At 70.1% G+C, this 112,585-nt stretch carries 106 protein-coding genes, 1 pseudogene and 1 riboswitch (1 of these 108 cut by a window edge); of the genes and pseudogenes, 55 read left to right on the plus strand and 52 right to left on the minus strand.

The annotated features are described in order from the left end of the window. Positions 1-231: 231 nt before the first annotated feature. Positions 232-507: a hypothetical protein gene (locus AB0B61_RS17245; RefSeq protein WP_358433071.1), complete on the plus strand. Its 276-nt coding sequence runs from the start codon at positions 232-234 to the stop codon at positions 505-507. A gap of 134 nt (positions 508-641) precedes the next feature. On the opposite strand, the gene sigJ is transcribed toward AB0B61_RS17245, so the two are convergent. After that, positions 642-1,565, minus strand: a complete 924-nt coding sequence (gene sigJ / locus AB0B61_RS17250) for an RNA polymerase sigma factor SigJ (RefSeq protein WP_358432435.1) — start codon at positions 1,563-1,565, stop codon at positions 642-644. 77 nt (positions 1,566-1,642) lie between these two features. Continuing rightward, entirely contained in the window at positions 1,643-2,377 is a 735-nt protein-coding gene (locus AB0B61_RS17255) for a DeoR/GlpR family DNA-binding transcription regulator (RefSeq protein ID WP_358432437.1), read from the minus strand. 268 nt (positions 2,378-2,645) lie between these two features. Between AB0B61_RS17255 and AB0B61_RS17260 the strand changes: the two genes are divergently transcribed. Genes AB0B61_RS17260 through AB0B61_RS17270 form a run of 3 tightly spaced genes read left to right on the plus strand, consistent with a single transcriptional unit; the run spans position 2,646 to position 5,676 of the window. Beyond that, complete coding sequence (locus AB0B61_RS17260) at positions 2,646-3,950, plus strand: extracellular solute-binding protein (protein WP_358432439.1); 1,305 nt, start codon at positions 2,646-2,648, stop codon at positions 3,948-3,950. Positions 3,951-3,952: 2 nt separating this feature from the next. Beyond that, positions 3,953-4,867 carry a sugar ABC transporter permease gene (locus AB0B61_RS17265; protein WP_357646093.1) on the plus strand — a complete coding sequence of 305 codons (915 nt, stop codon included), beginning with the start codon at positions 3,953-3,955 and terminating at the stop codon, positions 4,865-4,867. Next, the gene (locus AB0B61_RS17270) at positions 4,864-5,676 is read left to right on the plus strand and encodes a carbohydrate ABC transporter permease (protein ID WP_225294860.1); all 813 of its coding nucleotides are present in this window, start codon (positions 4,864-4,866) and stop codon (positions 5,674-5,676) included. Before AB0B61_RS17265 ends, AB0B61_RS17270 begins: the two co-directional genes overlap by 4 nt. Before the next feature lie 3 nt (positions 5,677-5,679). Here the strand turns inward: AB0B61_RS17270 and AB0B61_RS17275 are convergent, their stop codons facing one another. Genes AB0B61_RS17275 through AB0B61_RS17285 form a run of 3 tightly spaced genes read right to left on the minus strand, consistent with a single transcriptional unit; the run spans position 5,680 to position 8,736 of the window. Further along, positions 5,680-6,891 (minus strand): amidohydrolase family protein, encoded by a 1,212-nt coding sequence (locus AB0B61_RS17275; RefSeq protein WP_358432441.1) that lies wholly within the window; start codon positions 6,889-6,891, stop codon positions 5,680-5,682. Between the two features lie 16 nt (positions 6,892-6,907). Next, positions 6,908-7,348 (minus strand): GAF domain-containing protein, encoded by a 441-nt coding sequence (locus AB0B61_RS17280; RefSeq protein ID WP_358432443.1) that lies wholly within the window; start codon positions 7,346-7,348, stop codon positions 6,908-6,910. After that, positions 7,345-8,736 carry an MFS transporter gene (locus AB0B61_RS17285; protein WP_358432445.1) on the minus strand — a complete coding sequence of 464 codons (1,392 nt, stop codon included), beginning with the start codon at positions 8,734-8,736 and terminating at the stop codon, positions 7,345-7,347. The genes AB0B61_RS17280 and AB0B61_RS17285 overlap by 4 nt, the downstream gene beginning before the upstream one ends. 144 nt (positions 8,737-8,880) lie before the next feature. On the opposite strand from AB0B61_RS17285, the gene AB0B61_RS17290 reads away from it, so the two are divergent. Continuing rightward, complete coding sequence (locus AB0B61_RS17290; RefSeq protein WP_358432447.1) at positions 8,881-9,777, plus strand: MurR/RpiR family transcriptional regulator; 897 nt, start codon at positions 8,881-8,883, stop codon at positions 9,775-9,777. A gap of 4 nt (positions 9,778-9,781) precedes the next feature. On the opposite strand, the gene AB0B61_RS17295 is transcribed toward AB0B61_RS17290, so the two are convergent. After that, positions 9,782-11,818: a spermidine synthase gene (locus tag AB0B61_RS17295; protein WP_358432449.1), complete on the minus strand. Its 2,037-nt coding sequence runs from the start codon at positions 11,816-11,818 to the stop codon at positions 9,782-9,784. A gap of 183 nt (positions 11,819-12,001) precedes the next feature. Here AB0B61_RS17295 and AB0B61_RS17300 point away from each other — a divergent pair, with 183 nt between their 5' ends. After that, on the plus strand, positions 12,002-13,360 hold the full coding sequence (locus tag AB0B61_RS17300; protein ID WP_358432451.1) for a S8 family serine peptidase: 1,359 nt from the start codon (positions 12,002-12,004) through the stop codon (positions 13,358-13,360). Between the two features lie 123 nt (positions 13,361-13,483). Here AB0B61_RS17300 and AB0B61_RS17305 read toward each other — a convergent pair whose 3' ends face one another. Together AB0B61_RS17305 and AB0B61_RS17310 are read right to left on the minus strand one after the other, a co-directional pair. After that, positions 13,484-14,209: an ABC transporter permease gene (locus tag AB0B61_RS17305; RefSeq protein WP_358432453.1), complete on the minus strand. Its 726-nt coding sequence runs from the start codon at positions 14,207-14,209 to the stop codon at positions 13,484-13,486. Continuing rightward, positions 14,209-14,949, minus strand: a complete 741-nt coding sequence (locus AB0B61_RS17310) for an ATP-binding cassette domain-containing protein (RefSeq protein WP_358432455.1) — start codon at positions 14,947-14,949, stop codon at positions 14,209-14,211. The genes AB0B61_RS17305 and AB0B61_RS17310 overlap by 1 nt, the downstream gene beginning before the upstream one ends. A gap of 67 nt (positions 14,950-15,016) precedes the next feature. On the opposite strand from AB0B61_RS17310, the gene AB0B61_RS17315 reads away from it, so the two are divergent. Further along, entirely contained in the window at positions 15,017-15,727 is a 711-nt protein-coding gene (locus AB0B61_RS17315; protein ID WP_358432457.1) for a TetR/AcrR family transcriptional regulator, read from the plus strand. Here AB0B61_RS17315 and AB0B61_RS17320 read toward each other — a convergent pair. Continuing rightward, positions 15,650-15,967 (minus strand): DUF4190 domain-containing protein, encoded by a 318-nt coding sequence (locus AB0B61_RS17320; protein WP_225294881.1) that lies wholly within the window; start codon positions 15,965-15,967, stop codon positions 15,650-15,652. The two genes, AB0B61_RS17315 and AB0B61_RS17320, sit on opposite strands and share 78 nt — an antisense overlap. A gap of 91 nt (positions 15,968-16,058) precedes the next feature. On the opposite strand from AB0B61_RS17320, the gene AB0B61_RS17325 reads away from it, so the two are divergent. After that, positions 16,059-16,535: a nitroreductase family deazaflavin-dependent oxidoreductase gene (locus tag AB0B61_RS17325; protein WP_358432459.1), complete on the plus strand. Its 477-nt coding sequence runs from the start codon at positions 16,059-16,061 to the stop codon at positions 16,533-16,535. A 53-nt stretch (positions 16,536-16,588) separates the two neighbouring features. Further along, positions 16,589-17,467 (plus strand): ion transporter, encoded by an 879-nt coding sequence (locus AB0B61_RS17330; protein WP_358432461.1) that lies wholly within the window; start codon positions 16,589-16,591, stop codon positions 17,465-17,467. Here the strand turns inward: AB0B61_RS17330 and AB0B61_RS17335 are convergent. Beyond that, positions 17,448-18,704, minus strand: a complete 1,257-nt coding sequence (locus AB0B61_RS17335; protein WP_358432463.1) for a low temperature requirement protein A — start codon at positions 18,702-18,704, stop codon at positions 17,448-17,450. The two genes, AB0B61_RS17330 and AB0B61_RS17335, sit on opposite strands and share 20 nt — an antisense overlap. Before the next feature lie 2 nt (positions 18,705-18,706). Continuing rightward, a complete protein-coding gene (gene rpsD / locus AB0B61_RS17340; RefSeq protein ID WP_358433073.1) occupies positions 18,707-19,321 on the minus strand; it encodes a 30S ribosomal protein S4 in 615 nt (204 codons plus the stop codon). A gap of 76 nt (positions 19,322-19,397) precedes the next feature. On the opposite strand from rpsD, the gene AB0B61_RS17345 reads away from it, so the two are divergent. Both AB0B61_RS17345 and AB0B61_RS17350 read left to right on the plus strand, forming a co-directional pair. Next, positions 19,398-20,099, plus strand: a complete 702-nt coding sequence (locus AB0B61_RS17345) for a DUF2470 domain-containing protein (RefSeq protein WP_358432465.1) — start codon at positions 19,398-19,400, stop codon at positions 20,097-20,099. Between the two features lie 73 nt (positions 20,100-20,172). Then, a complete protein-coding gene (locus tag AB0B61_RS17350; RefSeq protein ID WP_358432467.1) occupies positions 20,173-20,691 on the plus strand; it encodes a hypothetical protein in 519 nt (172 codons plus the stop codon). Between the two features lie 35 nt (positions 20,692-20,726). Here AB0B61_RS17350 and AB0B61_RS17355 read toward each other — a convergent pair whose 3' ends face one another. Beyond that, positions 20,727-21,917, minus strand: coding sequence for an ROK family transcriptional regulator (locus AB0B61_RS17355; RefSeq protein ID WP_358432469.1), 1,191 nt, complete (start codon positions 21,915-21,917; stop codon positions 20,727-20,729). Between the two features lie 142 nt (positions 21,918-22,059). Here AB0B61_RS17355 and zwf point away from each other — a divergent pair, with 142 nt between their 5' ends. The 6 genes from zwf (at position 22,060) to AB0B61_RS17385 (ending at position 31,097) form a co-directional block, all read left to right on the plus strand. Continuing rightward, positions 22,060-23,535: a glucose-6-phosphate dehydrogenase gene (gene zwf / locus AB0B61_RS17360; RefSeq protein ID WP_358432472.1), complete on the plus strand. Its 1,476-nt coding sequence runs from the start codon at positions 22,060-22,062 to the stop codon at positions 23,533-23,535. A 41-nt stretch (positions 23,536-23,576) separates the two neighbouring features. Continuing rightward, positions 23,577-25,517, plus strand: coding sequence for a phosphogluconate dehydratase (gene edd / locus AB0B61_RS17365; protein WP_358432474.1), 1,941 nt, complete (start codon positions 23,577-23,579; stop codon positions 25,515-25,517). Positions 25,518-25,560: 43 nt separating this feature from the next. Then, positions 25,561-26,574, plus strand: coding sequence for a glucokinase (gene glk, locus AB0B61_RS17370; RefSeq protein ID WP_358432476.1), 1,014 nt, complete (start codon positions 25,561-25,563; stop codon positions 26,572-26,574). Further along, a complete protein-coding gene (gene eda / locus AB0B61_RS17375) occupies positions 26,571-27,182 on the plus strand; it encodes a bifunctional 4-hydroxy-2-oxoglutarate aldolase/2-dehydro-3-deoxy-phosphogluconate aldolase (protein WP_358432477.1) in 612 nt (203 codons plus the stop codon). Before glk ends, eda begins: the two co-directional genes overlap by 4 nt. A gap of 403 nt (positions 27,183-27,585) precedes the next feature. Then, positions 27,586-30,591, plus strand: a complete 3,006-nt coding sequence (locus AB0B61_RS17380; RefSeq protein ID WP_358432479.1) for a BTAD domain-containing putative transcriptional regulator — start codon at positions 27,586-27,588, stop codon at positions 30,589-30,591. 125 nt (positions 30,592-30,716) lie between these two features. Then, positions 30,717-31,097 (plus strand): hypothetical protein, encoded by a 381-nt coding sequence (locus tag AB0B61_RS17385; protein WP_358432481.1) that lies wholly within the window; start codon positions 30,717-30,719, stop codon positions 31,095-31,097. A gap of 1 nt (position 31,098) precedes the next feature. Here AB0B61_RS17385 and AB0B61_RS17390 read toward each other — a convergent pair whose 3' ends face one another. After that, entirely contained in the window at positions 31,099-32,253 is a 1,155-nt protein-coding gene (locus AB0B61_RS17390) for an RtcB family protein (RefSeq protein WP_358432483.1), read from the minus strand. Positions 32,254-32,419: 166 nt separating this feature from the next. Between AB0B61_RS17390 and AB0B61_RS17395 the strand changes: the two genes are divergently transcribed. Both AB0B61_RS17395 and AB0B61_RS17400 read left to right on the plus strand, forming a co-directional pair. Next, a complete protein-coding gene (locus AB0B61_RS17395; RefSeq protein WP_358432485.1) occupies positions 32,420-32,944 on the plus strand; it encodes an NUDIX domain-containing protein in 525 nt (174 codons plus the stop codon). Positions 32,945-33,118: 174 nt separating this feature from the next. Then, the gene (locus AB0B61_RS17400) at positions 33,119-34,918 is read left to right on the plus strand and encodes a protein kinase (RefSeq protein WP_358432487.1); all 1,800 of its coding nucleotides are present in this window, start codon (positions 33,119-33,121) and stop codon (positions 34,916-34,918) included. Between the two features lie 60 nt (positions 34,919-34,978). On the opposite strand, the gene AB0B61_RS17405 is transcribed toward AB0B61_RS17400, so the two are convergent. The 3 genes from AB0B61_RS17405 to AB0B61_RS17415 form a co-directional block, all read right to left on the minus strand. After that, positions 34,979-36,262: an MFS transporter gene (locus AB0B61_RS17405; protein ID WP_358432489.1), complete on the minus strand. Its 1,284-nt coding sequence runs from the start codon at positions 36,260-36,262 to the stop codon at positions 34,979-34,981. 587 nt (positions 36,263-36,849) lie between these two features. Beyond that, positions 36,850-37,164, minus strand: coding sequence for a multidrug efflux SMR transporter (locus tag AB0B61_RS17410; RefSeq protein WP_358432491.1), 315 nt, complete (start codon positions 37,162-37,164; stop codon positions 36,850-36,852). After that, the gene (locus tag AB0B61_RS17415; protein WP_358432493.1) at positions 37,161-37,787 is read right to left on the minus strand and encodes an NAD(P)H-dependent oxidoreductase; all 627 of its coding nucleotides are present in this window, start codon (positions 37,785-37,787) and stop codon (positions 37,161-37,163) included. Before AB0B61_RS17415 ends, AB0B61_RS17410 begins: the two co-directional genes overlap by 4 nt. An 80-nt stretch (positions 37,788-37,867) precedes the next feature. On the opposite strand from AB0B61_RS17415, the gene AB0B61_RS17420 reads away from it, so the two are divergent. After that, entirely contained in the window at positions 37,868-38,428 is a 561-nt protein-coding gene (locus AB0B61_RS17420; protein ID WP_358432495.1) for a helix-turn-helix domain-containing protein, read from the plus strand. A 57-nt stretch (positions 38,429-38,485) separates the two neighbouring features. On the opposite strand, the gene AB0B61_RS17425 is transcribed toward AB0B61_RS17420, so the two are convergent. From AB0B61_RS17425 to AB0B61_RS17445, 5 genes are all read right to left on the minus strand, one after another. Then, a complete protein-coding gene (locus tag AB0B61_RS17425) occupies positions 38,486-39,037 on the minus strand; it encodes a GNAT family protein (RefSeq protein ID WP_358432497.1) in 552 nt (183 codons plus the stop codon). A 20-nt stretch (positions 39,038-39,057) separates the two neighbouring features. Then, a complete protein-coding gene (locus AB0B61_RS17430) occupies positions 39,058-39,681 on the minus strand; it encodes a response regulator transcription factor (protein WP_358432499.1) in 624 nt (207 codons plus the stop codon). Between the two features lie 113 nt (positions 39,682-39,794). Further along, entirely contained in the window at positions 39,795-40,553 is a 759-nt protein-coding gene (locus AB0B61_RS17435; protein ID WP_358432501.1) for an ATP-binding protein, read from the minus strand. Between the two features lie 21 nt (positions 40,554-40,574). Then, positions 40,575-41,222: a histidine phosphatase family protein gene (locus AB0B61_RS17440; RefSeq protein ID WP_358432503.1), complete on the minus strand. Its 648-nt coding sequence runs from the start codon at positions 41,220-41,222 to the stop codon at positions 40,575-40,577. 144 nt (positions 41,223-41,366) lie between these two features. Beyond that, positions 41,367-42,626: a PEP/pyruvate-binding domain-containing protein gene (locus AB0B61_RS17445; protein WP_358432505.1), complete on the minus strand. Its 1,260-nt coding sequence runs from the start codon at positions 42,624-42,626 to the stop codon at positions 41,367-41,369. Between the two features lie 89 nt (positions 42,627-42,715). Between AB0B61_RS17445 and AB0B61_RS17450 the strand changes: the two genes are divergently transcribed. The 3 genes from AB0B61_RS17450 to AB0B61_RS17460 all read left to right on the plus strand — a co-directional run bounded on the left by AB0B61_RS17450 (position 42,716) and on the right by AB0B61_RS17460 (position 45,485). Next, positions 42,716-43,081, plus strand: coding sequence for a DNA-binding protein (locus AB0B61_RS17450; protein ID WP_358432507.1), 366 nt, complete (start codon positions 42,716-42,718; stop codon positions 43,079-43,081). Continuing rightward, the gene (locus tag AB0B61_RS17455; protein WP_358432509.1) at positions 43,078-43,713 is read left to right on the plus strand and encodes a transcriptional regulator; all 636 of its coding nucleotides are present in this window, start codon (positions 43,078-43,080) and stop codon (positions 43,711-43,713) included. The genes AB0B61_RS17450 and AB0B61_RS17455 overlap by 4 nt, the downstream gene beginning before the upstream one ends. Before the next feature lie 68 nt (positions 43,714-43,781). Continuing rightward, positions 43,782-45,485 carry a serine/threonine-protein kinase gene (locus AB0B61_RS17460; RefSeq protein ID WP_358432511.1) on the plus strand — a complete coding sequence of 568 codons (1,704 nt, stop codon included), beginning with the start codon at positions 43,782-43,784 and terminating at the stop codon, positions 45,483-45,485. Positions 45,486-45,509: 24 nt separating this feature from the next. On the opposite strand, the gene AB0B61_RS17465 is transcribed toward AB0B61_RS17460, so the two are convergent. Then, positions 45,510-47,147, minus strand: coding sequence for a hypothetical protein (locus tag AB0B61_RS17465; RefSeq protein WP_358432513.1), 1,638 nt, complete (start codon positions 47,145-47,147; stop codon positions 45,510-45,512). A 480-nt stretch (positions 47,148-47,627) separates the two neighbouring features. On the opposite strand from AB0B61_RS17465, the gene AB0B61_RS17470 reads away from it, so the two are divergent. After that, complete coding sequence (locus tag AB0B61_RS17470; protein ID WP_358432515.1) at positions 47,628-48,668, plus strand: hypothetical protein; 1,041 nt, start codon at positions 47,628-47,630, stop codon at positions 48,666-48,668. Between the two features lie 50 nt (positions 48,669-48,718). Here the strand turns inward: AB0B61_RS17470 and AB0B61_RS17475 are convergent, their stop codons facing one another. Together AB0B61_RS17475 and AB0B61_RS17480 are read right to left on the minus strand one after the other, a co-directional pair. After that, a complete protein-coding gene (locus tag AB0B61_RS17475) occupies positions 48,719-49,633 on the minus strand; it encodes a PfkB family carbohydrate kinase (RefSeq protein WP_358432517.1) in 915 nt (304 codons plus the stop codon). A gap of 37 nt (positions 49,634-49,670) precedes the next feature. Then, positions 49,671-50,696, minus strand: a complete 1,026-nt coding sequence (locus AB0B61_RS17480) for a LacI family DNA-binding transcriptional regulator (RefSeq protein ID WP_357646170.1) — start codon at positions 50,694-50,696, stop codon at positions 49,671-49,673. Between the two features lie 353 nt (positions 50,697-51,049). Between AB0B61_RS17480 and AB0B61_RS17485 the strand changes: the two genes are divergently transcribed. Both AB0B61_RS17485 and AB0B61_RS17490 read left to right on the plus strand, forming a co-directional pair. Beyond that, positions 51,050-52,330: an ATP-binding cassette domain-containing protein gene (locus AB0B61_RS17485; protein ID WP_358432519.1), complete on the plus strand. Its 1,281-nt coding sequence runs from the start codon at positions 51,050-51,052 to the stop codon at positions 52,328-52,330. A 212-nt stretch (positions 52,331-52,542) separates the two neighbouring features. Beyond that, positions 52,543-53,169 carry an NTF2-like N-terminal transpeptidase domain-containing protein gene (locus tag AB0B61_RS17490; protein ID WP_358432521.1) on the plus strand — a complete coding sequence of 209 codons (627 nt, stop codon included), beginning with the start codon at positions 52,543-52,545 and terminating at the stop codon, positions 53,167-53,169. Between the two features lie 353 nt (positions 53,170-53,522). Here AB0B61_RS17490 and AB0B61_RS17495 read toward each other — a convergent pair whose 3' ends face one another. Continuing rightward, positions 53,523-54,281 carry an IclR family transcriptional regulator gene (locus AB0B61_RS17495; protein WP_358432523.1) on the minus strand — a complete coding sequence of 253 codons (759 nt, stop codon included), beginning with the start codon at positions 54,279-54,281 and terminating at the stop codon, positions 53,523-53,525. A 77-nt stretch (positions 54,282-54,358) separates the two neighbouring features. Between AB0B61_RS17495 and AB0B61_RS17500 the strand changes: the two genes are divergently transcribed. Both AB0B61_RS17500 and AB0B61_RS17505 read left to right on the plus strand, forming a co-directional pair. After that, a complete protein-coding gene (locus AB0B61_RS17500) occupies positions 54,359-55,156 on the plus strand; it encodes a cyclase family protein (protein ID WP_358432525.1) in 798 nt (265 codons plus the stop codon). A gap of 13 nt (positions 55,157-55,169) precedes the next feature. Then, positions 55,170-56,570 carry an MmgE/PrpD family protein gene (locus AB0B61_RS17505; protein ID WP_358432527.1) on the plus strand — a complete coding sequence of 467 codons (1,401 nt, stop codon included), beginning with the start codon at positions 55,170-55,172 and terminating at the stop codon, positions 56,568-56,570. A 58-nt stretch (positions 56,571-56,628) separates the two neighbouring features. Here AB0B61_RS17505 and AB0B61_RS17510 read toward each other — a convergent pair whose 3' ends face one another. Then, the gene (locus AB0B61_RS17510; RefSeq protein ID WP_358432529.1) at positions 56,629-57,804 is read right to left on the minus strand and encodes a hypothetical protein; all 1,176 of its coding nucleotides are present in this window, start codon (positions 57,802-57,804) and stop codon (positions 56,629-56,631) included. 89 nt (positions 57,805-57,893) lie between these two features. Between AB0B61_RS17510 and AB0B61_RS17515 the strand changes: the two genes are divergently transcribed. Next, on the plus strand, positions 57,894-58,358 hold the full coding sequence (locus AB0B61_RS17515) for a hypothetical protein (RefSeq protein ID WP_358432531.1): 465 nt from the start codon (positions 57,894-57,896) through the stop codon (positions 58,356-58,358). A 165-nt stretch (positions 58,359-58,523) separates the two neighbouring features. On the opposite strand, the gene AB0B61_RS17520 is transcribed toward AB0B61_RS17515, so the two are convergent. The 6 genes from AB0B61_RS17520 to AB0B61_RS17545 all read right to left on the minus strand — a co-directional run bounded on the left by AB0B61_RS17520 (position 58,524) and on the right by AB0B61_RS17545 (position 67,514). Further along, positions 58,524-59,705 (minus strand): acyltransferase, encoded by a 1,182-nt coding sequence (locus AB0B61_RS17520; protein ID WP_358432533.1) that lies wholly within the window; start codon positions 59,703-59,705, stop codon positions 58,524-58,526. A 42-nt stretch (positions 59,706-59,747) separates the two neighbouring features. Further along, positions 59,748-60,854 (minus strand): cation diffusion facilitator family transporter, encoded by a 1,107-nt coding sequence (locus tag AB0B61_RS17525; RefSeq protein WP_358432534.1) that lies wholly within the window; start codon positions 60,852-60,854, stop codon positions 59,748-59,750. 51 nt (positions 60,855-60,905) lie between these two features. After that, positions 60,906-62,069, minus strand: a complete 1,164-nt coding sequence (locus AB0B61_RS17530) for an acyl-CoA dehydrogenase family protein (RefSeq protein WP_358432536.1) — start codon at positions 62,067-62,069, stop codon at positions 60,906-60,908. A gap of 75 nt (positions 62,070-62,144) precedes the next feature. Then, positions 62,145-63,575: a hypothetical protein gene (locus tag AB0B61_RS17535; protein WP_358432538.1), complete on the minus strand. Its 1,431-nt coding sequence runs from the start codon at positions 63,573-63,575 to the stop codon at positions 62,145-62,147. Between the two features lie 31 nt (positions 63,576-63,606). After that, positions 63,607-64,221 carry an amino acid-binding protein gene (locus tag AB0B61_RS17540; RefSeq protein ID WP_357952597.1) on the minus strand — a complete coding sequence of 205 codons (615 nt, stop codon included), beginning with the start codon at positions 64,219-64,221 and terminating at the stop codon, positions 63,607-63,609. Between the two features lie 179 nt (positions 64,222-64,400). Continuing rightward, positions 64,401-67,514 (minus strand): cytochrome P450, encoded by a 3,114-nt coding sequence (locus tag AB0B61_RS17545; protein ID WP_358432540.1) that lies wholly within the window; start codon positions 67,512-67,514, stop codon positions 64,401-64,403. Positions 67,515-67,569: 55 nt separating this feature from the next. Here AB0B61_RS17545 and AB0B61_RS17550 point away from each other — a divergent pair, with 55 nt between their 5' ends. From AB0B61_RS17550 to AB0B61_RS17560, 3 genes are all read left to right on the plus strand, one after another. Next, a complete protein-coding gene (locus tag AB0B61_RS17550) occupies positions 67,570-68,130 on the plus strand; it encodes a WHG domain-containing protein (protein ID WP_358432542.1) in 561 nt (186 codons plus the stop codon). A gap of 102 nt (positions 68,131-68,232) precedes the next feature. Then, positions 68,233-69,360, plus strand: coding sequence for a S1 family peptidase (locus AB0B61_RS17555; RefSeq protein ID WP_358432544.1), 1,128 nt, complete (start codon positions 68,233-68,235; stop codon positions 69,358-69,360). A gap of 138 nt (positions 69,361-69,498) precedes the next feature. Continuing rightward, complete coding sequence (locus AB0B61_RS17560) at positions 69,499-70,647, plus strand: FAD-binding oxidoreductase (protein WP_358432546.1); 1,149 nt, start codon at positions 69,499-69,501, stop codon at positions 70,645-70,647. Positions 70,648-70,789: 142 nt separating this feature from the next. Here the strand turns inward: AB0B61_RS17560 and AB0B61_RS17565 are convergent, their stop codons facing one another. Next, the gene (locus tag AB0B61_RS17565) at positions 70,790-71,767 is read right to left on the minus strand and encodes an aldo/keto reductase (RefSeq protein ID WP_358432548.1); all 978 of its coding nucleotides are present in this window, start codon (positions 71,765-71,767) and stop codon (positions 70,790-70,792) included. A 68-nt stretch (positions 71,768-71,835) separates the two neighbouring features. Here AB0B61_RS17565 and AB0B61_RS17570 point away from each other — a divergent pair, with 68 nt between their 5' ends. After that, the gene (locus tag AB0B61_RS17570) at positions 71,836-72,507 is read left to right on the plus strand and encodes a class I SAM-dependent methyltransferase (RefSeq protein WP_358432550.1); all 672 of its coding nucleotides are present in this window, start codon (positions 71,836-71,838) and stop codon (positions 72,505-72,507) included. 33 nt (positions 72,508-72,540) lie between these two features. On the opposite strand, the gene AB0B61_RS17575 is transcribed toward AB0B61_RS17570, so the two are convergent. Next, the gene (locus tag AB0B61_RS17575; RefSeq protein ID WP_358432552.1) at positions 72,541-72,804 is read right to left on the minus strand and encodes a hypothetical protein; all 264 of its coding nucleotides are present in this window, start codon (positions 72,802-72,804) and stop codon (positions 72,541-72,543) included. Positions 72,805-72,846: 42 nt separating this feature from the next. Between AB0B61_RS17575 and AB0B61_RS17580 the strand changes: the two genes are divergently transcribed. Next, entirely contained in the window at positions 72,847-73,035 is a 189-nt protein-coding gene (locus AB0B61_RS17580; RefSeq protein ID WP_358432554.1) for a hypothetical protein, read from the plus strand. Positions 73,036-73,202: 167 nt separating this feature from the next. On the opposite strand, the gene AB0B61_RS17585 is transcribed toward AB0B61_RS17580, so the two are convergent. Next, positions 73,203-74,954 (minus strand): family 43 glycosylhydrolase, encoded by a 1,752-nt coding sequence (locus AB0B61_RS17585; protein ID WP_358432556.1) that lies wholly within the window; start codon positions 74,952-74,954, stop codon positions 73,203-73,205. A 145-nt stretch (positions 74,955-75,099) separates the two neighbouring features. Between AB0B61_RS17585 and AB0B61_RS17590 the strand changes: the two genes are divergently transcribed. Continuing rightward, positions 75,100-75,600, plus strand: coding sequence for a SigE family RNA polymerase sigma factor (locus AB0B61_RS17590; protein ID WP_358432558.1), 501 nt, complete (start codon positions 75,100-75,102; stop codon positions 75,598-75,600). Continuing rightward, entirely contained in the window at positions 75,597-76,721 is a 1,125-nt protein-coding gene (locus tag AB0B61_RS17595; protein WP_358432560.1) for a hypothetical protein, read from the plus strand. The genes AB0B61_RS17590 and AB0B61_RS17595 overlap by 4 nt, the downstream gene beginning before the upstream one ends. Positions 76,722-76,757: 36 nt before the next feature. Here the strand turns inward: AB0B61_RS17595 and AB0B61_RS17600 are convergent, their stop codons facing one another. Genes AB0B61_RS17600 through AB0B61_RS17625 form a run of 6 tightly spaced genes read right to left on the minus strand, consistent with a single transcriptional unit; the run spans position 76,758 to position 83,532 of the window. Next, positions 76,758-78,002 carry a right-handed parallel beta-helix repeat-containing protein gene (locus AB0B61_RS17600; protein ID WP_358432562.1) on the minus strand — a complete coding sequence of 415 codons (1,245 nt, stop codon included), beginning with the start codon at positions 78,000-78,002 and terminating at the stop codon, positions 76,758-76,760. A 59-nt stretch (positions 78,003-78,061) separates the two neighbouring features. Next, positions 78,062-79,615: a glycoside hydrolase family 13 protein gene (locus AB0B61_RS17605; protein WP_358432564.1), complete on the minus strand. Its 1,554-nt coding sequence runs from the start codon at positions 79,613-79,615 to the stop codon at positions 78,062-78,064. After that, entirely contained in the window at positions 79,534-79,836 is a 303-nt protein-coding gene (locus tag AB0B61_RS17610; RefSeq protein ID WP_358432566.1) for a hypothetical protein, read from the minus strand. The genes AB0B61_RS17605 and AB0B61_RS17610 overlap by 82 nt, the downstream gene beginning before the upstream one ends. Before the next feature lie 6 nt (positions 79,837-79,842). Continuing rightward, positions 79,843-80,682: a sugar ABC transporter permease gene (locus AB0B61_RS17615; protein WP_358432568.1), complete on the minus strand. Its 840-nt coding sequence runs from the start codon at positions 80,680-80,682 to the stop codon at positions 79,843-79,845. Beyond that, positions 80,679-82,247 (minus strand): ABC transporter permease subunit, encoded by a 1,569-nt coding sequence (locus AB0B61_RS17620; protein WP_358432570.1) that lies wholly within the window; start codon positions 82,245-82,247, stop codon positions 80,679-80,681. Before AB0B61_RS17620 ends, AB0B61_RS17615 begins: the two co-directional genes overlap by 4 nt. Positions 82,248-82,251: 4 nt before the next feature. Then, on the minus strand, positions 82,252-83,532 hold the full coding sequence (locus AB0B61_RS17625) for a maltose ABC transporter substrate-binding protein (RefSeq protein ID WP_358432572.1): 1,281 nt from the start codon (positions 83,530-83,532) through the stop codon (positions 82,252-82,254). Between the two features lie 267 nt (positions 83,533-83,799). Here AB0B61_RS17625 and AB0B61_RS17630 point away from each other — a divergent pair, with 267 nt between their 5' ends. From AB0B61_RS17630 to AB0B61_RS17640, 3 genes are all read left to right on the plus strand, one after another. Then, positions 83,800-85,287: a glycoside hydrolase family 13 protein gene (locus AB0B61_RS17630; protein WP_358432574.1), complete on the plus strand. Its 1,488-nt coding sequence runs from the start codon at positions 83,800-83,802 to the stop codon at positions 85,285-85,287. 78 nt (positions 85,288-85,365) lie between these two features. After that, positions 85,366-86,706: a HAMP domain-containing sensor histidine kinase gene (locus tag AB0B61_RS17635; RefSeq protein WP_358432576.1), complete on the plus strand. Its 1,341-nt coding sequence runs from the start codon at positions 85,366-85,368 to the stop codon at positions 86,704-86,706. Positions 86,707-86,783: 77 nt separating this feature from the next. Then, positions 86,784-87,602 carry an SAM-dependent methyltransferase gene (locus tag AB0B61_RS17640; RefSeq protein ID WP_358432578.1) on the plus strand — a complete coding sequence of 273 codons (819 nt, stop codon included), beginning with the start codon at positions 86,784-86,786 and terminating at the stop codon, positions 87,600-87,602. A gap of 36 nt (positions 87,603-87,638) precedes the next feature. Here the strand turns inward: AB0B61_RS17640 and AB0B61_RS17645 are convergent, their stop codons facing one another. Continuing rightward, the gene (locus tag AB0B61_RS17645) at positions 87,639-88,979 is read right to left on the minus strand and encodes a cation:dicarboxylase symporter family transporter (protein ID WP_358432580.1); all 1,341 of its coding nucleotides are present in this window, start codon (positions 88,977-88,979) and stop codon (positions 87,639-87,641) included. A 105-nt stretch (positions 88,980-89,084) separates the two neighbouring features. On the opposite strand from AB0B61_RS17645, the gene AB0B61_RS17650 reads away from it, so the two are divergent. The 5 genes from AB0B61_RS17650 (at position 89,085) to AB0B61_RS17670 (ending at position 95,598) form a co-directional block, all read left to right on the plus strand. After that, on the plus strand, positions 89,085-90,599 hold the full coding sequence (locus AB0B61_RS17650; protein WP_358432582.1) for a sensor histidine kinase: 1,515 nt from the start codon (positions 89,085-89,087) through the stop codon (positions 90,597-90,599). Continuing rightward, positions 90,596-91,261, plus strand: a complete 666-nt coding sequence (locus AB0B61_RS17655; RefSeq protein ID WP_358432584.1) for a response regulator — start codon at positions 90,596-90,598, stop codon at positions 91,259-91,261. Before AB0B61_RS17650 ends, AB0B61_RS17655 begins: the two co-directional genes overlap by 4 nt. A gap of 73 nt (positions 91,262-91,334) precedes the next feature. Continuing rightward, complete coding sequence (locus AB0B61_RS17660) at positions 91,335-93,371, plus strand: N-acetylneuraminate synthase family protein (protein WP_358432586.1); 2,037 nt, start codon at positions 91,335-91,337, stop codon at positions 93,369-93,371. Positions 93,372-93,382: 11 nt separating this feature from the next. Next, positions 93,383-94,363: a glycosyltransferase family 2 protein gene (locus AB0B61_RS17665; protein WP_358432588.1), complete on the plus strand. Its 981-nt coding sequence runs from the start codon at positions 93,383-93,385 to the stop codon at positions 94,361-94,363. After that, complete coding sequence (locus AB0B61_RS17670) at positions 94,360-95,598, plus strand: polysialyltransferase family glycosyltransferase (RefSeq protein ID WP_358432590.1); 1,239 nt, start codon at positions 94,360-94,362, stop codon at positions 95,596-95,598. The genes AB0B61_RS17665 and AB0B61_RS17670 overlap by 4 nt, the downstream gene beginning before the upstream one ends. Positions 95,599-95,663: 65 nt before the next feature. Here AB0B61_RS17670 and AB0B61_RS17675 read toward each other — a convergent pair whose 3' ends face one another. The 4 genes from AB0B61_RS17675 to AB0B61_RS17690 form a co-directional block, all read right to left on the minus strand. Next, the gene (locus AB0B61_RS17675) at positions 95,664-96,824 is read right to left on the minus strand and encodes a DUF6716 putative glycosyltransferase (protein WP_358433075.1); all 1,161 of its coding nucleotides are present in this window, start codon (positions 96,822-96,824) and stop codon (positions 95,664-95,666) included. A 99-nt stretch (positions 96,825-96,923) separates the two neighbouring features. Further along, complete coding sequence (locus AB0B61_RS17680) at positions 96,924-97,844, minus strand: hypothetical protein (protein ID WP_358432592.1); 921 nt, start codon at positions 97,842-97,844, stop codon at positions 96,924-96,926. A 145-nt stretch (positions 97,845-97,989) separates the two neighbouring features. Next, positions 97,990-98,403: a transposase gene (locus tag AB0B61_RS17685; RefSeq protein ID WP_358432593.1), complete on the minus strand. Its 414-nt coding sequence runs from the start codon at positions 98,401-98,403 to the stop codon at positions 97,990-97,992. Further along, on the minus strand, positions 98,351-98,860 hold the full coding sequence (locus AB0B61_RS17690) for a transposase (RefSeq protein ID WP_358432595.1): 510 nt from the start codon (positions 98,858-98,860) through the stop codon (positions 98,351-98,353). Before AB0B61_RS17690 ends, AB0B61_RS17685 begins: the two co-directional genes overlap by 53 nt. A gap of 371 nt (positions 98,861-99,231) precedes the next feature. Between AB0B61_RS17690 and AB0B61_RS17695 the strand changes: the two genes are divergently transcribed. The 4 genes from AB0B61_RS17695 to AB0B61_RS17710 all read left to right on the plus strand — a co-directional run bounded on the left by AB0B61_RS17695 (position 99,232) and on the right by AB0B61_RS17710 (position 102,485). Beyond that, positions 99,232-100,059 carry an aldo/keto reductase gene (locus AB0B61_RS17695; protein ID WP_358432597.1) on the plus strand — a complete coding sequence of 276 codons (828 nt, stop codon included), beginning with the start codon at positions 99,232-99,234 and terminating at the stop codon, positions 100,057-100,059. Between the two features lie 19 nt (positions 100,060-100,078). Next, positions 100,079-101,032: a Gfo/Idh/MocA family oxidoreductase gene (locus tag AB0B61_RS17700; RefSeq protein WP_358432599.1), complete on the plus strand. Its 954-nt coding sequence runs from the start codon at positions 100,079-100,081 to the stop codon at positions 101,030-101,032. A gap of 118 nt (positions 101,033-101,150) precedes the next feature. Beyond that, positions 101,151-101,289, plus strand: a riboswitch (cyclic di-AMP (ydaO/yuaA leader). Positions 101,290-101,300: 11 nt separating this feature from the next. Next, complete coding sequence (locus tag AB0B61_RS17705) at positions 101,301-101,981, plus strand: CHAP domain-containing protein (protein WP_358432600.1); 681 nt, start codon at positions 101,301-101,303, stop codon at positions 101,979-101,981. 339 nt (positions 101,982-102,320) lie between these two features. After that, positions 102,321-102,485 (plus strand): hypothetical protein, encoded by a 165-nt coding sequence (locus AB0B61_RS17710; RefSeq protein ID WP_214641500.1) that lies wholly within the window; start codon positions 102,321-102,323, stop codon positions 102,483-102,485. Between the two features lie 113 nt (positions 102,486-102,598). Here AB0B61_RS17710 and AB0B61_RS17715 read toward each other — a convergent pair whose 3' ends face one another. After that, on the minus strand, positions 102,599-102,739 hold the full coding sequence (locus AB0B61_RS17715) for a hypothetical protein (protein WP_358432601.1): 141 nt from the start codon (positions 102,737-102,739) through the stop codon (positions 102,599-102,601). 47 nt (positions 102,740-102,786) lie between these two features. Next, positions 102,787-103,344: a helix-turn-helix domain-containing protein gene (locus tag AB0B61_RS17720; protein WP_358432602.1), complete on the minus strand. Its 558-nt coding sequence runs from the start codon at positions 103,342-103,344 to the stop codon at positions 102,787-102,789. Between the two features lie 87 nt (positions 103,345-103,431). Between AB0B61_RS17720 and AB0B61_RS17725 the strand changes: the two genes are divergently transcribed. Further along, positions 103,432-104,313: an NmrA/HSCARG family protein gene (locus tag AB0B61_RS17725; protein WP_358432604.1), complete on the plus strand. Its 882-nt coding sequence runs from the start codon at positions 103,432-103,434 to the stop codon at positions 104,311-104,313. Positions 104,314-104,594: 281 nt separating this feature from the next. Further along, on the plus strand, positions 104,595-105,320 hold the full coding sequence (locus AB0B61_RS17730) for a DUF1963 domain-containing protein (protein ID WP_358432606.1): 726 nt from the start codon (positions 104,595-104,597) through the stop codon (positions 105,318-105,320). Between the two features lie 140 nt (positions 105,321-105,460). Here the strand turns inward: AB0B61_RS17730 and AB0B61_RS17735 are convergent, their stop codons facing one another. Then, positions 105,461-105,634 carry a hypothetical protein gene (locus AB0B61_RS17735; RefSeq protein WP_358432608.1) on the minus strand — a complete coding sequence of 58 codons (174 nt, stop codon included), beginning with the start codon at positions 105,632-105,634 and terminating at the stop codon, positions 105,461-105,463. 394 nt (positions 105,635-106,028) lie between these two features. Here AB0B61_RS17735 and AB0B61_RS17740 point away from each other — a divergent pair, with 394 nt between their 5' ends. Then, complete coding sequence (locus AB0B61_RS17740) at positions 106,029-106,394, plus strand: hypothetical protein (protein ID WP_358433077.1); 366 nt, start codon at positions 106,029-106,031, stop codon at positions 106,392-106,394. A gap of 318 nt (positions 106,395-106,712) precedes the next feature. Here the strand turns inward: AB0B61_RS17740 and AB0B61_RS17745 are convergent. The 3 genes and pseudogenes from AB0B61_RS17745 to AB0B61_RS17755 form a co-directional block, all read right to left on the minus strand. Then, positions 106,713-107,918, minus strand: a pseudogene (locus AB0B61_RS17745) (AMP-binding protein); the annotation flags it as partial. Continuing rightward, positions 107,918-109,039, minus strand: coding sequence for a cytochrome P450 (locus tag AB0B61_RS17750; protein WP_358432610.1), 1,122 nt, complete (start codon positions 109,037-109,039; stop codon positions 107,918-107,920). The pseudogene AB0B61_RS17745 and the gene AB0B61_RS17750, both read right to left, overlap by 1 nt. A 47-nt stretch (positions 109,040-109,086) precedes the next feature. Continuing rightward, positions 109,087-109,314 (minus strand): phosphopantetheine-binding protein, encoded by a 228-nt coding sequence (locus tag AB0B61_RS17755; RefSeq protein WP_358432612.1) that lies wholly within the window; start codon positions 109,312-109,314, stop codon positions 109,087-109,089. Positions 109,315-109,441: 127 nt separating this feature from the next. On the opposite strand from AB0B61_RS17755, the gene AB0B61_RS17760 reads away from it, so the two are divergent. The 4 genes from AB0B61_RS17760 to AB0B61_RS17775 form a co-directional block, all read left to right on the plus strand. Next, a complete protein-coding gene (locus tag AB0B61_RS17760) occupies positions 109,442-110,170 on the plus strand; it encodes an SDR family oxidoreductase (protein ID WP_358432614.1) in 729 nt (242 codons plus the stop codon). 25 nt (positions 110,171-110,195) lie between these two features. Continuing rightward, a complete protein-coding gene (locus AB0B61_RS17765) occupies positions 110,196-110,378 on the plus strand; it encodes a hypothetical protein (RefSeq protein WP_358432616.1) in 183 nt (60 codons plus the stop codon). Positions 110,379-110,668: 290 nt separating this feature from the next. After that, positions 110,669-112,456, plus strand: a complete 1,788-nt coding sequence (locus AB0B61_RS17770; protein WP_358432618.1) for a GMC family oxidoreductase — start codon at positions 110,669-110,671, stop codon at positions 112,454-112,456. Between the two features lie 51 nt (positions 112,457-112,507). Further along, positions 112,508-112,585 carry the 5' portion of a hypothetical protein gene (locus AB0B61_RS17775; RefSeq protein WP_358432620.1) on the plus strand. It continues 468 nt past the right edge of the window, so 78 of the gene's 546 nt are visible here — the first part of the coding sequence; it begins with the start codon at positions 112,508-112,510; its stop codon lies beyond the right edge, outside the window.

The following is a 112,585-nucleotide window of genomic DNA, read 5'->3' on the forward strand; positions in this document are numbered from 1 at the left end:
ACTAACTGTCCTTGATCAACAGCCAGTGTTACGGGGTCACGAGCTCTCGCGTGTCAGGCCACGCCGACGCCCTTCCCCCTCAAGATCGAAGAGCCCTCAAGGCCGGCCGCGCCGCCTGATCCAGCACGAGATTTTCACCTGGAGGATGCGATGAATGCGAACGAGTCCGAGGTCAGGGCGCTCTTGGAGAGCCGAGTCGAGGCCTGCCAGGCAAAGGACATTGACCGACTCATGTCACATTATTCTTCCGACATTGTTTATTACGATGTCGTCCCGCCGCTTCAGTTCGCGGGAGCCGATCAGATCCGCGGCAACTTCGTGCGGTGGTTCGCTGAATACGATGGCCCCATCGGCCTGGAAACGCACGACCTCGCCATTGCGACGAGTGGAGAGGTCGCGTTCGCGCATTGCTCCACCTGGACTCCGGAACACGCAAGAACGGGCTCCAGAGCGCGATATGGGTACGATCGACAGTTTGCTGCCGACGGTCCAGCGACAAATGGTTGATCACGCACGAACACATCTCAGTGCCGATCAACCCTGAAAACATGCAAGCCTGGTTCCCGCCGGGGTTCGAGCCGGCCTGATGGTTTATGGGGCGCCGTGCCGACTGCGGCGCCCCAGGACATGACAAGAACGTGTCAGCCTGTCGTCCAGGGCCGGAGCTTCTCGGGGTTCCGTACTCCCCAGATGTGCTTGATCCGGTCACCCGTGACCTCGAACGCCATCACCGCCACGGTGACATCGTCCAGCTGAAGCACCAGACCGGGCTGACCGTTGACCGTACGCTCCAGAATCGTCAGATCGGGTGCCATGCCGACGACATCGACGCAGTAGCGCGCGACCTGCTCGCTGCCTTCGATCGGGTGGAGCTCGGCGCTGACGAGGCCGCCGCCGTCACCGATCGCCGTGGCGTCGGGGTCGAGCAGACCGATGAGGGCGTCGATGTCCTTGGCCTCCCAGGCCTGCTTGAAGTCCCGCACGATGCCGGCTTGGCGGGCTGCCGGAGTCGCGGGAGCCCGCGAGGCGCCGAGACGGCGGCGGGCCGAGGAGGCCAGCTGGCGACAGGCAGCCGGGCTACGGCCGACGATCTCGGCCACCTCGGCGAAGGAGTAGCGGAAGACATCGTGCAGGACGAGCGCGACGCGTTCGGCCGGGGTCATCGACTCCAGCACGACCAGGAAGGCCATGGTGATCGACTCGTCGAGAGTGACGCGGTCGACCGGGTCGACCGACCGCCCGGTGATCCACTCCGTGGGATCGGGCAGCGGCTCGGGGATCCATTCGCCCACGTAGCGTTCGCGCCTCGCGCGGGCCGAGCCGAGCAGGTCCAGGCAGATGCGGCCGGCGACCTTCGTCAGCCAGCCGCTGGGGGATTCGATGGCGTCCTGCTGCCGCGGGCTCATGGCGTACCAGCGGGCGTAGGTCTCCTGTACGACATCCTCGGCATCGGCCAAGGAGCCGAGGAGGCGGTAGGCGAGATTGATCAGCTTGCGCCGCTCGCTCATGATCGCGCTCAGGCCCGGATCGAGCCGGCCGCCTCCTGGCTCGGATGGGGTGATCATGCTGTCGCCGACTTTCCGTTGTCCCGTGTGCTCTCCCCAGTACGACGAGACAACCCCACGGAATGTGAGGCGGCACGCTAACCGGCGATCTCGACGTTGTGCCGCCGGTCGCGCAGGCGCTGGACGGCCTCGGCCGGCGCTCCCGCGTCCACCACGATGACGTCGAACTTCTCCAGCGGCGCCACCCGGTGCAACGCCACCCGGTCGAGCTTGGTGTGGTCCACCGCGAGGACGCAGCGCGTGCCCGCGGCCACCATGGCCCGCTTCACCAGGACGATCTCCTGCTCCTGGTGGAAGGCGTGCCGGTCGGAGATCGCCGAGGTGGAGACGATCACCATGTCGGTGTTCATGGCCTGGACGGAGTCGACGCAGCCGACGCCCAGGAACGAGTCGTGCGTCGGATGGTATTCGCCGCCCAGCGCCATGAGCCGGATGCCGGGCACGGGGGCGAGCAGCCTGATGGCCTCGAGGAAGTTCGTCACCACCGTCAGGGGGGCCACCTCGCTGAGATGGCGGGCGATGGCCAGCGCGGTCGTGGAGTCGTCGATCATGACCGAGCTGCCCGGCTCGATCAGCCCCACCACGTGGCGGGCGATCGCCTCCTTCTCCTCGGTCTGGGCCGTCAGCCGGTAGGCGATGTTGCTCTCGAAGACGCTCGACGCCTGCGCGCTCGCGCCGCCGCGGTATTTGCGCACCATGCCATGGAACTCGAGCTCGTCGAGGTCGCGGTGGACGGTCATCACGCTCACGCGGAACACCTCCGCGAGCTCGCTCACCGAGGCGGAGCCGTGCCGCATGAGATGCTCCGCCATCGCCTGGCGCCTGACGACTCCCCTGTCCGAGTGCTGACGTGATTTCACCCGCGCCCTCCCGGTCTCGATGACAGAACGATGACAGCGCGATGGCAGCTGTGATGACAGCGCATCGTAGCGCGGCGCGCACCCTTGACACCCCTGCGGAACGGCTCGTAGTCTCCTCGCACCTTCACAACTTCACACGTTTTAACGTTAGATGTAACTCATTAAAACGTTCGCATCCCTCGGGAGCCCCCCAATCCCGTCAGACCGAGGAGACAGTGCCATGACCGAACTACGCGACGCCAGGCTGAGCCGCGTTCAGTTCTTCCGCATGATGGGCGGTCTCGCGGTCGCCGCCGCGGCGACCGCGTGTTCGACCAAGCCACAGACCACCGGCTCCACCGGTCAGGGACAGGCGTCCGCCGTCGAACTGCGGTTCGTCGGCGTGGCCGACCAGAAGGCGCCGATGGACGAGCTGGTGGCGGCCTACAAGCAGGCCAAGCCGGGCGTCACCCTGGCCACTTCGTTCGCGCCGACCGACCAGGTGCAGACCTCGCTGCGTACCCAGCTCGGCGCGGGCAACGCGCCCGACGTGCACGTGGTCTACCCGGGCAGCGGCAGCGCGATGTCGATGGACCAGATCGCCGGGGCCGGGCTGCTGGCCGACCTGTCCGACCAGTCGTGGACGCAGACGATCCCGACCGGTTTCAAGCCCGCCTTCCAGAAGGACGGCAAGACCTACATCTACTCGGCCGGTTCCTCGGTCATCGGCGCGATCTACAACAAGAAGGTGTTCCAGGAGGCGGGCGTGGACGCGCCGCCGACCACCTGGACGGAGTTCCTGGCCGTCTGCGACAAGCTGAAGAAGGCCGGCAAGACGCCGATCGCCCTGGGCGCGCAGACGCCGTGGGTCACGCAGCTCATCACCTACGCCCTCGTCCCCTCGACCGTGTACGCCAAGGACCCCACCTTCGACGACAAGCAGGCGGCGGGGCAGACCAGCTTCGCCAAGTCCGGCTGGCGCGAGGCGATGGAGATGTACCTGGAGCTGCAGAAGCGCGGCTTCTTCAACGACAAGCCGAACGGCACCACCTTCGAGCAGCAGATCTCGATGGTGGCCACCGGCAAGGCGGGCATGGCCATCCAGGTGTCGGCGGTGCTGCCGGACTTCCGCAAGTCGGCGGGCAGTCCCGACGACCTGTCGATGTTCCCGGTGCCCGGCGCGGACGTCGCGGACCAGGTGTGGATCCCGGCCGGTGTGGTGGTCGGTCTCGGCGCCGCCGCCAAGGGCAAGAACCTGGCCGAGGCCAAGGCGTTCATCGACTTCCTCGGCAAGCAGGAGAACATCAACCGCTGGGCCAAGGCGATCGCGGCCATCCCGCTCACCCAGGACGCCTCCTCCACCATCGACCCCGCCGTGCAGTCGTTCCTGCCCTTCACCAAGGACCGGGCCGTACCGTTCATGGACCAGCGCTGGCCCAACGCCGAGGTGCAGCCGGTCCACTTCGCGGTGATCCAGGACCTGCTGGCCGGCAAGATCAAGATCGATGACGCGCTACGGAAAATGGACGAGGCCTACGCCAAATGACCATGACAGCGACGCCCGTCGGACGATCCACCGCCGGGGCCGGCAAGCCCCGGCGGCGGTTCGCCGCGCTCTCGCCCTCGTGGCTGTTCGCGGCGCCCGCCCTGGTGGTGTACGCCGTCGTCGTGCTCTATCCCAGCCTGGCGGGCATGCTGTACGCCTTCACCGACTGGAGCGGCATCGGCGCGGACAAGTCCTTCGTCGGGCTGGCGAACTTCCAGACGCTCCTGCACGACGAGCAGGCCATGGACTCGATCGGCAACACGCTGCTGCTGACCGTGGCGATCGTCGTCGTGCAGAACGCCGTGGGGCTGCTGCTCGCGCTCGGCGTGCACGCCAAGCTGAAGAGCCGGGCGCTGCTGCGGGTGATCTTCTTCGCGCCGGTCGTGGTCAGCCCGGTCATGGTGGCCTTCCTGTGGAAGTACATCTACAACCCTGACCCCTCCGCCGGGCTCAACGGGCTGCTCGGCCTGAAGATCGACTGGCTGGGCGACCCGTCGCTCGCGCTGTGGTCGATCGCGGCCACGGTCGTGTGGCAGTACGCCGGCTACTCGATGGTCATCTTCCTGGCCGGGCTGGAGGGCGTGCCGAAGGAGCTGCACGAGGCGGCGATGATCGACGGCGCGAGCACCCTGCAGCGCTTCCGGTACGTCACCTGGCCACTGCTCGCCCCGGCCCTGACGATCAATCTGATGCTCTCCACGATCGGCGGTCTCAAGCTGTTCGACCAGGTCTTCGCGGCGACCAACGGCGGCCCGGGCTACGCCACCGAGACGCTGTCGACCGTGCTGTACAAGCAGGCGTTCGTGTTCGGCAAGTTCGGCTACAGCACCGCGATCGCCCTGGTGCTCGCGCTGTTCGTGGCCGCGGTGTCGCTCGTGCAGGTCTACTACCTGCGCGGCCGGGAGGTGGCCCAGTGAGGCGGACGTTCCTGCTGGAGCTCGTCATGATCGTGGTGGCGGTGGCGTTCCTCTTCCCGGTGTACGCGCTGATCACCCTGTCGCTGAAGGACCCGGCGCAGATCTCGCAGACGCCGCTGGCGCTGCCCGCCCCGCCCACGACGGACAACTTCACCAAGGCGTGGTCAGCGGCCGCGCTCGGCCCGTCCCTGATGAACAGCACGGTGATCACCGCCGTCAGCCTGGTCGCGCTGATCGCCCTCGGCTCCTTTGCCGCCTACTACCTGGCCAGGGCCAAGAGCCATCTGGGCTACGGGCTGTACGTGCTGTTCCTGCTGGGCATCGTGCTGCCCTTCCAGCTCGGGATGATCCCGCTCTACCAGCTGGTGACCGACCTGGGGCTGATCGGCACGCACGCGGGGATGATCCTGTTCTACACGGGGATCCAGTTGCCGTTCACGGTGTTCCTCTACACCGGGTTCATCCGCGCGCTGCCCCGCGAGTACGCCAGCGCCGCCCAGATCGACGGCGCCTCGCATCTGACCGCGTTCACCAGGGTCGTCTTCCCGCTGCTGCGGCCGATCACCGGCACGGTGCTGATCCTCAACGCCGTGTTCATCTGGAACGACTTCTTCACCCCCCTGCTCTACCTGGGCGGCTCGGGGTTCGAGACGGTGCCGGTGAGCGTCTTCGCCTTCGTCGGCCAGTACGTCTCCGACCACGGTCTCGTCTTCGCCGGGCTGGTGCTCGGAGCGCTGCCGATCGTGGTGATCTTCCTCCTCCTGCAGCGCTATGTGATCAAGGGCTTCTCCAGCGGGCTCAAGGGCTGAGCATCACCCGGAGACCACCTGGCCGCCCTGCACGATGTGGCGGATGTGCTTGGGCTCGGCGAGCACCCCGAGGTCCCGCAGGGGGTCGCCGTCGAGCACGAGCAGGTCCGCCCGCGCGCCCACCGCGAGCGTGCCGATCTCGCCGGCCAGTCCGACGAGGTCGGCCGCGTTGACCGTGGCGGCCCGCACCACGTCGATCGGCTGCTGCACCTCCCCGCGCAGCCGGAACTCGTGGTTCTGGTGCCGGTGCATGCCGCCCAGCAGGTCGCTGCCGTAGGCCAGCCGCACGCCCGCGCGGGCGGCGCGCTCCAGCGCCCGGAGCCCGGCGCCGAGCACCTCGTCGACCTTGCGCCAGCTCGACTCCGGCAGGCCGAAGGCCATGCCCTCCTCCTTGAGCGCCCAGTACGTCACGAGCGTGGGCACCAGGTAGGCGTCGTACCGCAGGAACAGCTCCACGCTGCGGTCGTCGAGCAGGTTGCCGTGCTCGATCGAGCGCACCCCCGCCTCCAGGGCGCGGTTGACCGCGCGGGCCGTGTAGGCGTGCGCGGCGACGTAGCGGTTGGCGGCCTCGGCCTCCTCGACGATCGCGCGCAGCTCGTCCATGGAGTACTGGGTCGAGTCGATGCGGTCGGTGGGCGAGGCGACCCCGCCGGAGGCCATGACCTTGATGTGGTGGGCGCCCTTGCGCAGCTCGTCGCGCGCGGCGGCGCGCACGGCGTCCACGCCGTCGGCGACCCGGCCGAGACCGGCGCAGCAGGACTGGTCGGCGCCCCCGTGCTGGCCCCGGCCGCGCTGGTCGCCGTGGCCGCCGGTCTGGCTCAGCCCCTTGCCGCAGAACAGCAGCCGCGGCCCGCGGATCAGACCCTCCTCCTGGGCGTCGCACAGCCCGTAGTCGGCTCCGGAGGCGTCGCGGACCGTGGTGAAGCCGCGGTCGAGCATCTGCCCCATCAGGCGGGCGCTGTGCGCGGTGACGTAGGAGGGCGACATGGCGGGCAGGCTGCCCAGGTCGGCGGTCGCGGCGGTGACGTGCACGTGCGCGTCGATCAGCCCGGGTACGACCACGCCACCGGCCACGTCGATCACCCGCGTGCCCGCGGTGCCGACCAGTCCCGGGCCCGCCTCGACGATGCGGCCCTCCTCCAAGCGCAGGTCACCTTCGGCGTAGTCACCGGTGACCACGTCGAGCACGAGGGCGTTACGCAGCAGCAGACTCACTTGATACCTCTCAGAATCACTCGGCGGTTCCGTGTACGGCGGCGCGCAGCGCGGGCACCGCGAGCGGCGCCAGGGACGCGGCGACGGCGACCGACTCCTCGTCGTAGCTGCCCTCGGCGTCCAGGATGTTCAGCACCCCGAGCACCTCGTCCCCGTCCATCACGGGCACGTTGACGATGGCCCCGCAGCCCAGGCTCTCGATCAGCTCGTGGTCGGCGAACACCTCCCGCACGGCGGCCCGGTCCGGGCCGAAGTACGGCTCCCCCGCCTCGATGCAGCGGGCCAGCCAGCCCCTGGCCACCTCGACGGTCTTCTCCCCGCCCACGGGATAGCGTTCGGGGTGGCTGCTGTGGACGCGCCGCAGCGCCTGCCGTTCGGGAATCCAGGCCAGGACCGTGAACAGCCGCACCCCCAGCGCCTCCCGGACCTTGTCTTCCACGTCTTTCAGGTCGGTCATTTCGTCATCTCCCCCGCTGTGTCGGCGGGATCGCCCCGCTCGGTCAGGTCTTCCAGTGACCGACCGGCCGTGGCCAGGCCGAAGACGACCACGCAGATCACCCCGGCCACCAGCACGGCCGTGGTGAGGCCGAACACTCCGGCGAAGCCCAGGCTCGCGGCCGACAGGCCGATGATGGTCGGCGCGAGAATGCTGCCGACGCGGCCGAACGCGCTGGACAGGCCGGTGCCGGTGGCCCGGATCCAGGTCGGGAACACCTCGGGCGTGTAGGAGTAGACGCCCGCGTACGTTCCGTTGAGGAAGAAGGACAGCACCGCGCCCGCGATCGTGATCGCGACCGGCGAGTCCATCTGGGACAGCCAGAACGCGCTGATCGCCGAGCCCGCGAGGTAGAGCGCGATGGTGTTCTTGCGGTCCAGCCGCTCCGACAGCCAGGCGGCGGAGAAGTAGCCGGGGATCTGCGCCAGATAGATGATGATCGAGAACTCGAAGCTCTTCGTCACCGTGATGCCGCGCCCCACGAGCAGGGTCGGGATCCAGGAGAAGAACCCGTAGTAGGAGAACGTGATCACGAACCAGATCAGCCAGATCACGGCGGTCCGCTTGGCCATGGCCGGGCTCCACAGGAACCGCAGCGCGCTGATCAGGTTCACCTTCGGCGTGACCGTCGCGACCTGGGCGGTGGCGGCGGGCACGGGCGGGAGCACCTGTCCGGTGGCCCGCTCGACGCGGCGTTCGAGGTCGACGACCACCGCCTCGGCCTCCGCGTGGCGGCCCTGAAGGAGCAGGAAGCGCGGCGATTCGGGCAGCGAGCGCCGCCACCACAGCAGCATCACGACCGGCACCGCGGTGATCAGCTGCGCGACGCGCCAGCCGTCGTCCATCGTGGGGACCACGAAGCGGCCGATCAGCGCGGCCATGACGAAGCCGAAGGAGAAGAACCCGGCCAGCGCGCCGATGAACCAGCCGCGCCGCTTGGCCGGGACGAACTCCGACAGGAACGGCGCGATGATCGCGCTCTCGGCGCCGGCTCCCGCCCCGGCGAGGATCCTGGAGCCCAGGAACGCCTCGTAGTTGGGGGCGAACGCGGCGACCACCGAGAAGACCGCGTAGAACGCCAGCGCGTACATCATGACCTTCTTGCGGCCGATGCGGTCGCCGAGCAGGCCCGCGATGGCCGCCCCGAACAGGAACCCGAACGGGCTCGCGGAGCCGATCAGCCCGAGCTGGCCGTCGTCGAGGCCCCATTCCGCGCGGGCGCTGGGCAGCAGGAAGGCGACCACGGCGGAGTCCATGCCGTCGAAGGTGTAGCCGAGTCCGCCTATGAGCAGAAGGAGATAGTGCGGACGGCTCAGGGGGAGCCGGTCCAGACGGGCCAACAAGGTCATGCCAACGCACCTTCCCAAGGTCACAGCCCTGTAGAACGATTGCCTGGCAACGTATAGTGCAAATCCCACAAATTGCAATGTTCTTTGCACATTATCCATGTGGTGAACGCGTAGCATGGCTGCTCGGCCACGGGAGAGGATCAGGTGACAGAGCACGTCACGGACAGCTTTCAGGACTGGCTGCGCGACCGGGTGCCCGAGCGCGGGCTGCGCCCCAAGGCCGCCGCGCTGCTGGAGGTGCTCCTCTCACAGTCGCGCCGGGCGTCGTTCGCCTCGGCCGCCGAGCTGGCCCAGCTCGCGGGCGTGAACGTGGCGACCGTGACCCGCACCGCGCAGGCGCTCGGCTTCGCCGGCTGGCCCGCGCTGCAGCAGGAGTTGCGCGCCCGCTACCTGTCCTCGCTCAGCGCGCCCCAGGTGGCGGCCGAGCACAGCGGCGCCGGCTCACCCAGCTCCCGCTCACTCCGGCGCGACCTGGACAGCCTCGCGCTGCTCAACAGGCGCCTGGAGGAGGGCGTGCTCCGCACGATCGCCGAGGCCGTCGCCGCCGCGGGCCGCACGGTGATCGTCGCGGACGGCAGCTACGCGGCGGTCGGCATGGCGCTCGCGCACAACGCCCGGCTGGCCGGCTATCCCGTCGCGGCCGTGACGAGCGGGGACGCCGAGCTGGCCAACTCCGTCGCCGCCATCGGCCCGGGTGACGTGCTGATCGCCATCAGCTTCTGGCGGCTGTACGAGAGCACCGTGCTGGCCGCCAACGAGGCGCGCGCCCGTGGCGTCCGCGTCTTCGCCTTGACGGACGCGGCCAGCCCCGCCCTGGCCAACGCCGCCGAGGAGGTGGTGATGGTCCCGGCCGAGGGGGTGGCGTTCTTCCCGTCGCTGACCGCCGGCATGGCCGTCGCGCAGGCGCTGGTCACGCAGCTGGCCACCGTGGACCCGGCCCGGACGGCCGCCTCGATCGAGACGGCCGAGGGCATGTGGTCGAAGTTCGGCCTCCTGCACCGACGCCCCACACCACCCGCCCCCGAAGACCAACCCGGCTGACCGGCTATGCCGCCACGGACTTGCGCGGCAACAGGAGGAAGGCACCAAGGTAGAGCACACCGGCCACGATGAGCAGGCCCTTGTAGCCGATCACCAGCGCCAGGTATTCCAGGCAGCCGCCCACCATGGCCCCGAGCAGGTTCGCTCCGAAGGACGTCGTGGCGTCCGCCGCGTCGGAGAAGCGTTTGGCGAAGACCACGTTGGCCGCGAAGATCGGCAGGAACGCCACCGTCACCGCCGCGACCGCCCGCAGGGGCAGCGGCAGCGACAGCAGCCACGTGTTGGGCACCAGCCAGGCCAGCAGCAGCCCGCCGAACAGCACCCCGTACATGACCGGCAATGGCGGGGTGCGGAAGCGGCGGGTGATCTCGACGGCGGCGAGCACCGCGACGAGCACCCCGGCGAACACGATCGCGTTGACCACCCACGTCGTGCCGAACAGCAGCGCGAAGCCCGTCACGCTCGTGGTCTCCAGCAGCAGGAAGGCCACCCCGAGCAGGAACAGGTCGGCGTACGGGCGCATCCGCCGGTAGGGCCCGGCGACGACGCGGACGGCGATCAGGCTGACCGCGAGAATCAGGCCGAGCGTGATGAGGTAGAGCGACGGGATGTCGCCGTCCTTCAGGTAGAGGAACGGCCGGTCGTCACCGGTGGGCGGCGGGGTGCCCGCGGCGGCGCCCGCCCACTCCCCCGCGCACCGCTGCGCCGACGCCGTCGCGCCCGCCGTGATCACGGCCTGCTGGCCCGCCGTGCTGACCACGTCGACGCACGGCTTGTGGCCGAAGGCGTTCTGCACGGTCGAGGCGAGCCGGTCGACGAGCCAGCTCTCGCGGTAGTAGTTGTACATCGAGAAGGTCCCGGTGGGCTTGAGGTGCGCCCGGGCGGCCCGCATGGCCTCCTCGGTGAACAGGTAGCTCTCCAGCCGCAGCGAGCTGGCCCCCGACACGAGCGTGAGGGAGTCGGGCAGGGCGAACAGGATCAGGTCGTACTTGTCGCCGGTCCGTTCCAGGAAGGCGCGGCCGTCGGTGACGTGGGTGGTCACCCGGGGATCGTCGTAGGGTTTGTCGGGGTGCAGGGAGCCGCCGAGTTCGCGGAGTTTGGGGTCGATCTCGACGGCGTCGACGTGGCTGGCGCCCTTGGACAGGGCGATCGCCACGTCCGTGCCGCTGCCCGCGCCGACGATGAGCACGCTCTTGGGCGGGGTGCTCGCCCGCTCGTACGGCAGGCCGTACTGGCGCTCCCACTGCAGCCGGGCGGCGGCGGGCACGGCCTGCTGGTGCGGGATGCCGTTCACGGAGATGTCGGTGACGGGCACGCCGAGCTGCTGGAACTGCTTGTAGGTGACCTTGTAGTACGGCGACCAGAACGCCCCGGCGGTCAGCGTCTCGGCCAGCAGCAGCCCCACGACCGCCAGCGACGGCACGGTGACGAGCCCGAGGTAGATGATCCGCGGCCGGGGCACCAGCAGCACGCCGTAGGCGGCGGCCGCGATCAGCCCCCAGAACACCGGCGGCGCGCTCAGGAACGACAGCGCGGTGAACAGCGCGATCCCCGACAGGCTGCCGATCAGGTCGTAGCGGTAGGCCTCCAGGCGGGGCAGCTCGGGGAAGCAGCGCCCGACCAGCTCGGCCGGGCCCATCAGCACGAGCGCCGCCGCGCAGAAGATCACCGGCAGGATCAGCCACGCGGGCGGTCCCGTGGTCTGCAGGCTGGTCCAGTAGAGGACGCCCTCGGTGTTGCGGTCGACGGTGACGGGAAAGGTCAGCACGACGAAGACCAGGCCGAAAAGGATGACCGGCGAATAGTACGGCTGCCGCCGCGCCCGCCCCACGCGCAGGAACCCCAGGCCGATGCCGAGGAACGAGCCGAGAAGCACGAAATTGGTGAAATAGCTGAGATGCACGATGTTCGAGCCGGTCCACCGGATCAGCGCCAGCTCCAGGAAGAGCATGAACCCACTGGCGAGAATGAGCCTCGGCCGCACCGCCAGCCAGTGGTCGCCGTCCTCGCCCGCTGCCGTCTTTTGTGCCTGGAGCGTCATGCCGCCTCACGCTAGTGAACGGACCGGGAACAAGGAAGCCTGACAGCGGGAATGAATATCGTCCCCTTAGCGGCTTTTGCGGCATTTCAGCAGGTCAAAGCCTATGAGATGCGCTGGACACGCCCGGACAGATGAAGGAATCTTGGGAGGTTCATTTCCCTCCGAACATTCCGGTGGTGCCTCATGCGCGTTCTGATCCAGCTGCGCCCCTCCCCCGATCTGGTCGCGGCAGTCGCCGATCCCGGCCAGACCGCCGCTACGGCCGACGTCGCGGACGGCCTGCCGGGAGTCGAGCTCGACAACGCCTTCACGCCCGTACCCCTCCCTCGGCCCGTCCCGCCGCCCGGCGGCGACCCGCTCTCGCTCAACCAGCCGCTGGACTTCTCCCTGACCGTCGAGGACGCCTCGGTGCTGGTTCGCGGCACGATCTCCGACGACGAGCTCCTGACCCGCGTGACCCTCCTGCCCACCCTGCGGCCCGACGTCGTGGGCGTCTACGCCGATCCGGTCGTCGAGTCCTCGCTCACCTGCGGCGGCGACGCGCCGTTCGGCGACTGGCACGACGTCGAACGGCTGCTCAACGTCCCCGGCCTGCACGCCGAGGGACTGGACGGCTCCGGGGTGACCCTGGCCGTGCTCGACACCGGCATCAACGCAGCCCACGTCGCCAGGCAGCTCGGCCGGGGCGTCACACTCGACGCCCAGCGGAGCTGGAACCCCACGGGCGTCGAGGGCCGGGCGGGCGAGTTCGAGGTCGCCCACGGCACGATGTGCGCCTTCGACACGCTCATCGGCGCGCCGCAGGCGTCGCTGATCGACATCCCGGTGCTGCGCTCCACCCGTCCGGGCGGCTCGGCGCTCGACGGGCTGCTGTCGGACGCCGTGGCCGCGTTCGCGCACCTGCGCATGGTGCTCGAGATGCAGCCCGAGGCGTCGAGGGCGCTGGTGATCAGCAACTCGTGGGGGTCGTTCTCCCCCGAATGGGATTTCCCCGTCGGCCATCCGGGCAACTACTCGGACAACGCGGCGCATCCGTTCAACCTGATGATCTCCAGCCTCGACAGCGCGGGCGCCGACGTGCTGTTCGCGGCCGGCAACTGCGGGCGCGAGTGCCGCGACGGCCGGTGCGCCTACCCGGACCGGCCGATCACCGGCGCCAACTCGCATCCCAGAGCCCTGTCGATCGGCGGGGTCGACGTGAGCGGCACCCGGGTCGGCTACTCCTCGCAGGGGCCGGGGCGGCTGACCGCCCGCAAGCCCGACATCTGCGCTTACACCCATTTCTCGGGGTCCAAGGCGTTCGGCGAGTCCGAGCCCGACTCGGGCACCTCGGCCGCGACTCCGGTCGCGGCCGGGCTGGTCGCGGCGATCCGTACGCTCTGGCCCGCCTCGCGGCTGCGGCCCGCGCAGCTGCGCGCGCTGCTCCGCCGCACCGGCGAGGACCGCAGCGAGGTGGGCTTCGACTACGACTACGGCTACGGGATCGTCGACACCGCCGGGATCATCGCCGCACTCCAGCGCCGGGCCAGAAGCGCGGCCTGACGGGGCGCCGTGGCGGGGGTGGCGCGATGTCGGTGGCCGCGGTGGCGGTGGCGGTGGCGGTGGCGGCGGTGGCCGTCGGGTCCGGGTGGCCGCCCCCGCCGCCACCCCGGCTCGGCTCAGGCCTCAGGCGTTCTCCTGGTTGAACACCCGCGTCCCGATCGTGACGCTGACCAGGGCGAAGACCACGGTCACCGCCACCCCGACGCCGACCGTGCCGGTGGCGTAATGGCCGGCGAACAGCTCACGCAGCGCCTCCAGGACGTACCGGAACGGGCTGATGTGCGAGAGCGCGTCCAGCCAGCCGGGCGCCATCGACATGGGCAGGAACGCGCCCGACAGCAGGACCAGCGGCAGCACCGCGGTGCTCATCACCGGCGCGAAGAGCTGGTCGTCGAGCGTCAGCGCGACCGCGTACGACAGCGCGGCCAGGCTGAGCCCGAGCACGACCACCAGCACGAGCCCGGCCACCACCCCCGCCGCCGGGGCGCGCAGGCCGAAGGCGTAGCCGACCGCGACCAGCAGCACGGCCTGGATGATGAGCGTCACCGCGTTGTTGAGCACCCGGCCGAGCAACAGGGCCAGGCGGCTGGCCGGGGTGACGCGCATCCGCTCCAGCACGCCCGAGCGTTTCTCGAAGACCACGCCGAACCCGGCCATGCCGGTGCTCATCAGGCCGAGCTGGATGATCAGGCCCGGCACCAGCGTCTCCCAGGTGCCGATCGTGGCGAAGATGGGCCCGAACAGCACGAGGAAGACCAGCGGCTGGATGACACCGAAGATGATGCCGATCTTCTGCCGCAGCGTGGCGCGCAGGTTGTGACGGAACAGCAGATAGGTGTCGCGCACCATCAGACGCCCGCCTCCTCGCGCAGGGACCTGCCGGTGATGTCCAGGAACACCTCGTCGAGCGTGCGGCCGCCGGTCTTGAGCTCGGCCGGGGCGCCCTCGGCCACGATGCCGCCATGGTCGATGATCAGCAGCCGGTCGCACAGGGCGTCGGCCTCGTCGAGGTAGTGCGTGGTCAGGAAGACCGTCACACCCTGCTCGGCGCGCAGCGCCCGGATGTGGTCCCACAGGTTGGCCCGGCTCTGCGGGTCGAGCCCGGTCGTCGGCTCGTCCAGGAAGAGCAGCACGGGCCGGTGCAGCAGGGCGAACGCTATGTCGAAGCGGCGCCGCTGGCCGCCGGACAGGGCGCCTCCGGGTCTGGACTCCAGGCCGGTCAGGTCGAGCCGGGCCAGCACCTCGCGTACCCGCGGCCCGGCTTCGTCGCGGGAGAGGCCGTACAGCATGGCCTGGAGTTCGAGCTCCTCCCCGAGCGGGGCGGCCGGGTTGATCCCTCCGCCCTGCGAGACGTAGCCGATGCGGCGCCGCACCTCGCGGGCGTCGCCCAGCAGGTCGTGGCCCGCCACCGTGGCGGTGCCCGACGTGGGCTGGAGCAGCGTGGTCAGCATGCGCATGGTCGTGGTCTTTCCGGCGCCGTTGGGACCGAGGAAGCCGACGATCTCGCCGGGCTCCACCGATATGTCCACACCCTTGACGGCTTCGACGCCGCCTTTGAAGGTCTTGCGCAGACCTACGGTCTTGATCATTTTCATCGCCTCCAAAAATAGAGTAGACACAATTTTGGTGCTACTGCAATATTGGTAGTATGGAGGCATGGAAGAGGGGCTGCGCGAGCGGAAGAAGCGTGAGACCAGACAGCGCATCGCCGACATGGCGATGGGGCTGTTCATGATCCACGGATTCGACAACGTTACCGTCGCGCAGGTGGCGCGGGCCGCCGACGTGTCGGTCAACACGGTGTTCAACTACTTCGGCACCAAAGAGGACCTGTTCGCCGACCGGCAGGACGAGGTGGTGGACCTGTCGAGCAAAGTGGTGCGCGAGCGGCGGCCCGGCGAGAGCATCGTGGCCGCCTTCCGGCGCGACTACTTCGACGCGCTCGACACCCGCGAGTGGCGATACGGGATGGGCGAGGGCGCCGAGGTGTTCGGCCGGATGGTCGAGGAGAGCGCGGCGCTGATCGCCAAAATGCGCGAGGTGGAGCACATCTCCACCACCAACCTGGCGGCCATCATCGCCGAGGAGACCGGCGCCGGGCCCGACGACCTCACTCCGCAGCTCGTGGCGGACCAGATCCTGAGCACGACGCGACTGCTGACACGGCACGCGCTACGGCGCAAGATGGCGGGCGAGCAGTGGCAGGAGATCTGGGCGGACGTGCGCACGCAGGCGGCGAGGGCGTTCGACCTGCTGGAGTCGGGGATCGGCGGCTATGGCCGCCGATCGCTAGTCGTCGAGGCCGCCGAGGATGGCGGCGCCACCGAAGACCACCAACATGATCGCGTAGAGGCCGATCACCGCTAGCATCAGGCAGGTGCTGACGATGCCGCAGATGCGGCCGGCCGACACCATGCCCCGGTTCTCATAGATGTAGCCGCTCTGGTCGATCTCCCGGAGCGCCTTGGTGCCCATCGACCAGGCGAAGGGGCCGATGAACGTACAGACGACCAGGCTCAGGATGCCCAGGACCAGGATCGTCGTGCCATTGGGGTGCGTCTGAGGCGGTGGCCCGTAGTAGGAGGGGCCGTAGTTGGGATAGGACATCTGCGCTCGCCCCCGTTGTCGATTAGGCGGTTTTTTATACCACAGGCGCTCCTCCGTCCGCAGTTGACCAAACGCTTGCTACACTCGCCGCATGCTCCGGGTTCTGAGGCTCTTCCTCCATCGGCTGGCGGCGGCCAAGTGGTTCATGAGGGCCGGTCCCAAGTTCATGCCGCAGCTCGACCGGACCGTGCACCGGCTGACCCGGGGACGGCTGCTCAGCAACAATCCGGTCATCCCGACGCTGATCCTGGTCACCACGGGCGCCAAGTCCGGCCTGCCGCGCAGCTCGCCGCTCGCCTGCCTGCCCGAACCCGACGGCACCCTCCTCGTGGTGGGCAGCAACTTCGGCCAGGACCACCACCCGGCGTGGAGCGGCAACCTGCTCAAGACGCCCAGGGCGACGGCCAGCTTCCGCGGCCACGAGTTCCCGGTCACCGCCACGCTGCTGACGGGCGCCGACCGCGAGGCGGCGTGGCCGTGGCTGATCGAGCGGTGGCCGCTGTTCGACCGCTACACGGAGGTGTCCGGGCGGGAGCTGCGGGTCTTCCGCCTGACACCGACGCAGTGATCTCCTGCGTCATCATGGTGGGGCAACTTTTCCCTCTTTAGGAGCCCCTCCCCGTGCGTGAACGCACCCGAGCCTTCGTCGAGCACCAGCGTTTCCAGCGGTTCATCGTCGGCGTCATCCTGCTCAACGCGGCCACCCTCGGCCTCGAAACCGTGCCTGCCGTGGTCGAGAACTACGGTCACCTGCTGACCGTGGTCGATCACGCGGCGCTCTACATCTTCGTGGCCGAACTGCTCGCGAAGATCTACGTCGAGCGCTCGCGCTTCCCGCGCGATCCGTGGAACATCTTCGACACCGTGATCGTGGCGATCGCCCTGGCCCCCTTCACCAGCGGCCTGTCGGTGCTGCGGTCCCTGCGTATCCTGCGGGCGCTGCGCCTGCTGTCGGTGGTGCCCAGCCTGCGCCGGGTCGTCTCGGCCCTGCTGCGCGCGATGCCCGGCATGAGCTCGATCGTGCTGCTGCTCTCCCTAGTCCTGTACGTGGCCGCCGTCATGGCCACCAAGTTGTACGGCGACACGGCGCCGAACCGCTTCGGCAGCCTGCCCACCTCGCTGTTCACCCTCTACCAGACGATGACGGGCGACGACTGGGGCAACATCGCCAGAGAGGTGATGAACACCCACCCCACCGCCTGGATCTTCTTCACGATCTTCATCCTGGTCTGCACGTTCGTCGTGCTCAACCTGTTCATGGCCGTCGTGGTGAGCGCCATGGAGGAGGAGTCGGCCGCCGAGCGCGCGGAGCAGGACGTCGACAACGCGGCTTCGCTCCAAATGATCCTGGCCGAGCTGACGGCGCTCCGCAAAGAGGTCACCGAACTGCGCGAAGAGCGGAAGGAGCTCGACTACGAGGTGGCCGCTCGACAAAACGGAGGCGGAGGCGGGGGCGGGGGCGGAGGCAACGGCCGCTCGGCTAAGCGGGGACGGCGGTAGGCGCGGCGGGCTTGTAGACCACCCGCCAGAGGGCGACCACCAGCAGCAGCGCCACCACACTCCACGCCGGCACCAGGCCCGCGATCGCGGCGACCAGCAGCGGCACCACGATCGAGGGCACGGCCCAGCCCCAGATCCACCGGCGCCCGGCGCGGCTGGCCAGGCCGAGCACGGTGGAGGCGGCGAAGTAGACGGCCAGGCCACCGCACAGCACCCACGAGATCCCGCCGTGCAGATGCTCGGCGGGCGCGGACGCCACCACGCCGAGCCCCGCCGCGGTCGCGGTGATGCCCGCCGTCATGGCGTAGTGCGCGGGCAGCGCGATGTACGGCTTGAGCCCCCGCTCGTGGATCTCGGGTACGGCGCTCAGGCCGTACTGGAGGGTGAGCCACCACAACGACACGATCAGCCCGAACCCGGCCACGGCGGCCAGGCCGAGCGGCCAGTCCCAGCTGAGCCCGGAGGAGGCGATCACCACCTGCATGACGGCCTCGCCCAGCACGATGATGACGAACAGCCCGAGCCGCTCGGCCAGGTGCGCCGAGTCGAGCACGGCGACCTTCGGCGCCTCCAGGTAGCGCGCCTCCAAGATCTTCCCGCCCCTGGCCGCCCGGCGCAGCTCACGCGCCCTGAGCCGGTCGGCCTGTGCCGTCATCTCCTTGACCAACCGCTCCGGCCGGCGGCTCTGCAGGATGGAGAAGGTGACGTCCAGCGCGATGCCGAGGCCCCACAGGTAGTAGCGCCACTCGCCCTCCACCCCGAGCGAGGCGAACCACGGCGTGAGGCCCGCGCCGAGCTGGGCCGCGGGCCAGGCGGTCATCACCGTGCTGGCCGCCTGGATCGACCGGGAGGCGCTGACCCGGCAGGCGATGTAGGCGGCGATGAACCACTTGTCGTGCGTGCCCACGCCGGGGATGGTGTGGGCGACGTCGGGGGCCGCCGCCGCCATGACCGCTATGCCGAACATCCCGATCAGCATGCTGCGCAGGTGCGTCTTCTCTGCGCGGACATTGGAGTAGAGCGTCAGGGACGTCCAGATGCTCCACACCGCGTAGTAGAGGATGACGAACAGCGCCACATCCCCCCAGGTCGGGTGCTGCAGGCGGTGCGCCAGCTGCGCGACCGCCACCACCACGACGAGGTCGAAGAACAACTCCAGCCAGCTGGCATGCCGCTCACCCACGCCACTCGCGATTCCGCCATCACCTGCGGCACTCGCGGCTCCTACATCGCTCACGGCTAACGAGAATAGAACTCCACGACCAGCTGCTCGTCCACCGGGACGCTGATCTGCTCGCGCTCGGGCCTGCTGACCAGCGTGAACCGCAGCTCGGAATGATCGACGGACAGGTAGGGAGCGATCCGCTCGTCGGCGTGCACGCCCTCGGCGGCGGCCACGAACGGCTGCATCCGGCGCGAGCGCTCCCGCACGGTGATGACCTGGCCGGGCTTGACCAGGTAGCTGGGGATGTCCACCTTGCGGCCGTCGACGGCGATGTGGCCGTGGTTGACGTACTGCCTGGCCGCGTAGATCGACGGTGCCAGGCCGGCCCGCAGCACCAGCGAGGCCAGGCGGGTCTCCAGCAGCGTGACCAGCTCGGCGCCCGACGCGCTCGGCTTGCGCACGGCGAGGTCCCAGTAGCGGCGCAGCTGCCGCTCCGACACGTCGTAGTACCAGCGCAGCTTCTGCTTCTCCAGCAGCCGCAGGCCGTAGTCGCCGGAGTTGCGGCGGTTGGTCTTGCGGCCGTGCTCGCCCGGCGGATAGGGGCGCTGCTCGAAGTAGCGGACGGCCTTCTTGGTCAGCGGGACGCCCGCGCGACGTGACAGTCGCACCTTCGGACCGGTGTAGCGCACGTTCACCTCATGTGGTTAGGTAGTCCTTACTTAGGTAAGGCTAACCTATAGCTAAGTGAGATCTCAAGGAGGCGCCATGCTCACGATCCCCGAGCGGATCCGCACTCTTGCCGCGTCGGCGAGCGTCGCCCGGCTGTCCGTCGACGGCGCCCCCACGCCCGCCCGCGGCGGGGTCGACGAGCGGGGCCGCCCGGTGCTGCTGGTCCGGCCGGGCGAGGTGCTGCACGGCCTGCGTGACGACGCCGTCGTGGCGGTGAACCTGACCGCCATGCGCGTGCTCGGCCAGGTGTCGCATCCCCGCGGTCTGATCGAGGTGCAGGGATGGGCGCAGGCGGTGCCCGAGAGCGAGGCGCGCGGGGCCGCCGTCGCGGTCGCGGCGCACACGGCCGACGAGGCCCTGTTCGAGGCGCTGGAGAGGTACGGCCGGCCGGACGCGCCCCGGCTGCTGCGGCTCGACGTCGGCCAGGTGGTGTACCTGACCGGGCACGACTCCGGGGTGCTGGACGCCGACGACTACCTCGACGCCGCCCCCGACCCGCTGGCCACCACCGCCGAGCGGGTGCTGGCCCACATCAACGAATCACACCGGGCCCAGCTCGCGGGCGGGGTGGCCAAGCGGCTGGGCGGGGACGCCGGGGACGTGTGGCTGTGGGAGCTGGACCGCTACGGCGCGACGGTCCGGGCGGACGAGCAGCTCGTACGCTTCGCCTGGCCGACGCCCGCGCACACCGCGCTCTGCCTGGAGACCGCGCTGCGCGGCCTGCTGTGCGCGTGCTGATCGCCGGGGAACTTGATCACGATTCGCCGGGAGTCCCTCGAGATGGGGCTCCGAGTTACTATCATCGGCGCCTGTGGACCACACGGAGCGGCGCAGGCGGATTCTGATGGTCGCCGGATTGATGGCCGGTTGTCTGATGCTGGCCACCGCGGCGATCCTCGTCGGCGGCGTCTTCACCGGGACGCAGCTCACCATGGCCGGCCTGCCCGACCGTGGCCACCACCCGGGCCCGGGACGGCGCGAGCCGGGAGTGATCGAGTCGAAGCTCGCCCGCTATCGCGTCCCGGTCACGCGTCCGGTCCAGTCCACGCCGCCCCCCGCGAACCCCGCACCCACGCGCCGCGCCAAGAGGACCGCACCGGCCACCCCTGACGCCACCCGGGCGACCGGCACCCCGCGCCCTCAGGCGAGCCCCACCCAGAGCGCGTCACCGACTCCGTGGCCCGGCCGCACGGCCATCGCCACGCCGCAGCCGGCGCTGCCCGAGGCGGCCATGGGTCACACGCAGCCACCGACGATCACCCCCTCGGACCGGAACACGCCACCGCGCAAGACGAAGAAGCCCTGGCCGAACCGGCATTCCCACCGGTGAGGACCTGGCCGCCGCCGACTGTCAGAAGGTGACCGTCAGGACGTGACCTTGAGGCGGCTGATCATGCTCTCGTCGACGGCGTCCGGCGAGAGCACGTGGTCGAGGACCATGACCGCGCACCCGCTGATGCCCGCCCCGGCGCCCAGCCTGCTGGGCTCGATGCGCAGCCGGCGGGTGGCCAGCGCGGTGGAGCGGCGGTAGACGACCTCGCGGATGCTCGACACCAGCGGCCCGAACGCCTCGGCCACGTCACCGCCGAGCACCACGATCGACGGGTTGAGGATGTTGACGGCCACGGACAGGACCTCGCCGATCTGGCGGCCCGCCTCGCGGACGATCGCCATCGTCTCGGCGTCCCCGGCGCGCACCAGCGTGGTCACGTCGGCGATGGTCTTGACGTCCTTGCCCGCGGCCCGCAGGTCGCGCAGCAGCGCGGTGCCGCTGGCGACCGAGTCGACGCAGTCGATGTTGCCGCAGCGGCAGAGCACGCCACCGCCGTCGCGCACGGGGATGTGGCCGATCTCGCCCGCCGCGCCGAGCGCGCCGCGCAGGATCTTGCCGCCCGCTATGACACCGGCGCCGATCCGGGTGGACACCTTGACGAACATCAGGTCGTCCAGGTCGGGATAGGCGCCCCGGTGCTCGCCGATGGCCAGCAGGTTCACGTCGTTGTCGATGAGTACGGGCACCGGGAAGCGCTCGCGGACCACCGGCGGGATCACCACGCCCGTCCACGAGGCCATCACCCTGGCGCTCTCGGTGCGCCCCTGCGCGAACTCGACCGTGGCGGGCACGCCCATGCCCACGCCCCGCAGCATCGAGCGGGGCCGGTCGCCGAGTAGTTCGTCCCAGGTGTCCATGACGAGCGGCAGCACCACGTCGGGACCCTGCTCGACGTCGATGGCGAAGTCGCGCCCCTCGATCTCGCGGCCCGCCAGGTCGCAGACCGCCACCCGCGTACGGCTGGCGCCGAGCGCGGCCACCAGCACCACGCCGCCGACGGCGTTGAACTCCAGGCGGACCGGCGGCCGGCCGCCGGTGGACGGCGCGTCGGCCCGTTCCACGACCAGACCGCGGTCGAGCAGCTCACCGACCCGCAGCTGCACCGCGGGGCGGGACAGACCGGTCACCCGGCCCAGATCCGCGCGCGTCACGGCCTCACCGGTGCGGATGAGGCGGAGCACCTCGCCACTCGTGGCGAGCGTCGCGGCCGTACGTCGAGGCATCCGCCAAGTGAATCACAGGAGGTTAGGTAATGAAAAGTCTCGACTTTTTTATCTCAAATAGCAAAACTCTGCTTGTGTAGATACGCAACTCTGGCTAGTGTCCGTTCTGTCCCTGCTTGGTAGATCATCGGAGTTCCCAGCCGTGTCCCCCTCTCCCACCCCCGCCACCGCGTACGCCGCCGACCTCGTCGTCTTCGGCGGCACCGGCGACCTGTCCATGCGCAAGCTGCTCCCGGCGCTCTACCACAGCGACGTGGAGGGCCGGCTCTCGCCCGAGACGCGGATCATCGCCATGTCCCGGGGCGGCCTGACCGACGAGGACTTCCGCGGCAAGGTGGACGCCGAGGTACGGGACCGGGTCCCGGCCGACCTCGGCGCGTGGCAGCGCTTCCTCGGCCGCCTGCACCACGTGTCCGTCGACGTGGGCGGCACGAACCGGTCCGGCTGGAGCGCGCTGGCCACCCTGCTGGGCGGGCACGAGCAGCGCGACCGGGTGTTCTACCTGGCCAGCCCGCCGATGACGTTCGGGCCGTTCTGCCGCGATCTGGACCAGGCGGGCCTGGTGACGCCGCGCTCGCGGGTGGTGCTGGAGAAGCCGCTCGGCCGCGACCTGGCCAGCGCCCAGCGGATCAACGAGGAGGTCGGCGCCATCTTCGACGAGGCGCAGATCTACCGCATCGACCACTACCTGGGCAAGGAGACCGTGCAGAACCTGCTCGTGCTCCGCTTCGCCAACGCCTTCCTGGAGCCGATCTGGAACTCCCTCTGGATCGACCACGTGCAGATCACCGCCGCCGAGACCGTCGGCACGCCCGGCCGGCGCGGCTACTACGACCAGGCCGGCGCGCTGCGCGACATGGTCCAGAACCACCTGCTCCAGCTGCTCTGCATGACCGCCATGGAGCCGCCGGCCCGCAACGACCGCGAGGCGATCCGCGACGAGAAGGTGAAGGTGCTCCAGGCGCTGCGGCCCATCACCGGCACCGAGGTCGACCGCTTCACCGTGCGCGGCCAGTACACCGAGGCCGACGAAATGCCCGGTTACCTGGACGAGCCCGCCTCCACCGCGCCCACCGAGGCGTCACGGCGGGTGGAGACGTTCACCGCGATCCGCGCCGAGGTCAAGAACTGGCGGTGGGCCGGGGTGCCGTTCTACCTGCGCACCGGCAAGCGCCTGCCGCGCCGGACGTCGGAGATCGTGGTGCAGTTCAAGGACGTGCCGCACTCCATCTACCCCGGCGGCTCGCCGAACCGCCTCGTCCTGCGGCTGCAGCCGGAAGAGGGCATCGAGCTGCACATCATGGCCAAGGAGCCGGGAGCGGGCGAGGTGGCGCTCAAGCCGGTGCCGCTGAGCCTCAGCTTCGGCAAGACGTTCACCGCCCGCGTACCCGAGGCCTATGAGCGGCTGCTCATGGACGTGCTGGCGGGCAACCCGACGCTGTTCATGCGCCGTGACGAGGTGGCCGCCGCCTGGCAGTGGATCGACCCGATCCTGGCCGCCTGGGAGTCGTCCGCCGAACTGCCCGAGCCCTACCCCGCCGGGTCCACCGGACCGGCGGGCGCCCACGAGCTGCTCGCCCGCAGCGGTCGCGAGTGGCACGAGGAGGACCAAGCGTGAGCAAGCCGACTTGGGGTCGAGGACCCGCTGAAGGAGGGTCGATGCACCCCGTCGTCCAGGAGATCACCGACCGGATCATCGAGCGCAGCCGAGCCAGCCGTACCGTCTACCTGGACCGGATCCGGCGCGAAGGTGAAGCCGCCCGCGCCAAGGGCCCGGCCCGCGCGCACCTCGGCTGCGCGAACCTGGCACACGGCTTCGCCGCCGCGCCGGCCGCCGACAAGCCGCTCCTCATGGGTACGGCCAAGCCCGGCGTGGCGATCGTGACCAGCTACAACGACATGCTCTCGGCCCACCAGCCGTACGAGACGTACCCGGCCGAGTTGAAGGCGGCCGTGCGCGCGGCCGGTGGCGTGGCGCAGGTCGCGGGCGGTGTGCCCGCGATGTGCGACGGCATCACCCAGGGCCGCGCCGGTATGGAGCTGTCGCTCTACAGCCGGGACGTGATCGCCATGGCGGCCGCGATCGCGCTGTCGCACGACATGTTCGACGCCTCGCTGCTGCTGGGCGTCTGCGACAAGATCGTGCCGGGCCTGCTGATCGGGGCGCTGCACTTCGGGCACCTGCCCGCGATCTTCGTGCCGGCCGGCCCGATGACCTCCGGGCTGCCGAACAAGGTCAAGGCCCGCACCCGGCAGCTGTTCGCCGAGGGCAAGGTGGGCCGGGAGGAACTGCTCGACGCCGAGGCCAAGTCGTACCACTCCCCCGGCACCTGCACCTTCTACGGCACCGCCAACTCCAACCAGGCGCTGATGGAGGTCATGGGCCTGCACCTGCCGGGCTCGACGTTCGTCAACCCGCACACCGAGCTGCGGCACGCGCTGACCGAGGCGGCCGGGCGCCGGGCGGTGGAGATCACCGCGCACGGCCCCGAGTACACCCCCGTCGGCGAGCTGGTCGACGAGAAGTCGATCGTGAACGCCTGCGTGGCGCTGCTGGCCACCGGCGGCTCCACCAACCACACGCTGCACCTGGTCGCCATGGCCGCCGCCGCGGGCATCGTCCTGACCTGGGACGACCTGGCCTGCCTGTCGGCCGCGGTGCCCTCGCTGACCAAGATCTACCCGAACGGCCAGGCGGACGTGAACCACTTCCGCGACGCCGGCGGCATGCAGGTGCTCATCGGCGACCTGCTGGACGAGGGCCTGCTGCACGCCGACGTGCTGACCGTGGCGGGGCGCGGGCTGGACCACTACCGGTCGGCCCCGACGCTGGCCGACGGGAAGCTGACCTGGTCGGAGGTGTCCGGCGGCAGCGCCGACCTCGACGTGCTGCGGCCGGTGGCCGCGCCGTTCTCCGCCGACGGCGGCATCCACATGGTCGAGGGCAACCTGGGCCGGGCCGTCAGCAAGGTGTCGGCGGTCAAGGCCGAGCACCTGGTGATCGAGGCCCCGGCCAAGGTGTTCGACGACCAGCTCGAGCTGCTGCGCGCCTTCGAGGCGGGTGAGCTGGACGGGCAGGACTTCGTCGCGGTCATCCGCTACCAGGGGCCGAGCGCGAACGGCATGCCCGAGCTGCACAAGCTCACGCCGCCGCTGGCCGTGCTCCTCGATCGGGGGCAGCGGGTGGCGATCGTGACCGACGGCCGCATGTCGGGCGCCTCCGGCAAGGTGCCCGCGGCCATCCACCTGTCGCCCGAGGCGGCGGACGGCGGGCCGATCGCGCTGGTCCGCGAGGGCGACGTGATCAGGCTCGACTCGGCGGCGGGGACGCTGGAAGTGCTGGTCCCGGCCGAGGAGCTGGCCCGGCGGACGCCCGGCGGCCGGCCGCTGAGCGACGCGCAGTGGGTGGGGACCGGGCGCGAGCTGTTCGCGACGTTCCGCCGCATGGCGGGGCACGCGGAGCAGGGGGCGGGGATCTTCGGGATCAGCGGCGCCGAGTCGCCGGACCACGGCCCCGGGCTCGGCTTCCCCGCCGAGGCGGGCGCCTCGCACCTGGAGTCGGGCGCCCCTCGCGGGCGGCACGCGAGCATCGCCAGGTGAGCCCCTTGTTCGTTGATGGTCCTTGGCACGTCGGCGAGCCGTCGTGAGCGCGTTCGATCCGCCGTGGCTGGTCGCCGACATCGGCGGCACCAATGCCCGGTTCGGGCTGGTCACCTCGCCGGGAGCGCGGCCGTCGCACGTCGCGGTCCTGGCGGGGGCCGACTACGCCACTCTCCCGGAAGCCGTAGCCGCCTACCTCGCGCAGCACGCGGGCGGAGTGCGGCCGGGAGCGGCGTGCCTGGCCCTGGCCGGACCCGTCGAGGATGACCGCTACGCGCTGACGAACTCGGCCTGGAGCGGCTCGGCGAGCGACCTCGGCCTGCCGTACACGATGCTGCTGAACGACTTCGAGGCGCTGGCCGTCTCGCTGCCCCGTCTGGAGCCCGCCGACCTGGCGTCCCTGGGCGGCCCGGAACCCGCCCACGGCGTCAAGGCCGTGCTCGGGCCCGGCACCGGGCTCGGCGTCGCCGGGCTGGTGCCCACCGACGGCGGCTGGACGCCGATCTCCGGCGAGGGCGGGCACGTCACGGTGCCGGTGCGCGACGACCGGGAGCGGGAGATCGTCCGGGTGCTCCGCGCCGGAGGCCTGGACCACGTGGTGGCCGAGCACGTGCTGTCGGGCCCCGGCCTGGTGGTGCTGCACCGGGCGCTCGCCGAGGTCAACGGCGTCGACGCGCCTCGCCTGTCGTCGGCGGACATCGTGGCGCGGCTGGACGACTCGCTGTGCGCGGAGACGGTCGAGGTGTTCTGCGGGATGCTGGGGAGTTTCGCCGGGAACGTGGCGCTGACGCTCGGGGCCCGGGGTGGCGTCTATCTCGGCGGCGGAGTGCTGCCCCGTATCGTGGAGCGCGTGCGTGCCAGCGACTTCCGAGCCAGATTCATCGACAACCCGGACATGTCCGGCTACCTGTCGACCATCGCGACCACGCTCATCGTCGCCACGCAACCGGCGCTGACGGGCGCCGCCGCCTGGCTGGCGCAGCGCGCCGCAGGCGAGCGGCTGCCTTCGGGCGGCCGGGTCACTGAGCTGTACCCATTGAGGAGAGAACTGTCATGAGCCTGCTCGATCTCGCCCCTGTCATCCCCGTCGTGGTGATCGACGACGTGGAGACGGCTGTGCCGCTGACGCGGGCGCTCGTCGCGGGCGGCCTGCCGGTCATCGAGGTGACCCTGCGTACGGCGGGCGCGCTGGAAGCCATCGCCAGGATCGCCGAAGAGGTGCCGGAGGCCACGGTCGGCGCCGGAACGATCCGGACTTCTGCTGACATTGCGGCGTCTTTGGCGGCTGGGGCGAAGTTCCTGGTCTCGCCCGGGACGACGCTGACCCTGGCCGACGCGCTGGACGCGAGCGGGCTGCCGTACCTGCCGGGCGCGGCGACCGCCTCCGAGGCGATGGCGCTGGCCGAGCGGGGCCTGAAGGAGCTGAAGTTCTTCCCCGCCGAGCCCGCGGGCGGCGTGGCGTACCTGAAGGCGCTGTCGGCGCCGCTGCCGGACGTGCGGTTCTGCCCCACGGGCGGCATCAGGCCGGCCACCGCGCCCGACTACCTCGCGCTGCCGAACGTCGGCTGCGTCGGCGGCACCTGGCTGACCCCGGCCGACGCCCTGGCCGCGGGCGACTGGGGCCGGGTGGAGAAGCTGGCCTCCGAGGCCGCCGCCCTCGGCTGAGGCATCCACCCCAACGCGATCTATACGGCACCTATACAGCCGCTGAGCAGCCTGATCCTGACTGGCTTATCGCGTCGCAGCGGAGGTAGACGGTGTTCAAGAAGCTTTGGGGGCCACCGCTCCCCGTCACCCTGCCACTGACGCCCGGTGCCTACTCGGAGAGCATAGTGATCACTCCCGGCTTCACGTACGACCCCTTCAGCCGCCACATTTGATTTCCGGAAGGGAACCCGCGACTCCATCACCCTGAACTTCTTCCTCGCCGTGCCCGGCTGACAATCGGGCTTGACATCGGCGGGAGCCGTCATGAAGGCTTCCGTCGATGTTGGCGTTGCATGGGTTGACGGGAAAAGAACCATCGTGCACATTTAAGCGACTTTGATCTTCTTTGTGCACTTTAGTCTTGTCCGGGGGCGCGATGGAGTTCGCCGTTCTGGGGCCGCTTGACATTTCGGCCGATGCCCAGTCCCTACCTCTCGGCGCCGGAAAGCAGCGTGCCCTGCTCGCCGAACTCCTCTGCCGTCCGGGGCGCCCCGTTCCTCCCGCCACGCTCATCCAGGCGCTCTGGGGCCAGAGCCCGCCCCGCACCGCGCCGGACAACCTCCGGCTCTACGTGCACCAGCTCCGCAGGACGCTGGGCCATGACCGGATCACCCGCACCGCCGCGGGCTACGTCCTCACCCTCCATCCGGGCGAGCTCGACGCGGACCGGTTCGAGGAGCTGGCCGAGCAGGGCAGGAGCGCCCTGTCCGCCGGAGAGCACGAACGGGCCGCCGAGCTGCTCAAGCAGGCGCTGGACCTGTGGCGCGGTCCCGTGTACGCGGAGCTGAACCTGACCGTCGGGCTCAGCGACCACGCGCACCGCCTGGAGGAGGAGCGGCTGATCGCGCTGGAGAACCGGATCGAGGCGGATCTGGCCCGCGGGACGCACGCCGAGCTGGTCGCCGAGCTGACCGGGCTGGTCGGCGAGCACCCCCTGCGGGAACGGCCGCGCCGGCAGCTCATGCTCGCCCTGGCCAGGTCGGGCCGCCAGGCGGAGGCGCTGGCCACCTACCGCGACGCCCGCCGGGTCTTCGCCACCGAGCTCGGCCTCGATCCCGGCGCCGAGCTCCGGCGCCTGCACCAGGCCATCCTCACGGGCACCCTGCCCGTCGAGTCCGCCACCGCTCCCTCGGACGCCCCCTCCCCCCGCTCCCCCGCCCAGTTACCGGCCGACATCTCCGACTTCACCGGACGGATCGAGCAGCTGGCCGAGCTGACGGACCTCCTCGGCGACGGCCCGCCCCCGGGGCCCGGGCCCATGCGCGTGTACGTCATCGCGGGGATGGGCGGGGTCGGCAAGACGACGCTGGCCGTACACGCGGCTCATCTGATCGCCCAGCACTACCCGGACGGGCAGCTGCACACCAACCTGCACGGCGCCGAGTCCTCCCCCGCCGATCCCGCCCAGGTGCTCGCGGCCTTCCTCACCGCGCTCGGCGTGCCGCGCCCCACCCTGCCGGAGAGCCTCGAGGAACGGGCCGCGGTCTTCAGGAGCCGGCTGGCCGAGCGCCGGATGCTCATCGTGCTCGACAACGCCGCCTCGGAGCAGCAGGTTCGCCCGCTGTTCCCCGGTACGTCCGGCTGCGCCGTCATCATCACCAGCAGGACCCGGCTGACCGGCCTGTCCGGCGCGGCCGTGGTCGAGCTCTCGGTGCTCCACCCCGAACAGGGCGTGCAACTGCTCTCCAGGATCGTCGGGGCCGACCGGGTGGCCGCCGAGCCGGAGGCGGCGGCCGAGCTCGTCCGGCTGTCGGACGGCATACCCCTGGCCGTCCGGGTGGCGGGCGCCCGCCTGGTGGCCCGGCCGCACTGGCCGCTGACCCGCCTGGCCGGGCAGCTCACCGACGAGCGGCGGCGGCTGGACCAGTTCGCCACCGGTGACCTGGCCGTCCGGGCCAGCCTGGCGCTCAGCTATGTGGGGCTGGATCCGGACACGCGCCGGGCGTTCCGGCTGCTCGGCTCGCTGGACGTGCCCGACTTCGCCGGCTGGGTGGCCGGGGCGCTGCTCGACCTTCCCGTGGCGGCCGGCGAGGAACTGGTCGAGACGCTGGTGGACACCCAGCTCGTGCTGTTCAGCGGGATGGACGCGGCGGGCCAGCCCCGCTACCGCTTCCACGACCTCGTCCGCCTGTACGCCCGCGAGCGCGGTGAGCTCGAAGACGAGCCCGAGGCCGTGGCCGCGGCCCTGAGCCGGGCCTTCGGCGCCTGGCTCGCGCTGGCCGAACGCGCCACCGAGCGGGTGCCGGGTACCTCCTCGGCCATCATCCACGGCAGCGCCCCGCGCTGGAACTCCCCCGACGGCGCCCCCTGGGACGGCCCGGCCGTACAGGATCCGATGGCCTGGTTCGACACCGAGCGGACGGCGTTGATCGCGGCGATCCGCCAGGCGTGCTCGCTGGGCCTGGCCGAGGTCGCCTGGGACACCGCCTGCTGCGTGGAGCGCTACTTCGACGTGTGCGGGCAGTTCGACGACTGGCGCGGGCTGCACGAGCGCGTCCTGGAGGTCTGCCTCGCGACGGGCAACAGGCTCGGCGAGGCGGTGATCCGGCGCGGGCTCATGCACGCCACCACGTGGATGGAGACCGGCGGCGAGGCCATGGCCGCGCAGTACGAGGGGGCCGAGCGGCTGATCACCCTGTTCTCCGAGCTGGGCGAGGAACGCGGGCTGTCCGACGCGTACGTCCTGCGGGCCTGGGGCGAGGCCGCCAGGGGCGACATGGCGGAGGGCCTGCGGTCCGGGCAGATCGCCTTGACCCTGGCCGAGAGCAGCGGCCACCAGAGCGGGCAGGCCAGGGCGCTGGTGTGCATGGCGGTGGCGTACGGGACGCGCGACATCAAGATGGCCATCGTGCACCTGCTGCGGGGCCTGGAGCTGGCCGAGAAGCTCGGCAATCCGCGCTTCGAGGCGACGACGCTGCAGTTCCTGGGCCTGGCGCACGCCCATGCCCAGGAGTTCGACGCCGGGCTGGAGTACCTGGTCAGGGCCCTGGCCATCTACCGCCAGATCCGCGATCCGCTGCTGGAGGCGATGGGCCTGGTCGCTCTGGCCAGGCTGTACGCCGGGCACCACGACCCGAGGGCGCGGCCCGCGGCCGAGGCGGCCGAGATGCTGAGCCGCTCGCACCGCCTGGCCCACCACCAGGCCGACGCGCTCTGGGTGCTCGGCGGGGTGGACCTGGCGGAGGGCAGGATCGACGAGGCGGTCGCCCATCTGGAGGAGTCGGTCAGGCTCTGGCGTACTCGGGGGTGGCAGGAGTTCCTGGCGGGCGCGCTGGCCGACCTCGCGGCGGCCTACACCGCCGCCGGCGACCTCACGGCGGCCGCCACCGCGCGCGGTGAGGCGACCGCGCTCACGGGATCCACCTAGGCCGGATGAGTATCACGGCGGAGGTGTATCAGGCCGGAGGAGCATCACGGCGGATGAGTATCGCGGCGGATGGCGGGAAGGTCCGTCGCCGATCAGGATGGCCTTCACACCTCTTGGGGAGTCTCATGACCCGTTCCGTCCTTGTGTGGGCCCTGCTCCTGGTCGTCGTGGGAGCCGTCGCCGTGGCGCTCTGCGTCGTCACCTCGCCCGTGGTCTCCGCCGGGGCGCCGCGTGACTTCTTCGACTCGCCCTTCCTGCTGCCCGCCTTCCTCGTCCTGGCGGTCCTGGCCGGTCTGGCCGGGTGGTTCGCCCCTCAGGTAGGAGTCCTGTGGGGCCTGCTCGCCGCCGCTCCGTTCTACGTCTACTTCGCCTCGCGCGTGGTCAGGGAACTGCGGGAAGGCGGCCAGGGCCTCTGGCCGGTCGGCCTGCTGTACCTGGTCGGCCTCACGCTCATCCCGCTGATCGCGGCCCTGGCGACCTCGCTGGTGGCCAGGGCGCGCGGGTGACTCAGCCCTTGTAGTTGAAGATCTGGCGGAGGGTGTGCTGAACCGTCACCAGGTCCTTCTGGTCCGCCATCACCTGGTCGATGGGCTTGTACGCCTCGGGATGCTCGTCGACCAGCGCGGCGGCCCGGTCCGCGTTCCAGGTCCGGCCGCTCATCGCCGCGGTCAGGGAGGCGGCTGACAGCTCCCGCTTCGCCTTCGTACGGGACATGCGGCGGCCCGCGCCATGCGAGCAGGAGTTGTACGACTCGGGATTCCCCCGGCCACGCACGATGTACGAGCGCGTGCCCATCGAGCCCGGGATCACGCCTTCGTCGCCGGTGTCGGCCTTGATGGCTCCCTTACGGGTGATCCACAGAGGCTTGCCGTAGTGGGTCTCCTGCTGGGTGAAGTTGTGGTGGCAGTTGATCGTCCGCACCCGCTCGCCCTGGCCCGCGACCCGGAACAGGGCGTTGACCAGGACCTTGTCCATCCGGGCACGGGAGGCCATGGCGTAGTGCTGGGCCCACAGCATGTCCTCGATGTACGCGGTGAACTCCGGCGTGCTCTGGACCAGGTACGCCAGATCCGGGTCCTCCAGGCCGATCTCCTGCTTCTTCATCAGCTTCTTCGCGCCCATGATGTGCGTCTGGGCGAGCTGGTTGCCGATGCCGCGCGAACCCGAGTGCAGCACCGTCCAGACCCGATCGCGCTCGTCCAGGCAGACCTCGACGAAGTGGTTGCCGGAGCCCAGGGTGCCGAACTGGTCGGCCACCTTCTTGGTCTGCTTCGGGTTGAGAGCGGTGTGCGGCAGGCCGAGGTCGCTGAGGGCACGGTCCATCGACGGATCGTCGTGGCCCTTGCCGACGCCGGCCGGGATGCGGTGCTCGACCATCGGCATGAGGGCGGCGAGGGTGTCGGGCAGGTCGGCGGCCGTCAGCGTCGTCTCGGTGGCGACCATGCCGCAGCCGATGTCCACACCGACGGCGGCCGGGATGATCGCGTTCTCGGTGGGAATGACCGAGCCGACCGTGGCGCCGATGCCGACATGAGCGTCGGGCATGAGCGCGACGTGTCCGGAGACGAAGGGCAGGCGGGCGGCACGAGCGGCCTGCGTGATCGCGCCTTCGTCGATCTCGCTGGCCCACGACAACAGGTTCGGTGCGGGCTGGTTCGGCATGGGATGGATCTCCTCGCTGGTTCGTGATCAGTTTGGCGAGACCAGGAGGCAATTCCCACTCATTTTATCGAATTCAGGATCTGTGGAGTGGCAGCCCAGGGCCCCTGTGGCGGGCGTCGCCTTGTAGCGTGGTGCCGGTTCAGGCGTCCACGCTGGGAGCAGCCGCATGCGCTGGCAGGTCCACTCCGAAGAGCCGCTCTACACCGACCGCTGGCTCGATGTCCGCGTGGCCGACGTGGAGCTCCCGGACGGCAGGCATCTCGACCATCGCCTCATCCGTACGGCGGCGGGAGCCGGCGCGGTCGTCACCGACGGTCAGGGCCGTGTGCTGCTGATCTGGCGGCATCGCTTCATCACCGACGCGTGGGGCTGGGAGATCCCGACCGGCCGGATCGAGGAGGGCGAGGAGCCGATCGCGGCCGCCGCCCGCGAGTTCGAGGAGGAGACCGGCTGGCGCCCCGGCCCCTTGCACCCGCTCCTCTACACCCAGCCGTCCAACGGCATCTCCGACTCGGCCCAGCACGTCTTCCGCGCCGACGGCGCCCGGCACATCGGGCCGCCCGCGGAGCCCTGGGAGGCCGAGCGCATCGAGTGGGTCCCGCTCACCGACGTCCGCCGCCTGATCGACAAGCGCGACATCGTCTGCGGCACCAGCATGAACGCGCTGCTCTACCTCCTCACCGAGGAGTGAAGGGCGACTGGGCGCTCACCTGCCGTACGGGCTGGACGGTGAGCCCCAAACCCGTCCAAACTCAGTGGCCACCGGGTGACCCGTTCCTCCGTTAGAGTCTTGGGGAACGGGCATGCCGGGCGGAGGATCGGTCGGTTGAGGCAACGGGACAATGAAGGCGAGAGGACAGCGACGTTGGGGCAGCAGGGGCGCTCCGCAGGCACTCCGCTGACGCCGGAAGACCCGTCGGCGATCGGCCCCTATGAGCTGATCAGCCGCCTCGGCTCGGGCGGCATGGGCACCGTCTACCTGGCCAAGGCCGCCGACGGCGTACAGGTCGCGCTCAAGGCGATCCGCCGCGACTACACCACGGATCCGGTCTACCGGGCGCGCTTCCACGAAGAGGTGTCCAACGCCCGCAAGGTCGCCTCGTTCTGCACGGCCCGCGTCCTCGACCACGGCGAACACGACGGGGTCCTCTACCTCGTCACCGAGTACATCGAGGGCATCTCCCTCGAGAACCACCTGATCGAGCACGGCCCGCTGACGCCGTCCGTGCTGCACTCGGCGGCCGTGGGCGTGGCGGCGGCGCTGACCGCGATCCACGCCGTCGGCCTGGTGCACCGCGACCTCAAGCCCGCCAACGTGATGCTGACGCTGGGCGGCCCGCGGGTGATCGACTTCGGGCTGGCCCGCTCGTCCCACGTCTCCACCCGCCACACCAACGCGGGCATGGTGATGGGCACGCCCGGCTGGATCGCTCCCGAGCAGGTCTTCGAGGGCCGCACCAGCCCGGCGGGCGACGTGTTCGCCTGGGGATCGCTGATCGCCTACGCCGGGCTCGGCGGCCACCCGTTCGGCGAGGGCGACGCCTACGTCATGGCGGCGCGCGCCCGCACCGCCCCGCCGGACCTGCGCGGCCTGCCCGCGCCGCTCGACCGGCTGGTGGCCGCGGCCATCCACCCCGACCCCGCGCGCCGACCGGCGGCCAAGCAACTGCTGCTCGAACTCGTCGGCGCGGCCGACGAGCCGGCCGCGCAGCTCGCCGCGACCCGCCACCTCAGCAGTTCGTGGAACCCGTCGGAGTTCCCGCCGCTGGCCGAGTTCCCGCACAATCCGCAGGTACGCCAGGCGCCGCCGGGCTGGACCCCGCCACCGCAGGCCCACCAGCAGTCGGCACATCAACCGTCGACGCATCAGCCCCAGAGCCACCAGCCGTCGGCCCACCAGCCTCAAGGCCACCAGCAGACCGGTGTGGGGCCGCTGCCTGGACGCGGGCCGGCGCCACGCCCACCCGCCCAGGCACCACCACCACCGCCGCCGCCCCGCCAGGGACCTCCTCGCCAGGCGCCATCCCGCCAGGCCTCGCCGCCCAGATCGCCGAGCCAAGTGCCGCCGTCCCTTCAGACGGGACAAGTGCCGCCGCCCCTCCAGACCGGGCAGGTGCCGCTTTCCGCCCATCAGACGGGGCAGGTGCCGCTGCCGCCTGGGCCGAGGGGCCCGGTGGCGTTCCCGGTCAAGCGGAAGAGGAGCGTGTTCAGCGGCTGTGTGACCGCCGTCGTGGTGGCCATCGTGCTGTTCGTGCTGCTGCTGGCCGTACTGGTGTGGGCGCTCAGATCCCCCGACGCGGTCGGCGCGGACAGCCCGGTACAGGACGGGAAGCTGAAGTTCGCGGTGACAGGCACCAAGTGCCCCAAACCAGCCAAGGGCGCGAAGCAGCGCACCTGCCAGGTGAGCGTCAAGGTCAACAACGTCGGCCAGGAGGCCAGGGTCCTCTACCCCGGCCAGCAGAAACTGCTGGACGATGACGCCGCGTTACACGGCGGCACCAAGCTGCTCGACAAGGCGGGCGCGGAGGTCACACCGGTCCGCATCGGGCCGGGCCAGTCCTTCAGCGGCGCGCTGCTGTTCGAGCTGCCGAAGGAGGCCCAGCCCGCGGGGCTGGAACTGCACGACTCCGGCCTGAGCACCGGGGTGCGGGTCAGGCTCGATTAGTACCGTAGGCGGCGGGATGCGGGTCAGGGTCGCGTGGTGCCGTAGGCGGCGGGGTGCGGGTCAAGGTCGCGTAGTGCTGTAAGAGGCGGGGTCGGAGATATCGACCTTCGACCGATCGGGCAGCGCGTACGTCGCGACCAAGCCGATCACCGCGCCGATGATCATGAACACGGAGATGGCCTGCCAGCCGTAGTCGTGCAGCAGCCAGGTGGCGATCAGCGGTGCCGGTCCACCCGCGATGACGGAGGCCAGCTGATATCCCAGCCCGGCGCCCCCGTACCGCAGACTGGTCGGGAAGCTCTCCGCGATGAGCGCGGCCTGCGGACCGTACTCCATGGAGTGCTGGAGCTGCGTGACCATCATCGTGACCAGGATGACGACGGCGATGCCGGTGTTGAGCAGCGCGTAGTAGGGGAAGGCGATCACCGCCAGCAGCGCGGCCCCGATGAGGTAGATCCTGCGGCGGCCTATTCGATCGCTGAGATGCCCGAAGTACGGGATCGCGAAGAGCTCGACCGCCGCTGCGGCGCTGACGGCGGCGAACGCGAACGTTCGCGACATCCCGATGGTCGGGGACGTGATGTAGGTGATCACGAATGTCGTGTAGAGGTAGAACGGCATCTGCTCCGGGATGCGCAGGAGCGCGCTGAGCAGGACCTCCTTCGGGTGCTTCTTGAGCACCTCGACCACCGGCAGCTTGGCCACCTGCCTGGTCTCGAGGAGCTTGGCGAACAGCGGCGTCTCCATGACCCGCAACCGCACCCAGAGACCGATGGCGACCAGCACCAGGCTCGCCAGGAACGGAATCCGCCAGCCCCAGTCCTTGAACGAGTCGCCGGCCGCGAGGGCCACCAGAGACATCGCGCCGGTGCCGAGTATGAGGCCGATGGGCACGCCGACCTGCGGCCAGCTGGCCATCAGGCCGCGCCTGCGCTGGTCGCCCCACTCCATGGACAGCAGCACCGAGCCGCTCCACTCGCCGCCGACGGCGATCCCCTGCAGGATGCGCAGGATGACGAGCAGGATCGGCGCGATCACGCCGATCGTGGCCGTGCCGGGCAACACGCCGATGAGCGCGCTGGAGACGCCCATCATGACAAGGGTGATGATGAGCGTGGCCTTACGCCCGATGCGGTCGCCCCAGTGCCCGAAGATCGCCGCGCCGATCGGCCGCGCGGCGAACCCGACCGCGTAGGTGGCGAAGGACGCCAGCACGCCCGCGTACGGGGTGGACTTGGGGAAGAAGACATCGGCGAACACGGTCGCCGCGGCCGTGCCATAGAGAAAGAAGTCATACCACTCGATGGCCGTACCGACGACACTCGCCGTCGCCGCTCTTCTCACCTGGGATTGGTGCTCCGCGGCTGGTAACCCGTGATCGTGCGTCACCCGCGCCTCCTCAGCCCGGACCGGGACTCCCAGTGTGATCCGGCTCACACGTCACCCGGTTTGCGCCATGCGTACCCGGCTTGCGGGGGGCGAACACTGGATTTGTCAGATCGTTAGCGACAAATGGTGCCTTTCTGGTGTCGGACGCCGTTCCCACCGGCAGATCGCGCCCTCGGGATTGCGCATGCCCCAGAGCGAGTCCAACATGATCAGCGATGGTAGACACAGACATGATCATGAAGGCGGCGGCCGAGTGCCAGGCGTACCTGGAATCGGCGGCCGGCCAGGACTGGTCCCGCCCGATCCCCGACATGCGGTGGAGCGTGGCGCAGGCCGTGGTGAGCGGCACGCCACCTGACGCCTCCCGTCCGAGGAGATCGCCCTGGCAACGCTGCGCCGCCTGTTCCCATGGGCTCCCGAGGGAGCCGGACAGTGGAAGGCCGTTGACGAGACAGAACACCGTTTTGCGAGAGGTTCTGAGAACGACGATGTTCGGTGGGCGCCGGATAGGACTGTCTTTCCCATGTCGCTCGCCTTCTGGCTCAGGTGGTAACCCGGGCCAGCACTATGCCACCGATGATCAGGGCGAGCGCCACCATCCTGCCCACTGACACCGGGTCGTCGTTGACGACGATGCCCAAGGCGATCGCGCCGACGGCGCCGATGCCGGTGAAGACGGCGTACGCGGTGCCGACCGGCAGCGTGTTCATGGCCTGGGACAGCAGCCAGACGGCGACGGCCATCAGGACCAGGCAGATCAGCGTGGGCAGCGGCCGGGTGAAGTTGTGCGTCGGCTTGATGCTCTGGGACCACGCCACCTCGACGAGCCCGGCCAGCAGCAGGATCAGCCAGTTCATCGGGCCGCCTCCTTGAGCGCCGCGGCCAGTGACTCCTCGTGCCGCTCGCGCAGGTGCGCCAGCGCCGGGTCGAGGCGGGCGTTGACCAACTCCGCGTGAATGAACGTCACGTCCTCGACCCGGAAGTGGCCCTTGAAGAAGTCGCGCAGGTAGCGCTCCTGGTGGTCGTACGGCTCGCGCGACGTGCCCGGGCCGTACGCGCCGCCGCGCGCGCTGGTCACCACGAACGACCGCCCTTCGAGTGACATCTTGGGAAAGGTGATCTGGTCGAGCCAGGCCTTAAGCGCCGAGGGGATCGAGTAGTTGTACATCGGCGTACCGATGAGGATCACATCGGCCGCGACCACCTCGTCGAGCAGCGGCTCCACAACGGCCCACGCCCGGCGCTGAGCCGGAGTGCGGACCGCCTCCCGATAGCGCGAGATGTCGGTGATCTCGTGCCGCAGGATGTGGTCGCACAGCTCGGTCCATGCCTCGCCGATGTGCGGCACGGGTTGCCCGGCCAGGTCGCGGTAGACGTAGCCGGCCTGCGGGTGGGCGGCACGCCAGGTCTCGGCGTACACGTCCGACAGCCTCCGCGAGAACGACGCCCGGCGGGCGCTGGCGTCCAGGTGCAACAGCATGATCTCTCCTCATCGCAGATATGTGGACACACCGTCCAGTTAACTATAACCGGACGGCATGTCCACATACAATGGGGCGCATGGAGAGAGCCGACGCTGCGCGCAACCGGGCACGGATCCTCGAGGCGGCCGCGCTGCTGTTCGCGGAGAGATCTCCGCAGGACGTGACGATGGACGACATCGCCAAGACGGCCGGGGTGGGCCGGGGCACGCTTTACCGCCGCTACCCCGACCGGGCCTCGATCGCCGTCGCGCTGCTCGATGAGCACGAGCGCGACCTGCAAGAACGCCTGCTGCGCGGCGAGCCACCCCTGGGCCCGGGCGCGCCACCCGCCGAGCGGCTGGCCGCCTTCTATGCCGCCATGGTGCGTCTGCTGGAGGACCACTCTCACCTGGTGCTCGGCTCGGAGGTGGGCCGCTCCCGCTTCGAAACCGGCGCGTACGGCTTCTGGCGCGCCCACGTGCGCGCGCTCCTGGTCGCCGCGGGCACGCCGAGCCGGGACGGGCTGGTCGACGTCCTGCTCGCCCCCCTGGCCCCCGAGGTGTACGACTACCAGCGCACGGTGCTCGGTCTCACCCCGGAGCAGATCACCCAGGCGCTGACCAGACTTACCGGGATTTTGGTCCCTGGGCCCCCGTAAGCCCGAAAGCCGTTGACGAGACCTTCCGCGAGCCCGCCCGCCACCGGTCCACGCGGATCAACTCTCAGGTCGGGTCATTTCGATGGTGATGGCCCAGCGTTCGTGGTCTCTCCACGCCCCGTTGATGTACTGGAAATTGGCCGAGTAGCCCTCCCGCTGAAAGCCGAGCCGCTTGACCAGGTTCAACGAGGGCGTATTCGCCGGTTGAATGTTCGCTTCCAAGCGATGCAATTCCAACTCACCGAAAGCGAACTGGATGACCAGGCCCAGCCCTTCGGTCATATAACCGCGACCAGTCGTGGACGCGTAGGCGGCATAACCCAGGGTTCCGCTCTGGTTCGTTCCCCGGACGATGTTGTTGACGTTGACCCGGCCGGCGATCGCACCGGTGTCCCGCGGACAGATCACGAAGCCTTCATGAAGGGGCTGCTCGAACCGCGTGAGGTAGCTCTCGAACGCCTCGCGGGTGGTGATGGGGCGGCCGGGCATCCAGGGGCGGTGCATCCCGGCACTCTCCCGAACCAGGGCCGTATATTCCTCGTAGTCCTGGAGGCTGACGCGACGAATGGCCACGCGTGGCCCCTGGGCAAGGTAGGTCGCAGAAGACATCCGTGAGATCTTACACAGCCTCAGGCGATCCCCGAGTTCCAAGCCCAGGCCGCGATCCCGACCCGATTGGCCGCTCCCACCTTGCGCTGGATATTGGCCACGTGCGTCTTCGCCGTGCCGGGGCTGATGAACAACTCGGCGGCGATCTCACCATTCGTCCGCCCATGCGCGACCAGTCGCGCGATCTCCCTCTCTCGCTCCGTGAGCGGCTCCCCCGGCGGCTCCGGCCGGGCGGCGCGAAGGTGGCGCAACAGCCGTACGGTGACCTGCGGACTGATGAGCGTGTCCCCGGCCATGGCGGCACGGATGGCCTCGACGAGCAGCGTCGGTCCCGACCGTTTCAGCAGAAACCCGCAAGCGCCGTTGCGTAGCGCGGTGTGCACGTAGTCATCGAGGTCGAACGTGGTCACCACGATCACCCGCGTCTCCTGCGCGAGCACCCTGGTGACCTCAAGCCCGTCGAGCTTGGGCATGCGGATGTCGGCCAGCACGACGTCGGGCTTGAGATGCCGGGCGAGCCCCACCGCCGCCTGCCCGTCGGCCGCCTCCCCCACGACCGTCATATCGGGCTGCGAGTCGAGAATGAGCCGGAACCCGATCCGTACATCATCTTGATCGTCCGCGATGAGAACCCGAGTCGTCACGCCACCGCCCCCACCAACCGGATGCCACCGACACCGCCCGGACGCATGTCCTTCCCCCTCTCCAGCCACGCGTACGTCACACAACCCTCCCCCTCCCACCCGCGGCTCCGAACTCAGACGGGGACGGCCGCCGTGACGCGCCAGCCCGCACCGTGGGGACCCGCGGAAAGGGAGCCGCCGACCGTCTCGAGCACCTCGGCGAGGCCCGCCAGGCCGAAGCCGCCGTTGCGGCGGTGTTCAGCGAAACGACTCCCGCCACCGCGATCGTCGCCCTCCGGCAGGCCACCGCCGCCATCGTCGTCCACCCGGATGCGGACCATGTCCCGGTCTCTCGTCACCGCGATGTCGACAGTGGTCGACCGCGGCGCGTGCCTGCGTACGTTGGTCAGCGCTTCCGTCACCACCCGGTAGACGGTTGCCGACGCCTCGCGGGAGATCTGCTCCGCCTCGACGGCGAGATTCACTCGGACGGTCGGCGAGAAGCCGTCGGCCAGATCCTGCAGCCCGTCGATGCCGGGCGCGGGGCCTCGGGCAGGCTCGTTGAGCATGTGAACCGTACGGTCGAGCGAGGTCAGGGCCCGCTGGCCGCCCTCCTCGATGCGCCGCAGGGCGTCCTCGATCCGCGGCGGCAGCTCTGGGGCGAGCCGGGCGGCCTGGGCCTGTACGAGCATGCCGCTGACATCGTGCGCCACGAAATCGTGCAGGTCACGCGCCAGAGCGAGCCGCTGATCCCGTACGGCCCGCGCCACCGCCCGACGCCGGTTGCCGTCGAGCGAACGCAGGTAGAGCCCGGCCACGGCGACCCCGACCGCCCCCAGCGACCAGCCCGCGCAACCGGCCAGGATCAGCGAGGGCGGGCCGAGCCAGACCATTCAACGGCCCGCCGAGCCAGCTCACGGCCTGATGCCTTCGGGGAACCCGGTCCAGCGCAGGCCGGGCGGGAGGTGACTCATGTCGTTGAACATCACGAGCGTGGGCGGCAGGCCGTCGCGGTATTCGATGACCGTCAGCGCGGTGTTGGCGCTGTTCAGTCCGAGCCATCGGGATGGCGGCGCGTCCAGCGCGTGTCGCACCAGCCACGCGATCGGATAGGCGTGCGTCACCAGGACCTCGTGTGTGTCACGCTGGGTCCCCTTGGCGGTCGTCTCAGTGCCTTTGGCGGTCGTCTCAGTGGTCATCTCGGGGACCTTCGCGAATCGGGCGACCAACGCCTCGGCCAGCCTGTGGCCCGAGGCCGCCTCGGCGTCGTCGTAGCCGTCGAAGAAGCCGGCCCAGGACGGAGGCGTTTCGGCCGGGCTGGGAACGTAGGGCACGTGATCGATGAGTTCGGCGGCCTCGGCCACGGGCACGTTCGGCAGATGCCGGGCGAGTTCGTGCACGCTCGCTACGGCGCGTGGCAGCGGGGAGTGCCACACGGCGTCGACCGGTACGCGGGCGAGCCGTTCGCCCAGCAGGCCCGCCTGCTGGTGACCGATGTCGGTGAGCTCCCCGAACGCGTTGGCCGCGCCGTGGCGTGCCAGGTAGAGGTGTCGCGTTGCCATGAGTGGTCAGGAACGCGGTGCCCGTGCGGGCCCGCTTCCCATCTCCTTCGATGTGGATCCGTAGGTGTGGGTTCGGTGGCGGGATGCTTTGGGTGGGCCCGGCTCCTGACCTGGCAGAGACCGGCCAGGGGCGGAAGTGATCAGTCACGCATGTGCCGCAGTGACGGTGCCGTTGGTGCCGTCGAGGGTGATGACGGTGTCGTCGTGGAGCGTGCTCGTCGCGTTCGGGATGCCGAGGACGGCGGGGATGGCGTGCTCGCGAGCGACGATCGCGGCGTGGGAGAGCACGCCTCCGGTCTCGGTGACGACACCGGCGGCGACGCGGAGCAGCGGCGTCCAAGCGGGGTCGGTGAACGGGCAGACGAGGATGTCGCCCGGGCGCACACGCGCGAAGTCGCTGGGGCCGCGGACGATTCTCGCGGTGCCGGTTACGGTCCCGTGGCTGCCTGGTGTTCCGGTGAGCGTGGCGGTTACGGTCCCGTCGCTGCCCGGCCTTCCGGTGAACGTGGCGTCCGAGGTGCTGGAAGGCGATGTCGGTGGTGGGGGTGCCGCGGTGACCGGCCGGGCTTGCAGAACCCAGATGCGGCCGTCGGCGATCGCCCACTCGATGTCCTGTGGTCCACCGCGTACGGCGGCGATCTCTTCGCCCAGCTTGGCGAGTCGCGTGGCGGTCGCGTCGTCGATCGTCGGCTGGTCCCGGGTACCAGTAGGCACGTCGCTGCTGACGAGCCGCGTGCCGTGCCGGTCAAGGCGGGTCCGCTTGTCCGCGACGGTACAGGTGACCGACCCGTCCTCGGTGACGCGGTAGGCGTCAGGGGTGACCGTGCCTCCGACGACGCTGGGGCCGAGCCCCCAGGACGCCTCGATCTGGGTCGCGTCGTCCGGGCCCGCGGGCGTGAACATAACTCCGGAGACCTCGGCATCCACATGGCATTGAACGAGGACGGCCATCACAAGATCGTCGGACGCCTGGTCGTCGCGCCGGTAGTCGATGGCACGGGGAGAGAACAACGAGGCCCAGCAGGCACGTACGGCATCGGCGACCTCACCGACTCCACGCACGGCGAGAAAGCTCTCGTACTGACCGGCCGCCGATGCCTGGCCGGTGTCCTCGTTCGCCGCCGACGATCTGACCGCCACCGGCGGATCGCCGAGCTCGTCGAGCGCGCGGCGCAGCGCGTCGACCACGGTGGCGTGGACCGGGCGGGACTCGATCACCCGCCGCGCCTCGTCCGGCTCGCCGGCGACCCGGACGAGGTCCAGGTCGCGGACAGCGGCGAGGTACGCGGCGTACGTGACGACGAAGCCGTCAGGAACCGGCAGACCCGCGCGGAGCAACGCGCCGAGCGCGCCGGCCTTACCCCCGCAGGTATCGGCGGCAGCCTCCATGAGGGGTACGATCATCCGCCCTTGCCTTTCAACAAATAATTGACAACGTTTTGTTGATTGTGCAGGATGAGCGCATGCCACGCAAGCAGGACATCGCTCACAGCATGCGAACTGATCACGGCCAGGCCCACCGGGAGAAGGACGCGCGTGAGCGCCTTATGGGCTTGGGCGCGGATGAGCTCGACGCCCGTCCATGGCGACCTCCGCCCGTCCCGCCGTCGGCGGTCGACCTCGTGCAGTTCGCCGTCTGGCGCAGCGCCGACTTGGACCCGGAGGGCATCCTGAGCGCGCTCGCCCTCCTGCCCGCCGCCCGCGCCGAGGTCGAAGGACTCGAAACCGGCCTGCTGTTCACGGCCCGGAGCGCAGGGCTGACCTGGGCACAGATGGCGCAGGCGATGGGGTTCAACTCCCCGCAGGCGTGCCAGCAGCACTACACCCGCCTGGCCGGACGATCGGACGCCGACTCATGACGCGGGACTCCGCGACCGACCTGCTCGTCCTGCACGCCGTACGCATCAGCGGGTTCGCGGACACCCCGGTGATCGCTGATCGATACGGGCTCGACGCGGCCGAGACGAAAGAGAGGCTGCTCGACGCCGAGGCACGTGGGTGGGTTGAGCACACCGCCTTCGCCGGCACCGGCGGCTGGTCGTTGACCGAACGGGGCCGAGCCGAGAACCAGCGCCGGCTCGCGGCCGAGCTCGCCGGCATCGGCGGTGCCGAGGAGGTCCGTGACGTCTACCGAGAGTTCCTCCCGCTGAACGCCCTCCTGCTGCAAGCCTGCACCGACTGGCAGCTCCGGCCCAACGCCGGGGATCGGCTCGCCGTCAACGACCATTCCGATGCCGCCTGGGACGCCAGGATCCTCTACGGTCTCGGCGGCATCGATCGCGCGCTGCTGCCACTCGCGAACCGGCTGGGGGGCGTCCTCACCCGGTTCCGCGGATACGACACGCGATTCGCCACCGCCCTGGCGCGCGTCCGAGCCGGGGAGGGCGGCTGGGTCGACCGCACCGACGTCGACTCCTGCCATCGTGTCTGGTTCGAGCTCCACGAAGACCTCATCGCCACGCTCGGCCTCGACCGGAACGCGGCACCCTGACCCCACGCTCGGCCGCCCCGGGTCGACCAGCCGGGCCCAGCCGCGAAGGACGCGCTACGCTCTCGCGCGTGTCCGAAATATCGGTTCCCGGCTATGAGATCCGGGGCGTGCTGGGGCAGGGTGGCTTCGGAATCGTCTACCTCGCGCTCCAGTCCGCCGTCGGCCGGGAGGTGGCGCTCAAGGTGGACAACCGGGTGCTGCTCTCCGACCGCGACAGACGCCGCTTCATGCGCGAGGTCACCGCGGCGGGCGCGCTGTCGGGGCATCCCCATGTCGTCCCCGTCTACGATGCCGGGCTGCTTCCGGACGGCAGGCCGTACATGGTGCTCGAACTCTGTCCCGGCGGGTCGCTCTCCGGCCGGCGGCTGCGTCCGGACGCGGTACGGGACGTCGGGGTACGGATCGCCGACGCGCTGGCCGCCGCGCACGCCCAGGGTGTGCTGCATCGCGACGTCAAGCCCGCCAATCTGCTGCTCAACCGCTACGGACATGTGGCGCTGTCCGACTTCGGCCTGGCCACGATGCCCGACTCGGGGCCCGACGCGTCGGTGACGCGGGAGTCGCTGACGCCTGCCTATGCGCCTCCGGAGGCGTTCGAGCTGGCCGAGCCGAGCGCCGCTGGTGACGTCTACTCGCTGGCGGCCACGCTGTACGCGCTGCTGTCCGGGCGTCCGCCGCGTTTTCCGGCCAGTGGGGTGCCCAATCTGGCGATGGTGCTGGCGATGCATCGCCTGCCGGTGCCCGAGATTCCCGGAGTGCCGCCCGCGCTGACGGCGGTGCTGCGTCAGGCGCTCGTCAGCGACCCGCACCAGCGGACGCCCACCGCCGCCGCCTTCCGCGACGCACTGACCGCTCTCCGCCTCGACGCCGAGCCGATGCGGCAGCCCGGCTTCCCGGGAGATCAGCCCGGCTCGGGGCCGATGCGGCAGCCCGGCTTTCCGGAAGACACGATCGGCTCAGGGCCGATGAGCTCCGGCCCAGGTGGGCCCGCTGATCCGTACCGGATGGGACAGGCGGCACCGGTACCTGTGCCCGCGTCGCAACCGGTCGGCCGGCCCGAGCCCGGCCATGGCCACCTGGATGGCCGGTCGGTCAGCCGGCCCGTGGGGCGGAGACGGCGGCATGGCGGTGGCCGGGACGTCCGGCGGGACGACACCGTTGAGCCCGCCGCTCCCCGGGGCGTCTCCAGGGTGTTCCTGGTGATCATGTCGGTCTGTGCGCTGGTACTGGCGACAGGCGCGGGAGTGGTCGTCTACGACTACTTCGCGCGCGGGCCCGAGGCGGGCCCGACGCCCAAGGCCACCGGCACGGCGGCCAAGGAGACCACGGCGCCTGTCCGGATGGCCGGTGTGGAGACCTACACCAAGGGGTGTCCCGCGTCCGCGGTAGCCGGGGCGAAGGCGGCGTGCGTCAAGGAGACCGAGTGCTGGGGCGGCCTGGTCATCTCCGCGGGCGACACGACGGCGCGGCGGCTCGGCTGCGAGGAGACCCATTCCTGGGAGACGTACGCGATCGCGCCGCTTCCGGCCGACTCTCTCACCTACGACCAGCGTGACCTGGCGAGACATCCCGTGGTGAAGAAGGTCTGCGCCAAGGCCGTCCTGCTGGCCTCGAGGTACGGCTCGGCCAAGAACATCGCCGGAAGTAAGTGGATATCAGATGTCATGCCGCCTTCGTCGGCACAGTTCGATAAGGGCGTGCGGGTCTACCGCTGCGTTGGTGCCCTGGCGGGCGCGGAGAGAGCCGGGTCCGTGTTCCGGCCCTCTCCTTAAGTGGCCCACCGCGACACCCGGTCGTCATTGAGCAAGGGAGTTACGGCGCCTTGGCATCGTGTGCGTAATGAGGCCACACGTTCGAGCGCCATCGCCGCCTTGTCCGCCAGACCGGCGTGGCGATAAGCGGAAACCGCGCATGTCGCGGTCTCGGCGGCGAGCAGGTGGTGACCGAGCTGGGCCAGGGCATCGGTGGCCGCCAAGAGTGCCTCGCCATCGGCGTGGCTGAGCCCATGGGCCGCTCTCGCGAGTACGTGGCTCATGGGTGTGTCGAGTTCGCCGAGCCAATCGAGAAGCCAGAGACCGGGCGACGCCGAGCTCCACCACGCCCCAGGGCAGCTCGGCCTGGCGCGCTTCGGCCACGGCCAACCCGCGCTCGTGGTAGCCGGTGGCGTCCATGGCCCGCCCGAGGAAGCCCGCCGCCGCCGTGGCCGCCGCCATGGCCCAGATGACAGCCTGCGCACTCGCCGAGTCCGAGGCCAGCAGCCGGTCGGCGACCTCCAGCACGGCCACGCACCGCCCGTCGAACAGCGAGATCCAGGTACGGATCCCCTCGGCCAGGTCCTCCCCCGGCCGGCCGCGCAGGAGATCCAGCGTCCGCTCGGCGGCGACGGCGTCGCCGTTGCCCCAGTACCTGGTCTCGGCGCGGGCGAGGGCCCACGGGAGCAGCTCGTCGCCGAGCGGGGGCTGCTCCGGCAGTACGGCTGCCGCCTCGGCGCTGCGGCCACGGTATTCGAGCACTTCGGCCAGCAGCGCGTCGGCGTCCACGGAAGGCTCGGCGTTTCTGGCGGCGCGCGCGAGCCGTTCGGCCAGGGCGAGATCGGCCCGGTTGATGGCCTGGCGGGCGCCGGCCCGCACGATGTCGGCGCGTACCACCGCGCCGCCTTCGACCTGCCAGAGCGCGGCCCGCAGCAGGTCGTCGCGACGGCGCAGCGGGGTCTCCAGCAGCGCGCCCGCGAGCCGCCACCACAGCTGCCGGGCCCGGCCGGCCGATAATCGGGCACGCAGCACCTCGCCGTAGAGCGGGTGCGCGAGCCGTACCTGGACGCGGTTGCCCGCGCGCTCGGACACGGCCAATCCGTGTGCCTCGGCTTCGTCGATCGACGCCGGATCCACCAGCTGTGCCAGCAGCGCCAGCGCGAGCGGCTCTCCACACGCCAGCAGCTCCAGTACGACCGGGGTACGCGAGCCGAGCGGGCGCAGGCGATCGGCGAGCAACTGCTGGATCGCGCCACGGGGGCGGTAGTCGCCCGCCAGGTGCCACACGCCATGCGTCTGGCGCAGTGCGCGGTCGGTGATGGCCGTCGACAACAGCTCGCGCAGCGCGAGAGGATTGCCCGCCGCGAGGCCGCCCAGCCTGCGCCGGGTGACCCCGTCGGCGTCTCCCATGAGGGTGTGGTCGAGGAGCCGGTCCACGGCGGCGGCCGGCAGGCTCCCGAGGTCGAGCCATGGCGCCTGGCCGTCCTTCCACAACGTCGTGATCGTGTCGGGGACGGGCGCTCCCGCGCGGCAGGTCGCCACCACGAAGGCCAGGTGCTGGGCCGCGAGATGGCCGATCAGGGCCGCCGATCCCGTATCGAGCAGGTGCGCGTCGTCGACGCCGATGACGACGCGCTGATCCCGGCCGTACTCCCGTATCCGCGCGGCCGCCGCCGCCAGCACCTACGGCGGAAACAGCGGTGCGACCATCTCCGGCCAGGCTCAACTCCGCATGATCGTGCTGCCCGCGCTCAACGTCACCGCCCGGCAGCCCGGTGCCGCCGAGCTCGACAACGACGCCTCGCGGTAGCCCGGCGTCCCCTGCCAGGCCGCTGTCCCTTCCGTTGCTCGGGGGACGGCGGCCTGACGGGGCTGCTCCCGTTCCTGACCGGTCGCCGGTGCCTCACGGTAGTGTGCTTGGCCCGTACCCACGGAGATCACCCAGGACGGACACGCACAGGAGGCATGGTGGGCCTGCGGCCGACAGCCGTCACCCTGGTGATGGTGGCACTGACCGGATGTTCGGTCGTCTCGGCTCCCGGCCGTGAGCCCGGCCCGACTGATCGCGTCACCTCCAGCCCCAGCCCAACCGATCGCGTCCCATCCAGCCCCAGCTCCAGTGCCAGTAGCCCGGTTGCGACGCGCCCCAAGGGCCGCTGGCGGGTGGTCTACCGGCAGAAGGGGCTGGACTACGGTGCCGACTTCCTGGACATCGCGGCCACGGGCGAGGCGGACGCGTGGGCGGTCGGGGAGCGGACCTTCGGCACCGACGGGCACGAGGCGTTGCTGGTCCACTGGGATGGCGAGCGCTGGCGACGGCTGACGAAGGAGCTGCCGAAGCAGGCCCGACATGTCACGCTCACCAAGGTGGACGCATCGGACCCCGGCAACGTGTGGGTCATCGCCGAGGACAAAGAGGGCGGCGAGTCCGGGCTGCTGCACTTCGACGGGCGGCGGTGGTCGTTCATCCCCGATCCGGTGGTCACGTCCGAGGGGGATACCGCGAGTCCGTCAGAGGTGGTCGCGCTGGGTGGGGGGCAGGTGTGGGCGCTCGGCGGCGGGTGGGCTCGGCACTTCGACGGGCAGCGCTGGAGCAGCCAGGCGATCCCCATCGCGACGTACGCCGCCGTCGCCGTGTCCCCGCAGGACATCTGGGCGGTCGGCGAGGTGGACCCGCGGCCGGACGACGCCTACGCGCAGTCGGAGCCAGCCGTCGCGCGCTTCGACGGCCGCACCTGGCGGCGCGTACCGCTGCCCGCGCCCTCGCTGCCCGCGCCATCGGAGTCCGCGCCATCCGAGCCCGCGCCATCCGAGCCCGGGTCGGCGCCACCCGGCTCAGTCGACTCGCGGGTCTCGGCGGTGCTGGCCGTGGCCGCCGATGACGTCTGGGCGGTGGGCGGCTACGAGACGTCGGACGGCGCGTTCCGACCTCTGTCCTACCGGTGGAACGGCACGGCCTGGCGGGCGGTCGCCATCGAGGGCGGGCAGTTGACCGGGATCGCCCGCGACAGTGGTGGCGTGGTGTGGGTCGCCTCCCGGCGGTCCGTCTCCGAGGACGCGAAAGACACGTACCGGTTGCTGGCCGAAGCGGGCGGGCGGTGGTCGCGGGTCACGCCTCCCGCCCCGGTGACCGCGATGACCGCGCTCCCCGGCGGTAAGCCGCTGTGGGCGATCGGCCGGGACGCGATCACGGAGTATCGCTAAGGGCTCGGCTCCTCCGCGCGGGTCAGCACGGGTGGGGTCGGTGGATGGCGTCATGGCCGATCGCGCGGATCAGCACGGGTGGAATCGGTGACCCCGTCCTGGCCGATCGCCCGGCTCAGCAGGGTGGGCTCGGTGATCGGGGACTCGTGGGTGCCCAGGACGGTGCAGGCGTGGGCTCCGGCCGTGGCGCCAAGCCGTACGCGCTGCTCCAGGGGTAGTCCGCGCAACGTACCGTACAGGAAGCCAGAGACGAACGCGTCGCCCGCGCCGTTGCTGTCGGCGACCGGACCGGGCAGGGGCGCGGCCGGGAAGGCGCGCAGCGGCGCGTCCCGGGTGAGGACCAGGCAGCCGTCGGCGCCGCGCGTGCAGACGACCGTGTGGGCGCGGCCGCGTTCGATGATGGCGGCCATGGTGGCGGCCGGGTCGGCGAGCGCGGCGGCCGAGAGGAAGACGAGGTCGGAGCGGTAGGCGAAGTCCTGGTGGTAGTCGTCGACGCCGTTCCAGTCGTGCAGGTCCGTCGAGACGGGCATGTCCAGGTCCGGGTACACGTGGCGGCAGAAGTCGGTGATCGACACGTGCGCGTGCCGCGCGCGGACGCCCTTGTACAGGTGGCTCGGGAGCCGCTCGCCGGGCGTGGCCCTGGGGTCGAACAGCGAGGTACGGCGGCCGTCCGGATCGACCAGCAGGACGCTGCGCCGGGTGCCCGCCCGCGCCGGCGCCCAGGTGAAGTCGAGGCCGCGCAGGGCGTGGCGGATCAGCGCGCCCTGCGGGTCGTCGCCGATCAGGTCGGCGAACGCGACGTCGAGCCCGAGCGCCGCGCAGCCGAGCGCGACACCGGCGCCGGTGTTGCCGATCCGGTCGATGACGGGCGGCACGGAGTAGGTGTCCTCGTACGGGAGGGGCAGCGCGGGCACGTACACGGTGGTGTCGACCCCGGCGCCGCCGAGAACCAGAACATCGCGCATCATCGGCTCCGGGGCGAGCAGGGCGGGCGTACCCCGGTCATCGGTTCACCAGCGGGCCGGAGCCCGTGGAGCCGCGGACGACCAGCTCGGGCTGGAAGACGAGCTCGACGTGCTTGGCGGGCGCCCCGTTGACCTCTTCGAGCAGGGTCTGCACGGCGGCCGTGGCCATCGCGCCGATCGGCTTGCGTACGGTGGTCAGCGGCGGATCCGTGAACGCGATCAGCGGCGAGTCGTCGAATCCGACCACCGACACCTCGCCCGGCACGGCCAGCCCCTTCTCGCGGCAGGCGCGGATCGCCCCCAGCGCCATCAGGTCGCTCGCGCACACGATGCCGGTGCAGCCGCGCGACAGGAGCTGCATGGCCGCCGCCTGCCCGCCCTCCACGGAGAACAGCGAGTGCGCGATCAGCTCGTCGACCGCGCTCGTACCGAGGAGCTGGGCCATGGCCTGCCGGTAGCCCTCGATCTTCCTGATCACGGGTACGAACCTGCGCGGCCCCAGCGCCAGCCCGATCCGCTCGTGTCCGAGGTCCACGAGATGCTGTACGGCCAGCCGCGCGGCGAGCCGGTCGTCGGGCGAGATGAACGGCGCGTCGATGTGCTCGCTGTAGCCGTCGACCAGCACGATCGGCAGCCCGCGGTCGGTGAGCCTGGTGTAACGGTCCATCCGCGCGGTGGTGTCGGCGTGCAGCCCCGACACGAACACGATGCCGCTCACCCCACGGTCCACCAGCAGTTCGGTGAACTCGTCCTCGGGCGCGCCGCCCGGCAGCTGCGTGCAGAGCACGGGCGTGTAGCCGTGCTGGGTCAGCGCCTTCTCGATGGACTGGGCGAACGCCGGGAAGATCGGATTGTCCAGCTCGGGGGTGACCAGGCCGACGAGCCCGTTGCTGCGCTGCCGCAGCCGGGGCGGCCGTTCGTAGCCCATGAGGTCGAGCGCGGTCATCACGGCCTGGCGGGTTGCGACGGAGACACCGGGCTTGCCGTTGAGCACCCGGCTGACCGTGGCCTCACTCACCCCGGCCTGGGCGGCGATGTCGGCGAGGCGCGCGTGACCGGTCATGCGCGCCACTGTACTTTCCACCGAGCCGCCGGATGTGACGCGCTCGGGACGTCGGAGGCGGCGAAGCCGCGCCTGTACACGGAGTACGTCACAGCCTCGCGCCACCCCCTGCTCATGCTCCACAGCCCCTAAGACGGTCCCGACAATGAAAGCTCTTGCCGCAATTTCCCGCAAGCCCTTTCAAGTCACGATTTTTCCGGATGTTTCCGCCATCGGATGCCCAAAACCCCTAGCCGAAACGCGATTGGGCAGAGATCTTTTATGACAAGGGTGGACATGTGGCGTTAAGGCGCGATGTACTACCCCTCCAATCAGCCCCGTCACAGGTGACACGTGCGCAAGGTGTTGGGCCCATGAGCTCGGTCGTTCTCGACAAAGTGACCAAGGTGTACCCGGGTAGCTACCTGGCGGTGGACCGACTGAGCCTGAAGGCCGAAAATGGCGAGTTCCTCGTTCTGCTCGGCCCCTCCGGTTGTGGCAAGTCCACACTGCTCCGGATGATCGCGGGCCTCGAGGAGATCACCGAGGGGGACCTCTGGCTGGACGGCCAGCTGGCCAACCACCTGGCGCCGCGTGACCGCGACGTCGCCATGGTGTTCCAGAACGGGGCGCTCTACCCGCACAGAACCGTACGCGGCAACATCGCCTTCCCCCTGGAGATCGCCAAGTCGGACCCGGCACAGGTACGCGAGCGCGTCACCGAGCTGTCCAAGGCGCTGCACATCGACGACACGCTGGACCGCCGTCCGGGCACCTTATCCGGCGGCCAGCGCCAGCGCGTCGCGATGGGACGGGCGATCGTGCGCCAGCCCAAGCTGTTCCTCATGGACGAGCCGCTGTCCAACCTCGACGCCGGCATGCGCACCGAGTTGCGCATGGAGATCTCGGCCCTGGTCAGATCGCTGAACGTCACCACCATCTACGTGACGCACGACCAGGTCGAGGCGCTGACGCTGGCCGACCGGATCGCCATCCTCAACCGTGGCGTGCTGCAGGACGTCGGCACTCCGGCGCAGATCTACAACGACCCCGCGACGGCGTTCGTGGCGGCCTTCCTCAACTCCCAGCAGCTGAACCTCCTGGCCGCGACCGTACGCACACCGCAGAACCAGTACGTCATGCTCGACTTCGGCCCGCACCGGCTGACGCTCCCGTGGAGCGATCCCCGCGCTTACGCCATCTCCCAGCACACCGGCGGCCAGGTGCTGGTCGGCCTGCGTCCCGACGGCCTGGCGCCCGTGCCCGAGTCGTACGAGGGGCCGTCGTTCTTCGGCCGGGTGCGGGCGCTGGAGTACCACGGCCACGAGTGGCTGGCCTACATCGAGTGCGGTGTCCCGGCCGTACCGGTGCCCGAGCCGCCGGACCGGCGCGCCCAGGTCAACGGCCGCAAGGACCGCTCCACCGGACTCGGCGGGCTGGTCCGCCGGATGTTCTCCCAACCCGAGGAGCGGGAGGAACAGGAAAAAGTCGGACAGAACGTCGGCAGCGGCATCCACCGCCGCTCCGACATCATCGTCCGTCTGGGCGGCCGCCCGGTCTGGCGCGCCGGCGAGCCCGCCAAGGTGGCCATCGACCAGAACCGCCTCATGATCTTCACCCCGGACGGCGCCCGCATCGACCCACCCCGCCGCTGACCGGGTCCGTCCGCGCGCGTCCTCCGCACTGCCACGCCCTGCGCTCCAGTGCGGAGCTCTCCCCTACTACGGCTCCCATCCTGTACGGCGCCGTGCGGAGCACGGTATCTGGCCAGGGAGCCTTGAAGCCGTCTGGCGATCAGTGCGGATCTTGTGCACATGCCGCAACTCGGGCGGCCACAGCCGCATCCAGCCAGTAAAATCGCCCAACAATGTCCGTATTTTCTCCATGCTGGCGACGGCCGAGGATCACCATCGCCGTCGTCCTGGCTACCGTCCTCGGTCTGGGCGCCGCCGTCTACCTGTCGGTGCGCACCGAAGGCTCGCCCCAGCAGACGGTGACCGCGTTCCTGACGGCCTGGCAACGCGGCGACCTGCACGCCATGAAAGCCCAGGTACTGGAACCGCCTCGCGACTTCGACGGCATCTATGACGCCTTCACCAGGGGCTCCCAGGCCAAGAAGATCACCATCCGGGAGACCCGAGTCCTTCCCGAGTCCAACCGGAATTTCGGACAGGCCGCCACCTATTACGCCATGTTCTCCGTCACTCTCGACGGGCCGGTCCCCTACTCCTACGACGGGCACCTCGAGGTCATCGATTTCGACCGCGCGTGGAAAGTCCACTGGACCCCGACGGTGATCCACCCCGATCTGCAGGAGGTCGGCTCCAGCGAGATACGGCAGGTCCGCGTCGTCCCCCAACCCGATGGTTCCTCCCACCTCGTCCTGCTGGAAACGCGAGCCGAGGGAGAGCAGGCAGGATCCCTCTTCGCCGACGAAGGCCTCACACTGGTCGCAACCCTGGCCGACTCGGCCCGACCACGGGTCACCGGCTAGAAGACCACTGCAATCAGGCGATTCGGCTCCGCTGCTTGCGCGGTGGGGGTCGGTGGCGCGCTTGGGTCTGGGACAGGCGGTAGGAGTCGGTGCTGGTCTCGATGGTGTTGCCGGTACGGGCAAGCCCACTCCAATCAGCCGACCCGGCGAAGCGTGTTTGGGAAGTCAGCCCGAGCGCAGCGAGGCCCTTCAGGGGGCGGGCGTCAGCCCGCCTGGGAGGACGTCCGGAGCGTAGCGGAGGGCCATTGTGGGCGGGCGGGCATCAGACGGCCAACCACCGAATCGGGTAACGGGCGGGGAGAAAAACGCCCGGAGCGAAGCGAAGGCCCTTTTTGGGCTGGCCGTGAAGACGGTCAGTGGTGGCCCAGGTGGGCGGAGAGGCGGTCGGTGGTCTGCAGGAGGGCGGCGGCGCAGGCGTCGGCTTCGGCCATGAAGCGTTCGGCCGGGCCGCACACGCTGATGACCGCCACCGGCCGGCCGTGGTGGTCGAGGATGGGGGCCGCCACGGAGGCCGCGCCGCTCTGCCGTTCGGCGATCGACATCGCGTAGCCGCGACGGCGGATGAGCGTCAGGTCGGTGCGCAGGCGGTCGGGGTCCGTGACGGTGGCGGGTGTCAGGCTCTCCAGGGAGCGGTCGAGATAGCGGTCGATATCCGCTTCTGAGAGGAACGCCAGGAATGCCTTGGACGACCCGCCCGCGTGCAGCGGATACGGCACGCCCAGCGAGACCGACATGATCACTTCCCGCTCGGGTGTCGCCTGGTCGATGTAGACGCGGGTGTCGCCGGTCCTGATCGACAAGGTGGCGGTCTCGCCGGTCAGCCTCGACAGGGCTGGCAGTTCGGGCGCGGCCAGCCGCCGTACGTCGATGCGGTCGAGGTAGGCCAGGCCGAGCCGCATCGCCGTCAGCCCCAGCGAGTAGCGCCTGCTCTCCTCGTCGAGCACGACCAGCCCCCGGCTCCTGAACGAGGCCAGCACCCGGTGCACCGCCGCCTTCGACATGCCCAGGCTCTCGGCCAGCTCGGTGACGCCGAGGGTGTCCGTGCCCGCCTCGGCGAACCGGACGAGGATGTCGGCGGCCCGTTCGACGGTGGCGGCGGTCTGGCTGGGCATGGTGGGCCTTCCCCGGTGAATCATGTGTACTGTCGGGAACAGCATTCCTACTATTGGAACACAAGGAGCCACCGGATATGTCGTCGTTGTGGAAGGCCCTGGAGGGCTCGCGCGTGCTCGACCTGGCGCAGCCGATGCGCAAGGGCATGCCGCAGTCCCCCAACCACCCGCCGTTCCGGATGGCGCTGGAACGCCGCCACGGCGACATGGTCAGGTCCGACGGCGGCTCGGCCGCCAACGAGATCATCGTCACGGGCGGCCACGTCGGCACGCACGTCGACGCGCTGGCGCACGTCTCCCAGGAGGGTCTCCTGTACGGCGGGCGGCCCGCTGGCGAGGTGATGTCGCATGAGGGGTTCAGCGCCATGGGCATCGACGGGTTCGAGCCGTACGTGGGCCGGTGCGTGCTGCTCGACGTGGCCGCCGTGCACGGGGTAGCCACGCTGCCCGCCGGCTACGAGGTCACCGCCGACGATCTGGGGCGGGCCGCCGGGGACCTGGAGATCCGCGCGGGCGACGCCGTACTGGTCGGGACCGGCTGGTCGCGGCTATGGGAGTCGGGGGACGACTTCGTCGGTCAGCGGAACGGCGTTCCGGGTCCGGGCGCCGATGCCGGCCGCTGGCTGGCCGCGCGGCGGCCGCGCGTGGTGGGCGGCGAGACCATCGCCTTCGAGCACATCGCGGCGGGCCGTGGCCATGCCACGCTCCCCGTGCACCGGATCATGCTGGTGGAGTCGGGCATCAACATCGTGGAGACGATGCGGCTGACCGAGCTGCTCGACTCGGGAGTCCGCGAGTTCCTGCTGGTGCTGAACCCGCTGCCGATCGTCGGCGCCACGGGGGCCCCGGTCCGCCCGCTCGCCGTCATCGCCTGATCGGGGAGCGGAAATGACCACTCATGTTCAGCGGCTCGCGGGATTCGCCGTGGATTGCCGTGATCGCGGCGTCCCGGCCGAGGTGCGCGACGACGTGACGGGCCGGGTGCTCGACGTGCTCGGCAACTGCCTGGCCGCCTACGCGGAGCCGGCGGGTGACGCGGCCCCGGCCGTGCTGCGGGCCGTACGACGCTGGCAGGGGACCGGGGAGGCGACCGCGATCGGGAGCGGCGACCGGCTGCCCGCGCCGTCGGCGGCGCTGGTCAACGGCACGCTGGCGCACGCGCTCGACTACGACGACACGCATCTGCCGTCCGTACTGCATCCGAGCGCTCCCGTGGTGCCCGCCGCGCTGGCCGCCGCGGAGGCCACGGGCGCGTCCGGCGAGCGGCTGATCGCGGCCGTCGCGGCCGGCGTCGAGGTGTGCAACCGGCTCGGCATGGCCTCCTACCTGCCGGAGGCCGACAACTCGCTGTTCTTCGAGAAGGGCCAGCACGCCACGTCGATCTGCGGCACGCTCGGCGCGGCGGTCGCGGCCGGGCTGCTGTACGACCTGGACGCCGCCGGCATCGCGCACGCCGTCGGGGTGGCGGCCAGCATGGGCGCCGGCGTCCTCGAGGCCAACCGCACGGGCGGCACGATCAAGCGGGTGCACTGCGGCTGGGCGGCCCATTCGGGCGTCACGGCGGCCGTGCTCGCGCTGGAGGGGTTGACGGGGCCGCCCACGGTGCTGGAGGGCCGGTTCGGCTTCTTCCAGGCGTGGCTGGACGGCCGGTTCGACGCCGAGGCGCTGCTGTCGGACCTGGGCGAGCGGTGGGAACTCCTGCGTACGGTCTACAAGCCGTATCCGACGAACCACTTCACCCATCCGGCCATCGACTGCGCCCTCGCCCTGCGTGCCGGCGGCCTGTCCCCCGACGACATCGAGGAGGTGGAGCTGGGGGTCGCGGCTCCGGTGCTGCGGACCATCGCCGAGCCCCTGGCCGACAAGGTCAGGCCGAGCTCGCCGTACCACGCCAAGTTCTCGGGACCGTACACGGTCGCGGCGGCGCTGCACGGCGGCGGCGGGCTGGGGTTGTCACTGGACGACTTCGCCGCCCTCGATCCCGAACGTCTGGCGCTGGCCGAGCGGGTGCGCTGCGTGGCGGACGAGCGGGCGACGGAGATCTTCCCGCACGCGTTCGCGGCCGTGCTGCGGGTACGGCGCCACGACGGCTCGGTGCTGGAGCACCGGGTGGACTCCTCACGCGGCGGCCCGGAACATCCGCTGACGGCGGAGGAGCTCGCGGTGAAGTTCCGCACGAACGCCGGGCGGGCGCTCGACCCCGACCGCGTAGCGACCCTCGTCACAGCGGGCCGCGGCCTGCCCGAGGCCCCAACCGTGGCACCGCTCCTCCGGCTGACGATCGCCTGAGCCACCTGGGTGGGGATCGGCATATGGTGGCATCTCTGCTGCGCCGACAGTAGGCCGGTTACCGAGAGGTGGTCCACCGCGGTCCGTCAGGTGTGTCCTCGACGAGTACGCCGCCGCTGAGCATCGCCGCCCGCAGCGCGTCGGCGGTCTCGTAGCGGCCTTGCCTGCGCAGGTCGTTGCGGAAGGCCAGCAGGGCCTCGACGAGGGCGCGCAGGTCGGCGGTGGTGGCCACCTCGGCGAGCCGGGCGATCAGCAACCGCATGAGCTCCCGGGCCTCGTCGACGCCGCCCGCGTCCTCCTCGGTGTCGGCCGCCCACTTGACCAGCTCGGCCTCCAGGTCGAGGACGGCGCGGGCCGCGGCGACCAGGTCGGGCGCCGCCGCCGCGAGCTGGAAGCGCCGCTCGCAGGAGTGGATGGTCTCCTCCAGCGTCACCTGGGCCGGGGCGTGGACGGCGGCGGCGCGGGGCGAGGGCGCGGCGGTTACGCGACCGCCTTCGGCCAGGCGGCGGACCTCCCCCAGACCGGTGTGGGTGCCCGCGGGCAGGACCTCCTGCGAGCCGGGCCGTCGTACGGTCAGCCCACCGCGGCCCGCCACCTCGACGGTCTCGGCGTCGAGGTCGATGACGACCGCGGTGTGCTCGTCGATGCCGAGAACGGCCGTGCCCGGTGGCAGCTCCCGCTCCATCCGGGACAGCCGCCGCTCGCCCAGGTAGCAGTAGCGGGTGTCGTGGGTGCCGCCTTCGGCGTTGTCGAAGTGCGGGATCAGGACCGCCCGCAGGTCGAGCGCCGCCAGCAGGTCGAGGCCCTCGCGCCAGTGCGGCTCGGCGCCCACCTTGTAGATCTCATAGACCGGCACCGTCGCGAGCCCGGCCGTGCAGGCGGCGGCCGAGGCCAGCACGGTCACGCCCTGACGGGCGCGGACACGGGCCCGCAGGTCGCCCGCCGTGGGCGCGGCCGTCCACTGATCGAGGGCGTAGGTCGGGCTGCCGGGACCGGAGAACACCCAGTCGGCCCCGGCCGCTCCCGTCGCCACCTCGACCTCAAGACCGACACTCCGGGCGAAGTAGCGACGGGCACGGGCGGAGATGTCGGCCGCGTTCTCCTGGAAGGCGTAGGGGGTGTCGAGCAGCACGGCCCGCGCGCCCGGCCGCAGCCGCCGCGCGGCGGAGCGGTGGACCTCCACCATGGTCGGGCTCGTCTCGCCCGACCCCATGAGCACCAGCAACCCGGGCATGGCTGTCCGCCTCTCTCTTCGCGCCTCCCCACCTACGGCCTTCTGCGAATAGAACGCTTCTGCATACTGCTGGCAGTAGATTGTCGGGGGTGACGGGAAGACACGTCGTCTCGGTCGAGACGCTCATGCTACGGGCGAGCGGTGACAGTAAGTGGGCGTACCGGCACGCCACCGCCGTGCCCACCCCCGGAGAGACCCCCGACCAGGCCGCGCGCCGGGTCAGCGGGATCCCGGCCGACGCGCCGTCCACAGTCGTGCACTCCACGAGCTGGCGCTGCCGTCCCGAGGGCGAGATCGTGCTCACGTACGCCGTCTGCCCGGACCCGGAGCCCTGGCTGCCCGCGATCGACCTGCCCGTTCTGGAGATCGTCGCCGGTGACGCACCCGCGACGCCCACGCCCGGCCGCGTCGAGGTGGCCAATGTGGTGGCCCACGCCATCCGGCACCTGGCGTTCCTGACAACCGAGGATCCCGTCGTACGGCAGGCACTGGCCCACCACCCGGAGATCGTCACAGCCCTGGACCAGCCACGGCGGTGCGTCACGACTCCCTGAGCGCCAGCCGGTCGTCGTCCGTCCGCCCCCGACGAGGTTGCCTCTCCACGAAACCCCAGCCACACGGACCGTCTCCTTCCGCTCCCCCGAAGGGGGTATCCGCCAAAAGGACCCCAGCCACGACGGACCGTCACACGGATCGAGGCGGTCGCGTGACGAACCGCCCTAGGCGGCGCGACGGGACACCCGACGGCCTAACGACTGCATCGGCTTCTCGACGAAGCGGTAAGCCAGGGCGCTGGCCAGCAGGACCAGCACCATGGCCAAGGCAGCCATCCCGATCTGCAGCGGCAGCGGCGACCGCCGCAGATCCCCGCTCACCTCCACGAAGAACTTCAGCAGCGGATGATGCACCAGATACAGCGAGTAGCTGATCAGCCCGAGCCAGGTCAGCACCCGCGGCACCCGCCGCCCCCGCAGCGCCATCCCGCCCGCGAAGGTGGCCGCCGCCAGCGCGATCGTGGTGATCCACACGTCCGGCTCGACCCACCACCATCCCGCCTCGATCGCCCAGATCGGGGCCAGCGCGACCAGTCCGGCGGTCACCGCCACCGGCCACAGCCCGCCCGTGCCGCGTTCCCAGCGGTGGATCGCGGTCCCGGCGAACATGACGCCCAGCACGGCCACGCCCATCCACGGCACCCGGCTGCCGAGGACCAGCAGCGCCACCGCCATCAGGCCCAGGGCGCACGCCGCCGCCGTACGGAATCTGCCCGAGATCACGCACGCCAGCCCGGCGAAGAAGGCGGCCCCGGAGGCGTACGCGACCCAACCGCCCTTCAGCAGCGCCCCGCCGACCAGCAGCCCGACGACCACCGAACCGGCCGCGAACAGCACCGCGAACAGCCCGCTCCGCTCATGCAGCCGGGTCACGAACAGCGCGGTGACGAGCAGGTAGAACACCATCTCGTACGAGAGCGTCCACATGGTGTCGGCCACACCCCCGACGCCCACCACGTCGAGCAGCATCGTCGCGTGCGCCGCCACAGCCGTGCCGTCGCGGGGCACCTCCGCGCGTACCGGCACCCACCAGGCCGCCGCCAGCACCAGGGCGGCCACGGCGAGGTAGAGCGGGTAGAGGCGGAAGGCGCGGCTGACCCAGAACGTCCGCACATCGCCGTGCCGCTCCAGCGACGTCGGGATGATGTAGCCACTGACCAGGAAGAACACCAGGATGCCGTAGACACCGAGACTGAACCAAAAGGGCCGGAGCGCCGGCAGGAACCAGGGCAGCAGGTGCTCGGCGACCACGGCGAGCGCCCCGATGCCGCGCAGGGCGTCGAGCCAGGCGAGGCGCGCGGGGGCGGGGGCCGTGGTGGGTGTGGTCGTGGCGGGGGCGATCGACACCCACCCAAACCTACCCTGACCCGAACCGGTAATGCCCCGTCGTCAGCGATGGCTGGTCAGCGGGGCGTGATGGTCGGCGCCGGCGGGGCCGTGCGGGTCGGTGTGTACGGTGGCCGCGCGCAGTCTGGGCAGGTCGTGGATGAGGCGGTGTTCGGCGGCCACCGCCACGGCGTGCGCGTCCACGAGCGAGAGTTCGTGGCCCACCAGGATCTCCACCTCGGCGTGCAGCGCGTGGCCGATCCAGCGCAGCCGTACGGAGCCGACGCGTTCGACTCCCTCGACGTCGCCCAGGATGGCCTCGGCCTCGTCGACGATGGCCGGGTCTACGGCGTCCATGAGGCGGTGGTAGATCTCACGGGCGGCGTCGCGCAGCACGAAGCAGATGGCGACGGTGATGAGCAGGCCGACGATCGGGTCCGCCAGGGGGAAGCCCAGCGCCGCGCCGCCCGCGCCGATGAGCACGGCGAGCGAGGTGAAGCCGTCGGTCCTGGCGTGCAGCCCGTCGGCGACCAGCGCGGCGGAGCCGATCTCCCTGCCGACCCCGATCCGATAGCGGGCCACCCACTCGTTGCCGAGGAACCCGACCACGGCCGCCCCGGCCACCCACCCGACGGCCCGCATGTCCTGGGGGTGGAACAGCCGCGTGATCGCCTCGTACCCGGCCAGGACGGCGGAGGCGGCGATGATCAGCACGATGGCGATGCCGGCCAGGTCCTCGGCCCTGCCGTACCCGTAGGTGAAGCGGCGGGTGGCGGCCCGGCGGCCGAGTGAGAAGGCGATCGCGAGCGGCACGGCGGTGAGCGCGTCGGCGACGTTGTGCAGCGTGTCGCCGAGCAGCGCGACGGAGCCGGACATGACGACGATCACGGCCTGGACGGCGGCGGTGACCAGCAGCACACCGAACGAGACGGCCAGCACGCGCAGCCCGCGACTGCTGCCTTCCAGGGCGGCGTCGGTCTTGTCGGCGCTGTCGTGGCTGTGCGGCGCGAGAGCATGCCCGGCTTTGGCCAGCAGCCCTCTGATCCCACCGCGCCCGCGCTCGCCCTCATGCCCATGACCGTGTCCATGACCGTGTCCGTGTCCGTGTCCGTGTCCGTGCGCAGGTTCGCCTGAAGAAGCTGAAGAGCCTGAATCGTGCTGACCGGTCATAGCACCTCATGTGCCCAACAAGTCGCGTGCTCTACCGCGCCCGTCAAGCCATCACCAGCCGACGTGGTTCTTTCCGGAAACGAGCGAGCGGGCGATGACCAGCCGCTGGACGTCGTTGGTCCCCTCGCCGATGGCCATCAGCGGCGCGTCCCGGTAGAGCCGCTCGACCACGAACTCCTGCGAATAGCCATATCCGCCATGAATGCGCATCGACTCCAGCGACGCCTTCAACGCCACCTCTGAGGCGAAGTATTTGGCCATCCCCGCCTCCATGTCGACCCGCTTCCCGCTGTCGGCCTGGGACGCCGCCCAGTACGTCAGCAGCCGGGCCGCCTGGATCTCGGTCGCCATGTCGGCCAGCTTGAGCTGTACGGCCTGGAAGTCGGCGATGGGCTGGCCGAAGGCGTTGCGCTCGCGGGCGTAGCCGAGCGCGGCGTCGTAGGCGGCCTGGGCGACGCCGACCGCGCGGGCGGCGATGTTGATCCGCCCGATCTCCAGCCCGCCGAGCACCTGCTGCATGCCGCGCCCCTCGACCCCGCCGAGCAGCGCGTCCACGGGCACGCGTACACCGTCGAGCACGACCTCGCACGTCTCGGTCCCCTTGTAGCCGAGTTTGGGCAGGTCCCGGCTGACCCCGAACCCTTCGGCCGCCGGATCGACGAGCAGCACCGACATCCCCTTGTGCGCGGGTTCGGTGACGGACGTCTTCACCAGTACGGGCAACGGATCGGCGTGGCGGGCGTTGGTGATCCACGTCTTGGTGCCGGTCACGACATAGTGGTCGCCCTCACGTACCGCCCTGGTCTGAATGCCCTGCAGATCCGTCCCGGCCCCGGGCTCGGTGAGCGCGATCCCGGTACGGCGAGCGCCGGTGGCCAGGTCCCCGAGATGGCGCGACTTCTGCTCCTCCGTGCCGTGCCGAGCGATCATCCAGCAGGCCAGCGAGTGAGACCCGATGGTGCCCGCGACCCCCATCCAGCCCCGGGCGATCTCCTCGAAGACCAGGGCGAACGACACCATGTCCGCCCCGAGGCCGCCGTACTCCTCGGGCACGCTGAGGCCGAAGAGCCCCATCGCCTTCATCTTGTCGACGATCTCCGTGGGGTATCGCCCGGAGTGCTCCCACTCGATGGCGACGGGCATGATCTCTTTGTCGACGAAGGCCCGCAGGGTCTCGCGGAAGGCCTTCTGCTCGTCGCTCAGCTCGAAATCCACCGGTTCCTCCTCAAGCGTTACCACGGCCGGGGCCAACGATACGCGCGTCGGAGGATCATCCCCTCGGGCAGACCGTCACCGGTAGACGGTCGGCTCCTTCCGCTTGCCGGGGAACACCATGATCAGCAACTCCACGGCGCCGTCCGGAGGGTAGGGGACCTGGTAGACGCGTTCACGGCCGCGCAGGTGGACCCGGACCCGGTAGGACCCGGGGCCGCTGGTCGTCAGCTTGGGCGACGTGCCCCCCATGCCGTCGCCGAGGGTCAGCGAGCCGGTCGGGCTCTCGTAGGCGACCTCGACCACCTCCTTCCACCCCTTGGTCTCCAGCGGCGGCCGCCGGGTATAGGACTCGGTCGTCACGCAGGCGTACCCGACCTCGTCGGCCGCCCAGATGGCCAGCGCGCCCCGTTCGCTGCCGATCAGCTCCTTGACCAGGTCAGGAGAGGCGTCTTCATATCCGTCCTCCCAGCCGTTGATGGTCCAGAACTCGGTCCACGTGGTGGCGCGGTGCTGCCGGACCGGTTTGATCTTCGGGCGGTGCGCGGGGTGCGCGGCGCAGGCCTTCTCCTCCTTGGCGACGTACGCGTCCTCTTCCTCCTGTTGCCGCCGGCCGGCCAGCTCCTGGGCCCGGGCGACCGCAGGGCACAACGACCCCAGCGCGCCGACCAGCGCCACGTGGGGCGCCTCGCGCACGGCAGGGGCGTTGATCTCACCGCCGTACTGTTCGACCAGACGGCACAGGTCGCGGCCCTGAGCCAGCACCACCCGATCGGGAGCTTCGGCCCAGCCCTCGATGCCATCGTTCATGAAGAAGCCGTAGCCGCGGACCTCGCACAGGAAGTCCTTTTCCGCCTTGGTCAGGTCGTGGACGGTGCCGCCCCCGAAACCAGCGCAGTCGAGCTCGCCTTCACTGCTCACTTTGCCGGGAGGGGCCGCCTGGTCCACGACCAGGAGGGTCGTCATCAGCGTCAGGATCGCGACCGCCGTACGGGAGAAGCGGCCTCTGCGGACGAAGCCGCGGCGGGCCGGGCGCACCGCGAGCAGAACCAGGATCGGCGGCGCCAGGAAGTAGAGGTCCATGCCCGCGTTCCAGCTCAGCATCTCGGACGGACCCCACGCGTCCAGGCATTGCGGGCCCAGCGCCCCGTCGAGCGTGAACAGCAGCAGCTCCGGGACGCGGAAGAAGAGCAGGGTCAAGGCGCCTGAGCGGGCGATGATCCGGCCGAGCCGGTCACGCCCGGTCCGAACACTCAGGTACCAGCAGGCGAAGGCCACGGCGATCATCGGCGCGCCGCCGAACCAGAAAAGGGGGAGAACCCTGAGCAGGCGTTCCGGATACCCGATCAGGTCGTTGATCTGGTTACCCAGGCACGAGCCCACCCCCATCCACGCGTAGCTCCGGCCGCCGTCATCTCCGACCAGAAGCGAGCGGATCCAGAAGAAGACGTCGGGAATCAGCGTCAGTACTAACGCCGCACTCCACAGAATCCATGATCGTCGAGACACGGCACCGACAATAGGGCACCGCGAAGGAAAGTCAGTTGGGGGCGGGCAGCACCGAGGACAGTTTGGAGACCACGGCCACGATGCGCGCGGCGCGTTCGAGTTCGGCGCGGTGGAAGTGCGGTCCCGCCGCGCGGGCGACGACCACGTGCAGCCCGTGGGTGGCGACCGGCAGCAGCATCAGCCGTAGATCGTCGGCCGCCCGCGTGGCGGCCCTGAGCGGTGGCTCCAGCAGTTCGAACACCTCCGGCGCGCCCAGACTGGCGTGGCGTACGACGTCACCCGCCAGCGCGATCGACCACTCGGCGCCGCACAGCCCCGGCAGCGCGTCCACCAGCGTCGCGATCCCCCGCGACGGCTCCGACGCGACGTGCATGAGCAGGTCGTAGTCGGGCGCCGAGCCCGGCAGGTCCTTGGTCGGCCAGACCCCCTCGACGCGTACGCCCGGGACGGCCGAGAGCCGGTCGCGCACCTCGTCCGGCGTCACCTTCCCCGGCCAGGACACCGTGAAGTCGTCCACCGCCCGGCCCGTCTCCCGTTCCAGCACGGTGACCTGCAAAATGTCGGCACCCAACGCACCGAGTGACCGCGCGACCTGGCCCAGCCCCCCGGGCCGGTCCGGCAACGACACCCTCAGTCTGAGCAGCATGACCCGCCCCCTTTCCAGAGGCTCTCACAGTGCCCGTGGAAGGTTTCCAGCATGTTCCACGGATATGTCACGCATGCTGCACTTATATCCAAGGATGAACCGCTAATCCGGGTTTCGGGATAAAGGTTCACCCAGCGCCACCTGCGGCTTTCCGCAGGTGGCGCCCAAGAAGGCGGAGATCAGGCGAAGACGTCCTGCTGGTAACGACCCTGCTCTTCGAGCGCGGCCAGCCACGCCTCTCCGTCCGTCCCGGTCTTGTCCCGGTGGACGGCCAGCAGGGCCCGCCGTACGGCGGGCGCCATGCGCAGCCCGTCACCGCAGACGTACACATGCGCCCCCGACTCCAGCAGCTCCCACACCGCCTCGCCCCGCGCGGCGATCGCGTCCTGGACGAACCGGTACGGATGCCCGGCCACCGCCGAGTAGGCCACGCTCACGTGCACCCCGTCAGCCGACGCCCAGCCCTCCACCTCGTCCCGGTAGAGCCAGTCGTGCGAAGGATGGCGGCACCCGGCGAACACCTCGGCGCGCCCGGTGGCCCCGGTCAGCGCCCGCTCCTCCAGGAACCCCCGCAGCGGCGCGAATCCGGTGCCGGGACCGACGAGGATCACCGGCGTGGCGGGGTCCTCGGGCAGCCGGAACGGCGGCGCGGGCACCCGGATGTAGCCGTAGAAGCTCTCCCCAGGAGCCAGCCCGGCCAGGTAGGCCGAGCACATCCCGCGGTATTCGCCGCTGCCCGACCAGGCAGGACCCTCCACCAGCCCGACCGTGATCCTGACCAGACCGGGGTCGGCCAGTGGCGAGGAGGAGACGGAGTAGTAGCGCGGCCGGATCGGCCCGGCCATCTCCAGGAAGACCGGCAGCGGCAGCTCGATCGCCGGGAAGCGGTCGAGCAGCGCCAGCGGGGATACCCGCTTGGCCAGGATCTCATCGGCGTAGTCGGCGGTCAGCGCGTCGAGCTGGCTGCGCGTCCACGGGCACGAGGTGTGCGCGGCCAGGGCCGCCAGGTCCGACCTGGTGGCCACCTCCTGCAGCTCGGCGAACTCGGTCAGCAGCAGCCCGGCCGTCACCGGCGTGTCCACGGGCAGGTGCGTGGCCCCGCCGGTACGCAGGCGTACGACCTGCTCGCGCGGGACGCGCAGGCAGCGCAGCGCCCACTCCACCAGCTCCGGGTCGTTCTTGGCGAAGGCGGCCACGTGGTCGCCCGCCGAGTAGGTCACGCCCTCGGGCAGCCGCGCCACGATCGAACGCACGCCGGGCCGCGGCGCCTCCAGCGAGAAGTCCCACAGCCCGGCCGGGTCGCCGGTCAGCTCCTCGTTGGAGACCACGGTCAGCGGGAACGCCCGCGCGGACACCACCGCGGGCCGCACCTCCGCCTCGCTGAGCACCTCCATCTGGTAGCGGGGGCCCGCGTCTGCGGCCGACGCGCTGTACTCCTCCGCCGTCGCCGCCCACAGCTTGGCGGTCCACGCCGACACGTCGCCGTCGAAGTCGCCGTCGGCGTCGGCCTCGCCCCGCTCGATCAGGGGTACGGCACCGGCCGCCGTCAGCTTGGCGAAGGCGCGGCGGGGGAAGTCCTGGTAGGTGGGCCACTGGGTGTTGCCGCAGCCCAGCAGCGCCAGCCGTACTCCCGACAGGTCGGGCAGCTCCTCCAGCGCGTCGAAGCGCTGGGCGTTGTCGGGCGCCTTGCCGTTGTAGGAGGAGGCGACCACCAAGAGCAGCCCCTCGCTCGGCGGGACCAGCTCGTCGAGCGTGGTCAGCGTGGTGGCGAAGCCGGCCCGCCCGGCGCGCTCGGCCAGCCGCTCGGCGATGTCGGCGCAGGTGCCCAGGTTGGAGCCGTAGGCGACGGTGAGCGCGACGCCGGTGACGGCGATGTCCTGCTGCTCCTCCACCTCGATCGGCCGGCCGAGCACAGTGGCGCGCTCGTGGGGACGGCGCTCGCGCACCCGGACGGTGAACCCGTCGGGCTTCAGGGTGAGCGTCTGCTTGATCTTCATCTTGTAGACGGCGGGGTCGGAGACGGCGAAGCGCCGCAGGATCATCGCCAGCGCCAGCCTGGCCTCGGTGAGGGCGAACTGGCGGCCGATGCAGGCCCGCTCGCCGTTGCCGAACGGCTTGTAGGCGGCGGGGTGATGGTCGCGCTTGTTCTCGGGCAGCCAGCGGTCGATGTCGAACTCGTCGGGCCGGTCCCACGCCTTCGGGTTGCGGTGCAGCGAGGGCAGCAGGACGATGACCGGCGCCCCCGCCGCCACCTCGTACTCACCGCCGAGCGTGGTGTCCGCGATGGCGTTCACGGTGAAGGCCGGGATCGGGGACCAGACCCGCAGCGTCTCCTCCAGGATCCGGGAGATCACGTCCAGCTTCATGACCGTCTCGTAGGCCGGCGGCTCGTCGCCGGGCAGCAGCCGGTCGACCTCGTCGTAGGCCCTGGCCAGGGTGTGGGGGTCGCGCAGCAGGTTGTACAGCGCGAAGGAGAGCAGGCCGCTGGTGGTCTCGTGTCCGGCGATGAGGAAGGTGAGGACCTGGTCGCGGATGTTGGCGTCGGAGAGCCGGGCGCCGGTCTTGGGGTCGGACGCCTCCAGCATCAGGCCGAGCAGGTCCTTGGCGGCGGCGCCGTCCTCCGCGCGGCGCCGCCTGATCACGTCGTCGACCAGCTCGCGCATCAGCTCGATGTCGGCTCGGTAGGCGACCTCCTGCTTGCGCTTGAGCTTGGTGACGAACGGGAACTGCTGGTTGCGCAGCATCGCCTCGGTCAGCGCGCCGCCCATCGCCGTCAGGAACGGGTGCAGCTGCGGCGAGTCGAAGGAGTCGAACCGGTAGCCGAACCCGGTCAGCGAGATCGTGTCGAGGGTGAGCCTGGTCATGTCGTCGGCCACCGGCAGATCCTGACCCGGACGCCCCGCCCAGGACTCCACGAGCCGGTCGGCGACTTCCAGCATCTGCGGGTAGTACGCCTTCATCGACCGCTGGCTGAAGGCCGGCATGAGGATCCGGTGCGCGTGACCCCAGACGGGCTCGTCCGGCCTGGCCGTGAACAGCCCGTCGCCGGCGAAGTCGCGGACGATCGACAAGGGCGGGTTGATCTCCTTGCGGAACCGCGTCTCGTCGCACGCCTCGGCCACCAGGTCCGGATCGTGGATCACCACGAGGCGCCGGCCGAGCAGGTCGAGCTGGTAGATGCCATCCGGATGCGCCCGCGCGACCTCCTCGAAGTAGGTCATGGGCGAGTGCGCGGGCACCTGGAACGCGTTTCCCACGATCGGCAGCCCCTTGGGGGCGGGGATCTCTCTCATGAGTACTCCTGCTCTGGTAGCCATACACCGTATGGCACACGCTACCATACGGTGTATGGCAGTGAGCGCGCGCAGGGGAACCCCGCTGACCCTCGAGGAGATCCACACCACGGCGTTGCGCATGGTGGACGAGGTGGGCGTGGAAGGGCTGTCGATGCGCAAGCTCGCCGCCGAGCTCGACGTCAATCCGATGTCGCTCTATCACCACGTGGACAACAAGATGGCGCTGCTCACGCAGATCTGCGACACCAACGTCCAGCGCCTCGATCTCCCGCCGGACGAGTCGCTGCCCTGGCAGGAGCGGCTGCGCATCCTCGCGCGCGCCTATCGCCGGCTCACCACCGACCACCCGGAGATGTGGCGCTACGTGTACGCCCACCCGGAGATCACCGCCGACCGGAGGAGCGGCCTGTGGGGCGTGCTGTTCCCGATCCTGGAGGCGGCGGGCGTGCCGCGGGAGGAACAGCGGCGGACGGCGGACGTGCTGTACGGGTTCGTGGCGGGCCTGGTGTTCGCCGAGACGACCGGGCACATCGGCCAGGGCCAGGACGCCGATGAGGCCGACCGCACCTTCGAGGCGGCGGTCGACCTCATCGTCCGCGGTCTGGGCGGCTGACCCACCGTCGGGGGGCCATATCACCGTGATAGGGGTCGTTTGCCATCTATGCCAATCCCTACCAACCGCTAGCTTGACAGGCACCCCCACAAAGGAGTGCACATGCGGAGTAAGCGCTGGCCTCTCTTAGGCGCCACCATCGTGGCAGCCTGCCTGGCCACCACCCCCCTCACCCCCGCCGTGGCGGCCGCCCCGACTCCCGTCCCCTCGGAGTCGACCCCGCCGTCTGTGATCGACTCCCTCGAGCGCGACCTCGGCCTGTCCGAGCAGCAGGTCATCACCCGGCTGGCCAACGAGCAGCGCGCGGCGGCCACGGAGGCCGCACTGACGTCCTCGCTCGGCGCCTCCTACGGCGGATCCTGGCTGACCGCCGACGCCGCCAAGCTCATGGTCGCGACGACGGACCCGGCCACCACCGGCGCCATCGAGGCGAAGGGCGCGCAACCCGTGCTCGTCTCGCGGACGCTGGCCCAGCTCACCGCGGTCAAGGACCAGATCGACCGGGCGTCGGACCAGGCCAAGGCCGGCGCGTCCCTGTGGTACATCGACGTGACCACCAACAGCGTGGTCATCGTCGCCGGACAGCAGGCGGCCGGTGACGCCCTCGCCACGGCCGCCGGTGTCGACCGGAACGCGATCCGCGTGACCGTCTCCGGCGAGCAGCCGCGGACCCTGATCAACATCATCGGCGGCGCTCCCTACTACATCGGCGGCGCCCGGTGCAGCATCGGCTTCGCCGTCACCAAGGGCAGCACCCCCGGCTTCGTCTCCGCCGGGCACTGCCGGGTAGCCAACAACACCACCAACCCGACGGGCACCTTCCAGGGCGCCTCGTTCCCGGGCAACGACTACTCCTGGGTCGCGGCTCCCGGTAACACCGCTACGCCGTACGTACGCGGCGCGGGCGGCGCGAACGTCACCGTCCGCGGCTCCACCGCGGCCGGCGTCGGCTCCTCCATCTGCCGCTCCGGTTCGACCACCGGCTGGCACTGCGGGACCGTCCAGCAGCTCAACGCCACCGTGAGGTACGCGGAGGGCACCGTCACCGGCCTCACCCGCACCAACGTGTGCGCCGAGCCCGGCGACTCCGGCGGCTCGTTCATCTCCGGCAGCCAGGCCCAGGGCGTCACCTCCGGCGGCTCCGGTAACTGCAGCAGCGGCGGGACGACCTACTTCCAGCCGGTCAACGAGATCCTCAGCGTGTACGGGCTGACGCTCCGTACCGGCTGATTCCCACACCCTCACGTGCCCGGTGCCCTCGGCGCCGGGCACGCTTCACGTGTGCCCGGTCACGGCCGGTACGTGACATTCCGGCCGCAGGGGATCACACTGCGCTGGTGCTGAGCCGTCCCCCCACCGAGAGGAGTCATGGTGCGAGTCGTCGTCATCGGTGCGGGGGTGGTCGGATCCGCCGTCGCGGCCGGGCTCACCCGGCGCGGGGCGCAGGTCACTGTCCTGGAGGCACGTACGCCGGGATCCGGTACGACGTCCACCACCATGGCGTGGGTCAACGCCAACAACAAGACACCCAAGGCGTACTTCGACCTGAACCACGCCGCCGTGTGGGCGCACCGCCAGCTCGCGGGCGACTGGTTCTTCCCCACGGGCATGCTCGAGTACGCGGTGAGCGCCGAGCACAAGGAGTTGCTGGCGGCCCGGGTGGAGCGGCTGCTCGGCATGGGCTATCCGGTGGAACGGGTGACCGCCCGCATGGCCCTGACCCTGGAGCCCGACCTGGTGCCGCCGCCCGCCGGCACCGAGTACGTGTTCTTCCCCGGCGAGGGCCACGTCCACGCGCTGCGGCTGCTCGGGCGGCTGCTCGGCGAGGCGCGGGACCGGGGCGCCACGGTCGAGTGCGGGGCCGAGGTCACCGCCATCGACACGACGCCGGCGGGCGCGAAGGTTACGCTGGCCGACGGGCGTACGTTCGTCTGCGACGTGGTCGTCACCTGCGCCGGGCGCTGGACGCAAGGGGTCGCGGCGCTGGCCGGGTTGACCGTCCCGATGCTGGATCCGGCGGTGTCCGGCCGGGTCACCAACGGATTTCTGGTCACCACCTCGCCGGTGCCCGCCCGGCTGTCCCGGTTCCTCACCACCACCGGGCTCAACCTGCGGCCCGACGGCGGCGGGCGGCTGCTGCTGCATTCCCTGCACCTGGACGACCTGGCGGACGACCCGGCGGCCGACGTACCGGGCGCGGTCCTGGATGAGATCATGGGGCTGCTGCCGAACGTGCTGCGGGGCACCGAGGGCGCGACGGTGGAGCGCGCGGTCGTGGGCTGCCGGGCGATGCCCGGCGACGGGCTGACCGTGGCGGGGTTCGCGGACGCGGGGCGGCGGGTGTACACGGTGGCCACGCACAGCGGGATCACGCTGGCGCCGCTGCTGATGGATGAGGTGGCGGGCGAGCTGTTCGGGGAGGAGTCTGCACTGCTGGCGGCATTCCGGCCGGGCCGCTTCACGGACGGCACTGCTGGCCCCGCCCCGACCCCGGCGCGCCGGCCCGGCCAGCAGTAAACCGGACAGGCACCGGCCCTCCCCCGGCCCGCACTTCTCGGGTCCGGCTTGCTTGCCGGTGGTGGCTTGCTTACCGGCGGTGGTTTGCTTTCCAGCGGCGGCTTGCTTACCGGCGGTGGCTTGCTTTCCAGCGGCGGCTTGCTTACCAGCGATCGTGGACCTGGGGGCGGATCAGCTCGTCGTAGACGGCGGTGACCGCCGCCCGGGTCTCCTCCGTGAGCCCGGGGAGCCCGGCCGCGGCGGCGTTGGCGCCGGCCTGCCGTGCGTCGCGGGCCCCGGGGATGACCACGCTGACGCCGGGCTGGTCGATGATCCACCGCAGCGCGAACTGGGCGGTCGTCATCCCCTCCGGCACCAGCGGCTTCAGCCTCGCCACGGCCCGCAGCCCGGTGTCGTAGTCGACGCCCGAGAACGTCTCACCGACGTCGAACGCCTCCCCGTGCCGGTTGAAGGCGCGGTGGTCGTCGTCGGAGAAGCGGGTGTGCTCGTCGTACCGGCCTGACAGCAGGCCGCTGGCCAGCGGGACCCGGGCGATGATCCCGACCCCGGCCTCGGCCGCCGCCGGCAGCACCGCCTCCAGCGGCTTCAGCCGGAAGGCGTTGAGGATGATCTGCACGGTGGCGACGTTCGGCCGCGCGATCGCGGTCAGCGCCTCCGCGCAGGTCTCGACGCTCACGCCGTAGGCGGCGATCCTGCCCTCCTCGACCATGGTGTCGAGCGCGTCATAGACCGCCTCGTCCGCATAGACCGGAGTCGGCGGGCAGTGGAGCTGCACCAGGTCGAGAGTGTCCACGCCGAGGTTCTTCCGGGATCGGTCGTTCCAGGCCCGGAAGTTGTCCAGGGTGTAGGCCGACACCTCCTGCGGCACCCGGCGCCCCATCTTGGTGGCCACCGTCAGGCCGGGGCGCTCCTTGATCAACTGCCCGACGATCCGCTCGCTGCGCCCGTCGCCGTACACGTCGGCGGTGTCGATGAACGTCACTCCGGCGTCGACGGCGCCGTGCAGCGTGGCCAGCGCGTCATCCTCTCCGACCGCGCCCCAGTCGGCGCCCAGCTGCCACGCCCCGAGGCCGACCACGCCGACCTGCCTGCCCGTCCTGCCCAGCTCACGCTTCTCCACAATCCCGATCGTAAGGGCACACACCTCCCCAATAGACAAGACGCAACGGTGCGTCTAATCTAGCTCGCATGGCAAACACACTGCACTCTTCGCTGGTCCGTACCGTGCTCGACCGGCTGTTCGCCGCCGCCGCGCTCGACGACGACGCGCCGCGCGGGCCGCTCCCCGGCGGCTCCCTGGAGGCCGCCACAGCGCAGGAGCGCGCCGACGCCCTGGCGGCCCTGTACCTGCCGATCTCCGCTCGGGGCGGCGACCTCCTCTACGCGCTGGTCCGGGCCGCTCGCCCGGAGACCGTCGTGGAGTTCGGCACCTCGTTCGGGATCTCCACGGTGTACCTGGCCGCCGCGGTCGCCGACAACGGCACGGGCCGGGTGTACGGCACCGAGATGAGCGCGACCAAGGTCGCCACCGCCCGTGCGAACCTGGCCGAGGCCGGTCTCGGCGAAGTGGTGACGATCCTGCCCGGCAACGCCCTGGACACCCTCGCCGACGTGCCAGGACCGATCGGCCTGGTGCTCCTGGACGGGTGGAAGGAGCTGTGCCTGCCGGTGCTCCGGCTGCTGGAGCACCGATTGGCGCCGGGCGCGCTGGTGGTGGCCGACGACGTCACCTTCCCCTCCATGGCCGACTATCTGGGCTATGTGCGCGATCCGGCCAACGGATACGTCAGCGTCGCTTTCCCGGTGGAGGACGGCTTGGAGATCAGCTGCCACACGGGCGGCGCCACAACGTACAGCTGAACAGATCGGCCGGCTGAACGGATCGGCCGACGGTCAGGACGGAGCTTCGGCTCCCCCCGAAGCCGGAGCGTCGGCGTCTTGCGAGGCCGGACGAAGAAGGGCGCCCTCAATTCCGGCGACCAGCATGACCACCACCGACTCGAACAGCACGTCCGGCGGCTCCCCGACGGCCTCCTCGCTGATCCGCCCCAGGTGCGGCCGACCCTCAGCGGGCGGCGCCACCGGTACGGCGGCGGGGAGCAGCCCAGCGGGTGGGCGGTCGTGCCAGGTGTCCCAGATCTCGGCGAACCCGGCCACCTGAAGCACGGTGATCGTCCAGGCACGGTAAGCGTTCTGCTGGTGGTGCTCGACTGGATCGTCTTCGCCGGACTGCGCCCCCGCCTGATGGTGCTACCGGGCACCGAGGGCATGCGGGAGTACCGGGACCTGCGCTTCCACGCCGTGGCGGCGCTCAAGGGCAGCCCGTTGATCCTGGTGGTCGGCTTGCTGAGCGGAGGTGTCGTCGCGGGACTTGAGGCGATCGCCTGACCCGCCGTGCCGACCGGGCGGACGCGTCCTAGCGCTCGCGGTCGTATGCGCGCTGCGCTGAGCCCGGAAGACACCGCTGGCAGTGGGGAACCAGGAACCATTTAGGCGCACGCGCAGGTCGGGGTGCCGTTGGGTGAGCGCGTCGCGCGGCACTTGGGCCTCCTCCGCTAGCGGGGGTGGATGGTCACCGGGCCGAAGACGGCCGTGCCCTCGCCGGACGATCCGGGCGGGGCGGCGGCGAACAGGCCGAGCTCCGCCGAGATCCAGCGGCCCTGCTCCGCCTGGAACCCCTCGAAGCCGGTGACCCAGCCGTCATCAGCGCCGCCGTCATCAGCGCCGCCGTTGCCAGCGCCACCGTCATCGGCGCCGCCGTTGCCAGCGCCGTCACCAGCACCCGCACCCGGCCCCGCATCAGTGCCGTCGCCGGCGCGGTGGCGGAACCGCAGCGCGCAGACCCCCGCGTCGTCGGAGTCGATCCGCAGTCCGACGGTCGCGGTCTCGTCCGGCAGTCGTGCGCTGAACCGTGTCACCTCGCCCTCATCACCGTCCTCATACGTCCGGACCTCGACGCTGACCCCGTCACGGTCGCGCGCCAATCCCACGTACGCGTAACTAGCGCCGAGCACGACCGCTCCGGCCCTGGTCCCCGACCCGTCCGCCGCCAGCCGGAGCGTGGTGGTGAACTGCGCGGCCACCCCGGGCACCTGCTGGCCGAGCACCTGTGGCAGGTTCCGCAGGTTGCCCTGGTCGTTGGGCACCGCGCGCAGTCTCGCGTGACCGTCCCCGTCCAGACGCAGCAGACCGGGAGCCGGATTCGCCTGCCAGTGCCACTGCGGCCGAAGCTCCCCCGCCCGGAAGTCGTCGTCCCGCCCCGGCTCCGCCTGCCCGGCACCGGCCGGGTGAGGGTCCAGCGCCGAAGCGCGGGCCGAGGCTGAGCGAGGGTCCAGCGTCGAAACACGGGCCGAGGCCGGGTGCGAACCCAGCGCCGAAGTCGAGTGAAGGCCCGCCTCCGAAGCGCGCGCCGGGGCCGGGTGTTCCAGGACGGGATATCCGTCCACCCCCATCACCGGCCACCCGTCGTCCCCCCAGCGCATCGGCTGCAGGTGGACTACCCGTCCGAACACGCCTCGGTCCTGGAAGTGCAGGAACCAGTCTTCGCCCTCTGGCGTGGTGACCCAGGCCCCTTGGTGCGGTCCGTTGACCGGCGTGTCACCCTGTTCCAGGACGATGCGGTCCTCGTACGGACCCGACAGCGACCGTGACCGGAACACCGACTGCCAGCCGGTCGCGACGCCCCCGGCCGGGGCGAAGATCCAGTACCAGCCATCGCGCTTGTAGACCTTGGGCCCCTCCAGCGTCGAGTAGCCGGGCAGGGCGTCCCCGTCGATGACGGTGACGGGCGTGCCGATGATCTCGCGAGCGTCGGGCGTCATCTCCACCAGCGACAGCCGGTTGCTGATGCCACTGCGGCTCTTCGCCCACCCGAACACCAGCCAGGCGCGCCCGTCGTCGTCCCAAAGCGGGCAGGGGTCGATCACCCCGGGCCCCGGGAGCAGGAGGTGAGGCTCCGACCACGGCCCGGCCGGATCCGCCGCCGTCAGCACATGAACCCCGTGGTCGGGGTCGGGGTAGAAGATCCAGAACAGGCCGTCGTGATGCCTGATGGAGGGCGCCCACGCCCCGCCGCCGTGCCGGGGCACCGTGAAGTGCTCCGCCGGTGGCACGGCGGGCAGCGCGTGGCCGATCAGCTCCCAGCGCAGCAGGTCCGGCGAGCGCAGGACGGGCAGCCCGGGCGCCCGGTTGAAGCTCGACGCGACCAGGTAGTAGGTCTCACCGACGCGGATGACGTCCGGATCGGGCCAGTCGGCGTTGAGCACGGGGTTGCGGTACGTGAGCCGCCCGGCCGGTTCGTGTGCCATCTGTCCAAGCTCCCGCGGCTATCTGGGAAAACGTTTCCCCGTTATTCTGGCACGCCCTCGGTCGCCGCTCCGGTCCAGATCTGATTCAACAGTTCGGCCCCTCGGCCCGTCTATGCCGTGACGGACCAAGGAAAGGCACAGGCCATTGGATGACATTTACCGCTTCGAGGACTTCGTCGCGGAACGGGCCGATGCCCTGCTGCGCTACGGATACCTGCTCAGCGGCAACCCGCACGACGCGGCCGACCTCACCCAGGAGACGCTGATCCGGCTGCACCGGGCCTGGCCACGGGTGCGCCAGAAACAGGCACCCGAGAGCTACACCAGGATGATCATGGCCAGGTTGCACATCAGCGTCTGGCGGCTGCGCAGGCGCGAGCGGCTCGACTGGGCGCTGCCCGAGACCGCCCAGCTCGACGTGCTGCCCTCCGGCATCGAGCAGGACCTGTGGCAGGCGCTCGCCGGCCTGCCGCGCAAACAGCGGGCCGTACTGGTCCTGCGCTACTACGAGGACCTCGCCGACGAGGAGATCGCCGGGGTGCTCGGCATCTCCCGGGGGACCGTACGCAGCCACGCGTCGCTCGGCCTGGCCAAACTCCGTGCCACCCTGCCCCACCCCTCAGCGATCGACGGGAGCCTCGCATGACCGACCAGTTGGAATCCCACTTGCGTACGACCCTCGGCCACGCCGCCGAGCATGCGCCTAAGGCGCCTTCCGGGCTGCGTACCGAGGTCGTCTCGCGGTCGCGGCGGCGCAGGACGCGCCGGCAGGCCCTCGTCGCGGCACTGGCCGTCACCGCCGTGGCCCTGCCGGTCACGCTGACGGCCACCGGCGGGCAGAAGGGTGGCGACGTCGCCACCGGCACCATCGACGTACGCCACCGCATCCCGAGCGCCATGGACGGCAAGACCCCGCTGGGCGAGCGGCTGGTGATCGACAACCCGTCCGAGGAGCGACCCCTATCCCTCTGGTACGCCAAGGGGAAGCCGGGCACGGTCCTGCTCTGCCAGGCCTACCAGAGCAGGACCGGCGGCACGACGGAGCAGTGCGGCGATCCGCTCGACGACCGGAAGGCCACCAGGCAGGGTTCGACCGAGTCGTTCCCCTATCCGTCCACGGGCGTGGTGATGCACTTCGGCACCGCGCGGCCCGAGGTCGCCCACGTCACCGCCGTGATCAAGGGTGGCGACCCGGTGACCGGGACGATCTACCGGCCGAAGGGCGCTCCCCAGGGCATCTGGACCGTGTCCGCGCCCACGAGCGAGACGGTGACGGCGTTCGAGTTCGCGGATGCCAAAGGCCAGACCGTGGCACGGGTCAAGAACAAGCCCGCCATCTTCCCCGAGGAAAAGGCCCAGCCGGTCGGCCCCGCCGTGCGGATGCCGGGAGGTCTGTCCGTAGGTCTCTACAAGGTGCCGGGCGAGACGCTGCTCTGGAAGCTGAACGGGCAGACCGTCGTCATGAATCTCGTCGAGCCCGACCACCTGATGACCGACATGGGCGGCAAGAAGTACCCCGTGGAGTTGGCTGAGCACGACAAGCGCTGGCTGGGCATCGCCAGCGCGAAGACCGCCCGGGTCACCCTGCTCTTCGGCGACGGCCGGTCCGTGTCGGCCGCCACCCGGCCGGACCCGTGGAACCTCGGCATCCGGTTGTTCGCCGGAACGTACGACCGCGCCCGCACCATCATGTACGAACGCTTCCAGATCATCGGCTACGACGACGCGGGCGTGGAGATCTGGCAGCAGACCCACGAAAAGCGCTGAACGCCCGAAATCCAGGGAGGTTCAGCGGTAGAAGGTTCAGCGCTGAAAGGCGCCGGCGTTCGGGGCGGCGGGCAGGCCCGCGATGTCCGTGCCGCCCGACGCCCGGCCGAACCACGCGGCGCCGAGCCGGACGCCCCGGCCCAGCGCCGGCGAACCGGGCCGCAGGTGAAGGTCCGTACGGGAGACGAAGCGGGGGTCCGCCTTCACCGACTTTGGGCCCAGCTTGAACGCGTACGTCCGCCCCTTGTACACGCCGCCCGCGTCGTCGGCGCCCTTCCCGTCCTCGTACCCGGCCTCACCGCCGACCGAGATCGCGTTGTTGCGCAGCTTGAGTATCGACGGCGAGCAGCCGCCGTGGCAGGACCAGCCGATCGTCTCGCGCGCGGGCAGGTAGACCGAGTTGTGTACCGCGATGGTCCCCGTCACCGGGCCGACGATGTGCTGGGCGCCACGGGTGATCAGGAACGATCCATGCTTGCGCGAGGAGGTGACCACGTTGAAGGCGAACACGTTCCCGGCGGCCGTCTTGCCCTTGCGGGCGCCGAGTTCGGTGAACGTCTCGTTGTCGCGAGCGGTGTTGTGCGTGATCAGGTTGCGGTCGCCGTCGAAGATCTCGATCGCCGCTCCGTCGAAGCCGTAGTCGTTGCTCGCCGCGTAGCTGCCGGTGATGGTGTTGCCCGTCACCGTGTTGTCGTCGCCGTTCAGCAGGATGCCGAACGCCCCGGAGTCGTTGTCGGGCTCGGAGTCGTTCACGCTCATCCGGGCGTTGGAGGTCAGCGTGCTGTCCCTGATGACGTTGCGGGAGCCGCTGGGGGTGACCAGGATTCCGGCGATGTTGCGGTCGGCCCGTACGCCGACGAGCTCGTTGCCGTCGCCGCTCAGCTCGAAGCCCGCCCATTGGCAGCCGGAGGCGCGCAGGCCGCTGATGCGCCAGTGGTTGCCGGTCACGACGACGCAGTTGCCGTCCATGCCGGAGATCTTCGCCATGGGGCCGGTCCCGTACGGCTGGATGACGATGGGTTTGGCCGCCGTGCCCTTGGCGGCCAGGGTGAGCGTGCCCGTCCACTTGCTGCCGCGTTTGACGCTGATCGCGTCGCCGGGTTTCAGGTCGGCGGCGCCGATCTTCTCGAGCGATTTCCAGGGTTTGGTGGCGCTGGTCCCAGCGGCCGAGTCGTCGCCCGTCCGCGAATCGACGTAGTAGGTGGTGCCCGCGCGGGCCAGAGCCGAAGCCGGGAGAGCGGGAGCGAGCGAGGCGATGACGGCCACGGAGAGCAACCTCATGCGAACACACCACTATCTAGTTTAAATCTGAACGATGGGGGGTCGCCCACGCTAGCGCGTCATCGGGTGAGGCGCCAGACACGCAGCGAAGGGCCGTCACCCGGCAACACATCGGTGTCAGAAGCGTTATAAACCCCTGCCGCCCGCATGGGAAGGGGAAGCGGCCGGCCCGGTGCCCTGCGCGCGCACACCAGCAGCGACTCCTCGGCGGCCTCCCGGAGAAAGACCAGGCAGTCGGCGTCGGCGTGCAGCCACCGCAGCCCGCCATGGCGCAGCGCGGGCTCGGCCCGGCGCAGGCCGAGCAGCTCCCGGTAGGCGGCCAGCGTGGCGAGGTCCTGGTCGGCGGGCCGATCCCAGGGCATGGGGGTACGCGCGTGCTCGCCGTTCACCCCCGTCAGCCCGAACTCGCTGCCCGCGAACACCATCGGCGTGCCCGGCAGCGTGGCCTGCAGTCCGAGCGCGACGAGATGCTGCTCCGCCGAGCCGGTCACGGTGCGGATGCGCGGCGAGTCGTGCGAGTCGAGCAGCTGCCAGGAGTGCGCCTGCGAGCGCCACGACAGATGGGAGGCGAAGGCGCGGAACGTCGCGTACGTCTGGAGTCCGTCACGCGACGGCACACCGCCGGGCACGCCGAGGAAGGTCGCCAGTTCCAGGTCGGGCGAGCGCAGCCAGGCCCACACCGGCCGGGTGAAGCCGCCGTAGTTCATCGTGCCGTGCCAGCCGTCGCGGTCCAGGTCGGGCGAGGCGTCATGGCAGTGCTCGGCGATGAGCGCCGCGCCTGGCCCGATCGCGCGCCGCAGCAGGGCGGCGATCTCGTGGTTGTGGTCGTCGCGGCCGCGCCGGCCGGTCATGTTCGCGACGTCGACGCGCCAGCCGTCGAGCGGGCCCAGCCACTTCTTCAGCACGGCCGGGATCCGCGCCCGCACCAGGTCGCCACCCCAGTTGAGCTTGGGCAGCGACTTGACCCCGTACCAGGACTCGTAGTCGCCGGTGTCGGGGTCGAAGTAGAACATCTCCCGCTCGGGCGCGCCCACGTCGGACATCGCGGCGGTGAACCAGGGGTGCGTCCGGCCGCAGTGGTTGGTGGTGATGTCGCCGATCAGCCGCATGCCGCGCGCGTGCAGCGCGTCGGCGAGCCGGTGCAGCGCCTCGTCACCGCCGAGCAGCGGGTCGACGCGGTCGAAGTCGGCGGCGTCGTAGCGGTGATTGGAGCGGGCCGGGAAGATCGGCGTCAGGTAGACGGTGTCCGCGCCGAGCGCCTGGATGTGGTCAAGACGCTCCACGATGCCGTCGAGGTCGCCGCCGTAGAACTGCTGGGACGTGCCGGGGCCCGAGGGGATGACCGGGTCGCGGTCCCAGTCGCGCGGCAGTGCCCAGTCCGGCAGCTCCCGCATCGGCCTTGACCTGGCGAAACGGTCAGGGAAGATCTGGTAGACGATCGCGTCGGCCAGCCACGGGGGCGGCGTCTCGTGGCAGACCAGCCGGAAGTCGGTCGCGTCGGTGACGTCGTGCGCGACGAGCCCGGCCGCGGTCAGCCACGCCTGGCCGCCCTCGGTGTGCAGAGGAAGCGGTAGGGGGTGACCGGGTTGGCGGCGACGAGGTCCGCGCGCCACCAGACGTCCGTCTCGCCATAGCCGCCATCAAAGCCGGCGGTGTCGGGAGAGGCGGTGGTGAAGCGGGGTTCGCCGTCCCGGACCGTACGGACGTGCACACCGGTGATCCCGGCCGACAGCGGTGCCCGCAGCCGGACCGTCACCGTCGAGCCGGGCGCCGGCGCCTGGGTGGAGACGTACAGAGCGGAGCCGTCGTGATGCGGCTCGCCGAGGAAGCGCAATGAGACCTATCCCTTGACGGCACCGGCGGTGAGCCCGGAGACGATGTACTTCTGCAACCACAGGAACACGCCGACCGTGGGGACGGCGGTGAGTAGCGTGGCCGCGGCGAACATGCCGAAGTTGGCGTTGCGCTGGTCCCCCGCGATCATCCCGTACATGCCCACGGCCAGCGTCTTGCTCTCCGGATCGCGCAGGAAGACGTTGGCCATGATGAACTCGCTCATCGTGCCGATGAAGGCCAGCAGCGCGGTGACCGCGAGGATCGGCGTGACCAGCGGCATGATGACCCGCCAGAAGATCTGCGCGTGCGTGGCGCCGTCGACCGTGGCCGCCTCGTCGAGCTCCTTGGGCACGGTGTCGAGGAAGCCCTTCATCAGCCAGGTGTTCACGCCCAGCGCGCCGCCCAGGTAGAGCAGCATGAGCCCCCACACGGTGTTGAACCCGAACGCGGGATAGAGCTCGGTCACCTTGGTGAAGATCATGAAGATTGTCACGATGGCCAGGAACTGCGGGAACATCTGGATGAGCAGCAGCGCCAGCAGCCCGACCCGGCGCCCACGGAAGCGCATCCGGCTGAAGGCGTAGGCGGCGAACATCGACAGCAGCAGGCTGGCGAACGACGACGTCAGCGCGACGAACACCGAGTTGAGGAACCACCTGGCGAACGGATACCGGTCGGAGGTGAACAGGTCGGCGAAGTTCCCGAGGCTGGCCCCGGTCGGCAGCAGGTCGGTGGAGGCCAGCGTGCCCAGCGGGTTGATCGCGGCGGAGAACACGAACAGGATCGGGAAGACCGCGAACGCGCACACCACCAGCACGAACACGTGCCGCAGCGCGAGTCTCATGCGTAGACCTCCTCCTGTCTGCGGGTCCGGCGGAAGGCCACCGCGGAGATGATCGCCACGATCGCGAAGATGAACACCGAGATCGAGGCGGCGAAGCCGAACTGGGCGCCATAGGTGCCGAACGCCAGCCGGAAGGTGTAGGTGATCAGCAGGTCGGTGGCCCCCACCTGCGGGCTCTCCGCCGGGAACGGGCCGCCCTCGCTGGTGAGCGCGATCGCGTTGAAGTTGTTGAAGTTGTAGGCGAACGACGAGATCAGCAGCGGTGTCAGCGCCACCAGCAGCAGCGGCAGCGTCACCTTGCGGAAGCCCTGCCACGACGTCGCCCCGTCGATGGAGGCCGCCTCGGTCAGCTCGCGCGGGATGGCCTGCAGCGCGCCCGTGGTCACCAGGAACATGTACGGAAAGCCCAGCCAGAGGTTGACCAGGATGACCGCGAACCGGGCGGTGGACGGCTGCCCCATCCAGTCGACGTCCAGCCCGAACAGCTGGTTGACCAGCCCGAAGTCGCGGTTGAACATGTCCCGCCAGACCAGCAGCATCGCGAAGGCGGGCATCGCGTACGGCAGGATCAGCGCGATCCGGTAGAAGCGGGTGCCGCGCATGCGCGGATGGTGCAGCGCGAGCGCCACCGCCATGCCGAGCGCGAACGTGGCCGCCACGGAGGCCAGCGCGAACACCACGTTCCACCCGAAGACCCCGATGAAGTAGCCGGAGATCGTGGGGTTCGTCAGGACACGGCTGAAGTTCGCGAAGCCGACGCTCACCTGCCAGCCCTGCGCGAGGTGCGCGCCCGTGGCGTTGACGAAGTAGCCCTGCCCCTCGTCGGCCTTCCATCGGTCGCCCTCGCCCTGGACGCAGTCGCAGCGCGCGTCGTAGACCAGCGCCGAGCGTCCTTCGACCGCGCGGCTCAGTCCGTTCGCCTTGATCAGCCCGCCGCGGGTCGGTACGGCCAGCGCCGCGATCTGCTGCGCCCTGGCCGCCGCCTGCGGGGCCGTCAGCACGGTGAAGCCGGGCGCCCGCAGCACCTTGCCCGTGATGCCCACCTCGGCGCCGGTCACCGGCGCGAGCCCGGCCGGGTCGCCCGCCTGGACCTGCTTGGTCTTCGGGTCCACGAGCAGGAAGACCAGCCGGTCGCCCTTCAGCGCCGTGGTCAGGCTGTACTCGGGCGAGCCGGGCGCCTGCCGGACGGAGCCGGTCTCGATCGCCGTGATGGCGGCCTGCTTGTCGCCGCGGTGGCCGTCGCCGAAGTTCGTGAACGCCGTGCTCACCGTGTAGAGGACCGGGAACACCTGGAAGGCGATCAGGAAGACGGTGCCGGGGATCAGGTACTTGGCCGGGATGAAGCGGCGGGTCAGGTAGAGGTAGGCGATGACCGCGGTGGCCAGGCCGAGGACCGCCAAGGCGGGCCACGACCCGGTGGCGACCAGGGGCGGCGCCGCGTACACCAGGAGCGCCGCCGCCACCGCGAGCACCACGACCCTGCTGACCAGGAACGCCGTGGTGATCTCGCGGCGGGGCCGCGGGGGAGCATGGGATCCCGCGGCCTCACGTACGTCCAGGGTCATGACGTCAGTTCTTGAGCGAGCTGTCGATGGCCTTCTGCGCGGCCTCGGCGGCCTTGGCCGCGTCGCCGCCCTTGACCACCGCCGCCTCGGCGATGCCGAACGGCTCCCAGACGGCCTGCATCTCGGGGATGGCCGGCATCGGCAGGCCGTTCTTGCCCGCGTCCATGAACTTGCCCGCGTCGGGATCGGTCGCGCCGACCTCCTGCAGCGCCTCGGTCAGCGCCGGGGGCCGGGGGTCGGCCGCGTACAGGGCCTTGGCCACGTCCTTGTTGGTCACGTAGTTGGCGACGAACTCCTGCGCCAGGGTCTTGCTCTTGCCCTTGGAGGCCACGAAGAAGGACTGGACGCCGACGAACGGGGTGGCGGGCTTGCCGTCCTTGAACGACGGGACGGGCGTGATGTCGTAGCTGATGCCGCCCTTCTTCACATCGCCCATGGCCCAGGGGCCGGAGATCAGGAAGGCGCACTTGCCGCCGGCGAAGCCGGCGACGTAGTTCTCGTTGGTGATGGACGTCTTGAGCGCGCCGTCACCCTTCTCCCCCAGCTCCTTCAGCTTGCCGAACGCCTTGACCGAGTCGGGCGAGCCGAGCAGCACCTTCTTCGGGTCCGGGTCGCCGGAGGCGGTGGTGCCGAACAGCGAGCCGCCGCCCGCCGCGAAGATCGGGTAGACGTGGAAGGCGTCACCCTTCTGCGCCACCGGCAGGCAGAGCACCTCCTTGACCTTGCCCGCGGCCTTGAGCTCCTTGCCCTTCTTGACCATGTCCTCGAGCGTCGCGGGGGCCTCGGGCGCGAGCTTGGTGTTGCGGATCAGCGCGATGTTCTCCACCGCGTACGGCGCGGCCATCACCTGCCCGTCGAAGGTGACCGCCTTGATGGCGATCTCCGGGAACGCCGCCTTCTGCGCGTCGGTGAGGTTGACCGGGTCGATGGCGCCGTTCTGCACCAGGTTGCCGATCCAGTCATGCGCGCCGACCATGATGTCCGGACCGCTGCCCTGCTGGGAGGCGGTGAGGAAGGTCTGCTGGTTGTCCTTGCTGATCTCCTTCACCTCGACGGTCACGCCGTTCTCGGTGCCGAACTGCTCGGCGAAGGGCTTGAGCGCCTTGACCCGGTTGGGGTCGGCCCAGATCACCAGCTTGCCGCTGCCCTTGTCGGCGGGGGCCGAGGAGGCGGCGGCGGAACCGCTGGGGGCGGCAGAGGGGGTGCCGGGCTGAGAACCACCGCAGGCCGTGGCGGCTAATGCCAGGGACGTGAGAGCGGCCACACCCAGGGCTCGCTTGCGCATGGGACCTCCTGAGGTCACGGAGGGAGCAATTGACCGCTTTCGCGGCTTATGTTTCCGGGACGTTAGCGACTCTTTGCAAAATTTGGAAGAACTTGCGAAAGAGCGTTACCCGATCCAGACGCGCTCGATACTCCCTTGACCTCGCCAACCGAACGCCGAGGAGAAGTGGGGCCCCATCTGCAACTTTCCGCAACTTACACTTGACCCCACTGAACCACGCAGGCCATCCTGCACCAGACATCACGGACAATCCCCGGAAGGACCCCCATGCTCGGCAACGACGACTGGTGGCGGGACGCCGTCGTGTACCAGGTCTACCCACGCAGCTTCGCCGACGCGAACGGCGACGGCATGGGAGACCTGCCGGGCGTGCGTGAACGCCTGGACTACCTCGCCGAGCTGGGCGTGGACGCCATCTGGCTGAGCCCCTTCTATACCTCGCCGATGGCCGACGGCGGCTACGACGTGGCCGACTACCGCGACGTGGACCCGATGTTCGGCACGCTGGCCGACCTCGACGGGCTGATCGCCGACGCGCACGAGCGGGGCATCAGGGTGATCGTGGACCTGGTGCCGAACCACTCCTCCGACCGGCACCCGTGGTTCCAGGCCGGCCTGCGCGACCGCTACATCTTCCGGGACCAGCCCAACGACTGGGAGTCCATCTTCGGCGGCCCCGCCTGGACCCAGGTGGCCGACGGGCAGTGGTACCTGCACCTGTTCGCGCCCGAGCAGCCCGACCTCAACTGGGACAACCCGGAGGTGCGGGCCGAGTTCCGCGACATCCTGCGGTTCTGGCTGGAGCGCGGGGTGGACGGCTTCCGCGTCGACGTGGCGCACGGCATGGTCAAGGCCGCCGGGCTGCCCGACGTGGGGCCGAAGGAGGGCCGTCAGGCCGAGATGCTCGGCGACGAGCGCGTGCCGTACTTCGACCAGGACGGCGTGCACGAGATCTACCGCGAGTGGCGGCCGATCCTCGACTCCTACCCCGGCGGGCGGATGGCCGTCGCCGAGGCGTGGGTGTCCTCCCCCGAGCGGCTGGCCCGCTACGTCGGCCCCGACGAGCTGCACCAGGCGTTCAACTTCGACTTCCTGCTGGCCGACTTCCACGCCAAGTCCTTCCGCGCGGTCATCGAGAAGGCGCTGGCCGAGGCGGAGCTGGTGGGCGCGCCGACCACCTGGGTGCTGTCCAACCACGACAAGCCCCGGCACGTCACCCGCCACGGCGGCCTGGCCAAGGCCAAGGCGGCCACGCTGCTGATGCTGGCTCTGCCCGGCTCGGCCTACCTCTACAACGGCGAGGAGCTCGGCCTGCCGGAGGTGCTCGACCTGCCCGACGAGCTGCGGCAGGACCCGGCGTTCCTGCGCAGCGGCGAGAGCCGCGACGGCTGCCGGGTGCCGATCCCGTGGACCACCGCCCCCGGCCTTGGCTGGCGGGACCCGTGGCTGCCGATCCCCGCCTCGTGGGCGCCGCTGTCGGTCGAGGCCCAGCACGACGACCCCGCCTCCACGCTGAACCTCTACCGGGCCGCGCTGCGCCTGCGCAAGTCCCACCCGGCACTCGGCGGCGGCACGCTGACCTGGCTCGACTCGCCCAAGGACGTACTGGCCATCGAGCGCTCGCCCGGCCTGGTCGTCATGCTGAACACCAGTGACCAGCCGGTGGAGGTGACCGGCGAGGTGCTGCTGTCCAGCGGTCCGCTCAACGCGGACGGCACCCTGCCACCCGACACCACGGTGTGGCTCCAGCTCTGACGCGGGGCTCCGGACAATGGGACAAACTTTCCCCTTGTCCGGCATATCGGGGTAAATATCGTTAGTAGCCTCGATTTGATGTCACGCCTATGGGCGAGTTCTCTCCGCGGCCGCGTCACGCTGGTGGCGGCCGCCGTGGCCACCGCTGTGCTGATCCCCGTAGGGACCGGCACCATCGTCGTGGCCAAGTCCGTGGTCGAGGCGAACGTGTGGCACCAGACCAGGAACACCGCCGAACAGGTGGCGGCCGAGTGGCGCGTGGGCGACCTCCCGCTGGGCGCGACGATGCCGCTGACCGACCCCTCCGTCGACCTGATCCAGGTCGTCACTCCGAGCGGTCAGGTGGTGGCGACGAGCGACGCGGCCCGCAACCTGCCGCCGCTGAGCGACGTCTGGCCCACCGCGGACAACCGGGTCATCAGCACCACGAACTGCCTCCCGAGGCAGTGCGTCCACCTGACGGCCGTCCGCGCGTCGCCGTCCCCGGCCGCAAACGTCGTGTACGCCGGGCGCACCACCCCCGGCCTGCTGGACACGAGGATCCTGGAGGCCGTCGTGCTCACCCAGGTCCTCGTGCTCATCGCGCTGGCCACCTGGACGACCTGGCTGGTCATGGGCCGGGCGCTGCGGCCGGTGGGCGCGATGCGGGTCGAGCTCGACGCGGTCAACGCCAGCGACCTGAGCAGCCGGGTGACCCAGCCGCCGGGCAAGGACGAGGTCGCCCAGCTCGCCAGGTCCGTCAACGGCACGCTGGCCCGCCTGGAGCGCTCCGCCTACCAGCAGCGCCGCTTCGCCTCCGACGCCTCGCACGAGCTGCGTACGCCCATCGCCGGGCTGCGCGCGCAGCTGGAGAGCGCGCAGCTCTACCCCGAGGACACCGACTTCATCGCGCTGGTGGACAGCGCGCTGCGCGACACCGACCGGCTCGAAGCGATCATCACCGACCTGCTGCTGCTGGCCAGGATCGGCTCCCATGTGGACGTGGTGAAGGAGCGGGTGGATCTCGCCGGCCTGGTCCGCGACGAGCTGTCGGCCCGCAACGACCGGCTGCCCGTCAAGCTGATGCTGGACGAGGGCGTCGTGGTGGAGGGGGTACGCCTGCAGCTGACCCGGGTGCTGACGAACCTGCTGGACAACGCCCAGCGCCATGCCGAGAGCATCATCAAGGTGGTGGTCACCCGGAACGGGAACATGGCCGTACTGGCCGTGGAGAACGACGGCGTGGAGATCGCGCGGGCCGACCGCGAGTCCATCTTCGAGCGCTTCACCCGCCTGGACGCGGCCCGCAGCCGCGACTCCGGCGGCACCGGGCTGGGTCTGGCCATCGCGCGCGACGTGGCGGTGGCGCATCGCGGCGAGATCCGCGTCGAGGAGTACTGCGGCGGCGCCCGCTTCGTCCTGAGGCTGCCTGCCGTGTGACATGATCCACCTCCCGTTGGTCACCTTGTGACATGAAACGGTGGATTTACTGGTCGTTTGTCCGAGATCATGGGCACATGACGGAACAAGCGCCGCAAGGTGTGGACCCGCACATCCCTAACGCGTCGCGGATGTACGACTACTTTCTTGGTGGCAAGGACAACTTCAAGGCCGACCGGGATCTCGCCGAACTGGTGATGAGCGTCCTTCCCGAGGTCAGAGAGGGCACGAGGCAGAACCGCAAGTTCATCGGGCGAGTGGTCGAATACCTGTGCCGTCAGGGCATCACCCAGTTCCTCGACCTCGGCTCCGGCCTCCCGGCCGCGGAGAACGTGCACGAGGTCGCCCACCGGTTCGCGCCGGACGCGCGCATCGTCTATGTCGACAACGATCCCGTGGTGGCCGCGCACGGCCGCGCCCTGCTGGCCGACCCGAAGAAGGTCGCCATGGTGCTGGGCGACGGACGTGAGCCGGAGAAACTCCTCCAGCATCCCGAGGTGCTGTCGTTGCTGGACTTCGACCGGCCGGTCGCGGTGCTCATGATGTTCTTCCTGCACCTGGTGCCCGACGAGGACCGGCCGCAGGAGTTCGTGGCCGCCTACCGGGACGCGCTGGCGCCGGGCAGCTACCTGGCCATCTCCCATGTCGGCAACGACGTCGTGCCGGAGCAGGTGGCCAAGATCGTTGAGTTCTACCAGAAGGCCAACTCGCCGTTCTGCCCGCGCCCCGGCACGGAGATCGCCCGGTTCTTCGGTGACTTCGAGCTGATCCCGCCGGGGCTGGCCAGTGGCCTGGGGCCGGAGGTCGGCTGGCCGTTCAACGACCCCCAGGAGACGATCTTCCTCGACGACGAGATGGCGCGGATGGGCTACGCGGGCATCGGCCGCAAGCTCTGACCCGTCTGGCGACGAGTCAGAGCTTGCGGCGACGGCTCAGACCGGCGACATCTCCCGCCGCTCGTCGTCCGCCGCGGGCGGCTCGGGCCGCTCGTCCTCGTCCAGCAGCGTCGACTCGTCGAACGGCGCGTTGCCGGCGAGCACCTCGGCGGCTCGTTCCTTGTCGAAGTCCCCTGTCCAGGTGGCGACAAGGATGGTGCCGACCGCGTTGCCGGCGAAGTTCGTCAGGGCGCGGGCCTCGGACATGAACCGGTCGATGCCGACGATGAGGCCGACGCCGTCGACCAGCGCGGGCCGGTGCGACTGGAGAGCACCGGCCAGCGTGGCCAGACCCGCTCCGGTCACGCCCGCCGCGCCCTTGGAGGCGATCATCATGAACAGCAGCAGCGCGATCTGCTCGCCGAACGCCAGCGGCGCTCCGGTGGCCGAGGCGACGAACAGCGTGGCCATGGTCAGGTAGATCGCGGTGCCGTCGAGGTTGAAGGAGTAACCGGTCGGCACCGTGATGCCGGCCACCGTACGGCTCACACCGAGGTGCTCCATCTTGGCGATCAGCCGGGGCAGCGCGGCCTCGGACGACGAGGTGGACAGGATCAGCAGGAACTCGCGCCCCAGGTAGCGGAACAGCGGCCACATGCCCACCTTGGCCACCATCCACAGCAGCGGGCCGAGCACGAGGCCGACGAACAGCAGGCAGGTGATGTAGAAGGCGACCATGATGATGCCCAAGGCCTTGAGCGCGTCCAGGCCGGTGGCGCCGACGACGGCGGCGATGGCGCCGAACGCGCCGATCGGCGCCGCCCACATGATCATGGCGAGGATGCGGAACACCAGTCGCTGGATGTGCTCGACGGCCGTCAGGATCGGCGCGGCCTTGGGCCCCATGGCCAGCAGCGCGAACCCGACGAGGAGCGCGACCAGCAGCGTCTGCAGCGTCTGCCCCTCGGTGAACGCCGACACCAGCGTGGTGGGGATGATGCCGAGCAGGAAGTCGGTCGATCCGGCGGCGGCCCCCTTGGCCGCCTCGGCCTCCGCGGCCTGCTTGGCCGCGTCCGTGAGGTGCAGCCCTGAGCCCGGGTCGATGAAGTTGCCCACCACGAGTCCGATGATCAGGGCTACGGTGGACATGATGGTGAAGTAGCCGATGGTGAGGCCGCCGACCTTGCCGACCTTGGCCGCCTTGCTGACCGAGCCGACGCCGAGCACGATCGTGCAGAAGATGATCGGGCCGATCATCATCTTGACGAGGTTGACGAACGCGGTGCCGAGCGGCTTGAGCTCCTTGCCGACGTCCGGCCAGACGAATCCGACCAGGATCCCTAGCAGCACCGCCACGATGACGGCCATGTAGAGAAGGTGGGTGCGATCACGACGCATGGGACGGTCTCCGGTCGTATGGACGAGACTGCTAACCATGCGAATATGCGCTCTGTGGTGATGCAGGTCACTATTGCGTAAGTTTCGTACACTGAAGAGATTCCCATGAGCCGATGGACCCTGGCCGGCCAGATGCTGGCCCTGCAACTGTTCGTGGTCGTCCTGACCCTGGTGAGCGCCGCCACGCTCGTCTCCGTGCTGGCCGGCAACCTCGTCACGGCCGAGGCGACGGCCCAGGCCAGGGCGGCGGCCACCGCTGTCGCGGCCTCGCCCGACGTGCTGGCCGCGCTCGACGCCCCGTCGCCGAGCAGCCGTCTGCAGCCGTTCGCCGAGCAGGTACGCGCCCGCACGGGCGTCGACTTCGTCACCATCATGAAGCCCGACGGCACCCGCTACACCCACCCCAACCCGGGGGAGATCGGCAAGCGGTTCCTCGGCCACATCGACCAGGCCCTGCGCGGGCAGACGTTCACGGAGACCTACACCGGCACGCTCGGCCCGTCCGTGCGGGCGGTCGCCCCGGTCCGCGCGAGCGCGAGCGGCCCGGTGCGGGCGCTGGTCAGCGCGGGCATCAAGGTCGAGAGAGTGAGCGCCAGGCTGCGCGGCCTGCTCTTCTGGACCGGGCTCATCGCGCTGGTCGTGCTCGCCCTCGGCGCCGCCGGCACCTGGCTGGTGACCGCCCGGCTGCGCAGGCAGACACACGGGCTCGGGCCGGCCGAGCTGGGCCGCATCCACGAGCACCACGACGCGGTGCTGCACGCCGTACGCGAGGGACTGCTGCTGGTCGGCAAGGACGGCACGCTGACGCTCTGCAACGACGCCGCGCGGCAGCTGCTCGGCCTGCCCGCCGACGCCGAAGGGCGGCACCTGGACGAGCTGGGCCTGTCGGAGGTGCTGGACGCGGGCCAGGAGGAGCGGGTGCACCTGGTCGGGGACCGGGTGCTGGCCGTCAACGGCGCGGCCAGCAGACTGGGCACCGTGGTGACCGTGCGGGATCACACCGAGCTGCAGGCGCTGGCCGGGCAGCTGGACGCCGAGCGCGGGTTCGCCGAGTCGCTCAGGTCGGCCGCCCACGAGTCGGCCAACAAGCTGCACACGGTCATCACCCTGGTGGAGCTGGGCCGCACGGAGCAGGCCGTGGCGTTCGGCACCGCGGAGCTGCGGGCGGCGCAGCACCTGACGGACCGGGTGATGGGCGCGGTACGCGAGCCGGTCCTGGCCGCGCTGCTGCTGGGCAAGAGCGCGGAGGCGGCCGAGCGCGGCGGCGAGCTGGTGATCAGTGAGGACAGCGAGCTGGACGACCTCGGCCTGGACGCCGGGGAGCTCGTCACGATCGTCGGCAACCTCATCGACAACGCGATCGACGCGGCGACGCGGGTCGAGGTGCTGTTGCGGGCCGGTCCGGACGGCTTCCTCATCAGGGTGGCCGACGACGGGCCCGGCCTGATCGCACCCGACGCGTTCCGGAAGGGCTGGACCACCAAGGGCGACGGGCACGGGCTGGGCCTCGCGCTGGTCGGGCAGGCGGTGCGGCGGCTGGGCGGGTCGATCGAGGTGGACGGCTCGGTGTTCACCGTGCGGCTGCCCGTGCCCGAGCCCGCGACGGAGTCGGTCCGATGATCTCAGTGCTCGTGGTCGAGGACGAGGAGATCACCGCCGAGGCCAACCGCATCTACGTGGCCCGGGTGCCGGGCTTCGAGGTGGCGGGCGTGGTGCGCTCGGGCGGCGAGGCGCTGCGGTTCCTGCGGCGTACGCCGGTCGATCTCATCCTGCTCGACCTGTACCTGCCCGACATGCCCGGCCTCGAGGTCTGCCGGGCGGTACGGGCGGGCGGGCTGCTGTGCGACGTGATCGCGGTCACCTCCGCGCGCGATCTGGCCATGGTGCGCTCGGCGGTGTCCCTGGGCATTTCCCAGTACCTCCTCAAGCCGTTCACCTTCTCGACACTTCACGAGAAGCTGACCCGCTATGCCCGGTTCAAGGAGGAGGCCGGCGAGATCGTCGGGCAGGGCGACGTGGACCGGGTGCTCGGCACCCTGCGCGGCCGCTCCGAGCTGCCGAAAGGCATGGCCCGCGACACCCTCGACGTGGTCGTCGCCGAGCTGCGCGGGCGCCCCGCGGGGATGTCGGCACAGGCCGTGGGAACGGCGGCCGGGGTCTCCCGGGTGACGGCCCGCAGATACCTGGAACACCTGGTGGAGCTGGGCATCGCGGTACGGATGCCCCAGTACGGCGGAGTGGGCCGTCCAGAGCTGCTCTACCGGATCCCCCCGGAAAGTTAATTAGGGGGATGCTGCTCGTTCAATCCGTGCCTCTAGCTTCGGGATGCAATCCGTAAGCACTGAGGAGTTCACGTTGCGAGTCCTGGCCGTTGTTCCCGCCCGCGGAGGTTCCGCGGGTGTTCCCCTGAAGAACCTCGCGCCGGTCGGTGGTATCCCCCTGGTCACCCGAGCCGTCCGCGCCGCGCTGCGCAGCGAGCTGATCGACCAGGTGGTGGTCAGCACCGACCACGCGGGAATCGCCGAGGCCGCCAAGGAGGCGGGCGCGCTCGTCGTGGACCGCCCGGAGGAGCTGAGCGGCTCGACCGCCTCCAGCGAGTCGGCTGTCCTGCACGCGCTCGACACGCTCGGCGAGGACCCGGAAGTGGTCGTGCTCGTGCAGTGCACCAGCGCGTTCATCGACTCCGACGACCTGTCGGCGGCCGTGCGCAAGGTGCTCGACGGCGAGGCCGACGCGGTCGTGTCGGGCCTGCCCACGCACGAGTTCCTCTGGACCCCGGCCGGCGGCGGGATCAACCACGACCCCGCGTTCAGACCGCGCAGGCAGGACCGTGAGCCGCAGTTCCGCGAGAACGGCGCGTTCTACGTCATGCGCGCCTCCGGGCTGCGCGAGCACGGCCACCGCTTCTTCGGCACCATCGCCGTGCAGCCGGTGCCCGTGCGGCACGCGATCGAGATCGACGACCCCGAGGACCTGGAGCTGGCCCGCGCGCTGGCCCCGTTCGTGGACGTGCCCGAGCCGATCGACGTCGACGCGGTCATCACCGACTTCGACGGCGTGCACACCGACGACCGCGCCTACGTCGACTCCGACGGCCGCGAGATGGTGCTGGTCAGCCGCTCCGACGGGATGGGCATCGCGCTGCTGCGCCGCTCCGGGGTGAAGGTGCTGGTCATGTCGACCGAGCACAACCCGGTCGTGGCCGCCCGCGCCCGCAAGCTGGGCGTGCCCGTGCTGCAGGGCATCGCCGAGAAGCGGGTCGTGCTGCGCGACTGGCTGACGATCGAGGGCCTCGACCCGGCCCGCGTCGCCTACGTGGGCAACGACGTCAACGACCTGGGCCCGATGGCCGAGGTGGGCTGGCCGATCGCGGTGCCCGACGCGCACCCGCGGGTCCGGGCGGCCGCCCGGGTCGTGCTGTCCAAGGCGGGCGGCGAGGGCGCCGTACGCGAGCTGTGCGACCGGGTCGTGGCGGCCCGGCCCGCGGAGCCCACGCCCGAGGTCAGGGAGCGTCCCAGGTTCGGCCCGGTGGCGGTCGGCGAGGTGCTGGTCGGCGACGGCGAGCCCGTCTACGTCATCGGCGAGATCGGCATCAACCACAACGGCGACCTCGACCTGGCCCGCCGGCTCATCGACGTGGCGGCCGACGCGGGCTGCCAGGCGGTCAAGTTCCAGAAGCGCACCCCGGCGATCTGCGTACCCGAGGCGCAGAAGGGGCAGATCAGGCAGACGCCCTGGGGCGAGATGACCTATCTGGAGTACAAGGAGCGGACCGAGTTCGGTTACGACGAGTACCGCCAGATCGCCAAGTACTGCGACGAGCGCGGCCTGCACTGGTTCGCCTCACCGTGGGACGTGCCCTCCATCGACTTCCTGGAGGAGATGGACGTCGTGGCGCACAAGATCGCCTCGGCCAGCGTCGCCGACCACGAGCTGCTCCGCGCCCTGGCGGCGACGGGCAAGCCGCTGATGCTGTCGACCGGCATGTCCACGCTCTCCGAGATCGACAAGGCCGTCGAGATCCTCGGCACCGACAAGCTGATCATGATGCACGCCACCTCCACCTACCCCCTCCCGCCGGAGGAGGCGAACCTGCGCACGATCACCACCCTCAAGGAGCGCTACGGCGTGCCGGTCGGCTACTCCGGGCACGAGCGCGGCCTGCAGATCTCGCTGGCCGCGGTGACGCTCGGCGCGGTCTGCGTGGAGCGGCACATCACCCTCGACCGGACCATGTGGGGCTCCGACCACGCCGCCTCGCTGGAGCCCTCCGGCCTGGAGCACCTGGTGCGCGACATCCGGATCATCGAGCAGGCGATGGGCGACGGCGTCAAGCGCGTCTTCCCCGGTGAGGAGGCCCCCAAGGCCCGCCTGCGGCGCGTCACCGTCTGACGAGTGCGATCTTGACCACTCTGTCCGTCATCGTGCCCGTGCGTAACGGCGAGCGTTTCATCGCCGACGCGCTCTCCTCACTCTGCCGCAACGCCCGGCGCGACTTCGAGTTCATCGTCGTGGACGACGGTTCGGTGGACGCCACCGGCGCCATCGCCGAGGACTTCCGCGCCGACCTGCCCGGCCTGTCCATCCTGCGCAATCCGGCGCCGGTCGGGCTCGCCGACGCGCGCAACACCGGGCTGTCTGCCGCCTCGGGCCGGTACGTCACGTTCATGGACGGCGACGACTGGCTCGCCCCCGGCTACCTGGCCCGGCTCGTCGAGGCCATCGACGGGCTCGGCTGCGACTTCGTCCGCGCCGACCACGTACAGGTCGAGGGACGTAAGCGGGTCGTGCACCGCGCTCCGCTGGCGCGGCGGGGCGTGGTGCTCAACCCTCGGGACGCGATCCTGCCCGCGAACGTGCGGACCATGGTCGACTACCCCTACGCCTGGGCCGGGATCTACCGGCGCTCGCTGCACGACCTGCTGCACTTCCCCGGCTCGCTGCACACCGCCGAGGACCGGCCGTGGATCTGGCGGCTGCACAGGGAGGCGGCCACGTTCGCGGTGGTCTCCCTGGCCGGGGTGTTCTACCGGCGGATGGTCTCGGGGTCGCTCACGCGGGTGGGCGACGAGCGGCAGTTGCACTTCTTCGACGCCTTCGAGCTGGTGTTCAAGGACCTCGAGGAGGAGTTCCTGCCCAAGGCCGTACGGAACTTCTGCGCGCTGCTCGCCCACCACCTGGAGATCGCCGACCGCTTCACCCCGCAGCTGCGCGCCCGGTTCGAGGAGCGCGGCGCGGAGATGGTGCGCTCGCTGCCCACCGGCCTGGTGGCGGACGTGGTGTCGCGGATGTCCATGGAACGCGAGGCCACCCTGCGGGCCCTGCTGCCCGACCTCCCCCCGAACCCCCACGTGCGGCCGCGCCGCGAACGGGAGGACTCATGACGACCGTCTTCTACGCCTCGACGCTGTTCGGGGCGATGTCGCTGGCGGCCGGGATCGACGACGGCCGCTTCGCCGAGGGGCGCCGGGTCCTCATCGTGTCCAACAACGCGGCGATCCCCGAGGTCACCGTCCCGCTCGACCGGACGCCGGGCTTCGCGGTGCTGCGCTCCCGCTTCGACGAGATCCACTCGTGGAACGACCTGATCGCGCCGCTGCACCCGTCGGACTGGAAGGCCCGCGTCATCGAGGTGCCGATGATGGAGCGGCTGATCCGCGCCCATCTGGAGCTCGACGACGCGACCGAGCTGGTGCTGGAGTCGATCGCGGTGCCGCCCGCCCGGACGATCGCCGGGCTGGTGCGCGACTGCCCGATCACCGTCTACTCCGACGGCCTGATGAGCTACGGCCCGACCCGCGACCCGCTGCCCGCCGAGATCTTCCGCCGCATCACCCGCCTGCTGCACCTGGACCTCGTGCCAGGGCTGGAGCCGCTCCTGCTCAGCGAGTACGGCGTGCCGGCCCAGATCCTGCCGGACGAGGCGTTCCTGGCGGTGGTCCGGCAGGTGGCGACGACCGCGCCCGACATGCTGGCCGGGCAGGCGATGATCCTCGGGCAGTACCTGTCCGCGCTGGAGATCGTCACGCCGGAGGAGGAGGCGGCGCTGCACGAGTCGATGCTGCGCGGCCTGGTCGCCCGGGGCTACTCGACCGTGGTGTTCAAGCCGCACCCGGCGGCCGGGCGCAGGCACGCGCAGCTGCTCAGGGCCGCCGCCGAGCCGATGGACGTGCGGCTGCTGGTGGCCGGGGAGAGCGTCCCGGCCGAGGTGTGCTTCTCGGCGCTGCGGCCCGAGCTGGTCGTGGGCTGCTTCTCGACCGGCCTGATCACGGCCGGGCGCTACTTCGGGCTGCCGGTGGCCTCGTACGGGACCGATCTGGTGCTGGAGCGGCTGGCCCCGTACGAGAACAGCAACCGGGTGCCCGTCACGATCGTCGACGCGCTGCTGCCCCGCATGGCGGCGGACGGCACGATCGAGCCGGCGCCGCGCGGCTACCTGCGGGAGCTGGTCCAGGCCGTGGGTTACTGCATGCAGGCCGAGACCTACCCGGAGCTGCGGCCGGCGGACTTCGACTTCGACCCGCGCTACTTCAAGCGCAAGCGCCTGGAGACGCTCGGCCTGACGGCCAAGCCCACGGCGCTGACGCGGCTGCGCCGCAAGATCCGCTCAGCGATCTGAACGGGCGGCGCCCCCGGAGGCACTCTCCGGGGGCAACGGCTTTTGGGACGGCTTTAGGGACGGCTCTAGGAGAGCGCCCGGAGATACCGGCGCATCCGCCGCTTGGCCCGGTAGCCGACGCGCAGCATGGTGGGCGGCACGTCCAGGCGCATCCTGGCCCGGCGGCGGGCGGCGGCGTGCTCCGGCCCGTCGAGCAGCGACCTGGCCGGGACCCGCGGGCCGCCGGCCACCAGACCGCCCAGCAGCCCGGCCCAGTCGTTGCGCTCCACCGGGTGGAAGTAGTTGGCCGCGCACCACCCGGCGTCGGCGGCGCGGAAGCCGCCGCCGGCCAGCTCGTCGAGCGTCCCCAGCAGCCCGCTGTCCTCGAACACCAGGTTGATCATCTCCGCGCTCACGCCGAAGTCGCTCAGCACCAGCAGCGGCACGTCCTGCGCGATGGCCTCCAGCGCCGCCGTCGAGCTGACGGTCACGAACCCGGCCGCCTGAGCCAGCTGATCGTGCATCGAGCCCGCCTCGAACGCCACCCGCCCCGGCTCGCCGATCTCGCGCCAGAGCCGCTGGTAGTGGAAGCGCTCGTTGTGCGTCTGCCGCTCGTCCTCCAGGGCGCGCAGCTTCACCACCACGTCCAGGTCCGGGCGGCGGGCGGCCAGCTCGGCCAGGGACAGCAGGATGCGTTCGCGATCCTCGCGCTCACGCGGCACCTTGGCCTGGGTGGCGAACACCACCCGGTTCCCGCCGCCGCGCACGGCCCGCGGACGCAGGAACGGCAGCCGGGCCAGCCCGACCGCCCCTCCCCCACCGAGCTGGGCGGCGATCCCGCCGAACTCGGCCACCTCCCGCTCGCTGTGCACCACGAACAGGTCGCACCCGCTGCGGAACAGCCACGCCTTCTCCGTCGCGGGCACCGAGATGCCCGGCAGCCCGGTCACGAACACCGGCCGCGGCCGCAGCCCGGCGAACGCCTCGGCCACCAGCACGTCCACGACCGGCCCCGTACAGGCCACGATGATCGCGTCCGGCCGCGTCCGCTCGGCCAGACGCCGCACCGCCCGCGCCGGCATCAGCGGCGGCACGGGACGTCCGCCCACGGCGGCGGCGATCTGCTCGGGCGACGGCGCGATCGGCGTGCGCACCACCGCGAGGTCCGTCTCGCAGCCGGGTGGCAGGTCGTCGAGCAGGCAGGCCGCCCACTTCAGGTAGGAGTCGGAGTCGGCCACGGCCAGCACTCTCAAGTGGTCACTCCAGTCAGATACGGGCAGAGGCCCAGTCGTATGGGTGAACGCCCGTCTTAACCGGCCGTTCCAGTCACGTACGGAGTAAGCCGGTCATCCGGCGACTCCGGTCAGATGGGAACGCAGGTCGGGGGCCGCCCTGCTGGTCCACCAGTCGTCCGGCACGTCCACCGCCTCGACCGCGACGCCGCGCGGGCCGAGCAGCACGCGCAGCGAGGAGATCGCGGTGGACGGCAGGCTGAGCACCCGCTGGGCGGGGTCGAGGCCGCGCAGCGTCAGCTCGGCGGGCACGCCGGCGTCGTGCACGGTGATCTCGGGCCGCTCGCGGATGGCCGCCACGTCAGCGGGATCCTCGCGGCGGTGCGGGAAGTAGGCGAGCGGCTCCTCGGCGGCCAGGTCCATCAGCCAGCTCAGGTAGCGGTCCCGGTGGACCAGTCCGTTCCTGACCAGAGAGGTGCCGAGCACGACGGTCCGCTCGGCCGGTCCTGGCCCGCCCAGCGGCTGCTCGCGCAGCCAGCCGAAGTCGTGGCGTACCAGATCGACGCCCGCCGCCCGGACGGCAACCGCCAGTTCGTCGGTCACCGGCAGCGCGGTGAAGACCGACACCCGGCTCGCGCGCAGCCTGATCGCCGCCGCCAGCCCCAGGGCCGCGCGCAGCTTTCCCGGGTGGGCCCGCGCCCGCAGCAACGGTTTGTACGGCCCCGCGGCCAGCAGGGACAGCAACCGGAGCGTGGCCAGCCCGTCGTCGACGATCACGATGCGACCCGGATGGGAGACGAGCCAGCGCACCTGCACCCGGCCGGAGAAGGCGTCGCCGACGGCGTGCGGGGCACGCGGCATGCGCTCACGCGGCTCGGCCAGCTCCAGCCCCTCGGGCAGAGCCAGTCCGGACAGCTCCCGGCGAGTGGCCTTGAGCGCCCGCAGCCCGGCACGCGGCACGACGACCGTGGCAGGCCCGAGCAGCCCAGCGCGGTGCGCCTCTATGGCGCACAGCATCTGAAGCGGGGACTCCACCCAGGCCGACGCCTGTTTGCCCACTCTGTTACCCCCGCGGGGTGATAGCCCGATCACGACCGCTTCAAGCTAGCCCGGCCGCCTTAAGCCGCCAGAAACGAGACATGAACAGTGACTCCTCCACCCCGTAAACGGGATGGCCTCGCTACGCCGCGCGGGCGTCGCGAAGGACCAGCCCGGCCCTCTTGATGTTGCTCGCCCCGACTACGTCCGCATTGGCGGTGTATCCGCATTTCACGCAGAGGAAGTCGGCTTGTGTTCGGCGGCTCTCTCTTGACACGTGTCCGCATTCGGGTGCGGGACAGGTGCGGGAGGTGTTGCGAGGGTTCACTGCGATCAGCTCTCGACCGGCACTTTCAGCCTTGTACGCGAGGACACGCAAGAACACCCCCCAACCCGCGTCCAGAATGCTCTTGTTCAGCCCGGCCTTGGCCGCCGAGCCGTTGAGCAGAAAACCACCGGCCTGCCCGGGGTCGGGCTTCGGCTTCGGGGCCTTGGTCATGTTGTCAATCGCGAGCTGTTCGACCGCGAGGAAGTCCGCGCTGCGGACCAGACTCAAAGCGGTCTTGTGCGCGTGATCGGTCCGCCGGCAGGCTCGCGATCGGCTCGCTCACCGTGGCGAAGTGGACGATGCCCATGTCCACCCCGACCTCCCGCCCCGTGGACGGGAGCGGAGCAGCCGGGACGTCGTCACAGGAGAGGATCACATACCAGCGTCCGGCTTCCCGTTTGACCTCAACCGTCTTGACCTGGCCTGCGATCTGCCGATGCCGGTGGACCCGCAGGTGCCCGATGCCCAGCACCCGGACGTAGGTCACAGAGGGGTGGCGCGGTTGGGAGTCCCACCGTGACCCGTCGCCCTCAACCAGGGTGACGGTGTCGAACCAGCCCCAGCCCTTGAATCGAGGGTAGCCGGGCTTCTCCCCGTTTCTGATTCGACGGAAGAACGCCTCGAACGCCTTGTCCAGGCGGCGCAGCGTCTGCTGCTGGGAGGTAAACGCCGACACCGCGCCCACCGCGGGGTCGACCAGCAGGAAGGCGATTCCCGGCCCGGGCGGCCTTGTAGCGGGTGAGCCGATGCAACTCCACCACGGTGAAGACGCGGTGCGGCCAAGCCAGGCGGGAGCCGACGATAGCCGCCCGATTACACAACAGCACCGCCGCCGGCGCATCGGCCTGGGCCGGGGCGGGTATGAGTCGAAGCTGCACGACCGTGGGCAGGCCGTGCCGTTTGGCGGCGGAGCGGCCATCGCGCACCTCCTGTCACAGCGCTATCACCCATCGCACACATTACCGAACGTGATCAAGAGTTTCCATACTGTTTTCGAAAGGAGAGGTGGCGCTTCCACCCGGCCGCGAAGGACCGGGCCTCCTCGCCACTATTCAGATGAACTCGCTACTACTCAACACCGACGGCGTACAGGTACCGCAGCTCGGGTTCGGCGTCTGGCAGGTGCCGGACGACGAGGCCGAACAGGTCGTGACGACCGCTCTGGAGACCGGTTACCGCCACATCGACACCGCCAGCGCCTACGGGAACGAGGAGGGCGTCGGCCGGGCCGTACGCGCCTCGGGGATCCCGCGCGAGAAGCTGTTCGTCACCACCAAGCTCTTCAACAACGACCACGAGCGGGCGGAGGAGGCGTTCGACGAGAGCCTGTCCCGGCTCGGTCTCGACTACGTGGACCTGTACCTGATCCACTGGCCGGTGCCGTCGCGGAACAAGTATCTGCAGGCCTGGCGCGGCCTGGAGAAGATCTACCGTCAGGGACGGGCCAAGGCGATCGGTGTGTCCAATTTCACCGTCGAGACGCTCACCCGGGTCATCGACGAGGCCGACATCATTCCGTCCATCAACCAGATCGAGCTGCACCCGTACTTCCAGCAGCGCGGGCTACGGGAGTTCCACGAGGCCAACGGCATCCTCACCGAGGCGTGGAGCCCGCTGGGGCAGGGCAAGGGCCTGCTCGGCGACCCGGCGCTGGCCGTGCTGTCGGAGAAGCACGGCAAGACGCCCGCCCAGATCGTGCTGCGCTGGCACATCCAGCTGGGCAACGTGACGATCCCCAAGTCGGTCACGCCCGCGCGGATCAAGGAGAACTCCGAGGTGTTCGACTTCGTCCTCGACACCGAGGACATGGCGGCCATCGGCGCCCTGACCAAGCAGGACGGCCGGATCGGGCCCGACCCGGAGACTTTCAGCTGGATGGGGTAAGTCCCTAGGATCTTTCCCCATGAAGGATCTCGCATGGGGCATAGCGGCCACGGGTGTCATCGCTGCAAAGGTCGGGGCGGTCATCGCCGCGGAACCGGGGATGCGGGTGGCCGCCGTCGGCTCGCGTGACCTCGGCCGCGCGCGGGCGCTGGCCTCGGCACTGGACGCCGAGTCGGCGTACGGCTCGTACGCGGAGCTGTGCGCCGACCCCGGCGTCGACGCGATCTACGTGGCCACCCCGCACGCCCAGCACCTGGAGGTCGCCGAGGCGGCGATCGCGGCGGGCAAGGCGGTGTTGTGCGAGAAGCCGCTCGCCGCGTCCGTCGCCGACGCCGAGCGGATGGTCCGCCTCGCGCGCGAGGCCGGGGTGTTCCTGATGGAAGCCATGTGGACCCGGTTCAACCCGCTCATCCAGCGGGTGGCCGCCGATCCCCGGTTCGGGGAGATCCGCTCGGTCCAGGCGTCGTTCGGCTTCAAGGCTCCGTATGACCCCGCGCACCGGCTGTGGGCGCCGGAGCTGGGCGGCGGTGCGCTGCTCGACCTGGGCGTCTACTCGTTCGGACTGGCGCAGCTGCTGCTCGGGATGCCCTCAGAGATGCACGTCACGGGCTCGCTCGCGCCCTCAGGGGTGGACGCGGAGGCGGGCGGGGTGCTGGTCTATCCGGGCGGCAGGCGGGCGCTGGTGGAGTGCTCGCTGCTGGGTCCGTACGCGAACGACGCCCTCGTGGTGGGCACCGACATGCGCGCCCACATCACGGCGCCGTTCTGGGCGCCGGAGCGGGTCGTGCTGAGCGGGCCGTCGATGGAGACGGAGGAGCTCGTGCTCGATCCGGCGGACAACGGGTACGCGGGCGAGGTACGCGAGGTACGGGACGCCATGGCCGAAGGCAGGACCGAATCCGCGATCATGCCACTTGACGAAAGCCTTGCCATGATGGGGCTTCTGGCCGACGCGAGGGAGCAGCTCTCTTAGCTGGCGATTTATCCATTTGTAAGACCCTTGCCTCTTGCATTACCTTTGTGGTCATATGAGGCATACGTCCGGTTTGTCCGTTCGTTGCCAGACCATCGCACAAAGGCATCACAGGACCGTCCTGTGACCGCTGAATCCGCCTCGCGCGGAACCGGGGACCCATCGTCCTTTGGGGTGTATCGGCACGTCACGTGCCGTAGGACAGCTTCCACGTCCGAACCCGTCAGCTAACCCGGTAAGCGGCATGGAAGCAAGGAGTACCCCCTCGATGGCCAAGTCCCATCTTTTTCGTGCCACCAAGTCGACCTTCGCTCACGCCGTCCTCGGCGTGAGCGTCGCGGCCGCCGCCCTCGCCGGCCAGTCCGCCGCCCACGCGGACACCACCACCGCCCACGCCGCCGCGGCTCCGGCACACGCCGCCGCGAAGAGCCACCCGGAGAGCGAGATCAAGGCCAAGGCCACGGTCTCGCGAGTTCTGGCGCTGGCCAAGGCCCAGGTCGGCACCACTGAGAACGCCTACGGTGGCGGCACCAAGTTCCAGAAGTGGTACATGAACTCCCCCCGCGCCCTGGAGACCCTCAGGCGCGACGGCGGCACCCGGGCTGACTACCTGAACGCCGCCTGGTGCTCGATGTTCGTCTCGTGGGTCGGCGACCAGTCCGGCGCGCGCAGCATGGTCGGCTGGGACGCTTACACGGTCGAGCACGCGAAGTGGTTCGCCCACAACAACCACTGGGGCACGACCCCGAAGCCGGGTGCCGTGGTGTTCTTCTCGTGGGGCGGCAGCAAGAGCCTGGACGACATCGAGCATGTCGGGTTCGTCGTCAAGGACAACCACGACGGGACGATCTCCACGATCGAGGGCAACACCGGCAACGGCAGCGTCCAGCAGCGCGTCCGGCCGACGTCCCAGGTGGTCGGCTACGGCTACCCGAGCTACGGCGCCTGACGACTTCCTGATCGAGGGCTCTTCTGCCGACGAGCGCGCGTCCTTCTGGACGCGCGCTCGTCGGCGTCTCCCCTGGCGTGCGACTTCCCTGGCGTGCGTTTTCCCTGGCGCGGCGGTCAGGCGCCGCTCCCCTCGCGCTGCCGTGAGCGGCTCCTCGGAGGCGACGCTCCCGTACTTGCTACCAAAAAGCCCACCACGTTGCGCTTAACAGCGCATGGCTGCCCTATCTGCCTATCAGACCGCAACCCCCCAAGTTTGGGGATGTCACGGGCCTGCCGTCACCTCAGACACTGACGGTGGCCGGACAGCGAGCCGGTTCTCGATACTGGAGGAGGGGACATGTCACCGACGACGCAGCAGGACAACTGGCGCTTCTGCAACAAGTGCTACACCCTTTGGTGGAACGGCCGCCCCGACAACGGGCACTGCCCCGCAGGCGGCGCCCACGAGGGACACGGCAGTTGGAACTTCTACCTCCCGGCGAACCCCGCCGAGCACATCTGACGCAGGACCAGCCCCCCGCCCGATCTCCCCGCAGCGCCACGGCGTCGCGGGGAGATCGGCGTTGGATCCCAGGCGTCAGGGGGAAGATGCTCGGCGGCGACGCGGCGGGCGCCTCAGCAGCCGTCGGTCACGTAGCAGCCCTTCACCTTCCACTTACCGCTGTAGTAGGCGCCGCTGGTGGCCTTGCTCGTGCTGCCCACGGAGACCAGACTGCCCGGGATGTAGGAGCAGGACGAGGTGGAGCAGAAGATCACCCCAGCAATCCGGAAATCTCCCCATCCGGATGCTGGATAGGTGACCGTCAGCGGGCCAGGCCGGTCATCGCGAGCGACAGCAGGCGCTGGGCCATCTGCGGGTGACCCGGCGACTGCTCGCCCGCCCACGCCACCCCGGTGGCCAGCGCCAGCAGCTCCTCCGTGGTGACGTCCGCCCGGACGGCGCCCTGCGCCTGGGCCCGTTCCAGCAGGCGGGAACCCGCCGCCCGCATCGCGGCGCACGAGGCGTGCAGCTCCGAACCCTCGTCCCGCAACGCCGCCATGACCGATTCCGGCAGCCCGCGGTAGGTGGCCGACCCGGCCGCCACCTCCGTGAGCCAGGTGAGCAGCGCGTCGCGCGGCGACGGCTCGGCGAACAGGCCGGCGGCTCGGCGGCCCAGCCCGTCGAAGCGGTCGCGCATGAGCGTCTGGAGCAGCGCCTCACGCGTCGGGAAGTGCCGGTAGAGGGTGCCGATCCCCACGCCGGCGCGCCGGGCGATGTCGCGCAGCGACGCCTCCGTGCCGTGCTCGGCGAAGGCCGCGCGGGCGGCGGTCAGGAGCTGGTCGTGGTTGTGGCGGGCGTCTGCGCGAAGCGCCTCGGGCACGGCAGGACTCTCCTTCGATATTGACAACCGGAGCAGTGCTCCGTAAGTTTCGGAGCGTCGCTCCGCATAATCTACCAAGGAGATGCCATGACCGATCGAACCGTGCTCGTCACCGGCGCCACCGGCCAGCAGGGCGGCGCCACCGCCCGCGCGCTGCTGGCGGCGGGCTGGCACGTCAAAGCCCTGGTACGCGACCCGGACAGCGCGGCGGCCGGGCTGCTGGCGAAAGCGGGCGCCGAGCTCGTACCCGGCGACATGGGCGACCGCGAGTCGCTGACGGAGGCGGTGCGCGGCGCCTACGGCGTGTTCAGCGTGCAGCCGGCCGCCGGGCCACCGCACGGGGTCGCCGAGGAGGTGCGACTCGGCGTCAACGTGGCCGATGCCGCGCACGAGGCCGGCGTACGGCACCTCGTCTACGCCTCGGTCGGCGGTGCCGACAGGGACACCTCGATCTCCCACTGGAACACCAAGTGGGAGATCGAGCGCCACATCAGGGCGCTCGGCCTGCCGGCCACGATCCTGCGCCCGGTCATGTTCATGGAGAACCACACCCGGCCCCACTACGGCGTGACCGGCGAAGGGGCACTCGTCCGGATCATCCCACCGAAGGCGACGGTCCAGCTCATCGCCGTCACCGACATCGGCGCGTTCGCCGCCCTGGCTTTCGCCGACCCGGACCGCTACCTCGGCTTGGCGCTGGAGCTGGCCGGTGACGAGCTGTCCCGCGCCGATCTGGTGGCCGCGATCACCCGCGCCACCGGCCGTCCCGTGAACGTCGAGCCCATCCCGGCGGAACGGCGGGCCGAGCTCGGGCTGAGGGAGAGCGACACGGAGGCGGTGGAGTCGTTCGCGGGCTGGCAGGCGGACATCCCCGCGCTGCGGGCCCTGCACCCGGGGCTGATGGACTTCGAGACGTGGCTGCGGCGCGAGGGCAAGACCCTGTTCGAGGCCCTGTTCACGGCCTCCTGACCGCGCCCTCGGCTCAACAAGTCGCTTGGTTGCCGCATCCCACGTCGAGCAGCTCGCCGCGCTCGCGCAGGTCGGCGATGTACGCCCTGGCCTCGCCCCTGATCTTGGCCTGCTCGCGGGCGGGATTCCGGCGGTGATCTCCCAGCGCGGGTCGCGCAACGGCGCCTGCGGCGAGTCGCCTCCACCTCGGTGCGGGCGACGAGCCGGGCGGGCGCCGTGGGAGTCCATCGAGGTCGAGCTGGGCTGCGGCGCGCGAGGGCGGCCGAACCGAAATCGTGCGGATGTTGCGGGCCGCCGCCGCGGCGGCGCGGACACCCGCGGCGATCGCGAAGGCGACCCGGCAAAAACTTGCCGCCGGCACCCGCAGCGCTTGGCTACCGCAGCTCGACGGTCCGGCCGCGACCGGCGACCCGTCGCAGTTCGGCGGGCTGCCGTGGCTGCGTGCGACCGAGGTTTGGCCGGCTTGCGGGGGCTGCGAAGCGCCGCTGACCTTCTTCGTCCAGGTCGACCTTTCCCGCACGCCCAAGGCCGCACGCGACCCTTTCGGCTTGGGCCTCCTGCAGTTGTTCCACTGCACCACGTGCAACCCTTACCGCCCGTTCTCCAGCGGTGATCTGGTGCGGATCGTTGACCCGGCCGACGCGGTCACCCCCGCGAAGGAACCGGAAGGAGCACGTGTGCTCCCGGTACGGCCGATCACCGGCTGGGGCCTCGCGGTCAAGGACTATCCCTATCGCGAGGCCGACGAGTCGGCGCTACTCCCCGAAGAACGCGAGATCGTATTCACACTCAACCGCCAGGGCGACAAACTCGGGGGTCTGGCCGGCCTGGATACAAGATCCCGACTACCCGCGCTGCCCCCATGGCGACCATCGAATGACACAGCCGATCCTGCAGATCGACTCCAACCATGGCGTCGCACACCGTGGGGCGACAACGGGGTCAGCTTCCTCGTGCAGTGCCCCCAGCACCGTGAGGAAGTCACGTTTCTATGGCAGTGCGCGTAAGCGTCACGACGCGATTTGCCGCCCCTTCACCCGCTCCGCGCCACCAACCCCACCGCCCGTGGTTCCTCGTCCCCGGACTTGCATGAGCGCCCGACTCGCGAGGTTTCCCACCCCATCCGCTACGGCGCCCTGACAGGTCGTCAGTCGAACGCGAGCGCGCGGAAGGCGTTGCGGATGCGCATCAACGGGTCGCGATCGCGGCTGAAGAAGAGCTTGTTGGTGAGCAGGGCAGCCCATCGTCCCTGCTTCGGCGAGAGCCATATGGCCGTACCGGTGAAGCCGTGGTGCACGTAGATGTCCTCCTGAGGGCTCATGCCGGGGGCGGGGGGCCAAAGAAGGCCACGCGCCGGGGTGAGGTCTCCGGTGTGAATTCGCAGCGACTCCGCGACCCCGGCTGGCCCTGCTCATCCGCGACGCCACCGAGCGCGGTTGGCCACGTGAGGTCGAGCGCCACACCGCCATCAGCAACCGCCTGAAAGAGCTCCTGGCCGAGCTCGGCGAGCCCCAGGAGGGTGAACTGCCTGCCTGTGATCCCAGTGCGCCAGTTCAACCATCGAGAGTTTCTCGAGCCTGATCAGACCCCGTCGAAGCCCCGCTGGCACGTGCCGGACCTGGGCAAGCTGACGACCAGCACAGCGCGTTGCCGCCTTCAACGTGGCCGACGGCAGCATCCAGCACTCGAACGTACCGGTGACGGTCAGCGGAAACGTGGCCTTCACCAAGGTCGTCCGCGGAATCTCCCACTCGATGGCGATCGACGACGACGGGTCGTTATGGACCTGGGGCAGTAACGACGCCGGGCAGCTCGGCGACGGAACGCTGACCGACCACACCACGCCGATCAAGGTACAGGGCCTGCCGGGGACGATCGTCAACACCCTTCGTCATGAACGGACTCTGCGTCGCAGCGACTTAGGACTTACTCGTCTAGTCGCCTGGGGCGTCGGGGTCGGTGCTGGTGAAGATGGTGTTCTGTTCTCTGATCCGCCTTTGAGTCAGGGCACGTTGCCATTTCCCGCTGGTGGTGCGGGACAGCCAGCCCGGCCGCACCGGGTGGACGTGCACGGCCGTTAGCGCCAGGTGATCGGCTATCACCTGGCGGATTTCGGTGCAGACGACGGAAGGGTCGTAGCGAGGGGCGATTTCGGCGACGACCACGACATGTTCGTTCTCGGCGTAGGCGACGCACCGGCCGCGATGCACACCGGCCTGCCGGGCGGCGAGGACTTCGACGTCTTCGGGGAAGTAGTTCTGCCCCCGAACGATGATCATTTCCTTGATGCGGCCGGCGATGAACAGGTCGCCGTCGAGTTGGAATCCGAGGTCGCCGGTGTGCAGCCATGGGCCTTCGAAAAGTGCGGCAGTGGCGGATCGGTTGGCGAAGTAGCCGGAGGTCACGCAAGGACCGCTGATCTGGATCTCGCCGACTTGTCCCGGCGCACAGTCGGCTCCGGTCGCATCGATGAGTCTCAATCGCATGTCCTGGACCGGGCGGCCGACGCTCACCAGTGGTTTAGCGGCTGGATGGTGGGAGGCCACCAGCGCGCACCGGCCGTGGTCGGAGAGTTCCATCCGGTCCACGTGGATGATGCGCGGGACGGTTCCCGGTTCGGGAAACGTGATGGGCAGGGTGGCTTCGGCCATTCCATACACCGGGAACATCACAAACTCCGGCACTCCCGCTGAGGCGAAGCATTTGGTGAAGGCTTCCACGGTGGAGGCCTTCACCGGTTCGGCGCCGTTGAACGCCAGCCTCCAACGGGAGAGATCAAGGTTGGACAGAAGCTCGGGGGTGGCGGCGGCCACTATCCGGTCGTAGGAGAAGTTCGGCCCCATGAGCAGGGTTCCGCCGTGGTCGGACAGGAGTTGCAGGACGCGGGCCGGCCGCCGGATGAAGGCCAGCGGGGACAGGACCTGGGCGCTGGCACCGGCCATGAGCGGCGCCAGCAGGCCGAACAGGCCCATGTCGTGGTAGTGCGGCAGCCAGGTCACCATTATGTCCTGCCGGGTCAGGCGCGCGGAGGCGACGATCGCCCGGAGCGCGGCTTGCACGGCCGAGTGCGGCAGCATCACCCCTTTGGGATGGCCGGTGCTGCCCGAGGTGTACTGCAGGAGGGCCAGGTCACCCTCGGCGGCCTCCGGAAGCCGACCGGGTGGCGCGGTCAGGTTCGCGTCCAGCACTACAAGGCCGGGGGACATCCGCTGGAGGACGTGCGCGATGTCGGAGTGGTCCTCATGCACGACGAGGTAACGCATCCGAGCGGCGCTGACAACGAGCGCCAGCCTCTCGGCAGACCGCTCGGGTGTCCCGGCCGCCGCGCTCAGCATGCTGGCTGCGGCACCGGCGCGCACCACGCCCAGCAACCCGAGCAACACATGAGGGCCGGTGGGCAGCAGCAGTCCGACCACCTCGCCCGGTTTCACTCCGGCGGCCACCAGCCCGGCCGCGAATCGCTCGGATTCGCGGTCCAGGTCGGCAGCCGTGAGCCGTTCTCCGGTACCGGGGAAGGACACCGTCACACCAGGATCCAGCAAGGACGCCGCTTCGGCCAGGGTGGCACAGTCCAGAGCTCGGCCCCTGTCGCCTCCACTACTCATCACATGACCTCCTGCAACCGCACCAGGAGCGGCTCGGAGGGGGTGACGCTGGTGCCGTTAGGCGATGCGTCGCCGATGTGAGGGCCTGGTGGAGCATGGAGGCTGAAGCGGTGCAGTACGGTGGCGGCGATCAGCTTGGTCTCCATTGTCCCCACGTGGATACCTGCGCAGAGCCGTCGGCCTGCGCTGAACGGAGTCATCGCGAAGCGGCCGCGCCTGGTGTCGGTTGAGGCGAACCGCTGAGGTCGGAATTCGTCTGGATCGGCGAAGGACGCGGGATCGCGCTGTGTGTCGGCGATGGAGTAGAACACTCCAGTGCCGGCAGGTAGCAGTGTGTCTCCGAAGACCAGGTCGGTCTCGGCTCGGCGCGGCAACCAGAACAGCGGCGGGTGCAGCCGCGCGGTTTCGGAGAAGGCAGCCTCCAAGAGCTGTGAGTCGCCTGGATCCGAGGCAGCGAGATCCCTGCGAACGGCGCTCTGCTCTGTCGGGTGGCGAGCGAGCAGCCACAACAATCGAGCCGAAAGATACGCCGTTGTCTCGAATCCAGCGAGAAGCAAGATCGTGATATGGCCAGCGATCTCCTCGTCCGTCGGAGGACCGGGCAATGCGCGCAGGCGCGCCACCAACCCCGCCACCCCGTAACTCGGCTCGTCTTCCACGGCGTGTGCCCGGTCGACCGCGGTCAACAAAAGCGCGCGAACCCGACGGCGGCTCCGGGCGATTTCACGGATCAAACGATCTCCGCCGGGTGTGCCGAGTTCGAGATCGGGCGCTTGCAGCGTGGTGAACAACCCAAGGAGTTCCGACGCCTCCGAGGCCGACAGCCCCGCGAAGACAGCCGCTGCAACCTCGAATGTCACCATCTTGGTGAAAGCGTGCAGGTCGACGATCTCATCGACGGGCAGTGCCGGGACGACGCGGTTGAGGATCTCGCTGGCCACCGAGGCGTACTCGGCCGTCGCCTTTCGGTTCAGGATCGCCATCAACGCTCTGCGGGCTGCTCTGTGCGGTTCACCGTCAAGGTTCAGCAGCCCTCTGCCGAACCGGTCACCGAAGATCAGATCCCAGCCATGAGCGTGGGACAGATCCGAGTCGGCGGCATTGAAGAAGTGCTCGGCCATGGCCGAGCCCCGTAGGTAGATCCGCGATCCAGGAACTGGGCAACCGCTCATCGGGAAGCCACCGATGAGACACAGATCTGCTCCACTAGGCCGTTGAGGGTCGGGGGGGTCATGAAGATCCGCGGATCCACTTCCTCCTCCAGGCCGAACGCCTCTTCCAGCGCCAACAGCAGTTCCACTCGATCGATCGAATCCAGGCCCAGTTCGGCGGCGATGTGCTCCTCACCGCTGATCGGCCCGGTCAGCTCCGGCCGCATGCTGCGGACCGCTGCCACCAGGACCTCCAGGATTGCTTGGCTGTTCGTTTCCCGGGCACTCAACAGATGCCCTCCCAGACGCAGGGTTTCTCGCCATAAAGTTACCCTGTGTAGATGTATCAAAACTCAGAGTCAAAGGATGGGCATGGGCTCACTGTCGGGTAAGACGGCACTGGTCACTGGCGGATCTCGCGGCATCGGACGGTCCATCGTCGAAAGGCTCACGGCGGAAGGAGCACAGGTCGCCTTCGGCTACCGCCAAGCCACGGATGCGGCCCACGAGGTCGCGGCCGCCACCGGCGCACGGCCGATACAAGCCGATATCGGAGTAGCCTCCGACGTCGCCAGCCTGTTCGACCTGGCCGAGCAGCTTGTCGGGCGCCTCGACATCCTGGTGAACAACGCCGCGGTCTGGCTGCCTAGCGGACGGATCGAAGAGGCCAGCGAAGCAACCTACGAGACAGTGATGGCCGTCAACGCCAAAGGCACATTCCTTGCACTCCAGCACGCGGCAACCCGCCTCGCCGACGACGGCCGCGTGATCAACATATCCTCGATCGGCACACAGCGTCCGGCCCCAGGCAACGCCATCTACGCGGCCAGCAAGGCCGCTGTCGAGCAGTTCACCGCCATCGCCGCTCTGGAACTAGGAGTACGCCGCATCACAGTCAACTGTGTCGCGCCCGGCGCCACCGACACCGCCATGCTCGAGCAATCGCTACCGCAAAAGCTCCACGCACGCGCTGCGCGCAACACCATCCTGGGCCGCCTGGGGACAGGTGACGACATCGCCGGCATCATCGCCTTCCTGGCGGGCCCCGACGCCGGATGGATCACCGGGCAGACCATCAGCGCCACCGGAGGCCTTCTCTGACCCGCATCCACGAGTAGTCACTGAGTTGCGAGCTGAAAGGCCCTCCACTCGGAGCCGCGCCACCATCGCCAGGCTCCGCCGCGAACTGATCTCCGCGCCCGCCCGGATCGTCACCCACGCCCGCTGCCTCAAGATGCGTCTGCCACCCGGTGCACGGTTCCTCAGCATGGTCACGGACCGGCTCGCCCTCCTGCCCGACCCCGGCTGACCAGCACTAACCCGCCCCTTCGATCCCGAAACCCCGAGGCTCGTGGTACAGATCGAAAGCGACCAGAACGACGATCACGGGGTCTTCGCGGATCTGGGTCTGAAGATCGCTCCGCCCTTGCCAGCAGGCATTCACCGGACCCTTCGCCGCATAGCCGGCCACCCAAGGGTCACCAAGCAGACACAGACGTTCATTACTCTACGTGCTTACATAACCACTGTCTGTACTCGACGGTTCCCGCGACAGTGCACTGCGCATGGGACCGGACCTGCGATTCTCCGGGACATCAAATGGACAACGCTCTAGCAGATGACTCGCTCGAAACGTCCACATACGACTACATCGTCGTCGGCTCCGGGCCTGGCGGAGGACCTGTCGCCGCGAATCTCGCCGAGGCCGGCTTCTCGGTGCTCGTTCTCGAGGCGGGTCCGCCCAGCGGCAACGAGGTCTACCGGGACGTTCCCATATTCTTCGCACAAGCCACCGAGGACCCTGAGGTGGCCTGGGAGTACTGGGTTCAGCATAACGACGGGGGCAAAGCCGCTCACGGTGACATGTGGGTCGATGAAAAGGACGGGGTCCTCTATCCCCGAGCGGCAGCTCTCGGCGGCTGTGCCATCCACAATTCCGGCATCATCATGTACCCAGCGCACAGCGACTGGGACGACATCATGGAGTTGACGGGTGACAATGGATGGCACCACGAAGCCATGTGGCAGCACTGGCAGAAAGTGCTCGAATGGCAGGCCGTTTCCTCCAAGAACCCGTTCGCCCAGCTGGATTCTCCGCGAACCGATCCTGGCAGCCTGATCGAGTCGCTCAAGGGCCCGAACTGGTTCCTCAAGTCAATGGAGGGTGCCGAACGTTCGGGGGAGCTCAACGACAAGGACAACGTCGGCACCGCAGGACCCTGGAACCTTCAGATCGGGATCAAGGCCGGCGTGCGCCACGGTGTCCGGGATCGCCTCATCTCCGCCGAGCGAAACTGCCCGATGCTCGAAATCCAGTGCGATGCATTGGTAGAGAAAATCCTCTTCGAGCCCGGGCAGACAGGCCCCAGGGCAGTAGGCGTCCAGTTCCTGAACGGACGTCATCTATACGAAGCTTCACCGAAATTTCAGGAAACGACCGAGGCGGAGCGGGCAACTCTTCGACAGGTGGTCCGAGCTCGTCGCGAGGTCATCGTCGCGGGCGGCACCTACAACAGCCCGCAGATCCTCATGCTGAGTGGAATCGGCCCTGCCGACCACCTGCGGGCCCACGGCATCGAAGTCCTCGTCGACTCACCGTGCGTCGGCACCAACCTGCAGGACCGGCGTGAAATCTCAGTCATCGACCGCTACGCCGTGCCGGAGCTGGCGGAAGATCGCTATGTAGGCGCACTCCTCAAGTCGCTCAGCCCGACAGGACCACGGCTGAGCGTCTGCTTGTCCGGGTGGCGGGCCGACCCAGAGAATTCTCAGCTGGGCCAGTTCGGCATTCCCTGCATCACCTATCGCACCGAGGGCGCCGACGGATCCGCCACCAACTGCGTCACGATAGGGGTGCCTATCCAGTTCCGGGCCCACCACCCCGGCTGGGTCAAGGAGACGATCACACACGTCGGGCAGTCCTGGACCTGGTTGACGCTCATGGGATACACCGGCGACCGGAACGGCTACGTGCGCCTGCGTTCAGGCGACCCAACCCGCTGTCCGGATATCAACTTCCGTGCTTTCGGCAACGGTGCGGGTGGAGAAAAGGACCTTGCCGCACTGACACAAGCCATCGAAATGTGCCGCGAGCTGAATCGCGTCGAACCCGGCGAAGGCGAGATCTTCCCCGGCCCCGACGTCCAGGATCTCGGCGACTTCATTCGTAAGGAGCACTACGGCCACCATCCGGCGTGCTCCAACCCGCTCGGAAGGACCATCGATGACTCGGTCGTCGACAGCTCCTTCAAGGTCCACGGAGTGGAAGGGCTGCGCATCGTAGATGCCTCGGTATTTCCGAAGATGCCCGGCCTGTTCCTTATCGCAGCCGTCCAAACCCTCTCTCAAAAGGCCAGTATCGACATTCTTCGTGATGCAAGCGACTAAAAATCGACGCAACGGTGTGTTATCGGAGCGTCACAACGGAAAGGATCCTCCATGTTCACCAAGCTCCAAGAGCGCAAGATCAACCACTTCTTCAACGTACTCGACCCGGATGGGTCCGGCGCGCTGACC

The sequence above is a fragment of the Nonomuraea sp. NPDC049158 genome (assembly GCF_040648335.1).
GTDB lineage: Bacteria > Actinomycetota > Actinomycetes > Streptosporangiales > Streptosporangiaceae > Nonomuraea.

Coding starts and splice junctions, on each gene's coding strand:
- AB0B61_RS17245 (WP_358433071.1), top strand. CDS start 232: ATGTCACATTATTCTTCCGACATTGTTTATTACGATGTCGTCCCGCCG.
- sigJ (WP_358432435.1), bottom strand. CDS start 1,565: ATGATCACCCCATCCGAGCCAGGAGGCGGCCGGCTCGATCCGGGCCTG.
- AB0B61_RS17255 (WP_358432437.1), bottom strand. CDS start 2,377: ATGGCGGAGCATCTCATGCGGCACGGCTCCGCCTCGGTGAGCGAGCTC.
- AB0B61_RS17260 (WP_358432439.1), top strand. CDS start 2,646: ATGACCGAACTACGCGACGCCAGGCTGAGCCGCGTTCAGTTCTTCCGC.
- AB0B61_RS17265 (WP_357646093.1), top strand. CDS start 3,953: ATGACAGCGACGCCCGTCGGACGATCCACCGCCGGGGCCGGCAAGCCC.
- AB0B61_RS17280 (WP_358432443.1), bottom strand. CDS start 7,348: ATGACCGACCTGAAAGACGTGGAAGACAAGGTCCGGGAGGCGCTGGGG.
- AB0B61_RS17285 (WP_358432445.1), bottom strand. CDS start 8,736: ATGACCTTGTTGGCCCGTCTGGACCGGCTCCCCCTGAGCCGTCCGCAC.
- AB0B61_RS17295 (WP_358432449.1), bottom strand. CDS start 11,818: ATGACGCTCCAGGCACAAAAGACGGCAGCGGGCGAGGACGGCGACCAC.
- AB0B61_RS17300 (WP_358432451.1), top strand. CDS start 12,002: ATGCGCGTTCTGATCCAGCTGCGCCCCTCCCCCGATCTGGTCGCGGCA.
- AB0B61_RS17305 (WP_358432453.1), bottom strand. CDS start 14,209: ATGGTGCGCGACACCTATCTGCTGTTCCGTCACAACCTGCGCGCCACG.
- AB0B61_RS17310 (WP_358432455.1), bottom strand. CDS start 14,949: ATGATCAAGACCGTAGGTCTGCGCAAGACCTTCAAAGGCGGCGTCGAA.
- AB0B61_RS17315 (WP_358432457.1), top strand. CDS start 15,017: ATGGAAGAGGGGCTGCGCGAGCGGAAGAAGCGTGAGACCAGACAGCGC.
- AB0B61_RS17320 (WP_225294881.1), bottom strand. CDS start 15,967: ATGTCCTATCCCAACTACGGCCCCTCCTACTACGGGCCACCGCCTCAG.
- AB0B61_RS17325 (WP_358432459.1), top strand. CDS start 16,059: ATGCTCCGGGTTCTGAGGCTCTTCCTCCATCGGCTGGCGGCGGCCAAG.
- AB0B61_RS17345 (WP_358432465.1), top strand. CDS start 19,398: ATGCTCACGATCCCCGAGCGGATCCGCACTCTTGCCGCGTCGGCGAGC.
- AB0B61_RS17355 (WP_358432469.1), bottom strand. CDS start 21,917: ATGCCTCGACGTACGGCCGCGACGCTCGCCACGAGTGGCGAGGTGCTC.
- edd (WP_358432474.1), top strand. CDS start 23,577: ATGCACCCCGTCGTCCAGGAGATCACCGACCGGATCATCGAGCGCAGC.
- eda (WP_358432477.1), top strand. CDS start 26,571: ATGAGCCTGCTCGATCTCGCCCCTGTCATCCCCGTCGTGGTGATCGAC.
- AB0B61_RS17385 (WP_358432481.1), top strand. CDS start 30,717: ATGACCCGTTCCGTCCTTGTGTGGGCCCTGCTCCTGGTCGTCGTGGGA.
- AB0B61_RS17390 (WP_358432483.1), bottom strand. CDS start 32,253: ATGCCGAACCAGCCCGCACCGAACCTGTTGTCGTGGGCCAGCGAGATC.
- AB0B61_RS17395 (WP_358432485.1), top strand. CDS start 32,420: ATGCGCTGGCAGGTCCACTCCGAAGAGCCGCTCTACACCGACCGCTGG.
- AB0B61_RS17410 (WP_358432491.1), bottom strand. CDS start 37,164: ATGAACTGGCTGATCCTGCTGCTGGCCGGGCTCGTCGAGGTGGCGTGG.
- AB0B61_RS17415 (WP_358432493.1), bottom strand. CDS start 37,787: ATGCTGTTGCACCTGGACGCCAGCGCCCGCCGGGCGTCGTTCTCGCGG.
- AB0B61_RS17420 (WP_358432495.1), top strand. CDS start 37,868: ATGGAGAGAGCCGACGCTGCGCGCAACCGGGCACGGATCCTCGAGGCG.
- AB0B61_RS17425 (WP_358432497.1), bottom strand. CDS start 39,037: ATGTCTTCTGCGACCTACCTTGCCCAGGGGCCACGCGTGGCCATTCGT.
- AB0B61_RS17435 (WP_358432501.1), bottom strand. CDS start 40,553: ATGGTCTGGCTCGGCCCGCCCTCGCTGATCCTGGCCGGTTGCGCGGGC.
- AB0B61_RS17440 (WP_358432503.1), bottom strand. CDS start 41,222: ATGGCAACGCGACACCTCTACCTGGCACGCCACGGCGCGGCCAACGCG.
- AB0B61_RS17445 (WP_358432505.1), bottom strand. CDS start 42,626: ATGATCGTACCCCTCATGGAGGCTGCCGCCGATACCTGCGGGGGTAAG.
- AB0B61_RS17450 (WP_358432507.1), top strand. CDS start 42,716: ATGCGAACTGATCACGGCCAGGCCCACCGGGAGAAGGACGCGCGTGAG.
- AB0B61_RS17455 (WP_358432509.1), top strand. CDS start 43,078: ATGACGCGGGACTCCGCGACCGACCTGCTCGTCCTGCACGCCGTACGC.
- AB0B61_RS17475 (WP_358432517.1), bottom strand. CDS start 49,633: ATGCGCGATGTTCTGGTTCTCGGCGGCGCCGGGGTCGACACCACCGTG.
- AB0B61_RS17480 (WP_357646170.1), bottom strand. CDS start 50,696: ATGACCGGTCACGCGCGCCTCGCCGACATCGCCGCCCAGGCCGGGGTG.
- AB0B61_RS17485 (WP_358432519.1), top strand. CDS start 51,050: ATGAGCTCGGTCGTTCTCGACAAAGTGACCAAGGTGTACCCGGGTAGC.
- AB0B61_RS17490 (WP_358432521.1), top strand. CDS start 52,543: ATGTCCGTATTTTCTCCATGCTGGCGACGGCCGAGGATCACCATCGCC.
- AB0B61_RS17495 (WP_358432523.1), bottom strand. CDS start 54,281: ATGCCCAGCCAGACCGCCGCCACCGTCGAACGGGCCGCCGACATCCTC.
- AB0B61_RS17500 (WP_358432525.1), top strand. CDS start 54,359: ATGTCGTCGTTGTGGAAGGCCCTGGAGGGCTCGCGCGTGCTCGACCTG.
- AB0B61_RS17505 (WP_358432527.1), top strand. CDS start 55,170: ATGACCACTCATGTTCAGCGGCTCGCGGGATTCGCCGTGGATTGCCGT.
- AB0B61_RS17510 (WP_358432529.1), bottom strand. CDS start 57,804: ATGCCCGGGTTGCTGGTGCTCATGGGGTCGGGCGAGACGAGCCCGACC.
- AB0B61_RS17525 (WP_358432534.1), bottom strand. CDS start 60,854: ATGACCGGTCAGCACGATTCAGGCTCTTCAGCTTCTTCAGGCGAACCT.
- AB0B61_RS17540 (WP_357952597.1), bottom strand. CDS start 64,221: ATGCTGCTCAGACTGAGGGTGTCGTTGCCGGACCGGCCCGGGGGGCTG.
- AB0B61_RS17545 (WP_358432540.1), bottom strand. CDS start 67,514: ATGAGAGAGATCCCCGCCCCCAAGGGGCTGCCGATCGTGGGAAACGCG.
- AB0B61_RS17550 (WP_358432542.1), top strand. CDS start 67,570: ATGGCAGTGAGCGCGCGCAGGGGAACCCCGCTGACCCTCGAGGAGATC.
- AB0B61_RS17555 (WP_358432544.1), top strand. CDS start 68,233: ATGCGGAGTAAGCGCTGGCCTCTCTTAGGCGCCACCATCGTGGCAGCC.
- AB0B61_RS17560 (WP_358432546.1), top strand. CDS start 69,499: ATGGTGCGAGTCGTCGTCATCGGTGCGGGGGTGGTCGGATCCGCCGTC.
- AB0B61_RS17570 (WP_358432550.1), top strand. CDS start 71,836: ATGGCAAACACACTGCACTCTTCGCTGGTCCGTACCGTGCTCGACCGG.
- AB0B61_RS17585 (WP_358432556.1), bottom strand. CDS start 74,954: ATGGCACACGAACCGGCCGGGCGGCTCACGTACCGCAACCCCGTGCTC.
- AB0B61_RS17595 (WP_358432560.1), top strand. CDS start 75,597: ATGACCGACCAGTTGGAATCCCACTTGCGTACGACCCTCGGCCACGCC.
- AB0B61_RS17600 (WP_358432562.1), bottom strand. CDS start 78,002: ATGAGGTTGCTCTCCGTGGCCGTCATCGCCTCGCTCGCTCCCGCTCTC.
- AB0B61_RS17615 (WP_358432568.1), bottom strand. CDS start 80,682: ATGAGACTCGCGCTGCGGCACGTGTTCGTGCTGGTGGTGTGCGCGTTC.
- AB0B61_RS17620 (WP_358432570.1), bottom strand. CDS start 82,247: ATGACCCTGGACGTACGTGAGGCCGCGGGATCCCATGCTCCCCCGCGG.
- AB0B61_RS17625 (WP_358432572.1), bottom strand. CDS start 83,532: ATGCGCAAGCGAGCCCTGGGTGTGGCCGCTCTCACGTCCCTGGCATTA.
- AB0B61_RS17630 (WP_358432574.1), top strand. CDS start 83,800: ATGCTCGGCAACGACGACTGGTGGCGGGACGCCGTCGTGTACCAGGTC.
- AB0B61_RS17635 (WP_358432576.1), top strand. CDS start 85,366: ATGTCACGCCTATGGGCGAGTTCTCTCCGCGGCCGCGTCACGCTGGTG.
- AB0B61_RS17640 (WP_358432578.1), top strand. CDS start 86,784: ATGACGGAACAAGCGCCGCAAGGTGTGGACCCGCACATCCCTAACGCG.
- AB0B61_RS17645 (WP_358432580.1), bottom strand. CDS start 88,979: ATGCGTCGTGATCGCACCCACCTTCTCTACATGGCCGTCATCGTGGCG.
- AB0B61_RS17650 (WP_358432582.1), top strand. CDS start 89,085: ATGAGCCGATGGACCCTGGCCGGCCAGATGCTGGCCCTGCAACTGTTC.
- AB0B61_RS17655 (WP_358432584.1), top strand. CDS start 90,596: ATGATCTCAGTGCTCGTGGTCGAGGACGAGGAGATCACCGCCGAGGCC.
- AB0B61_RS17670 (WP_358432590.1), top strand. CDS start 94,360: ATGACGACCGTCTTCTACGCCTCGACGCTGTTCGGGGCGATGTCGCTG.
- AB0B61_RS17695 (WP_358432597.1), top strand. CDS start 99,232: ATGAACTCGCTACTACTCAACACCGACGGCGTACAGGTACCGCAGCTC.
- AB0B61_RS17700 (WP_358432599.1), top strand. CDS start 100,079: ATGAAGGATCTCGCATGGGGCATAGCGGCCACGGGTGTCATCGCTGCA.
- AB0B61_RS17705 (WP_358432600.1), top strand. CDS start 101,301: ATGGCCAAGTCCCATCTTTTTCGTGCCACCAAGTCGACCTTCGCTCAC.
- AB0B61_RS17710 (WP_214641500.1), top strand. CDS start 102,321: ATGTCACCGACGACGCAGCAGGACAACTGGCGCTTCTGCAACAAGTGC.
- AB0B61_RS17725 (WP_358432604.1), top strand. CDS start 103,432: ATGACCGATCGAACCGTGCTCGTCACCGGCGCCACCGGCCAGCAGGGC.
- AB0B61_RS17730 (WP_358432606.1), top strand. CDS start 104,595: ATGTTGCGGGCCGCCGCCGCGGCGGCGCGGACACCCGCGGCGATCGCG.
- AB0B61_RS17735 (WP_358432608.1), bottom strand. CDS start 105,634: ATGAGCCCTCAGGAGGACATCTACGTGCACCACGGCTTCACCGGTACG.
- AB0B61_RS17750 (WP_358432610.1), bottom strand. CDS start 109,039: ATGGCCGAGCACTTCTTCAATGCCGCCGACTCGGATCTGTCCCACGCT.
- AB0B61_RS17760 (WP_358432614.1), top strand. CDS start 109,442: ATGGGCTCACTGTCGGGTAAGACGGCACTGGTCACTGGCGGATCTCGC.
- AB0B61_RS17770 (WP_358432618.1), top strand. CDS start 110,669: ATGGACAACGCTCTAGCAGATGACTCGCTCGAAACGTCCACATACGAC.